Annotated in this window: 84 protein-coding genes, 2 pseudogenes and 1 other annotated feature; of the genes and pseudogenes, 23 read left to right on the forward strand and 63 right to left on the reverse strand. The window is 45.2% G+C overall.

What is annotated here, in order from left to right; translation table 11 throughout:
• Nucleotides 1–197: 197 nt before the first annotated feature.
• From ACQSGY_RS10240 to ACQSGY_RS10265, 6 genes are all read right to left on the reverse strand, one after another.
• Nucleotides 198–497 (reverse strand): hypothetical protein, encoded by a 300-nt coding sequence (locus ACQSGY_RS10240; protein ID WP_427051817.1) that lies wholly within the window; start codon nucleotides 495–497, stop codon nucleotides 198–200.
• Nucleotides 498–711: 214 nt separating this feature from the next.
• Nucleotides 712–2043 carry an ABC transporter substrate-binding protein gene (locus ACQSGY_RS10245; protein WP_427051818.1) on the reverse strand — a complete coding sequence of 444 codons (1332 nt, stop codon included), beginning with the start codon at nucleotides 2041–2043 and terminating at the stop codon, nucleotides 712–714.
• A gap of 38 nt (nucleotides 2044–2081) precedes the next feature.
• The gene (locus tag ACQSGY_RS10250) at nucleotides 2082–3245 is read right to left on the reverse strand and encodes an efflux RND transporter periplasmic adaptor subunit (RefSeq protein ID WP_427051819.1); all 1164 of its coding nucleotides are present in this window, start codon (nucleotides 3243–3245) and stop codon (nucleotides 2082–2084) included.
• A 38-nt stretch (nucleotides 3246–3283) separates the two neighbouring features.
• Complete coding sequence (locus ACQSGY_RS10255; RefSeq protein ID WP_427052031.1) at nucleotides 3284–4162, reverse strand: carbohydrate ABC transporter permease; 879 nt, start codon at nucleotides 4160–4162, stop codon at nucleotides 3284–3286.
• A gap of 17 nt (nucleotides 4163–4179) precedes the next feature.
• A complete protein-coding gene (locus ACQSGY_RS10260; RefSeq protein WP_427051820.1) occupies nucleotides 4180–5046 on the reverse strand; it encodes a carbohydrate ABC transporter permease in 867 nt (288 codons plus the stop codon).
• Between the two features lie 260 nt (nucleotides 5047–5306).
• A complete protein-coding gene (locus ACQSGY_RS10265; RefSeq protein WP_427051821.1) occupies nucleotides 5307–5489 on the reverse strand; it encodes a hypothetical protein in 183 nt (60 codons plus the stop codon).
• Nucleotides 5490–5767: 278 nt separating this feature from the next.
• Here ACQSGY_RS10265 and ACQSGY_RS10270 point away from each other — a divergent pair, with 278 nt between their 5' ends.
• From ACQSGY_RS10270 to ACQSGY_RS10280, 3 genes are all read left to right on the forward strand, one after another.
• The gene (locus ACQSGY_RS10270) at nucleotides 5768–6076 is read left to right on the forward strand and encodes a hypothetical protein (protein WP_427051822.1); all 309 of its coding nucleotides are present in this window, start codon (nucleotides 5768–5770) and stop codon (nucleotides 6074–6076) included.
• A 77-nt stretch (nucleotides 6077–6153) separates the two neighbouring features.
• A complete protein-coding gene (locus tag ACQSGY_RS10275; RefSeq protein WP_427051823.1) occupies nucleotides 6154–6366 on the forward strand; it encodes a hypothetical protein in 213 nt (70 codons plus the stop codon).
• 93 nt (nucleotides 6367–6459) lie between these two features.
• A complete protein-coding gene (locus ACQSGY_RS10280; RefSeq protein WP_427052032.1) occupies nucleotides 6460–6762 on the forward strand; it encodes a tyrosine-type recombinase/integrase in 303 nt (100 codons plus the stop codon).
• Between the two features lie 137 nt (nucleotides 6763–6899).
• Here the strand turns inward: ACQSGY_RS10280 and ACQSGY_RS10285 are convergent, their stop codons facing one another.
• On the reverse strand, nucleotides 6900–7910 hold the full coding sequence (locus tag ACQSGY_RS10285; protein ID WP_427051824.1) for a collagen-like protein: 1011 nt from the start codon (nucleotides 7908–7910) through the stop codon (nucleotides 6900–6902).
• Between the two features lie 353 nt (nucleotides 7911–8263).
• Between ACQSGY_RS10285 and ACQSGY_RS10290 the strand changes: the two genes are divergently transcribed.
• Complete coding sequence (locus ACQSGY_RS10290; RefSeq protein ID WP_427051825.1) at nucleotides 8264–8563, forward strand: alcohol dehydrogenase catalytic domain-containing protein; 300 nt, start codon at nucleotides 8264–8266, stop codon at nucleotides 8561–8563.
• Between the two features lie 290 nt (nucleotides 8564–8853).
• On the opposite strand, the gene ACQSGY_RS10295 is transcribed toward ACQSGY_RS10290, so the two are convergent.
• A complete protein-coding gene (locus tag ACQSGY_RS10295; RefSeq protein ID WP_427051826.1) occupies nucleotides 8854–9003 on the reverse strand; it encodes a rhodanese-like domain-containing protein in 150 nt (49 codons plus the stop codon).
• A 74-nt stretch (nucleotides 9004–9077) separates the two neighbouring features.
• On the opposite strand from ACQSGY_RS10295, the pseudogene ACQSGY_RS10300 reads away from it, so the two are divergent.
• Nucleotides 9078–9250: pseudogene (locus ACQSGY_RS10300) on the forward strand (short-chain dehydrogenase); the annotation flags it as partial.
• 109 nt (nucleotides 9251–9359) lie between these two features.
• Here ACQSGY_RS10300 and ACQSGY_RS10305 read toward each other — a convergent pair.
• Nucleotides 9360–9623, reverse strand: coding sequence for a hypothetical protein (locus tag ACQSGY_RS10305; protein ID WP_342551480.1), 264 nt, complete (start codon nucleotides 9621–9623; stop codon nucleotides 9360–9362).
• Nucleotides 9624–9738: 115 nt separating this feature from the next.
• Nucleotides 9739–10683 carry a metallophosphoesterase family protein gene (locus ACQSGY_RS10310; protein ID WP_427051827.1) on the reverse strand — a complete coding sequence of 315 codons (945 nt, stop codon included), beginning with the start codon at nucleotides 10681–10683 and terminating at the stop codon, nucleotides 9739–9741.
• Nucleotides 10684–10830: 147 nt separating this feature from the next.
• On the opposite strand from ACQSGY_RS10310, the gene ACQSGY_RS10315 reads away from it, so the two are divergent.
• Together ACQSGY_RS10315 and ACQSGY_RS10320 are read left to right on the forward strand one after the other, a co-directional pair.
• On the forward strand, nucleotides 10831–11361 hold the full coding sequence (locus ACQSGY_RS10315; RefSeq protein ID WP_427051828.1) for a hypothetical protein: 531 nt from the start codon (nucleotides 10831–10833) through the stop codon (nucleotides 11359–11361).
• Nucleotides 11362–11613: 252 nt separating this feature from the next.
• Nucleotides 11614–12522 (forward strand): IS30 family transposase, encoded by a 909-nt coding sequence (locus tag ACQSGY_RS10320; RefSeq protein WP_427051829.1) that lies wholly within the window; start codon nucleotides 11614–11616, stop codon nucleotides 12520–12522.
• Nucleotides 12523–13189: 667 nt separating this feature from the next.
• On the opposite strand, the gene ACQSGY_RS10325 is transcribed toward ACQSGY_RS10320, so the two are convergent.
• Entirely contained in the window at nucleotides 13190–14095 is a 906-nt protein-coding gene (locus ACQSGY_RS10325; protein ID WP_427051830.1) for a LysR family transcriptional regulator, read from the reverse strand.
• Between the two features lie 138 nt (nucleotides 14096–14233).
• Here ACQSGY_RS10325 and ACQSGY_RS10330 point away from each other — a divergent pair, with 138 nt between their 5' ends.
• Nucleotides 14234–14824: a LysE family translocator gene (locus ACQSGY_RS10330; protein WP_427051831.1), complete on the forward strand. Its 591-nt coding sequence runs from the start codon at nucleotides 14234–14236 to the stop codon at nucleotides 14822–14824.
• 681 nt (nucleotides 14825–15505) lie between these two features.
• Nucleotides 15506–16695: pseudogene (locus ACQSGY_RS10335) on the forward strand (tyrosine-type recombinase/integrase).
• A 69-nt stretch (nucleotides 16696–16764) separates the two neighbouring features.
• Here the strand turns inward: ACQSGY_RS10335 and glnA are convergent.
• From glnA to ACQSGY_RS10435, 20 genes are all read right to left on the reverse strand, one after another.
• Nucleotides 16765–18093, reverse strand: a complete 1329-nt coding sequence (glnA, locus tag ACQSGY_RS10340) for a type I glutamate--ammonia ligase (protein WP_111273758.1) — start codon at nucleotides 18091–18093, stop codon at nucleotides 16765–16767.
• Nucleotides 18094–18220: 127 nt separating this feature from the next.
• Nucleotides 18221–18631 (reverse strand): MerR family transcriptional regulator, encoded by a 411-nt coding sequence (locus ACQSGY_RS10345; protein WP_111273725.1) that lies wholly within the window; start codon nucleotides 18629–18631, stop codon nucleotides 18221–18223.
• A gap of 82 nt (nucleotides 18632–18713) precedes the next feature.
• Complete coding sequence (locus ACQSGY_RS10350) at nucleotides 18714–19967, reverse strand: aminotransferase class I/II-fold pyridoxal phosphate-dependent enzyme (RefSeq protein ID WP_427051832.1); 1254 nt, start codon at nucleotides 19965–19967, stop codon at nucleotides 18714–18716.
• An 86-nt stretch (nucleotides 19968–20053) separates the two neighbouring features.
• Entirely contained in the window at nucleotides 20054–21340 is a 1287-nt protein-coding gene (hflX, locus tag ACQSGY_RS10355; protein ID WP_216514550.1) for a GTPase HflX, read from the reverse strand.
• A gap of 114 nt (nucleotides 21341–21454) precedes the next feature.
• Nucleotides 21455–22426 (reverse strand): AAA family ATPase, encoded by a 972-nt coding sequence (locus ACQSGY_RS10360; RefSeq protein WP_427051833.1) that lies wholly within the window; start codon nucleotides 22424–22426, stop codon nucleotides 21455–21457.
• A 112-nt stretch (nucleotides 22427–22538) separates the two neighbouring features.
• Nucleotides 22539–23102 (reverse strand): DUF402 domain-containing protein, encoded by a 564-nt coding sequence (locus ACQSGY_RS10365; protein WP_111273673.1) that lies wholly within the window; start codon nucleotides 23100–23102, stop codon nucleotides 22539–22541.
• A gap of 298 nt (nucleotides 23103–23400) precedes the next feature.
• On the reverse strand, nucleotides 23401–26091 hold the full coding sequence (locus ACQSGY_RS10370; protein WP_427051834.1) for a PBP1A family penicillin-binding protein: 2691 nt from the start codon (nucleotides 26089–26091) through the stop codon (nucleotides 23401–23403).
• A 165-nt stretch (nucleotides 26092–26256) separates the two neighbouring features.
• Nucleotides 26257–26499 carry an RNA chaperone Hfq gene (gene hfq, locus ACQSGY_RS10375; protein ID WP_090916826.1) on the reverse strand — a complete coding sequence of 81 codons (243 nt, stop codon included), beginning with the start codon at nucleotides 26497–26499 and terminating at the stop codon, nucleotides 26257–26259.
• A gap of 334 nt (nucleotides 26500–26833) precedes the next feature.
• Nucleotides 26834–27700: a hypothetical protein gene (locus tag ACQSGY_RS10380; protein WP_427051835.1), complete on the reverse strand. Its 867-nt coding sequence runs from the start codon at nucleotides 27698–27700 to the stop codon at nucleotides 26834–26836.
• Nucleotides 27701–28221: 521 nt separating this feature from the next.
• Nucleotides 28222–29184 (reverse strand): tRNA (adenosine(37)-N6)-dimethylallyltransferase MiaA, encoded by a 963-nt coding sequence (gene miaA / locus ACQSGY_RS10385; protein ID WP_427051836.1) that lies wholly within the window; start codon nucleotides 29182–29184, stop codon nucleotides 28222–28224.
• The gene (locus tag ACQSGY_RS10390; RefSeq protein ID WP_427051837.1) at nucleotides 29165–29950 is read right to left on the reverse strand and encodes a class I SAM-dependent methyltransferase; all 786 of its coding nucleotides are present in this window, start codon (nucleotides 29948–29950) and stop codon (nucleotides 29165–29167) included. Before ACQSGY_RS10390 ends, miaA begins: the two co-directional genes overlap by 20 nt.
• A 17-nt stretch (nucleotides 29951–29967) precedes the next feature.
• Complete coding sequence (gene mutL / locus ACQSGY_RS10395) at nucleotides 29968–32193, reverse strand: DNA mismatch repair endonuclease MutL (RefSeq protein WP_427051838.1); 2226 nt, start codon at nucleotides 32191–32193, stop codon at nucleotides 29968–29970.
• Nucleotides 32194–32215: 22 nt separating this feature from the next.
• Nucleotides 32216–35086, reverse strand: a complete 2871-nt coding sequence (gene mutS, locus ACQSGY_RS10400) for a DNA mismatch repair protein MutS (RefSeq protein ID WP_427051839.1) — start codon at nucleotides 35084–35086, stop codon at nucleotides 32216–32218.
• A gap of 322 nt (nucleotides 35087–35408) precedes the next feature.
• Nucleotides 35409–36659 carry a putative amidoligase domain-containing protein gene (locus tag ACQSGY_RS10405; protein ID WP_427051840.1) on the reverse strand — a complete coding sequence of 417 codons (1251 nt, stop codon included), beginning with the start codon at nucleotides 36657–36659 and terminating at the stop codon, nucleotides 35409–35411.
• A 488-nt stretch (nucleotides 36660–37147) separates the two neighbouring features.
• A complete protein-coding gene (locus ACQSGY_RS10410; protein ID WP_111273679.1) occupies nucleotides 37148–37708 on the reverse strand; it encodes an outer spore coat protein CotE in 561 nt (186 codons plus the stop codon).
• Between the two features lie 72 nt (nucleotides 37709–37780).
• Nucleotides 37781–38761 (reverse strand): aromatic acid exporter family protein, encoded by a 981-nt coding sequence (locus ACQSGY_RS10415; protein WP_289371804.1) that lies wholly within the window; start codon nucleotides 38759–38761, stop codon nucleotides 37781–37783.
• 472 nt (nucleotides 38762–39233) lie between these two features.
• Nucleotides 39234–40001, reverse strand: coding sequence for an ABC transporter permease (locus tag ACQSGY_RS10420; protein WP_229729674.1), 768 nt, complete (start codon nucleotides 39999–40001; stop codon nucleotides 39234–39236).
• Between the two features lie 71 nt (nucleotides 40002–40072).
• Nucleotides 40073–40867 (reverse strand): ABC transporter ATP-binding protein, encoded by a 795-nt coding sequence (locus ACQSGY_RS10425; protein ID WP_427051841.1) that lies wholly within the window; start codon nucleotides 40865–40867, stop codon nucleotides 40073–40075.
• 109 nt (nucleotides 40868–40976) lie between these two features.
• Complete coding sequence (locus ACQSGY_RS10430; RefSeq protein ID WP_427051842.1) at nucleotides 40977–41984, reverse strand: ABC transporter substrate-binding protein; 1008 nt, start codon at nucleotides 41982–41984, stop codon at nucleotides 40977–40979.
• Between the two features lie 137 nt (nucleotides 41985–42121).
• Entirely contained in the window at nucleotides 42122–43636 is a 1515-nt protein-coding gene (locus tag ACQSGY_RS10435) for a carboxypeptidase M32 (protein WP_427051843.1), read from the reverse strand.
• A gap of 222 nt (nucleotides 43637–43858) precedes the next feature.
• Between ACQSGY_RS10435 and ACQSGY_RS10440 the strand changes: the two genes are divergently transcribed.
• The 4 genes from ACQSGY_RS10440 to ACQSGY_RS10455 all read left to right on the forward strand — a co-directional run bounded on the left by ACQSGY_RS10440 (nucleotide 43859) and on the right by ACQSGY_RS10455 (nucleotide 46069).
• A complete protein-coding gene (locus tag ACQSGY_RS10440; protein ID WP_186322833.1) occupies nucleotides 43859–44434 on the forward strand; it encodes a beta-class carbonic anhydrase in 576 nt (191 codons plus the stop codon).
• Between the two features lie 175 nt (nucleotides 44435–44609).
• Nucleotides 44610–45176 (forward strand): PadR family transcriptional regulator, encoded by a 567-nt coding sequence (locus tag ACQSGY_RS10445; protein ID WP_145401384.1) that lies wholly within the window; start codon nucleotides 44610–44612, stop codon nucleotides 45174–45176.
• A 102-nt stretch (nucleotides 45177–45278) separates the two neighbouring features.
• Nucleotides 45279–45779 carry a hypothetical protein gene (locus ACQSGY_RS10450; protein ID WP_090916855.1) on the forward strand — a complete coding sequence of 167 codons (501 nt, stop codon included), beginning with the start codon at nucleotides 45279–45281 and terminating at the stop codon, nucleotides 45777–45779.
• A gap of 5 nt (nucleotides 45780–45784) precedes the next feature.
• A complete protein-coding gene (locus tag ACQSGY_RS10455) occupies nucleotides 45785–46069 on the forward strand; it encodes a YxcD family protein (RefSeq protein WP_111273688.1) in 285 nt (94 codons plus the stop codon).
• Between the two features lie 146 nt (nucleotides 46070–46215).
• Here the strand turns inward: ACQSGY_RS10455 and tyrS are convergent, their stop codons facing one another.
• From tyrS to ACQSGY_RS10480, 5 genes are all read right to left on the reverse strand, one after another.
• On the reverse strand, nucleotides 46216–47478 hold the full coding sequence (gene tyrS / locus ACQSGY_RS10460; protein WP_216514574.1) for a tyrosine--tRNA ligase: 1263 nt from the start codon (nucleotides 47476–47478) through the stop codon (nucleotides 46216–46218).
• Nucleotides 47479–47595: 117 nt separating this feature from the next.
• Nucleotides 47596–47836: a binding site (T-box leader), on the reverse strand.
• 147 nt (nucleotides 47837–47983) lie between these two features.
• Nucleotides 47984–48430 carry a DMP19 family protein gene (locus tag ACQSGY_RS10465; RefSeq protein WP_427051844.1) on the reverse strand — a complete coding sequence of 149 codons (447 nt, stop codon included), beginning with the start codon at nucleotides 48428–48430 and terminating at the stop codon, nucleotides 47984–47986.
• Between the two features lies 1 nt (nucleotide 48431).
• Nucleotides 48432–48848 carry an Imm63 family immunity protein gene (locus ACQSGY_RS10470; protein WP_427051845.1) on the reverse strand — a complete coding sequence of 139 codons (417 nt, stop codon included), beginning with the start codon at nucleotides 48846–48848 and terminating at the stop codon, nucleotides 48432–48434.
• Nucleotides 48849–48992: 144 nt separating this feature from the next.
• Nucleotides 48993–50462, reverse strand: a complete 1470-nt coding sequence (locus tag ACQSGY_RS10475; protein WP_427051846.1) for a protein adenylyltransferase SelO — start codon at nucleotides 50460–50462, stop codon at nucleotides 48993–48995.
• Nucleotides 50463–50625: 163 nt separating this feature from the next.
• Nucleotides 50626–50934, reverse strand: a complete 309-nt coding sequence (locus ACQSGY_RS10480) for a Dabb family protein (protein WP_111269198.1) — start codon at nucleotides 50932–50934, stop codon at nucleotides 50626–50628.
• 188 nt (nucleotides 50935–51122) lie between these two features.
• Here ACQSGY_RS10480 and ACQSGY_RS10485 point away from each other — a divergent pair, with 188 nt between their 5' ends.
• Complete coding sequence (locus ACQSGY_RS10485) at nucleotides 51123–51974, forward strand: AraC family ligand binding domain-containing protein (RefSeq protein ID WP_427051847.1); 852 nt, start codon at nucleotides 51123–51125, stop codon at nucleotides 51972–51974.
• Complete coding sequence (locus tag ACQSGY_RS10490; protein WP_427051848.1) at nucleotides 51971–52912, forward strand: DMT family transporter; 942 nt, start codon at nucleotides 51971–51973, stop codon at nucleotides 52910–52912. The genes ACQSGY_RS10485 and ACQSGY_RS10490 overlap by 4 nt, the downstream gene beginning before the upstream one ends.
• 178 nt (nucleotides 52913–53090) lie before the next feature.
• Here the strand turns inward: ACQSGY_RS10490 and ACQSGY_RS10495 are convergent, their stop codons facing one another.
• Nucleotides 53091–53786 carry a pseudouridine synthase gene (locus tag ACQSGY_RS10495; RefSeq protein ID WP_427051849.1) on the reverse strand — a complete coding sequence of 232 codons (696 nt, stop codon included), beginning with the start codon at nucleotides 53784–53786 and terminating at the stop codon, nucleotides 53091–53093.
• A 288-nt stretch (nucleotides 53787–54074) separates the two neighbouring features.
• Here ACQSGY_RS10495 and ACQSGY_RS10500 point away from each other — a divergent pair, with 288 nt between their 5' ends.
• The 4 genes from ACQSGY_RS10500 to ACQSGY_RS10515 all read left to right on the forward strand — a co-directional run bounded on the left by ACQSGY_RS10500 (nucleotide 54075) and on the right by ACQSGY_RS10515 (nucleotide 58597).
• A complete protein-coding gene (locus tag ACQSGY_RS10500) occupies nucleotides 54075–55286 on the forward strand; it encodes an MFS transporter (protein ID WP_427051850.1) in 1212 nt (403 codons plus the stop codon).
• Nucleotides 55287–55404: 118 nt separating this feature from the next.
• Entirely contained in the window at nucleotides 55405–56643 is a 1239-nt protein-coding gene (locus ACQSGY_RS10505; protein ID WP_427051851.1) for an aspartate aminotransferase family protein, read from the forward strand.
• A gap of 65 nt (nucleotides 56644–56708) precedes the next feature.
• Nucleotides 56709–57746: a zinc-dependent alcohol dehydrogenase gene (locus ACQSGY_RS10510; RefSeq protein WP_216514594.1), complete on the forward strand. Its 1038-nt coding sequence runs from the start codon at nucleotides 56709–56711 to the stop codon at nucleotides 57744–57746.
• 98 nt (nucleotides 57747–57844) lie between these two features.
• Nucleotides 57845–58597 (forward strand): HAD family hydrolase, encoded by a 753-nt coding sequence (locus ACQSGY_RS10515; protein WP_427051852.1) that lies wholly within the window; start codon nucleotides 57845–57847, stop codon nucleotides 58595–58597.
• A 168-nt stretch (nucleotides 58598–58765) separates the two neighbouring features.
• On the opposite strand, the gene ACQSGY_RS10520 is transcribed toward ACQSGY_RS10515, so the two are convergent.
• From ACQSGY_RS10520 to ACQSGY_RS10550, 7 genes are all read right to left on the reverse strand, one after another.
• Nucleotides 58766–58948 carry a YjfB family protein gene (locus ACQSGY_RS10520; protein WP_427051853.1) on the reverse strand — a complete coding sequence of 61 codons (183 nt, stop codon included), beginning with the start codon at nucleotides 58946–58948 and terminating at the stop codon, nucleotides 58766–58768.
• 162 nt (nucleotides 58949–59110) lie between these two features.
• Nucleotides 59111–68932 carry an amino acid adenylation domain-containing protein gene (locus ACQSGY_RS10525; protein WP_427051854.1) on the reverse strand — a complete coding sequence of 3274 codons (9822 nt, stop codon included), beginning with the start codon at nucleotides 68930–68932 and terminating at the stop codon, nucleotides 59111–59113.
• Between the two features lie 36 nt (nucleotides 68933–68968).
• A complete protein-coding gene (locus tag ACQSGY_RS10530; protein WP_427051855.1) occupies nucleotides 68969–80944 on the reverse strand; it encodes an amino acid adenylation domain-containing protein in 11976 nt (3991 codons plus the stop codon).
• Nucleotides 80945–81214: 270 nt separating this feature from the next.
• A complete protein-coding gene (gene fabD / locus ACQSGY_RS10535) occupies nucleotides 81215–82420 on the reverse strand; it encodes an ACP S-malonyltransferase (protein WP_427051856.1) in 1206 nt (401 codons plus the stop codon).
• Between the two features lie 173 nt (nucleotides 82421–82593).
• On the reverse strand, nucleotides 82594–83448 hold the full coding sequence (locus tag ACQSGY_RS10540) for a Cof-type HAD-IIB family hydrolase (RefSeq protein WP_145401348.1): 855 nt from the start codon (nucleotides 83446–83448) through the stop codon (nucleotides 82594–82596).
• A 52-nt stretch (nucleotides 83449–83500) separates the two neighbouring features.
• The gene (locus tag ACQSGY_RS10545) at nucleotides 83501–83959 is read right to left on the reverse strand and encodes an SMI1/KNR4 family protein (protein WP_427051857.1); all 459 of its coding nucleotides are present in this window, start codon (nucleotides 83957–83959) and stop codon (nucleotides 83501–83503) included.
• Between the two features lie 17 nt (nucleotides 83960–83976).
• A complete protein-coding gene (locus ACQSGY_RS10550) occupies nucleotides 83977–84483 on the reverse strand; it encodes a GNAT family N-acetyltransferase (RefSeq protein WP_427051858.1) in 507 nt (168 codons plus the stop codon).
• A 213-nt stretch (nucleotides 84484–84696) separates the two neighbouring features.
• Here ACQSGY_RS10550 and ACQSGY_RS10555 point away from each other — a divergent pair, with 213 nt between their 5' ends.
• Entirely contained in the window at nucleotides 84697–85857 is a 1161-nt protein-coding gene (locus tag ACQSGY_RS10555; protein WP_145401342.1) for a S8 family peptidase, read from the forward strand.
• 124 nt (nucleotides 85858–85981) lie between these two features.
• Here the strand turns inward: ACQSGY_RS10555 and ACQSGY_RS10560 are convergent, their stop codons facing one another.
• The 7 genes from ACQSGY_RS10560 to ACQSGY_RS10590 form a co-directional block, all read right to left on the reverse strand.
• Nucleotides 85982–86380 (reverse strand): RidA family protein, encoded by a 399-nt coding sequence (locus ACQSGY_RS10560; protein ID WP_188590971.1) that lies wholly within the window; start codon nucleotides 86378–86380, stop codon nucleotides 85982–85984.
• A 312-nt stretch (nucleotides 86381–86692) separates the two neighbouring features.
• Nucleotides 86693–88135: a 6-phospho-beta-glucosidase gene (locus tag ACQSGY_RS10565; protein ID WP_427051859.1), complete on the reverse strand. Its 1443-nt coding sequence runs from the start codon at nucleotides 88133–88135 to the stop codon at nucleotides 86693–86695.
• 71 nt (nucleotides 88136–88206) lie between these two features.
• A complete protein-coding gene (locus ACQSGY_RS10570) occupies nucleotides 88207–90120 on the reverse strand; it encodes a beta-glucoside-specific PTS transporter subunit IIABC (RefSeq protein ID WP_427051860.1) in 1914 nt (637 codons plus the stop codon).
• Between the two features lie 342 nt (nucleotides 90121–90462).
• On the reverse strand, nucleotides 90463–91302 hold the full coding sequence (gene licT, locus ACQSGY_RS10575) for a BglG family transcription antiterminator LicT (RefSeq protein ID WP_427052033.1): 840 nt from the start codon (nucleotides 91300–91302) through the stop codon (nucleotides 90463–90465).
• 249 nt (nucleotides 91303–91551) lie between these two features.
• The gene (locus tag ACQSGY_RS10580) at nucleotides 91552–91857 is read right to left on the reverse strand and encodes a hypothetical protein (RefSeq protein ID WP_427051861.1); all 306 of its coding nucleotides are present in this window, start codon (nucleotides 91855–91857) and stop codon (nucleotides 91552–91554) included.
• Nucleotides 91858–92377: 520 nt separating this feature from the next.
• On the reverse strand, nucleotides 92378–93466 hold the full coding sequence (locus ACQSGY_RS10585; protein WP_427051862.1) for an acyltransferase: 1089 nt from the start codon (nucleotides 93464–93466) through the stop codon (nucleotides 92378–92380).
• Nucleotides 93467–93565: 99 nt separating this feature from the next.
• The gene (locus tag ACQSGY_RS10590; RefSeq protein WP_427051863.1) at nucleotides 93566–96289 is read right to left on the reverse strand and encodes a family 78 glycoside hydrolase catalytic domain; all 2724 of its coding nucleotides are present in this window, start codon (nucleotides 96287–96289) and stop codon (nucleotides 93566–93568) included.
• Nucleotides 96290–96426: 137 nt separating this feature from the next.
• Here ACQSGY_RS10590 and ACQSGY_RS10595 point away from each other — a divergent pair, with 137 nt between their 5' ends.
• On the forward strand, nucleotides 96427–97308 hold the full coding sequence (locus ACQSGY_RS10595; RefSeq protein ID WP_427051864.1) for a helix-turn-helix domain-containing protein: 882 nt from the start codon (nucleotides 96427–96429) through the stop codon (nucleotides 97306–97308).
• Nucleotides 97309–97342: 34 nt separating this feature from the next.
• On the opposite strand, the gene ACQSGY_RS10600 is transcribed toward ACQSGY_RS10595, so the two are convergent.
• From ACQSGY_RS10600 to licT (ACQSGY_RS10615), 4 genes are all read right to left on the reverse strand, one after another.
• The gene (locus ACQSGY_RS10600; RefSeq protein ID WP_427051865.1) at nucleotides 97343–97915 is read right to left on the reverse strand and encodes a 5' nucleotidase, NT5C type; all 573 of its coding nucleotides are present in this window, start codon (nucleotides 97913–97915) and stop codon (nucleotides 97343–97345) included.
• Between the two features lie 134 nt (nucleotides 97916–98049).
• Nucleotides 98050–99513 (reverse strand): glycoside hydrolase family 1 protein, encoded by a 1464-nt coding sequence (locus ACQSGY_RS10605; RefSeq protein ID WP_427051866.1) that lies wholly within the window; start codon nucleotides 99511–99513, stop codon nucleotides 98050–98052.
• A 15-nt stretch (nucleotides 99514–99528) separates the two neighbouring features.
• Complete coding sequence (locus tag ACQSGY_RS10610; protein ID WP_427051867.1) at nucleotides 99529–101448, reverse strand: beta-glucoside-specific PTS transporter subunit IIABC; 1920 nt, start codon at nucleotides 101446–101448, stop codon at nucleotides 99529–99531.
• Between the two features lie 191 nt (nucleotides 101449–101639).
• Entirely contained in the window at nucleotides 101640–102482 is an 843-nt protein-coding gene (gene licT / locus ACQSGY_RS10615; RefSeq protein ID WP_427051868.1) for a BglG family transcription antiterminator LicT, read from the reverse strand.
• A 262-nt stretch (nucleotides 102483–102744) separates the two neighbouring features.
• Between licT (ACQSGY_RS10615) and ACQSGY_RS10620 the strand changes: the two genes are divergently transcribed.
• The gene (locus ACQSGY_RS10620; RefSeq protein WP_427051869.1) at nucleotides 102745–103776 is read left to right on the forward strand and encodes a hypothetical protein; all 1032 of its coding nucleotides are present in this window, start codon (nucleotides 102745–102747) and stop codon (nucleotides 103774–103776) included.
• 55 nt (nucleotides 103777–103831) lie between these two features.
• Here the strand turns inward: ACQSGY_RS10620 and ACQSGY_RS10625 are convergent, their stop codons facing one another.
• The 4 genes from ACQSGY_RS10625 to zwf form a co-directional block, all read right to left on the reverse strand.
• Nucleotides 103832–104935 (reverse strand): metallophosphoesterase, encoded by a 1104-nt coding sequence (locus ACQSGY_RS10625; protein ID WP_427051870.1) that lies wholly within the window; start codon nucleotides 104933–104935, stop codon nucleotides 103832–103834.
• 233 nt (nucleotides 104936–105168) lie between these two features.
• The gene (gndA, locus tag ACQSGY_RS10630; RefSeq protein ID WP_145401319.1) at nucleotides 105169–106587 is read right to left on the reverse strand and encodes an NADP-dependent phosphogluconate dehydrogenase; all 1419 of its coding nucleotides are present in this window, start codon (nucleotides 106585–106587) and stop codon (nucleotides 105169–105171) included.
• Nucleotides 106588–106656: 69 nt separating this feature from the next.
• Complete coding sequence (gene fsa / locus ACQSGY_RS10635) at nucleotides 106657–107322, reverse strand: fructose-6-phosphate aldolase (protein ID WP_184188416.1); 666 nt, start codon at nucleotides 107320–107322, stop codon at nucleotides 106657–106659.
• Nucleotides 107323–107365: 43 nt separating this feature from the next.
• On the reverse strand, nucleotides 107366–108889 hold the full coding sequence (gene zwf, locus ACQSGY_RS10640; RefSeq protein WP_145401317.1) for a glucose-6-phosphate dehydrogenase: 1524 nt from the start codon (nucleotides 108887–108889) through the stop codon (nucleotides 107366–107368).
• 114 nt (nucleotides 108890–109003) lie between these two features.
• On the opposite strand from zwf, the gene ACQSGY_RS10645 reads away from it, so the two are divergent.
• Nucleotides 109004–109894: a LysR family transcriptional regulator gene (locus ACQSGY_RS10645; RefSeq protein ID WP_111273383.1), complete on the forward strand. Its 891-nt coding sequence runs from the start codon at nucleotides 109004–109006 to the stop codon at nucleotides 109892–109894.
• A gap of 157 nt (nucleotides 109895–110051) precedes the next feature.
• Here the strand turns inward: ACQSGY_RS10645 and ACQSGY_RS10650 are convergent, their stop codons facing one another.
• The 4 genes from ACQSGY_RS10650 to ACQSGY_RS10665 all read right to left on the reverse strand — a co-directional run bounded on the left by ACQSGY_RS10650 (nucleotide 110052) and on the right by ACQSGY_RS10665 (nucleotide 115315).
• On the reverse strand, nucleotides 110052–112070 hold the full coding sequence (locus ACQSGY_RS10650; protein WP_427051871.1) for a chemotaxis protein CheW: 2019 nt from the start codon (nucleotides 112068–112070) through the stop codon (nucleotides 110052–110054).
• 11 nt (nucleotides 112071–112081) lie between these two features.
• Nucleotides 112082–112507: a chemotaxis protein CheW gene (locus ACQSGY_RS10655; RefSeq protein ID WP_427051872.1), complete on the reverse strand. Its 426-nt coding sequence runs from the start codon at nucleotides 112505–112507 to the stop codon at nucleotides 112082–112084.
• Nucleotides 112508–112531: 24 nt separating this feature from the next.
• Nucleotides 112532–114121, reverse strand: coding sequence for a methyl-accepting chemotaxis protein (locus ACQSGY_RS10660; protein WP_427051873.1), 1590 nt, complete (start codon nucleotides 114119–114121; stop codon nucleotides 112532–112534).
• 534 nt (nucleotides 114122–114655) lie between these two features.
• On the reverse strand, nucleotides 114656–115315 hold the full coding sequence (locus tag ACQSGY_RS10665; protein ID WP_427051874.1) for a hypothetical protein: 660 nt from the start codon (nucleotides 115313–115315) through the stop codon (nucleotides 114656–114658).
• Nucleotides 115316–115343: the final 28 nt, after the last annotated feature.

Consider the following 115343-nt stretch of genomic DNA (forward strand, 5'->3'; position numbering starts at 1 on the left):
CATACTGCTGACCGCTACAAAGCACCTTTTGATCTGGGCTGGGATAATAAGACTCAGTATATGCTCATTCACATTAAGGATTAACGGCTTTATGTTCAGAAGTGGACATGTCGGGCTGGAAGGAGATTGAAGTATGCGCAAGCCGTCGCTCATTTGACAAACAGCCATTCGTTTGGGAGCAATCACGCTAACTTCTGCTAAAAAGCAAATATGAATCGATCCATCACAATGACAACACACCCATCTAAAAGATCTTTTCGAAGTTGTGTGCCTTTGGATCGTTTCGCTTGCAAAGGATTGATAATGTAGTGAATCCATCCGCTACGTTTCAGATATCCTGCCAAACCTCGATGGTACTGTCCGGTTGCCTCGAAGACAACGACAGGCTCCACACCACTTGTCTCTTTCAGTATGCTAAGCACTTCCCTTAGCCGCTCGAAACCTTTCTCACCATGCTGAAGGGAGCACCATCGTAAAACACCTATAAAAATAGCCAACTAGAAAATTTCTGGCTGACTTAATAATACAAAAGCCGCTATAATAGCGACTTCATTAGGAATATGTTCTTGTCCCTCGACATCAAGTTGTGATTCAAGTTCATAGAGTATAATTTATTGTTGCTAACAGTTCAATCGGTACCGAGCGGTAATATCTTTTCAATAGATGTTTTGCTCGGGTCAATCACTCCTATGATGAGCTCATGGCGTTCAGCTATTCGTTTAGATATGTGGTGACCCGGTTTTGGATCAGCTTGGCTACTTCCTCTGCCGTTTTCTGTCCGCCAAAGAATGCGAGGGACTCTTCTCCGGCTATACTTAACACTTTAATATCAATATCTACATATTGAGCCGAGGATGTAACAATTTGTTTAAACACGGTGAATTGTTCATCCGGTACTTTTGCCATCTTCCCATTCGGAAGCTTATATTCTCCATTTTTAACTTTTTCTTGAAGGTCATCAATTTTCTTTTCATTCACGGATTTAAGCATCGAGAATCCTTCTCGATCTTGCAGCATTTGCACTTCTTTCGACAATAAAAAGCTGATGAACTTCCAGGCTTCATCCTTTACGGGCGATTTGGCATGGATTGCAAAATGTTTCATAGTAGATACTCGCGAGCCTTTTCGATCTCCGGTTTCTCCCGCCTGCGGTGATTGCAGCAGCTTGGGTTGATCAAAAAGCATGTAGGGCCCTTCGATAAAATCAATTGGCGACTTAATTGACGTGGAATTAAACATTTGATTGCCCGGCTTTGCTTCTTCCGATGTCACAATCTTTTCCCCGTACATTTGTTTAACCTGCTCGAACAGATTCACAAATTCGGGAGAATCGAATGTTGCTTTTTTGGCCGAAGTATCGACAAATGCAGCGTAGTTCTCAACAAGCATCTCCTGAAGGAGGAGTTCGGGCGGGTAGGACGCTAACGCATAAAGCTCATCGGTACCGCTTTTCTTTTGAATTACTTCCTTCGAAACCTTCTCAAACTCCTTCCAGTTCCAGGTCTTATCATCAAACTTAATATTAACGTTGCCTAGCATCTCCCCGTCTCCTACGAATACTCGTAACATGTACCCCAAAGGTATCGTATATATTCCATCATTCAGCTTCAAACCGTCCAAAATATTCATTTGCAAATCGTCTTTATCCAATGTCTGCTCTTTATTGAGTAACTCGTTCATGTCGAGAAGAAAACCTTTGCTCACATATTCTTTGAGTGGCAATTCATCAACTTCAATGATATCCATGCTTTTTCCCGATAACATGGCTGTATTCATAGAATTCCGATACTTCTCGTATTCCCCTGATCCCCATTGTTCTCCCGTCCTATATGCATTAATCTGCAGATCGATGTCCGGGTATTTCTCTTCGAATTTTTTCTCCACCGTTTGATAGAATGGGCTCGACTGAGTCACAGACAGGGTAAGTACTGTTTTTCCATCTTTTGATGTTACTTTATCTGCTGTACTACTTCCCCCGGAACTGCATGCGGTTAAGCTCGTGATAATAGCTCCGATAGAAAGGAGCAAAAGCCACTTTTTCATTTTAAATTCCTCCTGATCTCATTTTATTTTACGTCTCCCTATTCCAAACGAATACGGTCACCATCCTGCATAGGCTCGCTGCTGTTTAGAATGATTTTATCCTCTGGATAGATCCTGTCGGTTTGGATCATCGTTTCTTTGTCATTCTTCTCGCTGGACTCAATGTCGACTTTACGGACAACAAATACATTACCAAGTGCTCCAGGCCTCTGATCCACTACAAAAACATAAGTGCCTTCCCGGTCCTGATGGATAGCTGCATTGGAAACAAGCAGACCTTGATCGAGAGAACCTTTCTCGATTTTAATCCGAGCCTGCTCACCTCCTTTCAGTTTGGCATCAAGGAGTTTAATGCGGAGAATCTTTTGAGGCATGGTTACCACCCCCACTCCTTCATCAGATTCAGATGTCCCCTCTATAAGTGGCTTCTCATTAATGATTTCTTCAATGGTGCCATCCATGCTCCTGGCTTGCTGCTCTTGATCTGAATCTACCTCTACTTTGATCTGTTCTCCGATGGATATGCCTAAGGTAGACAGACGCTTTGCATCCGCTCTAACCTCGAATCTGTACCCTTCGCTGCTTTTCGAGAGAATGATATCCGGCTCGCCTGTGGAACCCAGTCCTTCTACCGCGTTCAGCCTTGTTATAATGCCATCGAATGGAGCGGTCAGTAACTGATTTTTGGACACATGCTCTCTCATTTCGTTGATTTTGCGCTCCTGTGCAGCAATATCAAGTTTGCCTTTTTCAATATCACGTTGTGCACTGCGCCGCTTGAGTTCATCTTCTTCAAAAGACGCCAGGATATACTGGTCCTGAAAACTCTGCTGTTCGATCTTCTGCTTTTCCAGATTTGTTAGTTCAACTTCAATTTCTTGTTCTGCCGGTTTACTGTCATAGGTGATAAGCTTCTGTCCTTTTTTTACATGATCGCCTTCTTTCACATGAATTTGCTGAGTCTTCCAGTTGGTTGAACCAAATAATTTGGCTTCAGCAATCGGCTGAAGGATTCCGCTACCTTCAATGACTAACGAAATTCCTCCCTTTTTCGGCTGCTCTGTGGTCACTTTTGGTAAGGTCAGCGATTGTAGCGTGTTGCTGAACAATGTAAATAGCAGCAGCAATCCCATAAAACTGATGAATACAACTACAATGATTCGCTTTCGTCTTTGCTCGGCAGTCTCTGTACCTAACTCCATATCCTTCCTCTTCTCCTCCCCATATCCGAACTGAAAAGCTAACCTTTAACGCCGGATAATTGAATACCCTCAATGAAATACGACTCCGCATACAGAAATACCATCACCATCGGGGCCATATAGAGCATCGATGCAGCAAAAGCCATCCCCCGCTCGGTTTGATTAATCGTGGATAAAAAGACGGACAGCGGTTGCTTGAACGGATCATCCAAAAAAATAAGAGGCTGCTCCACCATGTTCCAATAATCAACGAAAAGCAGAATTACAAGTGCGGCTAACCCCGGTTTAATCGTTGGAACAATCATCGTTACAAAAATCCTCAAATGACCTGCTCCATCCATTTTGGCAGCTTCAATATAAGCGTAGGGGATGTCCAGCATGAATTGTCTGAGCATAAACACGCCAAAAGCAGCGAAGATGCCAGGAACAATGATGGCACCCGTACTATTCAGCATCCCAAGCATATCGACCATAATATAATTTGGCACCAGCGTGACCTGGAATGGCATCAGCATCGTCATGACATATACCAAAAACATAGAGTCTCGGCCACGAAATTTCAGCTTGGAGAATGCATAGGCAGCCAGAGAAGCAACAAGAGTCTGACCTGCAATGATCGGCACTACCATGAACACGGAATTCCAGAACATCATCAAATATTTTGGACTGTCGATGAATACCTTCCCGTACTGTGACAAGGACACCTTATCCGGAATCAGTTTCAGGTTTGCAAATATACCCTCTTTACCAACTGCTGCTTCAGTTATTTGTCCAATCAGACCATAATTGATCCTGATTTCCTGCGCTGTCATCAGCGAATTTGTGAATATAATCACAATTGGTGATATTAAGATTACGGCTATAACCGTCAGACCGAATGTTAATACACCATTTTTCAATATGTGCACTACTCGCACAGACTTCATCTCACCTCCTATTCCATGTACTGCCGGTGCCGACGCTCCATCGCAAACAAGGCCAGAACGATCAATAGTATACTGACAAACATCAAGGTTGCCGCTGCGGTTAGTTTCTGAATGTCGAGTGATACAAACATGTTGTTCATATAGTGCTGTATCATGTAAATACTGTCATGGGGATAATCACCTGCAATTAGATATGTTTCCCGAAACACTTTAAATGAGTTGACAATCGACATAATCACGACAAAAAACATTGTCGAGGTGATGTAAACGAGCGTGACACTCCGGAATTGCCGTAAACGACCAGCCCCTTCAATTCGTGCCGTTTCGTAGTAATCCTTCGGAATTTGCTGCAGCCCGGCAAGGAATAGAATGACATTATAACCCATGTTCTTCCATATATACACGATAATCACAACTGTGCGTGCCGACTCGGACTTCATCCAATCCACAGGATCGTATCCGAAACTGTCCAGCCAGGCGTTCAGGGAGCCGTTCCAATCAAAAAGGATCTGCCAAATCATGATGATCGAAGCGGTGGGAACAACAAGCGGTAGAACATATGCGGTTCGGAGCCATTTTTGAATATAGACATTTTTATGTAAAAGTATCGCGAGCCCCAATGAGAGTATGATCATAAGTGGAACACTGATCGCGCTGAAGTATAACGTGTTGGAAGCTGCTTTAAGGAAAGAAGCACTTCTGAGTAGCTCACGATAATTATTAAATCCCACAAAGTGACCATCTACCGAATGGCTCATAAACGAATAATATACACCCATCGTAAACGGAATAAGGTAAAAGAGTGCAAATCCGATGCCGCTTGGCACAAGGAAGAACATGGCCACCGATGCATCCTTACGGAGCCACTTTTTCATGGTTTTCTAGATTCATCCTTTCACAGTCAATTTATTTTTCATTCGGGTTTCTTTCTCGCCTCCCTCTGCATTCCATTTTAGAAAAGATTGCTTAAGAAAATAGTGGCAAATTATTAAAAAATTATAAAGTTTGTTACTGCTAATGCAGTTTCTTAAGCACCGATGTTACATCCGAGAGTGACTCTCGGTCGATTTCTATTGTCTTTTTATCAGACCCAGCTATTATTAATGTTCATCCAGCAAATCTTGCCCAAAGACAATTACTTGCTGCAGGCTTTGCCAAAAAGGTTATCCTTTAAGGCCTGCACGTTTAACTCATTTGCGTCCGTTTTGTAGAAGAAACTTTGAGTTGCTGCATCGAAACGGACAGTATCACTGATCTTCACTTCTGGATCGGTCATTCCCCATACTTCTTCAGCGACGTAAACCGTAACGCCAGCCATTATTTGAAGGAAATCACGACATTTTTATGACGCTTTTTCTTTTCATGAAGGAACCCACCTACTGCTGTATGAATATGGAACTTTTCGCATTTTTACCTCTGCACAAATTAAACATTTCAATCATCCTCTCAATTTTTAATGAAACGCAAAAGTTCTTTCGATACAAGTTGCCCTGCTGTTATCTACTTTTGTGAAGTGCAAAGTCAAAGCGTAGAAATATAAATTAGTACAGTACCAGGCCGAAAATATTTCAATACGGTTCACAGCAACATAAACTTATGAATCCACGAATTTATTTGGTGGTACGTTGTATACCTACAAACATTCAATTACTTTCAGATCTGATGGAAGCTGGATCGTTTCACCTGCTCCATCCAGAACAGTGGCCCCCTTCGGTAAAAACAATTGGATGGTCATATGAAGGTGCAACAACAGATGAACAACGTGGTGGTGTTGGCTACAATTTCTATGAATTAATTGTTGGACATTTCAAATTGAATGTAGTTTATGACGTACAAAATAACTATCCTCGCATTTGGCTTAAAGGATGGAGCAATGGCACTTATGATTACAGTATAGGATTATAATTGATGCAGCATTTTTTCGTCCTTAACGTATATAATAGTAATAATGTAAAAAAATTGGACTAAAAGAAGGTGCTTCAATGATTGCCTTTTTGCTGCTTGCCGTGGCTGTGATATTGTTCTTTTCAAGTAATGAGAAGCTAAAGCGTTACGTTGTTTATGCTCTCGGAGGACTTGCTTTAACAGCCGTTGTTTTGTTGGGCTTTACGTTGGAAACAGGAACAAACTCTAAAGTGACTATAGGTTCTGAAAAAGCTGTAGTTCAAGATGTAATTCTTGAACAAAGTAAATAAACAAATAAAGGAAGTTTCCTTATAACGAGGAAACTTCCTTTTGTTAGATATTAATGCTGCACAGTAACGTTACCTTTGATTCATTCATACCATTTGCTTATTGAAACGGGGTTACGAAAAGGCGAAGCTGCCGCTCTCAAGTGGTCAGATATCAATTTCAAAGAAAAGACGATCCGTGTGGATGAAACACTCGATTTTCAAGCTGAAGACGAGGACGAACTTTTCGGAGATACAAAAACCGGAAATTCTACCCGCACCATAAGTGTAAGTAACGGCCTCATAAATGATTTAAGGTATCATGCTTCATGGCAGAATCAAAACAAGAACAATTTAGGGTCACCCTTCAACTTGGTATTGGCCTTCCGCGGAAAGAACCTCGCGTACCTTATAAGATAGTAGTTCATACTTCCATAAATTTCAGTCAAGAAAATACTAGATACGTATTTACTTCGTTTCGCTGACGATCATTCACGCACAGGATTGCACATTGAATAGAGAAGACTAGCTTTCTATTCAATGTGCATATAAACAGCTTAGATTTGAGTGTTCACATAGACTGAATAAACTGCACTTTGAGTAATATTGGGATTTGCAAATAATGAAACAGCATCATCACGGATTAAAGGGAGACCGGGAATATTGCTAGTCCATGAAATGGTAGCGGGGGCCAGTGTATAGGCAGCATTATTTGAAACCAGCACATTGGATGTGAATACCCCTTCTCCGTCACTGGGTTTGCTTGAGAACACGATTGTCCCCGTTATCGAAGCTGTTGTCACGATTGTTATTGTTGCAATAACATCACCTGCCGCAGGAGAAACTGCGTTATTAAAGACATTCTTACATATTTGATATAAATATGTCCCTGCGACCAAATTATTCACATTAATAGAACCTGATAAACCTGCAACTGTCCCAACTGTTCCAGCTACTACATAGGGTATGACATTAGATACTGCTCCAGGAGAACCAGCAATACGTTGGAATCCCGCATTGGTTCCACCAAACAGAATTACTTTAGTTGATGTTGTTGGCGTTGCTCCCGTTGGGCCCGTTGCACCTGTAGCTCCGACTGCTCCAGCATCTCCTGTCGCCCCCGTTGCACCCGTGGCTCCAGCTACTCCAGCATCTCCTGTCGCTCCTGTGACTCCCATGGCTCCGGCTGCTCCAACATCTCCTGTCGCTCCTGTGACTCCCGTGGCTCCGGCTGCTCCAACATCTCCTGTTGCGCCCGTTACTCCAGTAGCTCCAGTAACACCTGTGGCTCCCACTTTCCCAGAAATTCCAGTTGCTCCGGTGACCCCTGTTGTCCCCGTAATTACATTTGTTCTAGCAAAAATCGTTGCTCCAGTTGCACCAGTTACGCCGGTCACACCTTGTGGACCAATCGGAGTATAAATAATATATTTCGGCGTAGGATACTTAACACGGATAATCTTTCGAGTTACCAAACAGCGTTTTTTATTTTTCTTTAAACAATAATGGGCAGTTCTCTTCCTCTTTTTCTTTCGGTTTCTACCCTTTTTTTCATCTGAATCATTCAAATTCCTTTCGCACCTCCTTTAGATATTTTAATGAACGACTATAAAATATGATTGTATAATATGCCCTTTTAAAGCGACAAGTGATAATAAACCGAGCCCTTTCCTCTGACCATTATCCTTCTTCTCAAAATGCTTTATTCACAATAAGTTAGCAATAGATATTTATTACGACTATGTAGTAGTATCCGCATAAAAGTACCCTAATCTTTTGTACGCCCAAAATTTTATGAGCGCAATAAAACAATCTGCGCTAAACCATGCCAGATCTTGTTTTAACGGTGAAGTGAAAATGCGTTCATACCAGACTTTATAAATATGAGACATTTACAAACATGCGGAAACCTGGTATTGATATGAAATTTATTCTTGGAGTCGAGATAGCTGGTACCGTCTTGGCTTCAGGAGAAAAGGTAGCCCGTGTAACATCCGGTGATCGTGATATTGTGGTATCTCAGACCGCTGGGGTTTATGCCGAATATGTTGCTGCGGAAGAATACGATCTTGCTGAAATACCGCAATACCTATCCGATGCAGAATCGGCATTGATCCCTGCTGCAGGTATGACGGCTTGGCAAGCTCTTTCGCCTGGAAATGCACCTTGGACGGATGCAAAGTTTGTCAACTGCGCAAATCGGCAATATCTTCGCCGTTAAGTTCACAACGATTCAGTTCCGATCTACTCTTACACGCTCAACAATAATGGCACTTTAAGATTGTAATCCCTCTCAATACGCTCTGCCCATTAGTTTAATGAATCGAAGGGCAAGATACCTCTTAGATATACGTCTAATCGGCAATAGGAACATGTTCTTGTCCAATACGGTAATCGGTACAAGTTCTTGTCCTCAGCAGCTAGTTTCAGTCCGATTTTATTACCTAGCCACGTGTTTTTCTCCCCTCTTAATTTGTCAGTTGCCCATAACAATGTGAACATTTTCATGTATTATGATTTAAAATTACTTGAGAAAATAATCACTGCATCATGCCGCGACAATTCCTTCTGCCATGGCAAACATCCAACAGATATGTTAATCGAACCTGGAATGTAACTCTCCCGATACTCGCTGGAGTCCCTGAAGTCGAGTATTTTCACATTGAACCAACGTTCATGGGATGGATCCGGGAAATATCATGAAAATCTCAGGCAATACAATATTTATTACAGGGCATACGCACGGTGAGCCATTGGATGCCTTCCCAGATGGCATTTTCAAAGGACTGGAAAGGGGAAACTAGAGATCGAATATGGGACTTCCGTGGCCCGGTTCCGTATGTCACGAGATGAAATGGATCAGTATGTTGAACAGATGTATAATGCAACAAAGGACTCTGTTGAATAGCGACCTCGCTTCACAAATTTACAAAATAGAGACTCACCCGATTGATTAAGGCCTTAAAACGCTAAGAAGGCGCCGACATAGATCGGCGCCTTCTCTCTGTTCCAATCAATTACAACGTAATCGCACGGTGTGGCTTACTGTAATGACTGGTTCCGCCGCCTCCGACGATAACACGCCCGCCCTTATTAAACACCAGACGTTTGGTAATATTTCCGCTGAGCAGCACTTCAACTTTAGCTTGATTGGCAGTAGCTATATAGATGACATAGCCACTCTTAGAAATTACTGTCCGCCAGTTCCGGTCAAACTCTGACCGCAAGACCCGGCTGGAGTATACCTGATTTTCGACTCTACCTGGTTTAGTTCCCTTCATCGAAATCCCTCATTTCTGAAATCTATAGGACACGTTAATAATCTATTCACTAAGACTCTCAGAAGTGTAGGTAGATTCCTAAGTAGATGAAAGAAATAAAATCGACTTATGCGACTTATGCAGTATCGCCTACTGGAATGACGCGACGTTTAACAATAACACCATTTCTAACGGTGAACTCGATAAAATGGAAGATTGGGGTTGGTGCGCCCTTGAGAAATCCCTTTTTGACAAGTGGCGCCCCGGCTCCCCCAGACAGTTGATACCTTGTGCCTTGATATGAAAGTTGATCTAATGCATGCACATGGCCAACAAGAACCTGAGAGACCTTGCCGCGAACGCTGGATAAGAACCGGGTCAGTTGTCCTCGGGTGTTCCCGAACGTCGATGTGGGATCTTGAAAATAACGGGGATTGGCCCATTTCCCGATCCTAGGGGGAACGTGCATGGTCATAACTGTATTCTTCTGTGCCTTTTTTAGCTGCTCTCTCAAAAAAGCCAGTTCTCCTGGTGCAAAACCGTAGACTAACTGACCACTCCCATCGGAGTTAAGCTGTTGTGAATTATCCAGGCCGATGATCGTAGTTTTAATTTTGGGGAGATGGATTCCGAAATGCGTTGGTCCGATATATTTTCTAAAATTGGTAAGCGGTCCGTTGATACCCGTATGTTCATGGTTTCCAGGAACGATAAAAAAGGGGATATCAGGTACGCCTCTGTTCGGATCCTGAATCATCTGCAGCAAGCTTTTTACCGGTACACCGGAATAGGTCCCGCCTGTCTTGAATTCTTGGTCAGTTCCCGTGAATACGGCATCTCCGTTATGCAGAATAAATAGAGGCTTTCTCTTCAATTTGGAGATGGTGGATAAGGCCGAAGTAAATATTGCATTGCTGGATTGGCCGTTCCCAGCCCAGCCGTCTCCCATGCCGATAAAAGTGTATTCATTGCCTTTCAGCTTTTTTACCTTTGCCAATAATCGAGCTTTAGACGTCTGGAACAGTGTTCTCTGACTTGTCGCGGTTCTTTTGACTTGAGCCGTCTGTTTTTTGGATTTCATTTGGTCACCCTTCCCTGTAGATACACCTAATTTTATGGGGCGGATGACAGTAATGAAACGGCATTAGCCCATTTCGCTGGTAATCGCACAATACTTTTCTTGATCGAACTCATAGAATACAGGATCAACGGTCAAGGAGTGATATATTTGAGTATAATCAAAGCTGGAGATTGCGTCGGCATCCTTTATTTCACTACGATGGGTGCACCGGCTACAGTACATGACGGCGTTCTCGTTTCTCCTAAAAGTTTGAATTCGCAAACGTATAATGGCCCGGTTACTATACTGCATTACAATATCAATAGGAAATCCGGTCACCTTTTTCGCCAACTTATTACTGTGACACCGATTGAGATCCGTAAAACGCCCTTTATGACTAGCGATCAGAAAGGGCGTTGCAGCAGTTCCCCTTCTTCACCTGCTATAAAAGCGGGATCTTGTGTAGCTGTTAAATTCCGGGTACCCAAATCAACCACATTCCCGGCTGGACGGGAAGTGAAGAACGGCAGATTGCTATGCCCGATCAAAGATGGAAACAAGCCTCCAAATGAAGTATGGATATACCACTGGCTGGTCAGAAATCCAAACAGCGACTCTCCAAGTTTAAAATTAGATCTAAAAAAATATTCAGGCGTTACGTATGTAGAAAAAGCGAGAATATACCCTCTCCCGAAATAAGAGAAAATAGACGATGAGTTGTCTGTCGATGAACAAAGGTGATCGGAAAGCAATGGTCAGTATTTATCAAAAGATGACCCCGTGCATCCTTTAACTCTAAATTTTGTTCATATCTGCCTTTTCATAATATTTTATCTGACGGATTGTAATATGAAGTGCGACACCCGCTGGAAATAAATAAAAAATGGCCCATGGCCGGATTCGTGTAGAATGAAAGTTCTCACACAACCATTCACACAAGGAGAATCCACCATGAGCTACACACATCTTAGCATAATTGAACGTAGCAAGCTAGAAATCCTCCATCGGCAGGGGAAAAGTACCCGAGCGATTGCCAAGGAACTTGGCAGACATCATTCCACCATTGGCCGGGAACTCCGTAGAAATACAGTAGAACACCCATACGACGTGGAGAACGCCCAAGAGGGCTATGTCCAGCGCCGTAAGGCGTCTGTTTCCGGAGGCAAGTGGAATCTGGAACTGGCGAGTCGCATTGAAGACAAGCTCCAAACAACCTGGTCTCCAGAGCAGATCGTAGAACGATTGCGTCACGAGGGGCAAACCATGGTATGTTTTAAAACGATCTATCGTTGGCTGTATACCGGCCGTTTGGTGAAAGGCGTGCTGGACGTCCTCAGGCACAAAGGGAAACGTCAGAAGCCAGCAGAGACACGTGGCAGGTTTGCTGTGGGCAAGTCCATCTCTCAGCGTCCGAAAGAGGTCCGTAACCGGGAAACCTTCGGCCATTGGGAGCTGGATACCGTTGTCTCGGGCCGTAGGAAAAGCAAGGGCTGCGTAGCGACGTTCATCGAACGGAAAACCCGCTTGTACACAGCGATTCGCATGCCGGATCGTACCGCATTGTTCATGGAGATTGCCTTTGGGGTAGCGGCTTCACAGTACCCTGTCCGTGCATTTCAAACCGCTACCGCAGACCGTGGCAAGGAATTCGCCTGTTACACCAACCTGGAAGCCGTTCATGGGGTGCAGGTGTATTTTGCAGATCCTTATTCTTCCTGGCAACGCGGCTCGAATGAAAATGCCAATGGCCTCCTGCGAGAGTTTTTCCCCAAAGGGACGGATTTCGCCCAAATCACGGATGAAGCTCTGGAAAACGCTCTGAACTTGATCAATAACAGACCACGTAAATGCTTGGGGTAGAGAACCGCTCACGAATCCTTTTCAGAGGAACTGTCGCACTTGGCTTGACAATCCGTCATTTAATAATTGAAGGAAAATTAAAAATAGTATAAACGTAATCGATATAAGGCAAACTTGAAGCGATAGCGAAAACAATACTAATCGTTCATTGAGGATAAATAACCATGCTATAAATAAGAACAGGACGATAGTAACCAAATTTCGATTTATAATATGTTGGGAGCAAGGGGCTCCATTCCATGTATTTAGATTGAGAAGAATATTCTTTTTAGAGTAAACCTTAAGGACGCACTCAAATAGAGTAATGCTACAATTAGATGAATATACAGTTCATGTTGAGTGGTGATCAATCCACTATAATGAACAATAATTTGACCAAGACCACTCATGAACATCAGTAACACACTCGCAAGCAGAAAACCATTTATGGAAAACAGGTAAGAGAGTACCGCTATTTTTTTCAGAGATATTATAATTTCCGTAATTAGCAAAGAGCTATCTCTCGGCAGCTTCTCATTATTGAACTACAGTTTCCCGTTAGTTGAGATTATAAGATTGGAACTATCCTCCTCCCGGTAATGAGGCTGCCCGTTTTGAGACCTTAAACGGAGAACTTACAATGTCATCGTCTTTACTTTTCTTAATCTCGATTCTCATCATAATCTTACTAGCTGCTGTTTACTATCGAGATACCATCCGCTTTCCATATCCTATCCACTATTGAGCCTATTTCAAGGAACACAGCATCGCTCTTTTTATCCTTTAGATAACCAAAATGTAGATCAATATTGAGATCGATACCCTCCCAGATCTGCAACATGTTTTCATTAGCAAACCGCATAGCTATTGGCTCCGCCAGCAATGAACAACCAATTTCTCCTTGAACCAACTTCCCTATCAGAGATTCGTCATCGACATACATGATTTTTTGCGGAACCATATCCTGTTTCAGGAAGTAATCGATGGATTGTTTATAGAAGGGGCAACCTTGTGTTGTCCAAATCCACGGCTTTTTTGCAAAATACTCCAAGGACAACCTCTTCTTCGGTGGTATATCCCAACTGTTGGGATATACCACAACCATCTTGAAGGAATGGAGTTTAATGGAGTATACGGACGGATGTGCAACATTCCCATAATAAAAACCTGCGCTTATTTTCGCGCTGGTCAAATCCTGGGTGAAATCTTCACTTTTAGTATCGATAAAATGCAATTCTACCTGCGGCAGGCATTCCGAAATAAACCTGATCAATTTCTCTATTCGAAGAAGCTGCCCGTTTGTATTTAACCCGATCCGAATGGTGTTTGATTCTGCCTTCAAATCACTCGCTTTAAGATAGAAATCATCTAGGGAGGTGAGTATTTTCTGTGCTTCCAACAATATCTTTGAACCTTTTTCTGTAATAGTCATTCCTTTGGAAGTTCGATAAAAGAGAGGAAAACCAACTTCTTTCTCCAAGGCCTTGATGTGTGCACTTGCAGCCGGCTGACTTGTGTTAAGATGCGCTGCCGCTTCGGTCAAATTGCCAGTTCGGGCAATTTCTATAAAGGTTTTCAATTGATACAGCTCCAATTATCCTAGACCTCCTCAGATGTATTTGCATGAATCATTCCGTTTTCCCGATGGGTCCGATCAGAACTTGAAATTGGACGGTTTTAAACATGATGAGCTATAGTAATCCCAGACAAACTATATAAGGAGTATGCAATCATGTCTCTTTTCATTGCAATGTGCTTTTTTTCATTATCCATGTCGATCTCTCCAGGCCCTGTGAACATAACAATTCTTTCTTCTGGAGTCAATTATGGCTTTAAGCACTCATTACCTTTCGTATCCGGTTCAACAGTCGGGTTTACATTCTTGTTAACTGCTGTTGGTTTAGGGGTATCCAATCTCGTGGCGCAAGTCCCTATATTCTATGAATTGCTAAGATATATAGGGACAGGATACATGAGTTATATTGGCTACAAAATTATGGTATCACATTCAGAAATCGAGTTAAAAGAGGAACAACTGCCACGTTTTCGTCACGGTTTTCTTATGCAGTGGCTTAATCCCAAAGCTTGGATTGCATGTCTTTCCGGTGTTTCTGCCTTTGGTTCGAATACTTCCTATTCGATGCTTCTTGTGTTTGTGTGTATTTATTTTCTCATTTGTTATCTTTCACTTGCCTCCTGGGCCCTTTTAGGATCGAAATTACAATTTCTTATGAAAGTGAAGAACGGCATAAAGGTTTTTAATTTGATGATGGGCGGATCATTGATTATTGTAGCAATTTTTCTTTTATTTTCGAACTATTAGGATTAAGAAGATTCGCTTGTTTTCTTACTCCGATTTCTCGAAAGTCTCGTCTCCCCATAACTTGAATCATCATTTCTGTACTTCTATATCACTATCCTGCCCGTTAGCCTAATGAATTAACGGGCAAAAACGATTAAGTATACACCTATTTGTGAATAGGAACATGTTCCTGTCAAATATAGTAATAGGTACAGGTTTTTGTTTCAGATATCAGCACAAAGTAAGATAGTTCATAGGTTTCTCCTTCCTTGATCCAGAGTCACATTCAGCATTCACCGTATCCCATGGGACAAGAACTTGTACCGATAAATAGAAAAAGCCCTAAAACAGCGACATTAATGGTTACAAATATCAATGACACATAAACTTTAAAGCGAAGGTATAGTCAAATTATTTAAGATAGGGTAGAATTGTTAGAGTTACTTTCTCAGCGATAAAACCAATGTAGTAAACCAAACATAACTTTTGGAGCCGAATTTGACTCCTGTACTTAAACGAGCCTTAGTCACTGAAGGCTCGTTTTTTGATGCATCTTAAAAATACCTTTTTCTGATTCTAACTTGGATCTCTTTTTATACCTTCCAACAACACTACTCTGTTCAAAATTGATTAACTTGCGCTTACATCGCCGTAAGGCGGTTTTACATACACAAAAAAAGAACTAACGTTCCAGTAGGAGGAATTAAATTAGAAAGCTTTAAAAAATTAAAAATTGGCTGGAGATATCGGTTAAAGTATACCGATCCGTTCACTCAACAACAAAAGGAGAAATCAGAAGCTGGTTTCCGAACTAAACCAGAGGCAGAACTGGCTGCTGCTGAATTTTTAAGGCAGCTAAAGCAAGGATTCGAACAGACCGACATTCCTTTGGTCGATTACTTTCGAAATTGGATAAATAACTACAAAAAAGGAGTTGTACGAAAGAATACGATCAAACTACATGAAAACAACCTTAACACCCATATCAAACCTTATTTTAAGCGTCTGATGCTCAAAGATTTAAAACCAGATATATATCAGGTCTTTTTAGACTCTCTATTTAAAAAGGGGCTCAGCAAACGTACGGTCGAGATCATCAATTCTACTGTATACTCAGCCATGGAGCATGCATTGATTCAAGGGAAAATATTACGCAATCCATGTAAGGGGTCTATTATTAAAGGAGAGCACAAAAAAAAGTCTATTCAATTCATTGATTCAGAAGACATTCCCAAATTTCTTCATACGACTCGAGGGTATGGGTACATTTATTGGATTTTCTTCAAATTGCTTATTGAAACGGGGTTACGAAAAGGTGAGGCTGCCGCTCTAAAGTGGTCGGATATCAATTTCAAAGAAAAGACGATCCTCGTGGATGAAACACTCGATTTTCAAGCTGACGACGAGGACGAACTTTTCGGAGATACAAAAACGGAAAATTCTACTCGCACCATTAGTGTAAGTAACGGAATCATAAATGATTTGAGATATCATGCTTCATGGCAAAATCAAAATAAGATCAATTTAGGGGAATTCATGTCTGACACGATTTAAATCTGGTCTTGTGCAGAAATGATGGTAGTCCGATGCCGAAATCCAGTCTCTTTAATGCTTCAAAGAGGATTTTGAGAAAGGCTAGTTTGAGTGAGGAATTAACGATTCATTCCTTGAGACACACCTATGCCGTGGTCATGCTTGAAGCTGGGGCTGACATCAAATTTGTACAAGAGCAGCTAGGACATGGCAGTGTGCAAATTACATCCGATGTGTATGCTCATATTTCTAAATAGCTAGAGAAGCGTAACATTGATAAATATGAAGAGTACACTTCTCTTATTTTTGGATCAGAAAATCAAAAACCGGGGGACGTTTGGGGGACGCAACCTCAATAGAAGTGCAATCCCCTCAAAACGTCCCCCGGTTCATCTCTTCAAAACCCCGTAGTTACAAGGTTTTTTCGATTAATACAACGTGATATATTGATCGCGTTCCCATTGGTGGACTTGTGTGCGGTACATGTCCCACTCAATTTCTTTCAGCTCGTAGAAGTGAGCCAGGGCGTGGTCGCCGAGAGCATCACAGATGACTTCGCTGCGGATCAGTTCGTTCAATGCTTCTTTCAGGTCAGCTGGCAAGCTTGGAATGCCTTCTTCCACACGCTCTTCTTCTGACATGATGTAGATGTTGCGGTCAATCGGAGCTGGTAAGGAAAGCTCACGTTTGATTCCGTCCAGACCTGCTTTCAATAAAACAGCCAAAGCCAGGTATGGGTTAGCAGCCGGATCCGGGTTACGAACCTCAACACGTGTGCTCAGACCACGTGAAGCTGGAATACGGATCATTGGGCTGCGGTTACTTGCAGACCATGCTACGTAACATGGTGCTTCGTAACCTGGTACTAGACGTTTGTATGAGTTCACAGTTGGGTTAGTGATTGCTGCAAATGCACGTGCATGCTTCAGAGTTCCGGCCATGAAGTGGCGTGCAGTTTTGCTCAAGCCCAGCTCGTCCGACTCGTCAACAAATGCGTTCTCATTGCCACGGAACAAGGATTGGTTACAGTGCATACCGGAACCGTTCATACCAAACAATGGTTTTGGCATAAATGTAGCATGCAATCCATGTTGACGTGCAATCGTTTTAACAACGAGTTTGAACGTTTGGATCTGGTCTGCCGCTTTCAATGCATCCGCATATTTGAAGTCGATCTCGTGTTGACCTGGAGCTACTTCATGGTGAGAAGCTTCGATCTCAAAGCCCATCTCTTCAAGCGTAATTACGATGTCGCGACGACAGTTTTCGCCAAGATCTGTTGGCGCAAGGTCGAAATATCCACCTTGGTCATTCAATTCGTTCGTTGGGTTTCCTTTTTCATCCGTCTTGAACAGGAAAAATTCTGGTTCAGGACCAACGTTAAAGGATGTGAATCCCATTTCTTCCGCTTCCCTCAGGTTTCGTTTCAAGATGCCGCGGGGATCACCTGGGAATGGGTTGCCATCTGGAAGATATACGTCACAGATCAAACGAGCAACGCGATTATCGGATACCCATGGGAAAATAAGCCAAGAGTCCAGATCTGGATAGAGGTACATGTCGGATTCTTCGATACGAACATAACCTTCAATGGAAGAGCCGTCAAACATCATTTTGTTATCGAGCGCTTTCGTCAATTGGCTTACTGGAATCTCAACGTTTTTGATCGATCCAAGCAAATCGGTAAATTGCAATCGAATGAATCGTACATTTTCTTCTTGTGCAATGCGGAGAATGTCTTCTTTTGTATAACTCATGATTCCTCTCCCTTTCTTATCTGCGTATTTGGCTTGCATGTTATATTTGTACATTAGAATGTTCCACGGGTCAAGGAGTCTGACATCAGAAATTTGTAATTTACTATACCCGCCTCGTTAGGTGAATCTATTTATTAAAAAAACGAGAAAGTTCACCTTGAATGAGAGAAACTTGACCAGGTCTTTTGCCTGAAACGAGCTGTTGCTTGAGCAAACGGTGTAGCTGAGTGTCTGACAGTTCTCTGCGCTTCACTTCCGTATCCGGTGTAATCACCGTCGCTTCCTCCGATTCTTTGGAAACAGGATTCATCACCTGCTTGATGCCTGCAATGTTAACCCCTTTTTCAATCAAAGCTTTGATCTCCAGCAATCTCTCCACGTCGTTAAAGGAAAACAAGCGCTGATTTCCTGATGTTCTCGCAGGAACGATCAGACTGTGCTGCTCATAATAACGAATCTGTCTCGCGGACAGATCGGTAAGCTTCATTACAATGCCTATCGGGAATAAGGCCATATTTCTGCGAATTTCGTCACCCATGTTCATCAACCTTCCAGTCGTCTATTCTTGACACTATTGTACATTTAGTTGTTACAAAGTGTCAATGACATGTTAGATAAACTCACAATAATTTACGATCTTTCATCGCCTGTAATGCCATCAAAACGCCATATTTAACATGAGAGTAAGTTAATCCCCCTTGCATATAACCGATAAAAGGCTCTCGGATCGGCGCGTCAGCAGATAACTCCAGACTACCTCCCTGAATAAATGTACCTGCCGCCATAATAACAGGATGCTCATATCCTGGCATATCCCAAGGCTCTGGTACGACATGACTGTCCACGGCAGCTGCCTGCTGAATGCCTTGCACAAAAGCGATCAAATGCTCTGCAGAGCTGAATTGTACCGCCTGAATGAGATCGGTACGCGGCTCGTCCCATGCAGGCTTGGTCACAAATCCAGTAGCAGCAAACATGGCCGCAGCGAAAATACTCCCTTTAATCGCCTGACCAACTACTGTCGGAGCCATGTAAAGTCCTTGATAGATGCCTCGCGTTGTTCCAAGCATGGCACCTACCTCACCTCCGATGCCAGGTGCAGTCAATCGATAAGCCGCCAGCTGTACATACTTCTCTTTGCCGCATATGTATCCCCCGGTTTCTGCAAGCCCGCCGCCCGGATTTTTGATCAATGAACCGGCCATCAGGTCCACCCCGACTTCTGTCGGCTCACGTTCCTCTGTGAATTCGCCATAACAATTATCCACAAACACGATCACGTCCGATTTCAACGCTTTGACACGTGTCACCATGTCTGCAATTTCAGCAACGGTGAAGGAAGAGCGCCAGTCATAGCCACGGGAACGCTGAATGCCGATGACCTTTGTTGCAGATGTGATCTGCTTCTCCACAGCCTCCCAATCCACGGAACCTGAAGATGTGAGTGCCGTTTCAGCATATCCAATACCAAAATCACGAAGAGAACCTGTACCATCTCCAGGCTTGCCTATTACTTTATGTAACGTGTCATAAGGCTTACCTGTGATGTACAACAACTCGTCTCCAGGACGCAGCACGCCGAATAATGCTGTACTGATTGTATGTGTTCCCGAGGCAAAATGAGGGCGGACCAGTGCAGCCTCTGCACCAAACACATCGGCATATACCTCATCCAGCACCTCACGCCCACGGTCATTATACGCATAACCCGTAGAACCAGCAAAATGATAATCACTTACTTTTCTGCGTTGAAATGCGTCAATAACCTTCCATTGATTATGATCGACGATGCGGTCAACCTGCTGGAGCTGTCCTTCAATCTGACGTTCCACCTGATGCTGCAGCTCTACAATATTTGAATCAAACCTTGCCATCTTGCTTTCATTCCCCTTTTATCGCACGAAACTGACGTAACTAAACCATTCTCGTGTCAACTTATCACATTAGTATGTCATGAATGTTACAGTTCAATGAAATCTTCAAGTAAATAACCGTATTTCTCATATTCACCTTTTTGCAGCTCAACCTGATAAATGACGTCATTCTCATCATATTCAGTACCAACGACATCCCCGATCTTGTATAACACAGAAGTCAGATCACCGCGCTCAGCCGGAATACGGAAGCGTTTAGTATCTCCCGTAAGCTCAGCCTGAATCAATTCACGAATTCTGATCAGGTCTGCTGCATCCAGCGCACTTACTTTGATATGATTTTTATCCAGCGGCAGCATCTCAAGCTGCTCCGGCGTGCAGGCATCCTTCTTGTTATACAGGACCAGCTGAGGCTTGTCCCCGGCACCAAGCTGCTGAAGTATCGCGTTAACTGTATTGATCTGATCTTCACGCATCTCGGATGAAGCATCTACAACATGCAGGATGAGATCCGCTTCATTTACCTCTTCCAAGGTAGCACGAAAAGCCGCAACCAGATCATGAGGCAGGTTTTGAATAAAGCCAACCGTATCGGTCAGCACAATTTCTTTGCCACTTGGCAGTTCCATCGTACGTGACGTTGGATCGAGTGTAGCAAAGAGCTGATCCTGAATATATACATCTGCATCCGTTAGCTGCTTGAGCAGTGTAGATTTACCTGCATTCGTGTAACCCACCAGCGCCACTTGAATAATACCCGTTTTTTTACGACGCTCCCGATGCAGTTTACGATGACGTGTAACCTCTTCCAAATGCCGCTTCAAGTCATCAATGCGTCCACGAATATGACGACGATCGGTCTCCAGTTTGCTTTCCCCTGGCCCTCTTGTCCCGATTCCGCCGCCCAGCCGGGACAGATTTTTACCGTGCCCGGACAACCTCGGCAGCAGATAGCTGTGCTGAGCCAGCTCTACCTGAATAATACCTTCTCGCGTGCTGGCACGTTGAGCGAAAATATCCAGAATCAGCTGGGTACGGTCGATAATTTTCAAATCCAGCGTCTCTTCCAGGTTTCGAACCTGAGCTCCCGACAACTCCTGATCAAAAATAGCTGTAGTTGCACCAAGCTCATCAGCAACGAGACGAAGCTCTTCAACCTTCCCCTTACCGATAAACCACTTCGTATCCCGTGTTTCCCGGTTTTGGGTTAAAACGCTAAGCACTTCGACACCTGCCGTTTCGGCAAGCTTTACAAGCTCCTGCAGGGAGTATTCATGATTAATACCTGAACGCTTGACCTCATCCGTAACCAGACTGACCAGGATTGCACGATCTTTTTTGGTCGTATCTGTATTATGTGTACCTGTTGTCATCTATAGCTTCACTCCTCTGTTCCGTCTCTGATGCCTCCGAATCCGAATGATCCCTTGGCAATGCTAAAGCCGAACCGGTTAGCCCGGCCGGCTCTGTTAAAAGGCTATTATCGCTTACTTTCGGTCAAACTTCAAATCCTCTGTACGAATGGTCATTAACTCCAGCTTGCCCGGACTTCCATCCGAGTATTGCTCCAGCAAACGAACAGCTTGATGTCTGATCGACCTCTCAATCGCATTCCTCACATATCTGGCGTTGCTAAACGCATGCAGCGAATCATTTTTCTCCTGAAGAAGATGCTGCTTTAACTTGAGTATGGTCTGTGGCATCAAAATATAGTCACGTTCTTTTGCCATCATTTCAGAGATTTGAATTAATTGATCAATCGTGTAGTCTGGAAATTCAACCTGAATTGGAAAACGGGAAGGCAGCCCCGGATTCGTCTGCAGAAAAAAATCAATTTCCTCCGAGTACCCGGCCAGGATCAGAATAAACTGGTTTTTGTGATCCTCCATGGACTTCACCAACGTATCGATTGCTTCCTTGCCAAAATCCTTCTCACCGCCCCGGGCAAGACTGTATGCCTCGTCGATGAATAAAATACCACCAAGGGCCTTTTTGACCAGATCTCTGGTCTTCTGCGCCGTATGGCCAATGTACTCACCGACCAGATCGGCGCGTTCCACTTCAATCAGATGCCCTTTACTGAGCACACCCATCTTCTGAAACATTTTGGCTACAATTCTGGCGACCGTTGTTTTCCCCGTGCCGGGATTTCCTTTGAAAACCATATGATACACATGTGCGCCGCTAAGCAAACCTGCCTCTGAGCGCATCTGTGCAATCTGAAGGAAAGCATAGATTTCAAACACCAGTTCCTTGATATTTTCGAGTCCAACCAGCTGCTCCAGTTCACCTTGAATCTCCTGAAAGTGAGTGTGTTTTGTTACACTCTTGGCCGCCTGTACTGAAAGTGCTTCATCTTTGGCAAGAATTTGAGGCTCCTGGTTACGTAACACCACATTAATTTGTCTGGATGGTCTGCCTCCCGGTTGCCCTCCTGCAGCCATGACCCGTCCGTTCATTCGCCATCACCTCTATTTTATCGGGCTGATCTCTCCTGATTATTAATGTATTCTATCAGTTGCCCAGATATTAGAAGGATGTACAACAAAATTCTGTGAGAAGCATCACATCCTAGACCTGAATGTTTTTGCGAAACTCACCGTTCTCGAATAACGTCTGTCTATGCTTCAGTGATAACTGAAAGTATGGAAAAACATGAGCATCAATAGCGTGCAGCAGTTCCTTGGCCGTTTTGTTCGCGAGATCATAATCCCCCGTTGTAATGTGTTTACGAGACAAGGCATCCTCCAGCTCATCCTCATCCAGCAAAAAAATCTCTCCGTCCTTCAGCACAACAACATCCAGGTATAGATCGTCAAACCACGGAACACCCTGATCCGTGATTCCCTGGCTGCGGCAAGTATCAATATACCACTCGATAATCCGCTGCTGATCATCAAACATCGCCGTCACAACAAAATGTTCTCCCTTCGGATAGTATTGCAGCCACGAATATCCCTTATCCGCAATACAGAAGGTCGTGCCTCCATACGTCTTCCACAAGGGTTCTTTCAAATCCTGTATGGTATACAGCGTAATGTAACCTGTAAAAATTTTGGACTGAACGAACCGGCATGTAAATTGTCGGTTCGTAATCCGGCGCCAGTTTGCGCGATCCCCGAATTTCCGTTTCATACGAACCCCTCTTTGCCGACTGCAGATCCACGATCTGCTTTTAGATTGGTGAACAATGATACGTCTGCTTTGAAGTCAGGACAACGAGCCTGCTCAACACACGTATTCGAATAGTTACAGCTTACCATATTTAACGTATACACTCAAAACGAAGTCTTCTGTACAGTTTATCATGTGGCGTGTGATTTTTGATATCGTCTATCAGCCTGTCTTTCCGGCAGTAAAAAAACTGCTCCACCGGCGAACCGGGAAGCAGTCTCATAAAAATCAGGATATTGATTTGTGAGGCAGCGACTACTTAACCTCCTGAACCTGTTTGAGGCGTAGAAGGAGCGTCGGTCCCTCCGGTATCCCCATTGGTTCCACTATCAGACGGGACAATTTCACCCGGAGTTGTTATGGCCCCGTCACTCGGGCCTTCGCTTCCAGGGTCTGTTGTTCCCTGCCCCGGAGGTGTACCCCCGCCCGGCTGACCGTTGCCATTGCCGTTACCGCCATTGTTATTTCCGTTATTGTTTCCGTTGTTTTCATTTCCGTTTCCATTATTACCATTACCGTCATTACCGTTATTACCATTTTCACTGCCGTTTCCATTGCCATTGTTGCCGTTCGGATTCCCGTTATCCGTTCCTCCGTTGTCCGGATTATCCGTTCCTGGCCCCTCTGGCTCCGTACCCGTTCCAGCGTCTGTGCCCGGTTCAGGCTGCTGAGGCTCAATCTCCTGAGCTTCGATCATAAGCGAGACGGTATTGGACGGACTTGTTTCCTGACCGGATGACAGATCATAAGCCGTTACATAGTACTCATAGGTCAAACCTGGTAATGCACTCAAATCCTGCGCACTCGTTGATCCAACGGAGTCGATCAGATGGGTGAACTGAGCTTCTGACGTCTCCTTCCGGTAGATACGATACTGTGTATTCGCATCACCCGTTCCAGTCCAGTTCAGCGAAACCGTCTGAGTCGAAGCATTGTACGATGCGCTCAGTCCACTTACCGAAAGTTCGGGCTGTTGTGGTTCCTCTACAGGTGGTGGAGGTGCTTGACCTCCCTCAGGTGTTTTGAATTCCTTCACAGGAACACCTTTCAACGCATCACCCATGACCTTGGCAAAAAATGCTGCAGACAGCTTACTGCTGTTCTTGAGCATATGTTTGGCATCAGGATTGTCATAGCCCATCCAGACAGCACCGGTCCATTCTGGCGTGTAACCTACGAACCAGACGTCACGGTTAGAGCTGTTACCAGCGATACCGCTCTGCACCGTACCCGTTTTACCAGCAACTGGTCGATCCAGTCGTGCAGAACGTCCTGTACCGTCATTAACTACATTTTGCAGCATCTGTGTGAGCTGGTAAGCATTTTGCTCACTCATCACACGTTTGGTCTCTGATTTATCGTGTTTATACGTTGTTTTACCAGAGCTATCTTTAATTTCTTTGATGGAATACGCCTGCTGGTACTCACCCAGATTGGCAAACGCACTGTACGCCTGTGCCATCTCCAGCGTATTGGTCCCTTTGCTCAGACCTCCAAGAGCGATAGCCAGGTTTTTATCCTGATCTGTCAGCTGAATACCTACACTTTTCGCAAAATTAACCCCGGTGTTCACCCCGATCTTATCCAGCAGCCAAACGGCAGGGATATTCTCGGACTTCGTAATGGCATCCGTCATACTGATCGTAGAGGAGTAGCCATGGAGGTTGCCCGGACAGTAGTTGCCGAAACATTGCTTTTCATTGCTAAGCGGTGAATTGGCACTGTATTTCCCTGTCTCCAGCGCTGGTGCATAGGATACAATTGGTTTGAAGGCAGACCCCGGCTGTCTCCGGCTTTGCGTTACCCGGCTGTAACCTTTTGTCTGATAATCACGACCACCCAGCAATGCAACTAGACTGCCGTTCTCATGGTTCATAATAACCATCGAGCCTTGAACCTGTTGATCGTCCTTGCTTGCCTCAAACAAACTGTCATCAGAGAACGCATTCTCCATTGCGGTTTGAGCCTGTGCATCCATCGTAGTATAGATTTTAAATCCGCCGATATTCAGATCATCTTCTGTCATGCCTGTAACACGCTCCGCTTCACGCAGAACATAGTCAATGAAGGCTTGATATTTTCTGTCCTTCTCAGGCGGAGTATATTTGTACTCTACTGCTTTGGCTTCGTTCATCTCTGCCTCGGTGATATAACCCTGCTCGTACATTAATTGCAGGACCACACCGCGGCGTGCTTTTGAATCATTTGGATTGCTCAGCGGGTTATATGCAGATGGCCCTTTAGGCATTGCAGCCAACGTAGCAATCTCCCACAGGTCCAAATCTTTCAAATTGCTTTTTCCAAAATAAAATTCCGATGCAGCCTTGATCCCGTAACGCTGATGACCAAAGAAAATCCGGTTCAAGTACATTGTCAAAATCTCGTCTTTTGTGAAAGTACGTTCTAAAGCCGTTGCGATAGATACTTCTGTAGCTTTTCTGAAAAATGTCTTGTCACGCGATAGAAACATATTTTTGGCCAGCTGCTGGGTCAGTGTACTGCCACCCTCTACCATGGAACGTGCCATGATATCTTTCACAGCTGCCCGGCCAATGGACCAGAGATCTACACCTTGGTGCTCGTAGAAACGTTTATCCTCGGTTGCTACAAAGGCTTCCTTGACCAATTTAGGAATATCATCGGATTCCACAGGTTCCAGTTTTTTGATGGAGAGCTCACCCATAATATTACCGTTGCGATCATATACTTTTGAAGTTTCGTTAATCGTCGTTTTATTCATGTTAGCTTTAAGCAGTTTCTCGCCGTTGATCAGAATAAACAAATATCCAGCTAATGCACAAAATATGGCAATGGCCATGGTGAAAAACAAAGTCCATCCAACGCGTTTCCCCGTAATTTTTTTCTTTTTAGAGGTCTTTGGTTTCGCTTTTTGGTTTGACTTGTTATTGGTGTTGCGATTATTAGACCTCGATAACGGATCGTTTGGCATGTTACCTCCTGACTCCCTTTCAGTTGCATGTTTTCTATTTCTCTGGCAGCACAAGCTTATATTAACCCTATTTTGCCCGGAATGAAAAGAACAACCCATATTAGGTTGCTCTGTTCACTTCCTATACATCTAGACGAAATGGTTTGATAAAAGGTTTCGGAATTTTTAAGCTTCGCCGCCGTTGTCCTGCTGCATCAGCGATACGCTGCGTTGCGGTGTGAACGTGGAGATGGCATGCTTGTAGACCATTTGCTGGCGTCCGTCGCTGTCAATGACGATCGTAAAATTGTCAAATGCTTTGATCGTCCCGCGGATTTGGAAGCCATTGGTCAGATAGACCGTAGCCGGAATATTTTCTTTCCGCAGTTGGTTCAAGAACGTATCTTGGATGTTGATGGACTTGTTCATTAGCCGTACCCCCATTGGTTCATTTGAATTCATAGTGTAAGTAATATTCAATATCGCTGAGTAGCTTTCGTGCTATTATATCATGAACAGTTTCATATAATCCACAAAAACCCTACTCTAGGACTGTCCATCTTATTCTAAGACCATTTACAGCAATAAAAATTAGAATAATATTCTATTATATACCCCTTTTCCGGATTGCAGACAGGGTCACAAATATTATAATAACGCTTGAAGCGAAAGAGTTTCCAACTTTCATGTTCTATTAACAAAAAAAGCACGAATCACAGAGTTTTCACTCCAAAAATCGTGCTTCAGCTTTATATACGGAAATTCATTGATAAGCATTACCTGCGCCATTTGGTCCGGAAGTTGAACTAGGGTTATGCACTTTAATATGAACTCCTGATTCAGCTTTAGATGTACTAATGGAAGTCGAAAACCAATTTCCATTTTTAGGATATCTACCATTTACGTAAGTTTCTCCATATACATCATCACTAAAAAACCCTTTTTTTACAATTTGATATTTTAAATTAATACTAGTAGTTGAACCCAGTAGTTCTTGCCAACCATTTATCGTCACTGAAGAACCACTCATATTGAATGAAGAAGAACTGTATGCATTCACGACTGTGTAAGGATGACCATCATTTTTTGTAAAAGAAAAATCCCAATACGCTACTGAACTTGATAGAGGCATTATGTCATTATGTGTTGTTTTGTTTTCATTAGCTAGATTATTTTTTGTATTTATAACTTCATTTTGTATTCCTTGCTTCACTTTAGTGCTAATTGTTTCCTTTCCATCCACAACCAACTTCCAAATATTATCATTTTTAACAACAGGTAAATTCAATGTGTTTGATTCATTACCATTATTTCTATTTAATTTAAGAGTAACAACATAAGTATCCCCATCTTTATTGAGATCAAGAATTTCATAAGAAGAAAAATCATCACCTTTGAACAGTGCTTCATATTGATTTTTTTGTTCTTGAGTTGATGAGAAACGTTTGTCATCTACCCACTTAATTAACTCTTCTGAATCTTTATTACTGATTGCTTGAATGTAGTTTTCAACTGATTGCTTAGCTAATTCGAGCTCAGACTGTTGAATTGGACTTGCAGAAACACTTGTAGGAGCTACCATTATGAGCAAAGTAGTAAGAAGACCAAACATTTTCTTTTTGAAAAACATAAGAATGAAACCTCCTATTTCTATTTATTTTTTAGCGTAACTTTAATAAATATACTCTTTAGACAAACAAAGTTACGCTCCCTCTATTATATCAAAAAATCCAAAAATATGAAATATTTTATCATATTTTGTTTTTTTATAAGTCAAGTACTCTGAAATTAAAAGACAGAGTGTCATAACATTCAAGACTTTCAATTCACCTCGAAACTTCTAAGCATACAGATCGGCAGCCACCCACGTTGGAAATTGTCTATAGCGCCTATGTAAAATTTATCTTATCTGACTTAAAGACCGAGAATATATCCTTGAAATGGGCTGACAAAGCAGAAGTTTAACAGCAAGTGAGCAAATACATTGTTTTACAACCAAACTAATTCTAGAAAAAAAAAAAAAAAAAAAAAGACCGTTCCCCTTTAGAATAATGGGAAACGGTCGTAACTTAAATCTTGTCTTTGTTGTACTGCATACTTTACAAAGTTATGACCACTACAGAAACTTCAATAAAAATCATATATCTATAATTAAAACAATCCGTATTTCCATTTAATCATTTCACTGACTTGTTTATAATTCCCTTCAAAATTACCAGTATCCGTCACATCTACCCACTGAATATCCTTCATATGACGGAACCATGACAGCTGCCGCTTGGCAAAGCGGCGTGTATCCCGTTTCAACCACTCCACCGCGGCCTCCCAGCTCACTTCACCTTGCAGGTACGCGGCAATCTCTTTATATCCCAAGCCCTGCATCGAAATATGCCCTCTCGCTACCCCGCGCTCCAGTAGCGCCTTCACTTCATCCACAAGTCCCTGCTCAATCATCAGATCAATTCGTTCCTCAACTCGGGCATACAACTTCTGACGATCCATCGTAAGACCTACAATAAGCAGATCGTAAGGTGACTCTTTTTTCTGCACCGCAAGCTGTTCCGACCATTTTTCACCCGTCAGATGAAAGATTTCAAGTGCACGGACAATTCGCCGCTGATCATTCGGATGAAGACGTTCTGCACTGGCTGGATCAACTTCTCTCAACCGATCATGAAGCGCCTGAGCTCCGTGCTGCTGTGCATAACTGAACTGTTCCTCCCTGAATGCCTCGTCCGAACCGCTATCCGAAAACTGAAAACCATAACATACCGATTCCACATACAATCCCGTGCCGCCAACGATAAAGGGCAACTTACCTCGTCCATGAATCTCAGGAATCAGACGTGTGCAGCTCTCCTGAAACTCCGCAACAGAATACGGATATTCCGGTTCATGAATGTCAATGAGATGATGAGGAATGCCCTTCATTTCCTCGGGTGTAATTTTTGCGGTACCAATGTCCATTTCCCGATAAACTTGCATCGAATCTCCCGAGATGATCTCACAGTTAAAGGCCTGTGCCAGCTCGATGCTTAATCTCGTTTTACCTACTGCCGTTGGTCCGACCAGCACCAGCAGCTTGGGTTTTTGTTCAACTTCCGCTTTCAACATTAATCACTCCGTACAACGTTTTTGCATTGGCCCGATCCAGCACCTGGAATCCAAGTCGGTCAAACTCTGCGCTGCCGCGTTTTTCTTTCATCACTACCCGCTTTCGGGCGACTCTTTTGGCCTCCACAATACTTTCTTCTGCTAAAGCATGCGCATTCGCATAGTTTCGCAAAGGTTTGATTGCACTCGAATCCATCATGGGCTCACGGAACATCGGATCAAAATAAACGGTGTCACAGCTCCGATCCGGCAAGGAACGAAGCAGTTCCAGATGATCCTGATTACGAAGCTCAATCCGTCGAAAGGCTTGATCGATATCGGGCTCGTTGCTCTCATAATGAGACATGCCATCCAGCAGCAAGGTATATAGCGCTTCAGAGCTTTCACATGCAATGACATGTCCTTGAACACCTGTTGCCACCGCGAATACCAGGGAATCCGAACCCAGACCCGCCGTGCAATCCACAACCGTATCTCCTTCAATGACAGCACCGGCTTCCAGCATGGGGTCAGGCTCTCCTCTTAATACACGTTTGGCGCGTACAAACCCCATACTCGGGTGAAATTCAAGCTCGGATGCATCCTTACGAAACAAGCGTGCTCTCCCTTTCAGCACCACCAGAATCTCCTGAATGCCATATTGCTCAAGCAATTTGGGCAGAGAAGTCCTGTTGCGCGGGACGTAAGTGCCTCCAGTCGAAGCAGCCAGCGCACGCGCACGCTCCACCAGCGAGGCCGCCTCCTTGTCACCCGTCGTTATATACATAATATCCCCCTATAAAACTACATCACTCGTTTAAATAATTTCTCCAGATCATACGTTGAAAATGAAATCACAATCGGCCGTCCGTGTGGACACGTATATGGCTGACGACATGCCCCCAGGCGTTGGAGCAACACCTCTGCCTCCTGGTCCGTCAGCTTCTGATTTGCTTTAATAGACGCTTTACAGGAACACATAATCGAAGCTGCTTCACGCATCTTCGCCACGTCAATGCTACGCTCACTGAGAACCCATTCCGACATCTCTTCAATAATGTCCTTCTCGTCCCCCTGCGGGAACCAGTACGGATAAGAACGTACGCGGAACGTCTGCCCGCCAAAATGCTCCAGATACACTCCCGCTTGTTCAAACCAGGAAAGTCTCGCTTTCAGCTTTTCCGTCTCTGACGGCGTGAATTCAAGTGTAATCGGCAGCAGCAGCTCCTGGGAAGCTTGAGCCGGATTGCCAAACTTCTCATAATAGTATTCATAATTTACCCGCTCGTGGGCCGCATGCTGGTCGATCAAATACAGGCCCTCATCGTTCTGGGCAATCAGATATGTTCCGTGATGCTGTCCAATCAGACTTAGCTCAGGAAACGCAGGCATGGATGGGTCGGTTTGCATGGCAGCCGCCAGCTTGGCGGGATCAGGCATCGATGTATTTTTCCAGCCCCGATCCCCTCTTTGTGCAGCACTCGAAGAATACGACATACGGCTCTCTCTTACAGGATTGCTGTAAGAAGACGCACGATAGCCCTCTGCTTGCGTTTTTCCGGCTTCTCTGCCTGCATCACTTTTTAGTTCCCCATCTGGTTGGATCAACGCCTTGCTTGAACTTCCATCAGACTGTTTCGTCTTACTGGAAGGATTCGCTTGATGCAGCTCAGCACCATTTAGCTGGTCCATCAAGCCATATGCAGGCGTTGTCTCTGGCGGCGCTTCAGGTAAAGGAGGAGAGATCACACCCGCATCGTCAGAAAACGTCTGATCCGATTTTGGTTGTGAATTCCCTTCCTGTCTCTGATCGAGTCGCTGATCAAGCACTGTTCCTGGCTCCGCAGGTGCATCCAGGTCCGAATGATCATCCTCTGCGATTTTTGTATTTGGTTCCACTCGCCCAAGGGGGCCTTCTTGACTATAACCTTCACTGGTTTCCTGCTCTTTCACCGGCCCTCTTGGAAATAGAAACTGTTCCTGAATAAACGCGCTGTCATCTCCGCGCCTGATCTGCTGCTTGCGCACCTGCGGGATGAGCACCTCCTGCCGCAAAATGCCCCGCAATGTCGTTTCCACAAATTCGTACAGCTCTGCCTCTTTACTGAAGCGAACCTCCAGCTTTGCCGGATGTACGTTCACGTCTACCAGCGAGGGATGCATCTCGAGCTGTAATACAACCAGTGGAAAACGATTGATGGGCAGCAGCGTATGATAAGCTTTCAGAATAGCCTGATTCAATCCGTAGTTGCGAATATATCGTCCATTCACAATGGTAGACATCCCCGCACGGTTCGCGCGCGTCCATTCCGGCAGGCTGATCAGACCGCCGATCTTGTAATCCAGATTTTCGCCTTGAACAGGCAGCATTGCTTTCGCTGCGCTCGTTCCATAGATCGCCGCGACAACTTGTAACAAATCGCCGTTGCCCAGCGTCTGAAGCAGCGTATTTTCATTGTGTCGAAGTGTAAATGAGATATGAGGATGGGACATCGCCATCCGATATAACACATCCGAGATGTGTCCCAGCTCGGTCTGGATCGTTTTCATATACTTGAGCCTTGCGGGTGTATTATAAAATAGCTCCTTCACCACAAACTCCGTGCCCTGAGGTGAGGCAGCATCTTCGTGCTCGCACAGCTTGCCGCCTTCGATCACGATTCGCCGCCCTCGCCCGTCGTCTCCGCTGGCAGTCAGCACCTCCACCTTGGAGACAGCTGCAATACTTGGCAGCGCCTCTCCACGGAAGCCAAGACTGGTGATCTGAAACAGATCACGGCCATGCGTTATTTTGCTGGTCGCATGACGATAAAAGGCCGTCTCCAGATCATCCGGCTCAATCCCCGAGCCGTTATCCTTTACCCGGATGCGAAGCAGCCCGCCTTCCTCGACTGCAACCTCAATCTTTGTGGCCCCCGCATCGACTGCATTTTCGAGCAGCTCCTTCACAACCGAAGCAGGCCGCTCCACAACTTCACCTGCCGCAATCTGGTTGGCAATATGTTCATCAAGCACATGGATTTTCGCCACAGATTCTCCTCCTCCCGGTGACTCAGGATAATTGCTGTGCCTTCATTTTAAGCTCGTTTAATACCTGCATCGCCTGTAAAGGTGTCATATTCATAACATCAATGTCTTTCATATGGCGGATCAGCTCACGCGCAGGTTTATCTTCCACCACCACAGCCTGTGGAGACTGCATAACTTCCGGCTCGTCTTCATCAAAGATGGACAACTGCACGACTTGCTGTGATCCCTGACCAAAAGGAGTTTTCATACCCGTCTTCTCACGGTCATCATTGGCATAAGAGACTTCATGCTCCTGTGCTTTTGTCAGCTTCTTCTGTTCTGCAGCACTCGTCGATGCAAGCTCCATTTCAACGCCTGAAGCCGCTCCATCTTCAATCCGTTCCCGAATCAACGTCCCCTTGCCATCAGCAGATGCAGCTGGCCCGGAGCCCGGTGTTGATGTTTGCTGTGCAGTCATCAGTTTACTCTCACTCATGAACTCACTGCCAACCGCCACTTGTGAAGCCGCTTGTTCGAATCCGTGCAGCAGCCCGTTGGCACGCTCGATGATGCTGTCAGGCAGACCTGCAAGCCGGGCACAGTAAATACCGTAGCTGCTGCTCGCCGCTCCCGCAATCAGTTTGCGCAGGAAGTTCACCTTGTCCCCGCTCTCCTGTACCGCCATCGAATAGTTAGCCAGCTTGTCCAGACTTTCTTCCAGATGAGCCAGCTCATGGAAGTGTGTAGATACGAGCGCTTTACAACCGATCACATCATGCACATATTCAATTACCGACTGGGCAATCGCCATCCCCTCACTGGTCGAGGTTCCGCGGCCCAGCTCATCGATGATGATTAAGCTCCGCGGGGTTGCTTTTTCCGTCATCACCTGAATATCAGCCATCTCTACCATAAACGTACTTTGTCCGCCGATCAGATCATCCGCCGCGCCGATCCGCGTAAAGATTCGGTCCATAATAGGCACTTCCGCCTGCCCCGCCGGTACAAAACATCCGATCTGTGCCAGAATCGAAATCAGCGCCACCTGTCTCATATACGTGCTTTTTCCCGCCATATTCGGTCCGGTAATCAGCAGAATACGTGCTTCTTCCTCAGTCATCGCCGTATGGTTGGCTATAAAAGCTCCATCCCGCATCACTGCCTCAACGACCGGATGACGCCCCTGCTCAACAACCAGATTATAGCCATCTGTCAGCACAGGCTTCACAAAATTACGCTCTGCACTAATCACGGCAAACGATTGATAGACGTCAATCTCGGCCACCTGCTCGGCAAGCTTCTGCAGCCTTGCAATCTCCTGATTGAGAAGATCACGCAGCTCTGCAAACAGGCTGTACTCAATGTCCACCATTTTATCCTGAGCCTCGAGAATCAGGGTCTCCTTCTCTTTCAGTTCAGGTGTAATGTAACGTTCAGCGTTAGCAAGTGTTTGTTTGCGTTCATATCGTCCTTCAGGCAGTGAAGCCAGATTAGACTTCGTAATCTCGATATAATATCCGAACACTTTGTTGTACCCGATCTTCAGCGAGCGAATGCCTGTCGCTTCACGTTCTCTGGCTTCGAGCTCAGCAATCCATTGTTTGCCGTTCACCGAAGCCTCCCGCAGCTCATCCAGACGAGCGTGATACCCTTCGCGAATAAGTCCGCCGTCTCTGACCGACACTGGCGGTTCATCCACAATCGCCTGTCCGATCGCATCACGCAGATCAGCACAATCGTCCATCATTTCGGCAATATGCCGAAGCGTTGAAGAAGACGAATTCGCACAGTGCTGGCGCAGACTCGGAATTTTGTCCAGCGATGATCTGAGCGCATTCAGATCACGTCCATTGGCATTGCCAAAAGCAATACGGCCCACCAGCCGTTCCAGATCATAGATATCTTTGAGCTCGGACCGTAGATCCTCACGCAAAATAAACTGGTTGTACAGCGTATCTACCGCTTCCAGCCGCTCGTTAATTTTTCCTTTCTGCAAAAGAGGTTTATCCACCCAGCGCCGCATCATGCGCGCTCCCATAGACGTCTCCGTACGGTCCAGCAGCCACAGCAGCGAGCCCTTCTTCGAACGTTCGCGCACCGTCTCCACCAGCTCCAGATTACGGCGTGTAAACGGGTCCAGTATCATATAATGGTCAGGCTCATACGTAGATATTTGTGTCAATTGCCCCAGCGAGCGCTTCTGTGTTTCACTCAGATAAGAGAACAGCCGGGCAACACATGCCTGACGTTCAGGCTCCAATCTTGCCCACACGGATTCGCCAAACTGCTGACGCACAAGGTCCTCTTTGCTTTTGGTCCAGGCGGTGTAGACTACCGGGCGCCCAATCGGAGATGACTCCGATTCCACAAGCTCCAGCAGAGCGGCATCCCCCACAAGCTCGGATGGCTCATAGATGCCAATCTCGTCCTTCAGCCATTCCTTGGAATACGGGACAGATGTGACGTAAAGCTCCCCCGTAGACAGGTCGCAAGCAGCCAGCGCAAGTGTGTTCTGATTACCGGTCAGACATACCATATAGTTGTTGGATTTGTCTCCAAGCGTTTTGCCTTCCATCACCGTACCCGGTGTAACTACACGAACGATCTCCCGGCGTACCATGCCCTTCGTTACAGTCGGGTCCTCCATCTGCTCACAGATTGCAACTTTATATCCCTTCTCGATCAGACGCTGTATGTAATTTTCAGCAGAATGATATGGTACGCCGCACATTGGAATCTTGTCATCTGTTCCACCGTTACGAGCTGTTAAGGTAATCTCCAGTTCCCGAGCCGCATTGATCGCATCATCGAAAAACATTTCATAGAAATCACCTAATCTGAAAAAAAGAAAAGCATCCTGTGCTTCGGCCTTTACCTGCAAATATTGTTGAATCATTGGCGTGTACTGAGCCATGATATTGTTCCACCATCCGTTCCTGTGATGTGAGAAAGCAAGCACCCTGGAAGCCAATAAGGCGGTCAGGCACCTGGATGCACCTCCGCCTTATGTGTAGGCTATACACTGTTTTCTTCAAGGGCTTGCCTCTTACCTGATTCATATCTTCTTATAAGGGGTTCTGATTCAAATCTTCTTCATTAAGACATTCTGATTCAAATCTTCATTAAGGGCGTTCTGCTCCCCGTCTTTACAACTTCTTGCCTCTTTGCTTCCTATCAGTCATATGTTGACGTTAGAAAAGTCCTGTTTTTCATTATAACAAAAAAAAGCTGCTTCTTCATGAGCCTGCCCGAATATTCCATAGTTTACGGATATCCCGGCTCTCGTCCCAGGTCTGGCCCCGTTTACACAGCCGCATCAACGGCGCTGCATAACGCTCGTAACGCGCATATTCGCTCAACTGCCTGAGCTCATCCATCAGTGAGGGCACATAAGGCATCATGATTTCGCGCCGCCCTTCATAGAACGCCGAATGAACCTTCGACTCCGCCAGAGGACGCTGCTTCAGCTGATCATAGCTGCAAGCAATCAGCCCTGCAATAGCCACAACCCCTTTGGCTACAACCGGAGAGACAAGAAAACTGGGCAGGGTTCGATACTCGAAGCCGCCATAGGATTTCAGGCGAAAATCACCCAGTGCCCCATACCTTGGACGTCTGCCCGATCCGCGCGGGTCCTGCAGCACCGCAAGCGGCAGCGCCAAATAATTATCCAGAGCACGAAGTAATCCCCCCGTCAGCTGCACGCCGCTAAAATGAATATGTCCTCCCAGCGGTAGCCCCCGCTGCGGCATGCCGCCCGCCTGCCAGACCAAGGATGAATCACTGATGCTGCGCGAAGCCGCCGCGAAGGCACGCATCAGATGTGTTAACAGCTCACGCGGCTCCGCACTAGGTGCTGGTCTCAGCTCTGCAACGGGATATACACGCCTGCCGCCGATCGTCACCGAATCACAGCCTGCCACACCCGTACGCTCAAGAAAACGCGAAGCAGGCACAATTTTGGATTCAGGCATCTGCACAAGTAAAAACTCGGGGTCCATGCCCATTACAGGCGTTCGGCTAAACTGCTTCTCCTCGTTTAATGCCGCTTGATGCAGCTGCCAGCTATTCCTGTACATTGCACCAAGCTCCCCGTCACCTTTCCACGGATCCGGATCGACTGCAATGACAGCGCAGCCGCCATTACCCGAAGCCTCCAGGCGAACAGCCCCATGTTCCAGTCCTAGTGTATATAATGACTTGATCGCAAGGCGTTCCACCCGTTTATAGACCGATGAAGAGGTTTCACGCTCCAGCTCTTGCTCCTGCTTGGCGCCCATACCACTTGTATCCTTCCGTCGAATGCGAATCGCCTCAAGACAGCTGACATGCACATCGTATCGCACACGAAGCCCTGGCTCCCGCCTTCGCTGCTCACTGGTGGACAGCACCTCGATTCCCGCCTGCTTGAGCCGTGCCATCCGTTCACCGGAGCTTAGCTGTGCGTATGCCTGGACTGCTTCTTCAGCTTGTTGCATAACGTTCATCTCGTCCCCCCTTCCTCACTTCTCCTTTATAAGTTGAACTAAAGATTTTACACAATCCACTCCAATGACAGAACAACCTTCCAATCACTGTTATCCCCAGATTTTTTTGATCCCTTTTCTAAAGGGGAAAATCCGGTGAACAGCATATGCTTCCGATGTAGCTTTCTTGCAGAAAGCTTTCAGGTGACCGCTCCGCTTTTTCAGGTTTTTTCTGTCCTTTCCGTTCACGTGTAAATGAATAGTACAGCTTATATAATTTGACTTTTCTTTGCATTCATCAAAAAAGACCCCACAGCTGTGGAGCCTTCCCGTCAAGGTTCTTCTTCAGGCCAGTTCAGGCTTGCCACAACCCATTTTTCAAACTTTATGAAAGAAAGAGGGCTTCCGCCCTCTTCATTGCACCTTATGGTGCATATAATACCTCAGGTTAAGAGAAAAACATTAAATCAGGTTAAAATAAACACCTTCAAGCAAGCGGGATAAGTGATTTACAGCTCATCATCCAGCAGGTCCGGATCGAGATCATCATAGTCTCCATCGCCACTGCCATAGTCGTAATCCTTGTCTTCGTAATCACCGCAGCCATCCGTGCACACCTTCACACAGACTTTCGTTTCAGCCACGAGCTCTACAGCGAATTCCCGCTCAACCCGGATAATTACGCTGCCGCCGCCCGCAGACACTGTGGCTTCCACACAGCTCGGCTCCTGCGTTGCATCCGCAGAGACCTCAACCGTGGAAGTCCGGTGTTTCGGGTCCAGATAGGACAAAGGCACATGTTCTACATACGATACCGTTTCTTTGGCTACATCCGTCTGTGAATTTTTGTCATAGGAATACCAAATGTTGATATCGTAAGTACCAATAACTTCAATTCCGTCCCCCGCTGATACGGCTTCATACTGGTGGTTAATAATCCAAGCCCCCAAAATACTGGTCGGACCATTAGGCGGAGTCACGGTATGTGTTACGGTAGAGAACTTACGACCTTTGCCGCAGATCGCCTTCGTGATAATCTCTCTACATTGATGTTTATGACTCAATGACATCTTTAAACCTCCTCCATACAATCATTCACTACAAGTGTATGCAGGACATCCGTCTAGGGTGACAACTATTTTCTATGATTCGTTTGTAGATTGAGGCCGGTCTGATATTGGAGATGGCGCTTTGTCCTTCTTTGCAATTTTCAGATACATCTCAAGCTCGCGGCACAGCTGGAGAATAGCCGATCGCATCTCGAATTCTTCCCTCGTATCCGGCAGCTCCATTCGCTTGAATTCCTCCTGCACATCTGCCAGCAATTTCTCCGTCCGTCCAGTGTACGATTCGGTTAATACGTCCCGGCTAAGCTGATCGAACAGCTCTGACACCATCTCGGCATGCGGCATCTTCTGATACACCTGGGATACCAGATGCATCATATGCTGGATGGAATCCAGCTGCGTTTTGCGCATATAGAAGTATACACTCCAGCCTTCATTTGGATGAATCACCTGGTTTTCGAGTGAACGCTTGGCCGCTTCAATTCCGCCGAGCACCGCTTTATCTGCCTCAATTAACTCTTTGCCTGCCCACACTTCATCAGGATTACGCAAGGTTGCTGCGAATTCCTGGAAAATCTTCGAGAACAGCTCGTCAATTCGCTTGCGTATGCGCAGCATCTGCGGATCGGCCGCTGGCATATATGCCAGATTGACCACCATAGCCGAACCGAGACCAATTAACAGCAGCGCAATCTGAACGAGAATCACATGCAAATCCATCTCCCCGCCGCTAAACACGCGGAACACTACGACCGATCCAGTCACTATACCTTCTTTAAAGCCTGCCCGGACGATGACCGGGAACGCTGTTAATATGTATACACCGAGCACCCAATAATGAAAGCCGAGAAAGTGAAAAAGTACACTTGCAAACAAAAGTCCGACCACGGATGCAAAGAAACGTGCGGATATGGTGCGAATACTTCTTTTCCTGGTTACATCTACGCCCAGAATTGCGAGCAAGCCCGCTGACGTTGGTCCTGGCAAGCGGCACCAGTCAGCAATCAGAACAGCCATGAACGCTGCGATTGCAGTTTTAATTACTCTAAAGCCCATTTCTCATTCCATCTCCTCTAAGCTGTAAAAAGTTTGCGATCCGTGTGTAATCCGTTCTCTATCCGTTATGTTTGTCCAGAGAATACTTACCCTGTTTAATCCAGTTGTAACGACAGCCACATCCGTAGTATGACTCAACCAGTAACAAACTAGACGACGCCAACCGGCATGCACACAACATGCCGGTCACATAATGTGCCCAAAGAAGAAACACTGACATGGCTTTCACGGTATCAGCACCAGAATCTGCAAACGGTCTGTCAATTCATACCTTGCTCCTGTTTGAAACATCGCACATGAATCCTACCAAATATCGTACTTTATTTTGCGGTCACGGGCAACGTGACACCTCTTGTGAAATTGTATACATATGCTGCTGCAATTTAACTGGACTTTTCTATCTCCAATTCAATCGATTTTTCCTACCTTCAATTAAACCTGGCTTCTCTATCTCCGATCTAATTGAACCTCTCTATCTCCGCCCGGCCAGAAGCTTCCTCTCTGCATATACAACCAGCTGATACATGGCCGTTGCAACGGCTGCAATGATCAGCAGGCTTGATAATACAAGTGTGAAGTTGAACACCTGGAATCCGTATATGATCAAGTAACCCAGTCCCTCTTTGGCTACCAGAAATTCTCCCACAATGACCCCGACCCAAGCCATGCCCACGTTAACCTTCAACGTAGATACAATCGTAGGAAATGAAGCCGGGAACACCACTTTGGCAAAAATCTCGGAGCGCTGCCCGCCAAAGGTGCGAATCACCTTGACATAATTCGGATCAACCTCATTAAAGCTGTTATACACGACCAGCGTTGTAATAATGACCGTAATCGATAACGTGGTCATCACAATTGCGGTAAAACCCGCCCCGAACATCACAATAAAGATCGGACCCAGCGCAACCTTGGGCATACTGTTGAATACAACCATATACGGATCAAGCACTTTGGACAAAAAAGGAGACCACCAGATCAGAACAGCAAGCAGCGTTCCGACAAGAGTCCCCAGTAAAAACCCGACGACCGTTTCACCAACGGTCACCCCGACATGTGCCCATATTTCACCGCTGGCAACATCCTTGCCAATTTGACCGAAAATTTTGCTCGGATAACTGAAGAGCAGCACATCAATCCAGCGCAATCTGCCAGCCAGCTCCCACAGCAAAAACATGCAGACTAACATCGACAGTTGAACCGCAAGGATATGATGCCGCCACTTTGTCAGCCTGCGCATATGGTTATGATGAAGCTCTTCCAGCCAGCCCTCACGTGATTCCTGCTGCTGTTGATTCGATTCGTTCTGTCTCACGTATTTTTCTCACCTCCTCCAGACTGAACGAGTTCATCCCAGAGCGATTGAAACAGCTCATTAAAGCCGGCCTGCTCCCTTGCATAAAAGGGCTGCGCCATACGAATGTTCTCCGGCACAACGAACTCGCGCCGAATACGGCCAGGATTACGGTCCAGCACAATAACCCGGTCACTGACCGCAATCGCTTCAGACAGATCGTGCGTAACCAGCACAGACGTTTTGCCATACTCTCTTAACGTTTCCGAGACCAGATCCTCCAGCTGCAGCTTCGTTTGATAATCCAGCGCCGAGAACGGCTCATCCAGCAGCAAAATGGCAGGGTCTGTAGCAAGGGTCCGTACTAATGCCACCCGCTGCCGCATGCCCCCGGATAATTCCGACGGATACTGCTTTTCCGTCCCGCCTAGCCCCATGCTTGCGAGAAGCTCCCGTGTCCGTTCCCTGCTCTCTGCATTCAGATTGCCCGTCAATTCAAGTCCGATCAGCGCATTATCCAGAATGGTGCGCCATGGGAACAGATAATCCTGCTGTAACATGTAACCGATCCGGGGTGAGGGTCCTTGAACCGGGCTGCCTTCCACCTCAACCTTTCCTTGCGTAGGAAGAAGCAGTCCGGCGATGATGGACAATAACGTTGTTTTGCCACAGCCGCTGGGGCCGACCAGACTGACAAACTCCCCCTGACCGATCCCCAGACTTACATCTTCAATAGCCAAAGATGCTTCGCGCTCACTGACATAGACTTGTGATATATTTTCCAGTCGGATCACATTGCCGGAATCAGGCATCACTGCTCACTTCCTTCCCTGAATCCTGAATTCACTCTGGCTTGATCTGCTATCGATCCATCCTGCTTCCCATCTTTACTTCCCTGACTTCCCACTTCACCAGCATTACTCAGGGAGCCAGGGATTTCGCCTGTTCTGCAAAGGTCGAATCTACAATGGTGTTCAGCTCTACCTTTTGCTTTAATTCGCCCGCGGCACTCATGACATCCAGCAGATTGTTCCATTCCTGTTCATCAATAATCGGGTCTGTTGCATACGTGCCCTGTTCCTTGTAACGACTCACGCTACTGGTCAGAATCGCCGGGTCGATATCTTTGAAAAATGGCTTGATCACTTCCGCAATCTCTTCTGCCTTATGGGAATCTACCCATAATTGGGCCTTGTGAAGTGCATTTGTAAATTTCTGCACAAGGTCCTTGTTCTCGTTCAAATAGCTCTGTTTTGTCATAAAAACAGTATAGGGCAGATGTCCGCTTTCTGTGCCGAATGAGGCCACTACCTTGCCCCGGCCTTCCTGTTCAAAGATTGACGCCTGAGGTTCAAACAGCTGCACGTAATCCCCAGTGCCTGAAGCAAAGGCTGACGCGATATTGGCAAAATCCACATTCTGAATCAGCTCCAGATCACGCGACGGGTCAATGCCATGTTTATTCAATACAAACTCTCCCGCCATCTGCGGCATTCCGCCCTTGCGTTGTCCAAGAAACACACTTTGCTTTAATTGCTCCCAATCAAAGCTTTCTTGAGCATTCCGTGCAAACAGAAACGTTCCGTCCGTCTGGGTCAGCTGTGCAAAATTTATGACCGGGTCTTCTGCGCCCTGCTGATACACATAGATGGATGTCTCTGCACCCACGAGAGCAATATCTACCGAACCCGCGAGCAGGGCCGCCATCGTTTTATCTCCGCCAGCCGTAGTTTGTATATCCACCTCAAGCCCTTCTTCTGCAAAAAAACCTTGAGCCGCGGCAACATATTCCGGTGCGTAAAATACAGAGCGTGTTACTTCACCAATCGTAATCTTGGCTTCGTTCTCTTCCTTATTGCAGCTCGTCAGCGCAACAATGATAATCAGCAGGATCACAATACCCCGGATAAACCATGGCGTATATTTCATCACATGTCCCTCCTTTACTGGGTTTAGCCATTTCTCTCTACTATGGATATGCCGAGGCCCAGTAAAAGGTTAAGAACTTGCACGCAAAAAAAAAGCAGGCCAACCAGAATAATTCCGGCGGACCCGCGTTTAGCACATTACAGATTATAAATTTCAGTATATTTGGCTTCCAGATAATCAGCCAGGTAATCGGGGTTCAGCTCTTCACCAGTGACAGCCAGAATCAATTCGGAAGGGGTACGGCTCTTTCCGTATCGATAGATTTTATCCGTCAGCCAGTCTTTGATCGGAGTCAGGTTACCCGCAGCAATCAGGCTGTCCAGCTCAGGCATTTCCTTCCGCAGTGTGTGCATAATTTGTGCCGCATACATGTTACCGAGAGAATAGGAGGCAAAATACCCGAAATCTCCGCCTGACCAGTGTACATCCTGCAGAACACCCTCACCATCGTTGGTTGGCATAATGCCGAGATATTCTTTATATTTGGCATTCCACGTTTCGGGCAGGTCCTTCACCTCAAGCCCTTCATTAAACAGCATCTTTTCAATCTCATAACGAATAATAATATGCAAATTGTAGGTCAGCTCATCGGCTTCAATTCGAATCAGCGAGCTTTCCACCCGGTTAATCGCACGATAGAAATCCTCCAGCTTCACCTCACTCAGCTGCGGGAAATGCTGCTGCAGGTCTTGATAATAACGTGTCCAGAATGGCAGACTGCGACCAATCATATTTTCCCATAATCTGGACTGGGACTCATGAATGCCCATTGATGTTCCTTCTGCCAGCAGTGTTCCCGCCAGGCTCTCATCAATATTTTGCTCGTAAAGAGCATGTCCACCTTCATGTAATGAGCTGAAAATCGCACTGGTAACATCGTCCTGCAGATAGTTCGTTGTAATGCGGACATCACCCGGATTAAGCCCTGTTGCAAACGGATGTACGCTCTCGTCAAGGCGACCTGCTTCAAAGTCATACCCCATCTGCTCCAGAATAAACAGACTGAATTTCTCCTGCTGCTTCGGATCGAAGATCTGCTGCAGGAACCCCGTTTCCGGCTTGTTCCCGGACGCATTAATCTTCTCCTGAAGTGGAACGAGACGAGCCTTGAGCCTAGCAAACACCTCATCCACCTTTTCTACAGTCAGGTCTGGTTCGTACATATCCAGCAGTGTATCATATCTTGTATTTTTCACACCCCAGTAGTCGATAAACTCCTGTTTGAGCTTGACGATTTCCGTGAGGTATGGCGAGAAGCCCGCATAATCACTTTGGTGCTTGGCATCTTCCCAGGCTGTCTCCGATTTGGCTGTAAGCACCGTATACGCCTGTACTTTTTCCGGCGGAACCGACTGACTGCGGTCATATTCCTTTTTGCACTCTTGTACGAGACGACGATCCTGATCTTCAAGCTGCTCCAGCACTTCCGGCTGGGTCAACAGTTCCAGATATGCCTTCATTTCTTCCGAGGTTTGCAGCTTGAAAGCTTCTGTAGAGAGCATGCCTAACGTTTCCGAACGCGTTGGCACGCCTTTTTTCGGCGCACCTGTGCGCAGATCCCAGTGAAGCAAACCGATGGCTTCATGATAACTTTTAATTTTACGGGCCAAAATAAGGAAGGATTGCAGCTGCTGCTGTGTTTGTTTATCCATCGTTAAAGCTCACCTCTTCAAAAAAAATGTGTACACCCTATTGATGATACTTTTTGCATTGCGTATAATCAACTTTTGACAGAAGCATATTGCATTATTCTTCTAAAAAACGGGGTCGTGGTCTGCGGATTGCGATATCCCAACACTAATCAAGGGCGTGTAGGACAAGCTGCTCATGCAAGTAGCCGTGCTCGTCGTATTGGATAACAGGAGGCAATGGACATGAACAACATTCAAGAGATTTTGCAGCACAACCAATCATTTGTCGAGACTAAAGAATACGAGAAGTATACGGCTAGCAAGTTTCCAACCAAAAAGATGGTCATCATCACTTGTATGGATACCCGTCTGGTCGAGTTGCTGCCCAAAGCCATGAATCTGAAGAATGGCGATGTGAAAATTATTAAAAACGCCGGTGCGATTATCTCTCAGCCTTTCGGAAGTGTTATGCGTTCCGTTCTGGTTGCCATCTATGAACTGGGCGCAGATGAGGTTCTCGTTGTCGGACATACGGAATGTGGCATGGCGTCACTGCATGCAGAAACGATGATTGGTCATATGGAGGAACGTGGTGTTTCCAAGGAAGTCATGTCTACACTGGAAAACTCCGGCATTCGTTTGCAAAAATGGCTGCGCGGGTTTGACAGCGTCGAAGAAGGGGTAAAAGGTACTGTGCAGGTCATCAAGAAACACCCCCTGCTTCCACCGAATGTGCCTGTTCACGGCATGGTTATCGATTCTTACACAGGTAAGCTCGATCTTGTCGCTGACGGGTACGAACAACAGGCATCTCTCTAAAAATATTTTGCATTTGCGGGCCCTCGGGTCCGCTCTTTTTTTGTCTAAATTAAGGCAGTTAAGCTGTCAGGTTGTCAAACCATACAGTTTCAGTGTACACTTTTATGAAAGCGGTCAACGAAAGCGAATAAGATGGTTTTCCTTGACCCAGCCCTAATATTAAGGAGACATGTGCATGAACATACTTTCCTACGGATTGCTCGGGCTGCTTACCCGCGAGGAGTCTTCCGGTTATGATCTGATGCTGAAGATTCAGCCGCATTGGCAGGCCAAACACAGCCAGATCTACCCGCTCCTGTCCAAGATGGAAAACGATGAGTTACTCGCCTCCCGCTGGGTACAACAGTCTGACAAACCGGACAAAAAAATGTATGCAGTTACGGACAAAGGCATTCAAAAGTTGTTGGAGTGGATGATCACTCCAGTCACTGCACCCGTTACACGTGATGAATTCAATCTTCGTATTCTCTGTGTTGGTATCGCCGAAGATGGAAGCATGAGACGTATTCTGAATGAGCGCAAAAGCTGGTTTATGGAACGGATACGGTATTTTGAAGATTTGAAATCACGTATACCTCAGGACAACCTTCGCATAGGCAGCCGTGAATTCGGCAGTTACATTTTGGTGCAGAAAGGGCTGATGAACGCCCAAACCGGTCTGGAATGGTGTAATTGGGTGACCCAGCTTCTCGATGGTCAGGCGGCCATTCAGGACCCCAGTCCAAGTATTTCAGAAATTTAATTTAAAATTTTGAAACGTTCCAGCAAGTCAGCCGTATTACTTGAGTAAGGCCCATATTTGGGTGAAGCAAACAAATTTAATCAGGGGGTTACGATCTATACAATGAAGAAAAAATTTGGAATTAAACATCTGATGATGGTTTTCATGGCGTTTACACTTTTGTTCGCAACCGTTGGTGTTACCAATCCGGACAGTGCTGATGCAAGACGTGGCGGTGGCGGTTTCAAATCTGGAACGAAAAGTTACACTAACACCCCTAAGAAATCAGACAATAACGTAAGTCAGTCCAATTCCCGTAACAACTCCAATACTGGCGCAGCGGCGAATAACCGTGGCGGATTCTTTGGCGGTGGCGGCGGATTTATGAAAGGTATGATGCTGGGTGGTCTGGCTGGTATGCTGTTCGGCGGATTGTTTGGCGGCATGGGCGCACTTGGCAACATTCTCGGCTTGCTCGTAAACGTAGCGGCAATCATGCTGATCGTTATGCTGGCTATGGCACTCTTCAGAGCAATCACGAATCGCCGCAAACCTGCAGCAGATGGTCGCTACGACCGTCGCGATGATCGTGACGATGATCGCAACAGAAACGGACGGTACTAAGCTCTATGGTTCTAAGTATGGATGAGATTGTGAATGCGATCTGCATTCACATGGCAGAGCGTAAAGGGGTACGTCCTACAGATGTAAATGTGGAGTTAAGCTGGGAAGAAGATACGGGATATTCCGCAGAAGTCTGGATTCAAGGCCGCAGTCAGTTTCTGGTCGAGTCCAACATGATTGAAGCGATCCTGCGATACCTGCACAGCGAATACAACATTCGAGCGTACCGTGAGGATGTCACCCTGGATCTCGATGAAGAGATCACAGCGATTGTGAATCAACAATACTAAACAGGTAACAGGTCAAGCATCTGGCCTGATATACGAAAGACCGTCTCTCCTCTGTCATCTGACAGAGATGGAGACGGTCTTTTTGTTATGAATCCTGGAATCGGTTCTTTTGCTATAAAATTTAGGATCGGTCTTTTGCTAGAAATCTAGGCTTGAAGTTTAACCAGGCTGTAGTTCTTTTTACCTTTGCGGATAATAATGAACTTGCCACCGATCGCATGCTCTGCGGATACTGTAAAATCAAGCTCGGTAATTTTCTCACCGTTCATGGAGATCGCGCCTTTGGTCACATCCTCACGGGCTTGGCGTTTGGACGGCTCCAGACCCAGCTCCACCAACCAGTCAACGATATTTTTAGCCTCGCCGTCTGTTTCATAGGTTGGCATCTCCTTGAAGCCCTGCTCGATCTCATCCGCTGTCAGGGAACGAATATCACCGCTGAACAGAGCAGCTGTAATACGTTTTGCCTGCTCCAGCATCTCTTCACCATGAACAAACCTGGTCATTTCCTCGGCCAGTGCCTTCTGTGCTTCACGTTTATGCGGCTCTGTCTCCACCTTCTCAGCCAAGGCCTCAATCTCTTCTTTGCTCAGGAAGGTGAAGTATTTCAAGTACTTGATAACATCCCGGTCATCCGTATTTGCCCAGAACTGATAGAACTCAAAAGGTGTTGTTTTGTTCGGATCAAGCCAGATCGCGCCGCCAGCTGTTTTACCAAACTTCGTACCATCTGACTTCAGCATCAGCGGAATGGTCAATCCGAAAGCTTTAGCCTCTGGTCCTTCTTTTTTGCGAATCAGATCCAGACCGCTGGTGATATTGCCCCACTGATCCGACCCACCGATCTGCAGCTGTACATCCTCCGTCTGGAACAGGTGCAGATAATCGAGGGATTGCAGGATCTGGTAGGAGAATTCCGTAAAGGAGATACCACCTTCAAGACGGCTCGCCACCACATCTTTCGCAAGCATAGTATTCAGGTTAAAGTTTTTACCGTAATCACGCAGGAACTCAATGATGTTAATTTTGTGAGTCCAGTCATAGTTGTTCACCATGCGAACCTGATTGTCACCTTCGGTCATAAACAGCTTTTTCATCTGTGCAGTCAGTGCGTCCACATTGGCCTGCACCTGTTCCAGCGTCTGCAAGGAACGCTCGGACTGACGACCACTTGGATCACCAATCGTACCTGTTGCACCACCGATCAGGATCACTGGACGGTGCCCCGCAAGCTGGAAGCGTTTCAGCATCATAAACGGAATCAAGTGTCCAATATGCATGCTGTCACCTGTTGGATCTACACCGCAGTACAAGGAGATTGATTTCGTCTCTGTCAGTTCTCGCAGCCCTTCTGCGTCCGTTTGCTGGTTAATGGCATCGCGCCACTGAAGTTCGTCAATAATGTTCATTCCAATAACCCCTTTTCTTTGATCAAAATACAGTCATGACTTACGTTCTCTGGTGCGGAAGATGACATTGCAACGGCATTTTTGAACACAAAAAAATCGTCGCCTTGTCTTCATAGACACAGGGACGATTAGAATAACCGTGGTACCACCCAAATTGCATGGATAACTCTCTGAACGTTCATACGCTCAAATACTGTAATCCATACCACTTTCAGCAATGTATCGTTTGCTCATCCGCTTGGCATTACCCAAGTACTCCAGAGTGTAATTCGCAGCCCTTGTATGTATCAGGTTCCATCACCCCCTGACTTTCTGTAACAGGGACAAAGCCGCTACTGCGCTCTATCAACGTAATTCATGTATTTAATTATAGCCAGTATAGCGGAACGTTATGGGCAATGCAAGCGTAAGTATCCCGATTACCCAATGCACAATAAAAACAAAAAGTTCTATTCCCTCTAAAAAAACGTTGTCCTAATAGTCAATATTCAGCCAGTATAATGAATTATAACCCGATCCGAAGCTGGTCATGATAATACTCATAGGCCTTCTCTGCCACGTGGTCGTCGTTATTCCACAGCTGCTGATCCAACTCATCCAGAAGCTGCTCTTGTTCAGCTCCAAGATATCGCGGAATGTCCCATAGTGCCGTCAGCCTGTCATCATCGGCCAAAGTCTCAAAACAAGCATACTGCTCTTGAATATTGCTCAGCACCTGATGAGCACCAATCGTATGCAGTGCCCGGCAAGCGAACTGATAAGCCTCTTCTCCCCAGTTGCAGAAAAACTGCATGAACCCGCCATTATAGACATCAGCCTCAAGCAACCATAAGGCCGCAATCTCCTGTTCATGTACGGAAAGCGAGGCCCAGCCGCCCTCAGAGCTGTTCTTTTTCTCCACAAAAGCGAGTGCATAGTCATACCAAATATCCTGAATGTCCTGCTCACTCATGTTATTGCTCTCCCTTCTTCCTGGGCTGATAACTTTCCAGTTCGTGCCGTTTGCCGCCAAGGTGCCATGAGAGATAAGGCTCACCGATGTTTTCAAAAGCCGCTCGAACGTTGTTTTCGATTTCCTGCCACACTTCACTTGTGTAGTCAAGATGTGTATGCACATTATCGACACCATACTTCTTGAGCAGGTTGACATGTGCAGCTGTGAAAATCATATCCTCCAGTAGCCAGTATAACACCTCTTCTGTCTGCTTCAGCTTTCTAGTCAACGAAGGTACACCTCGTTCATAGATCGTTACGATATAATAGTCATCATCAATCTCGACGTAAGGTACACCTTCCCATTTAAACGTTTCACCCAAGCGGTTCACATAACTCTCCATCTGTTCCCTTGGATACACCGTCCGCGATAACAACGAAAGGAGCTCTTCTACGAGATCCTGTATACTAAGAATTTCGGATATGAGGGCCACCTTCCTTCTCTGAATTCTTCTGACACATTCTAATGAAAAAGCTGCCCTTCGGCAGCTTTCTCCCTTTTTCAGTTTATATCGTACCTGTCAGGTCCCGCAGAACGTCTTATACGCAGGATCACATGACACAGGCTTGGCAGCAAATTGCTCCTGTTCTGGCGTATACGCATACGGATGCTGGAGAATATCCAGCAAAGGCTGAAGCAGCGTGTAGTCTCCATCCCGCTCCGCTCGTTCCAGCACCTCTTCTACGCGATCGTTCCGTGGAATAACGGCAGGATTGCTGCGTTTCATCAGCTGCATCACCGCATCAGCAGATTCTGATTGTCTGCCTAACCTGGCTTGCCAACGTTCGTACCAGTCATTCGAATCCGAATGGGTGCTCAGCGTCGAGCTTTCCCATCTGTTCTGTGTCAACGCGACAAAAGTATTCGTGTAATCCGCAGCATGCTTTTCCATCAAGTCCAGTAGGTCTTTCACCAGCACTTCATCTTCTGATTCTTCGGAAAACAGTCCCAGCTTGCCACGCATCCCCGTTAACCAATATTGATGATACAGCTCCGAGAACTGTGCAATAGCATCCTGGGCGATCTGTACAGCCTCGTCTTCATCATCATGCAGTAGCGGCAGCAGAGTTTCTGCAAAACGCGCCAGATTCCAGCCTGCAATATATGGCTGATTCCCATAAGCATAACGCCCCTGTGTATCAATGGAGCTAAAAACCGTTGCAGGATTATACGTATCCATAAAGGCGCAGGGCCCGTAGTCAATCGTCTCTCCGCTGATGGCCATATTATCCGTATTCATCACCCCATGAATGAAGCCTACACACTGCCATTTCGAAACAAGCTGCGCCTGAAGCCGGATCACTTCCTGAAGCAACCTCAGGTAACGCTGCTCGTTATGTTCAATCTGTGGAAAATGTCGCTGCAGCGTATAGTCTGCCAACGCACGCAAATCCGCTACCTCTCCCCACCTTGCAGCATACTGGAATGTAGCTACGCGGATGTGACTCGCTGCAACCCGGGTGAGAATAGCGCCTGGCCGCTCGGTTTCACGATAAATGCTCTCCCCCGTAGACACCACAGCCAGACTCCGTGTTGTCGGGATTCCCAGGCCATGCATTGCTTCACTGATGATATATTCACGAAGCATGGGGCCAACAGCGGCACGCCCATCCCCTCCGCGAGAATAAGGTGTTCGGCCCGATCCTTTTAACTGAATATCCAACCTGTCTCCTTGCGGGGTAATCTGTTCACCCAGCAGGAGCGCACGTCCATCTCCAAGCATATTAAAATTGCCAAATTGATGGCCTGCGTAGGCCTGCGCCAGAGGCCTTGCGCCATCAGGCAATGTATTGCCTGCGAAAATCGCTGCACCTTCAGCACTTTCCAGTGCATCTGCCTGTAATCCAAGGCTGGCGGCCAGTGTTTTATTCAATATGATCAATTCAGGCGACTGGACAGGTACTGCATTCTGGCTTGTATAAAAGGCTTGCGGCAGCTCGGCGTAGCTGAGCTCCAGATTCCAGCCTGCTTCTACAGCTTTCTTTTTCATGGGTCACACTCCTTCTTCATAACAAAGGGTTCCTTTGTTTATCTTCGTGTAGCCTTTGTGAACCCATGCTCATTTATGTAGTCGCATGGACATTTCAAGGTATTGCATTTCATATTCTGACAAACAGCATCATCTTCTTACTGGACTCCGGCTTCTTCTTCGCTTACTTCGAAGGAATCGGATAATCCGTAACGATCACATTATCGACCCAACCGTTCAGGGAAGCGACAAACGCCTGATGTGCAGGATGCGGACCATATGCGCGTAACGCTTCCTGATCTTCAAATGTTACTCTTAATCCCAACGTAAAACCTTGAATCCGATCCGTCTCTTCGGTGATGTTCACTCCGGCGGTCAGATCAATAATTCCGGGAATCTGGTCCTGAAGCGCAAGCAATTGCGATACAAACTCCTGCTGCTTGGCAGGCGTAATCTTGTCATTAAACTTGAAAACGACCAAGTGTTCAAACATCCAGTTCCAGCTCCTTAGAAGAACAATTTTACATCTATGGCGTGTCTCCATTATTTTAAATTAAACCTGTTCTGAACTCAAATGAATTCCCTCATCCCGCCATTTCGGTATAATAAGCAATATCGTTCAAGAAAGCGGACTTGCATGCACGTTATACTAACGACAACTTACCAGAAAGAAGGTGCATCATGAATCGCGAAGTTCGAACTGTCGTCTATGATACAGATTTGAAGCTGGAGGCTTATCAATTTGAGGGCATCATGCAGAAGTTCCCGAATCATTTTCACGACTATTATGTGATCGGATTTATTGAAGAGGGCAAACGGCATCTGGTCTGCAAAAATGAAGAATATATACTAAACAGCGGGGATATGATCGTTTTTAATCCACATGACCCGCATGCCTGCGAGCAGGTAGATGGGCGCAAGCTGGATTACCGGTGTATTAATATTCAGCCTGAGGTGATGGAGGAGTATGTTCGTGAGATTACAGGGCAAACGTATTTACCACGCTTCACCGCCCCTGTTCTCTACCAAAGTGAGCTTGTGCCTTCGCTGCATGAACTGCATCAGATTATTCTTGATGAGCAGTCTGATTTCTGTAAAGAGGAGCTGCTGCTCCTGCTTCTGGATCAGATGCTCAAGGATTGTTGTGATCCTGGGCCGCCCGAACCTGCCCAGCATGTTACTTTTGAGATCAGACAACTGTGCAGTTATATTGAATCCCGTTACGCTGAAAACATCACCTTGAACGAACTATCCGAGATTTCAGGCATCAGTAAATACCATCTGCTGCGCCTGTTCACTCGTCAAAAAGGGATATCCCCCTACCGCTATCTGGAGACCATTCGCATTAATCAAGCCAAGCGCCTGCTGGAGCAGGGTTTGCAGCCTATTGATGTTGCTGTACAGACAGGTTTCAGCGATCAGAGCCATTTCACTAACTTTTTCAAAAAACTGATCGGATTAACACCCAAACAGTACAGTCGCATTTTCAATCACGGTTCTGAATCAGTTCGCTTGCAGGAGAGTATCCAATGACTTCAATACGTCATCAGAGCCATAGGTCCACCGGACATCTTCTTGCTTTGTTTACCATCCTGATCTGGGGAACAACCTTTGTTTCGACTAAAGTGTTATTGGTGGATTTCACACCGATCGAAATTTTGCTGTTTCGTTTCCTGATCGGATATGTCATCTTATGCATCATCTACCCGCGGATACAGCGGGTCGTATCTATTCGGGACGAAGCGTTATACATCTGTGCAGGCTTATGCGGCGTAACCTTATACTTTCTTATTGAAAATCTTGCCCTGGTGTATACAACAGCTTCCAATGCAGGCATCATCGTATCTGTCGCTCCTTTCTTCACCGCTGTATTTGCCCATTTCTTCCTGGATGGAGAAAAGATAACCCGCCGCTTCCTGGCTGGATTCGCCATAGCGATATGTGGCATCATACTTGTTACATTCAACGGCAGTTATATGTTACAGCTAAACCCTGTCGGTGATTTGCTTGCCTTCATTGCTCCTGTGGTATGGGCCATTTACTCTGTACTGATGCGTAAAATCAGTTCACGCAAGGTTCATATGATTGGAGCAACACGCAAAGTTTTTTTCTATGGCCTGCTCTTCATGCTGCCAGCGCTGTTTCTGTTTGATTTTGAACTAAACCTTGCCCGGTTCTATCACATCTCTAATATTTCCAATCTGCTCTTCCTTGGCGTAGGCGCTTCTGCTCTGTGCTTTGTGACCTGGAATCAAGCTGTCAAGCTGCTTGGAGCTATTCATACCAGCGTGTATATCTATGTTGTGCCTGTAATTACGGTGGTGTCCTCCGCCCTTATTCTTCATGAACGATTGACATGGGTGAGCATTCTGGGCGCATCCCTTACGCTCTATGGTTCTTATGTTTCAGAGAGTAATTCGAGAAAAAACAAAAAGAATTTTACTTTATCCAAATTACACCGCAACGCTTGATTCACTCCTGTCGTAAACATACGTAAAAACGTGTGTGTAAAAAAAACAAAAGACACGCCTCTTTCAAAGGGTTCGTGTCTTTCTGTCTTTTTGTCAGCCTCCGCAGCCTTGCGCGAACTACTCTCCCATTTCTACCGCATTGAATGAACGGTTATCCGATTATTCCTCATGCCCGGGATCATTTCAAACGAGACATTAACAGCTCAAGCTCCTGCTTCTGCAAGTGTCTCCATTCCCCCCGTTTTAATTGCTCATCCAACGTAATGTTCATAATGCGAACCCGCTCCAGCTTCAGCACCCTGTATCCAAGTGCCTTACACATTCGGCGAATTTGCAGATTCAGCCCCTGTGTCAAAATGATGCGAAAAACCTTCTCATTCACCCTTTGCACTTCACAAGGCTTGGTCACCACGTTTAAAATTTCCACCCCTGCTGACATCTGCTGTACAAATGAATCCGAGATGGGCTTGTCTACAGTGACGATATATTCTTTTTCATGATTATGCTCTGAGCGCATCATCTTGTTCACAATATCTCCATCATTGGTCAGCAGAATCAAACCCTCCGACGCTTTATCCAAACGGCCAACCGCAAATATGCGTGCAGGGTAGTTGACGTATTGAATGATATTGCCTTCAACATGTTCAGCAGCAGTGCAGACGATACCTACGGGTTTGTTCAACAGGATATACACGGCTTCCGGATTTCGCTGTGGGATGCTCTCACCATCCATATGCACAACGTCTCCATGCTGTACCGTATCTCCCTTTACACATACCTTGCCGTTAATCGTAATCCTGCCAGCTGCAATTCTCCTTGTCGTCTCCCTGCGGGAGCAGTATCCTGTCTCACTTATGTACTTGTTGATTAACATCGTTCACCGCATTTCTTCGTTTTACTCCATCATATTTCATCATTCATTATCATCGTCGTCCAGAAACCAAACTCCATCTTCTCATGGATTGGCTCGTGAAGCAACTGCGTCTCGTACTGTATAAAATCCATGTCAGATATTGCGACCGAGAAACGTTATCTCGCCAAGCTTTAACATAATTTTACAAAAAAATAGCTTGTACATTTTCAAATTTATGGTATAAATTAGATGTGAAAATAAACATATATTTCAATTTATAAATTTTATATCCATTTAGGAGGTACACATTTGAGAACGATCTTCGCTTTAAGCTGCGGTTTCTATCTGTTAATCGGCATAACCAGCGTAGTTCTGGGTGCACTTCTGCCTGTTTTATTGCCACATTACGAGCGCGGCTACAGTGACGGAGGATTTTTGCTGTTTTTGCAGTTTCTCGGCTTTCTTGTCGGTGTTCTGCTGTCTCCCTCCATGACTGCCAAAATGGGTCGCAAATGGATGCTCACGCTGGCATTGATCTGCATCGTGGCAGCTTATCTTCTGCTTGGCTGGTTGCCATCATGGGAGATCGTGCTGCTGTTAACCGTTATTGTAGGCTTTGGCTCAGGGATTATTGAACCTTCCGTAGGAGCCTTCACGATTGAATTTACAGAGAACCAGAAAGCCGTCGCCATGTCCAAGCTCGATGTGTTCTTTGCACTGGGTGCACTTCTTATTCCCGCCGCTGCGGCCTTGTTTATCTGGCTGGAACAGTGGCACCTCACCTTCTTTACCGTTGCGATTCTGGCTTTCATGCTCATGCTGCTGTGGGTAAGCATGCCACGATCTGCCGCACAATATCTGGAGCAAGCCGGAGAGAATACGGCTGACCTACGAACAGAAAAGAAATCCCGTTATTCCAAAAAGCAGCTGGGGCTGCTCACCATCTTTGTTGTGTTTTTCTTTGTGTATATGGGGCTTGAGCTTGGGCTGATGAATTTCCTGCCCTCCATTCTTGTAGAGCGTCTGGAGCTGTCGGAATCCATCGCTTCCCTTAGTGTTTCCATTTTGTGGATCGCGATGATTGTGGGCCGTCTTTTCTCGGGTAAAATTGCTGAAGCCGTGCAGTATATGCCGTTCCTGATCTGGAGCACGGTCGGAACATTACTGTTTACCATGTCCATGGTCTTTGTATCTGGTCAATGGGTCACATACGTGCTGATTTTTGGTACAGGTCTGTTTATGTCCGGGCTATTCTGTATTGCGCTGGTCTATGCCAACGTACTGATCCCTGGTATGACGGAAAGAACGACCAGCATTCTCATCGCTTCCGGCGGCATTGGTGGTGCAGTCTTGCAATATCTAACCGGGTGGAGCATGAGTGCATGGCCTGTCGTTGGAACCATCTGGATTTTGGCAGGATTTTGCGTTCTTTTATTACTGACTCTTCTGCTTTCCTATCTCTGGAACACTCGACAGGATATGCTCGGCTCAACCTTCACACAGCAAACCAAGGAAATATAAATTTCAGCGCATCACAAAGTACATTCACTTGAAGTCTTGAAAGGGGTGATGCAGCCCATCCGGAAAAAATTCGTATAGTTTAACCCAGCTTGTACACCAAAATATTGGAGGAAATTGCATGCAGACTTTAACCAATAACCGCTTTATCGTCGGAAACGGGATTAAGTTGATTGACGATTCAGGTGTGGAATACCTTGACGGCGTCTCGGGCACGTTTAATCTGTCACTGGGTTATAATCACCCGCATGTAGTCCGTAAAATTCAGGAACAGGTCGGCAATCTTACGCATATGTCCTCCTCCTTCACCGAACCTTATGTCAATGAGGTGCTGGATCACTTGGTCGAATACGCTCCTAACGATATCAATACCGGATGGATGCGGGATATTACCGGGTCCACAGCCAATGAGTGCGCAACGAAAATAGCTCAAAAGTATACTGGCTCAACGGATATTATCAGTCTGTATCTCTCTCACCATGGACAGACCCAATTTGCAACAGGCATCTCGGGTAATGCCTTCAGACGCAAACGTTTCCCCAACTCTTCTGCCGCCAATGCGGTTCATGTACCCGCCCCGTATTGTTACCGTTGCCCGTTCAAAAGCGAAAGCAGCGAATGTGGCTATCAATGTGTTGAAGCGATATCAGATGCGATTGATTACGCAAGTTCAGGCTCCGTCGCCTGCATGATTATTGAACCTATCCTCGGAAATGGCGGCAACATCATACCTCCGCTCGGATATTTCCAACGTCTGCGCAAGTTATGTGATGAGAACAACATGCTGCTGATTGCCGATGAAGTCCAAACCGGGATCGGTCGGACAGGCACCATGTTTGCCAGCGAGCTGTTTGATATTCGTCCCGACATGATTACCCTTGCCAAAGGTTTGGGCGGCATCGGAGTACCCGTGGCTGCTGTGCTGATGCAATCACGGTTGAACGTGCTGGAAAAGCACGAGCACTCCTTCACCTCGGGAAGCAATCTCATCTCGGTTACTGCCGCCAAATCCACGATGGAAGTTGTATCTGAACCCGGTTTCCTGGATGCAGTGAAACGCAAAGGCATGTTACTCGGGGGATTGCTGCAAGAGCTTGCACAGAAATACCCGAGCATTGGTGAAGCCCGCGGTGTCGGGCTGATGTGGGGGCTTGAAATTGTCGGTGATCAGAACGAACCGGATACGCCAAAGACCAATGCCATTATTGACCGCGCTTTTACAGACCAGAACCTGATCCTGCGCAGTTCACGCTATGGCTTTGGCAACGTTGTTAAAGTAAGGCCGTCCCTGACCACAACGGAAGACGAGCTGGTTGAAATTGTTGACCGATTGGACAAGGTTCTGGCAAGCGTTCATTAAACATTTTTATCATACCGAACACATAAGCAGCACCGATCAATCATTAATCATTAGGAGGTCTGATCATGCTTGCATTAATATATAAATCTGCATGGGAAGTTGCGCTGGAGGAACGGCCTGTTCCCGAGATCACCAGAGATAACCAGGTGCTTGTCCGCATCAAAGCAACCGGTGTATGTGGTACTGATCTGGGCATTGTGAGCGGGAAATATCATGCAGTCCCTTCTGTTATTCTAGGTCATGAATCCGCAGGTGAAGTGATCGCTGTCGGTTCCGCCGTTACCACCCTGCAGCCGGGAGATCGCGTCGTCATTGATCCTACATATTATTGTGGTCAATGCGAGATGTGCAGAACCGGCAGACAGAACCACTGCACATATAAATCCGTTACAGAAACGGGCGTAAGTGCAGACGGGACGTTTACGGATTATTACGTGACGGAAGATCGTTTTTTATACAAATTAAAAGACCATGTAAGTTATGAAGAAGCTACGTTAACCGAGCCGCTGAGCTGTATGCTCACAGGTATCAACCAGATTCATCTGTTACCGAATTTCCGAACCATTATTCTCGGGGCCGGGCCGATTGGCATTTTGTACAGCTATGCGCTCGCTTCCAAAGGGGTAACCGGAAGTCTTGTCGATATCTCGGAGGAACGTCTCGCCATTGCAGGTTCCATAGCACCAGACCGCTGGCAGGTTCATTCCTCCTTCGAACAGGCAATTGCTGACATCGCTCCCTCAACCGGGCAAGTGGATATGATTGTGGATACAACTGGCGTTGTAGGCACCCAGGTGTTATCCCAGCTCGCGAGCGGTGGCTATTTGATGCTGGTTGGTTTGCGAGATGGAACGACCTCCTTTAATCCGAAGGAAGTGGTGGACCGCAGTCTGAAAATCATCGGCTCCATCGATTCACTTGGAACATTTGCAACAGCACATTACATGATCGAACAGCAGATTATACCTGCCAAAAAAATTATTACACATTCATTCCCTCTGGAAGATTATGAAGAAGCGTTCCGCACACTTGGATGTGATATTCAAGGGCGCACGCTGCAAGCTTCTTCCAGCGCCATCAAGGTTGTGCTGCAATCGAATTAACCTCTCCATTCTCTGACTAAGGCTGGAATGCTGAATCGAAAGCAGATACACTAGAATTACAGGATACAGGTGAACATCTTTCAAAAGGAGGAAGCAGCATGACAGCAAACCATGAGAATGGACATCAGCAGGATAACTTGATCAATAAGGATGGACATGAGCCCATTCAGGCGGTCATTTTTGATATGGATGGCGTATTGATTGACAGTGAACCGATCTATTTCGAGATTGAGCGGAGTTCATTTGATTATTTCGGTGCAGACGTTACCGTTCAGGAGCATCATTCATTTGTCGGGGTAACGCTTGAATCCATGTGGGAGCAAGTCATTAGCAAATATCAGGTCAAGGCACCGCTGGATGAAATCCTTGCATATCATCAGCACAATGTGATGGAGAAGATGCTTGCTCACGCCGAACTTGTTGCCATGCCTGGCGTGGAACGCTGGGTACAATGGCTGCATGAGCAGCGCATTCCGATTGCTGTAGCTTCCTCATCCCCGCGCGCGCTGATTGATCTGATTATGGACAAAACAGGATTGGCGCCGTACTTTGAAATACGCATGACGGGTGAAGAGGTTGAGCATGGCAAACCGGCTCCGGATATTTTTCTTGCGACAGCCGAACAGATTGGTATATCGCCGGCGCGGTGTATTGTTATAGAAGATTCACGTAACGGCGTTCAGGCCGCAAAAAGTGCGGGCATGCGCTGTATCGGCTATCTTAATCCAGGCTCAGGAAATCAGAATCTGTCCCGCGCCGATCTGCAAATTTCCAGTTATGATGAGCTGTGGACTATGAAGGATACATTGCCTTTTGAGAGCCCAGCACCGAACTTATCCAGCTCACTTTAATTGCCTGACCAGATCGGAACATGTATTTAACCAATTAAACCAACCTCATCGGTGACAAAACAAACCCTGTCCAGCCCCAATTCTTGTGAATTGAAGCTGGACGGGGTTTTTGCTTGCTGCATGTTCAATAACAACGAAACGCTTGCATGGTACTTTAATCTGAGCTGGTTATACGGAAATATCCAGGCTGCCGCCCAGGTTGGGATGTGGAGCCGGCACGGATTTTAACATCTCAGCCATCTGCTCACCTTGCTGCTTTGCCATATCTTTGGCCATTGACATGACCTGAAGACTTGCCGTCTGTGCCACCGAAGCCTGGCTCATTCCCATTGACAGTGCTGCAATATCCATGTAATCCTCTCCTTTCTTTCTTATCGCATACAGGCGTACTTAGAATATATCGGTTTGAAGGAAGCCTTTGTTTAAACCCGATTCACAAAATCACCCTTCAAGAAAAAAAACAAACAGCCACTGGTTTATTAGAGCCAGGGCTGTCTGGGTAGACGACGTGCTTTACAAACGCTGTGATGTCATCAAATCAAGTTCGTTGATGTGCACTTCCGGGTTCATTACCACTTGTTTAATTATAGCAATAAAATGTTTTTGAATCTGTTCAACCGTGGTGATATCATACACCTTGGCATTGTACTTTAACATGATTTTCATTTGCTCATGGGGTATAACAATTAAAGTAAAATCAAAACTATTGTGTTCTGTTCCCCCGACATTCGTAATTTCAAGCGGATTTTCACCTTTTCGGCCCAAATCCTGCAGCCGATCCTGAACCGGAAAATTCTGATACACGACCACATGGTTAATCAAAGCCTGTTTTTGCTTGGTCAAATTTTGAATATCATACAACGAGTACGTATCATATGCGTGTGAATCCACCGCTTGTGCTTGGGTTCTTCTTAGCAGCGTTGTAAAGGATTCATCACCCTCAGCGCGGATACGAACAGGAATGGCATTAATAAATAATCCGATCATGCTTTCAATCCCCGGGATGACTGGCGGTCTGCCCGATACAACACTGCCAAATACAACATCTTTGCTTTGATTGTATTGCTGCAGCAATACACCCCACACGGTTTGCACAAACGTATGCAGGGTCACCTGCTGCTGCTCTGCAATCTGTTTCATTTGCTGAACCAGTGCCTCATGCAGATGATAATTCAACGTCCTGGAATCCTGTCTTTCATGCTGCGTTTTGGTTTTTTCCCCAGGCAATCTCGTTTGTCCCTCATACCCTTCCAGATAACGACTCCAGTAGGTTATTGCTGCTTCATTGTTTTGCTGCTCCAACCATTCAATGAAATGACTGTATGGCGTCAATAGAGTCATTTCAGGTTTTCGATTTTCCCGAATCGCAAAATAATTTTCAAAAATCTCTTTACTTATAAGCGACATACACCAGCCATCCATCAAAATATGATGAAAACTCCAGATGACACGATATTGCTCCCGGGCTGTTCGGATCACAGACATCCGCATTAACGAATCTTTCTGCAAGTCAAATCCTCTGATCTGATCCTGCTCGATATATTGATCTACATACGTTTGACGCTGCAATTCACTTTTGTCTGTTATATCCTCAACTTTAAATTCAAATTCCTTCTCCTTATACACAATTTGCAGAGGAATGTGCAGCAATCCATTGTAAAAATTAGTTCTTAATATCGCATGTCTTTGCATGATTTGATTCAGGCTGCGTGCAAAAGAGTCCACGTGCAATTCTCCGCGCATATCAAACAAGATTTGTACAAAGTACGCACCCGAAACGGGATTCCGTTCACTTTCGTACAGCATTTCCTTCTGTAAAGGGGTCAGTGGGTACACATTCTTGATCTGACCGATATTCCGGGTATATTCCACCATTTGATCCCATTGATCCATCGTTAATGCCTTAAGTGAAAGATCACTTGGCGTAAGTTCAGGTTGTTCTTTAGTTATGCAATGCTCCATTATTTTACGAAGGTTATCCTTATAATAACAAGCCAGTTGTTCCATCGTTTCCCGCTGATATTGTTTCTGACTATAACTGATGGACAGGGAGAGCCTTCCCTCTATGACGATACCATTAATATTTAACACAAACGGCCTCTTGTTGTTTTCACTGACAGAAGGTCCGCCGGAATACGTTGAAAATTGAATACCATCCTGCTTCGAATCCTGATTCACTTGCCCCATATAATTAAAACTGATTTCGGGATTTTTCACTAATTTATCTCCCTCATCTTGCTGTGACAAGTACCTCAATATTCCATAACCAATCCCTTTACTCGGGATCTGACGCAGTCCTTCCTTGACGGATTTGATTCTCCTGGATATGCTTGCCCCGGCTTCCATGTTAATCATAACCGGATACATACTCGTAAACCATCCCACTGTACGTGTGATATCCAGCTCTGGAAGGATGTTTTCTCTACCGTGTCCTTCCAGGTTTACGAGCATTTTATCCTTACCTGTCCAATCATGAACGGCCATTCCGAGAGCGGTTAGCAATATATCATTAATCTCCGTATTGTACGCATGATGAGTCTGCTTTAATAACTGCTCCGTTTCCTCGGCTGTCCAATGTATGGTAATCGTCTCGCTGTCTTTTCCGATCGTCTGCCTACAATCCATATCCTTAGGCAGCGGAGCTAGCTCAGCCTGTTCCACAGACTGCCAGTAGGAATACTCTTGCTTCATCACCGGCTGATCGGCAAAGGCTGATAATTCTTCTGCCCACTGTTTAAACGACGTCGTTTTCTGAGGAAGATGGATCTGCTCCCCCCTCAGGAACTGTTCAAGCCCTGTTTGAATATCTTCATATAAAATACGCCACGATACACCATCAATCACCATATGATGAATGGCCATGAGCAGATGATCACCATCAGCACATTGAAACAAGCCAAGTTTAATCAAAGGACCATGATGCAGGTCCAAGCTGCTCTGGATTTCTTTTGCTTTAATTTCGACCAAGGTTGCAGGATCGACGCTGCTCTTCAGGTCGAAAATGTCCAGACTGTATAATCCTTCTTCTTCAGCTCCACGGTTCCATGCTGAGTATCCGCCTTCCTGCGATTGACGGTAAACGATGCGAAGGGCATCATGCTGTTTGACGATGTTGTTCATGATGCTGTGAATAAATCCGATATCAAACCGGTCTTTGCGGAAAAACATCATTTCCTGATTGTAATAATGCGCGTCCACCATGTTCTGATCAAAGAACCAGCGCTGAACAGGTGTCAGCATGACTTCTCCTGTAACTTCCCCTTGATCATAATGAGTGCTCACGGATGTCGCATGTTCACTTAGTTCCGCTACGGTTGGATAGGTGAAGAAGTGTTTCATTTCCACTTTATAACCCGATTGAAGCAGACGAGATGCCACTTGAATACATTTGATGGAATCTCCGCCAAGCTCAAAGAAATGATCCGACCTGTTGATTCTCTGAACTCCGAGCACAGCTTCCCAGGCAGAGATGATCGCTTGCTCCACCGGGCTTTGTGCTGCCGCATATTCGGCTTCCTGATCTACACGTTCTTGTGGAGAAGGCAATGCCTTCCGGTCAATCTTGCCATTGGAGGTTAACGGAATGTGCTCTAATTGAACAAAATACGACGGGATCATGTAATCCGGGATTTCGTGAGCTAATGCCGCTCTGATTTCCCTGGCTGTCAATGCGCTGCTTCCTTTCCAATAAGCGCATAGTTGCTTTGATCCATCCTCATTTTCATGGGCGATTACAACCGCTTCCTGGATCATATCCATTTTTAAAATAGCTGTTTCCACTTCTCCCAGTTCAATGCGATAACCCCGAATTTTCACCTGATGATCGATCCGTCCCAAATATTCAATATTTCCATCCGGCAGCCATCTTGCTGCATCTCCGGTTCGGTACAGCTTTCCTTCCGTGATCCAGGCATGTCCTACGAATTTTTCTGCCGTCAACTCAGGTCGATTCAGATAACCTCTGGCCAGCCCCTCTCCTGCGACATACAACTCTCCTTGAACACCAATCGGTTGCAGCTGTTGCTGTGTGTTCAAAATATAGGTTTGCAGTGTCGGGATCGGTTTGCCAATATTGCTTTTTCCTGCCTCGATTTCAGTTTCAGTGATTTCCTTATAAGTCACATGAACGGTAGTTTCCGTTATGCCATACATATTGATCAACTGAATGAATGGATATTTCTCCCTCCAGTTTTTTAATAACGCCGGATTGAGAGCTTCCCCTCCAAATATCACTTTCCTTAAATGCAGACTTTGTTCGCGACTTGCCAACTCCTCCTGAAGGAGATGGTAGAAATACGTTGGCGTTTGATTCAATATGGTGACCTGCTCATCTCTTAACAATTGCAGAAATTGCTGCGGGCTTCTGGCTGTCATCTGTGGAACAATGACCAGTTTACCGCCATAGAGCAATGCACCGTACATTTCCCATACCGAAAAATCAAAACAGAAGGAATGGAACAGCGTCCATGTATCCGATGGTTTAAAATCAAACCTGTTCTGGCTGTTGAACAGTAATCGAACCACGTTTTTATGTTCAATGCATGTGCCCTTGGGTTTGCCTGTCGTTCCCGAGGTATAAATGACGTAGGCCAGCCCTGTCGGGCTCACAGTCACTCCAAGGTTGGAATCCTCTTTATGATACGCGTGCAGATCATCGAGGCAGATAATTTCTCCTGCAAAAGAAATGCGTTCTTGCAGATGGCTTTGCAGCAGCAATACATGTATACCCGAATCCGCAAGCATATAGTTTACACGATCCTCAGGATATTCAGGGTCAATTGGTACATATGCACCCCCCGCCTTCAAAATCGCAACAATTCCCACCACCATATCTAACGATCGATCAGCGATAATTCCGACTAACTGATCCTGTTGAACTCCTTTGGCATGCAATGTTCTTGCCAATTGATTGGCTTTTCTGTTCAGTGTCTGATAGGTCAGCTCCTGACCTTCAAATACAACAGCTACCTGTTCAGGAGTTCGTTCCACCTGCTCCTCAAACAGTCCATGAATTGTTTTGTCTATTGGATATTCAGCCTTCGTGTCATTGAACGATACCAGAATTTGCGCTTTCTCCTGTGCTGTCATCAGGTCTATATCATTGACCGGAACATGAGGGTTGTTGACCACCTGCTGCAACAGTTGAATCAAGTGACCGTGAATCCGTTCTATACCTGCCCGATCAAAAACATTGGCATTGTAATAGAACATGCATTTCAGCGCTTGGCCTGGTTTGATAATCAGGTTAAAATCGTAATTGGTTTGTTCATCTGCTTCTACATTTGTAATTCGAAGAGATGTCTCCTCTTGGTCCCCGAACTGTTCTGTAATGCCTTGTACAGGATAATTCTCAAATATAAGAATGTGATCGATTAAGTTTTGCTTTTGTTTGGTCTCCGCTTGAATCTCATATAACGGAAAAGTTTCATGCAGGTGCGAAGCGACAGCTTGCTCCTGATTCCGCTTCATGATCGAAGCAAATGTCTCGTTTCCTTGCGATTGAATCCGAACAGGGATGGTGTTGATAAACAGGCCGATCATGCGTTCAACCCCAGCAATCGCGGCAGGTCTGCCTGATACCACACTCCCGAACACAACATCCTGGCTGCTGTTGTATTTCTGCAACAGCATTCCCCAGGCAGTCTGCATGAATGTGTTCAGTGTTACCTGATTCTGGCTTGCAACTTGTGTAATACGTTCGGTTAGTTCCTGACTCAGTGTGCAGATCAGATTCTCGGAATGATATTCGTTGCTTTTCGGAATGGCATGCTCTTTCGGCAAAGAAGTTTGCTCCTCATAACCCTGCAAATAATGACTCCAGTATTTCAGGGATGCTTCATGATCCTGTTTATCCAGCCATTCGATATAATGTTTGTAAGGCGTAACGGCTTGTTGCTCCCGTTTTCGTTGTTCCAGAATGGCAAAATAACCGTCGAACAGCTCCTGGATCACCAGAGAAAGACACCAGCCATCCATCAAAATATGATGATAATTCCAAATAAAACGATAGGTTCGATCATGCGTCTGCAAAATCGATATCCGCATCAATACATCCTTGGATAAATCAAAGCCTTTCGTTTTATCTTTCGTTGTATACGCCGCCACGTAGCCATAACGATCCTCTTCCTTCATATCACGCAAATCTTCATAGTAAAGCCCGTTTGGCTTATGACGATAAACGATCTGCAGGGGGCCGTGTTTCCATCGGCTGTGAAAATTCGTTCTGAGAATCGCATTCCGTTTGATCAGTTGATCCAGACTTCTCGCAAAAGCGTCCACATCCAACAATCCATGAAGATCCAGCGTCGTTTGAAGCACATAAGCTTCAGAACCTGAATGAAGCATATTATGGAAGAGCATGCCATTTTGCATTGGCGACAGCGCATATATATCTTCAATTTCACCAATAGGTTCAGCTTCGCGAACCAGCCCTTCCAACTCTTCGATGGTCATGCCTTTTATGGACAGGTCACTTGGTGTTAATTCCGGCTTCTCTTTGATCATGCAATGCTTCATTAATTCATTCACATGATTTTTGAAATAAACCGACACTCGCTCCATCGTTTCTTTTCGAAATTGAGTGCGGCTATACTTCCATGACAATGACAACCTCCCTTCCACAATCATTGCATTGACATCAATAAGCACATTTCTTCGGTGATCCCCGCTCGATTCTGCTCCGCCTGAATAAGGAGAGATTTGCATTCCGCTATGCTGGAGGTCCTGATCAAATTGTCCCAAATAATTAAAACTAATTTCAGGATTCAGCGTCAGCGGCGCCTCTTTGCCATGTGTGCTTATATATCTTAACACCCCATATCCAATCCCTTTTTTCGGGATACTGCGAAGGATTTCTTTGTTTGTCTTGATAACCTGAGATAAATGGGATATCCCTTTCATGTCAAGCACAACCGGGTATTGACTCGTAAACCATCCAACCGTTCGTGTAAGATCAAGATTCGGCATAATGTCTTCTCTGCCATGTGCCTCCAGATTGACAAGAACCTCTTCCATGCCTGTCCATTGACAAATCGACATGCCTAATGCGCTAAGCAGCAGATCATTAATCTCCGTGTTATAAGCACGGTTGGCATGTTTCAATAATTGCTGTGTTTCCTTTACCGTCCATTCCATTGTTAGTTCTTCGCTGTCTTTTTCCAGTGCATCATTCGTTTTGAAATCCGTCGGCAATGGCTTAAAGCAGGCTTGTTCCATTTCACTCCAGTAGTGCAATTCCTGTTTTATGACGTCACTGTCCGCATACAACTGGAGCTGCTCTGCCCATAATTGAAACGAAGCCGTTTTCTGGGGCAGTTGAATTTCTTTTCCATGACTGAATTGCTCATAACTCTTCGACAGGTCTTCTATCAAAATTCGCCATGAAACCCCGTCGATCACCATATGATGAATGACAATTAACAGATGATCGCCATCTGCGCATTGAAACACACACAGCCTCATCAAAGGGCCCTGCTCCAAGCTTAAACTGCGCTGAAGTTCATTTGCTTTCTTCGCGATTTGAAAAGACGGATCTGCTGACGACTTGAAGTCCATCACTTCCAATGTATAGAATGATTTTTGTGATTCCAGCCCTTGATTCCACGCCTCATAACCTTGTTCCGTACGATGATACACCATGCGAAGCGCATCATGATGCTCAACCATTTTATCGAACACATGGCAAAGTATGGTCTCTTGAAAACCTTCCGGCCGATGCAGCATAATAGACTGATTATAGTGATGGAGGTCCACCTGGTATTGATCAAAAAACCAATGCTGGATCGGAGTCAACAGCACTTTGCCTGTAACGGTTCCCTGCTCTGACATCGTGCTTACAGGCTGAACATAGGGAATCAGGCTTGCAATGGTCGGGTTCTTAAACAAATGATCCATCTGTACCTGATAACCTGCCTGGTATAACCTCGAGGAAACCTGAATGGATTTAATTGAATCCCCGCCCAGCTCAAAGAAATTATCCAGGAGTCCAACATTCTGCACCCCCAGTACAGCTTCCCAGATCGATGCCAGCTGTTGTTCCAAAATGGTCCGCGGCGCTTCATACTCCATGCCCTTCAGCATATGTTCTTTGGGTGAAGGCAGTGCCTTACGATCCATCTTTCCATTGGACGTCAGCGGCATCTGATCCAGTTGTACAAAATAGGACGGGATCATGTAATTTGGCAGTTGACGGGACAGCCCTTCCCGCAGCTCTGCAACAGTTATTGCGTCCCCTCCTACAACATATGCACATAATTGCTTTGTTCCCGTTTCGTCCTCTGTGGCGATTACGACCGCCTCTTGAATCCCGGTTATATTTAAAAGGGCAGCCTCCACTTCACCAAGTTCAATCCGATATCCACGAATTTTCTCTTGATGGTCCATTCTTCCGATGTATTCAACATTTCCATCAGGCAGCCATCTTGCAAAGTCACCCGTCTTGTACATTCTCGCTCCCGGCACAAATGGATCATCGACGAACCTTTCTGCCGTCAGATCAGGACGATTCAAATATCCTCTGGCGAGCCCTGGCCCCGCTACACATAATTCACCCTGTACGCCAACAGGTTGCAGTTCATGATGTTCACCTAAAATGTAGACTCGATTGTTCGCAATTGGCTTACCAATAGAGATATGTTGCTCCGTGGAGTTAATCGAAAGAATGGTGGATACCACACTGTTTTCAGTCGGACCGTACTCGTTGCACACTTCGATTCGTGGATTGATGCGGTTCAATCGTTGTATTAACGAAGGCACAATCTTCTCTCCCGCAGCAACCACATTTTTGATCGAAGCCCAATCCTCTGCTTGTGCTTGTTCCAAGAGGGTCATCAAGAAGCTGGGCGGACTTTGAATGTGCGTAATTTCCTGATTTTTGATTATTGAATTGATCGCCACCGCATCTTTACACTGTTGACGGTTTAACAAATACACGGTCGATCCTGAGATGATCGGGCCAAAAAAATGAGTAATGAATGAATCAAACACAAAGGGATTCAGCATTAATACCCGGTCTTCTCCGCTAAAACGATAAAAATCCGATTTCCATTGCAAGGAATTCACAATGCTGGCGTGTTCAATCATGACACCTTTGGGGTTGCCTGTTGTTCCTGAAGTATAGATCATATAAGCCAGATCATCCGCACGGACGGGGTGCTCTATATTCAAATGACTGTTATTGCAATGGGCCTCAGCATCGAGAAGGACAGACGTTCCTGCATATTTTCCAGGCTTCTGTATATGACCGTGATGCAGCAACCAGGCCACATTTGAATCCTCAAGGATATACTGAATACGATCTGCCGGATATTCTGGATCGATGGGAACATAAGCTCCCCCGGCTTTCAGAATACCGAATAATCCTACAATCATCTCCAGCGAGCGCTCCGCCATAATTCCAACGAATTGCCCCGTCTGCACCCCTTTATCTTGAAGAGTCCGGGCTAGCTTATTAGATTGTTGATTTAATTCTCTGTATGTCAACGACCTATTCTCAAATATCACGGCGGGATGATCCGGCGTCCGCTCTACCTGTTCTTCAAATAATTGATGCATTGATTTATGTTGCGGATAGTCCACCCTTGTATCGTTAAAATCAAATAACAGCTTGTTTCGTTGAGACGCTGACAACATTTCGACTTGACTTAACTCCAGATCGGGCCGGTTCAGCATGATGGCCAATAATTGATCAAGATGTTCTGCAGCCTGGATCATATAATCTCGATCATAACGCTCTGCATCATAGACTAATTTCAAACAAACAGCCTCATGTTCCAGATCAAAGTGGAACATGGTCGCTGCTCTAACGTTAGCTGCAGGGAGATTATGTGCTTTCCCCAATGAAACCAACGTATGGATCATAGGTACGTGGTTCGTATCGTACTGAATATTTAAACGTTCAACCATTTTTCTGAAAGGAATTTGTTGATGCTGGACGGCTTCACTTAAACTGACCTTCATTTGATTAAATGCAGATTTAAAGGACATCGTAGAATCCATATGATTTTTCAGGAGCAGAACCTTGTTTGAGAGCGAGAGATCACTCTTCTTCTCTTCGATCGCTCTCATGCCCATAATCATTTTGGTTTCATTGGTGTATTTGTATAACAGACATTGAACTCCGGTTAATAATATCGTGTAGATTGCCATTGGCACATTTCTGGAAATGGACTTGATCTGTTTGCATACTTCGGCTGACATTGGCTTATAAATATAATCCAGATGGTGTCTTTCGTCTGCATGTCTGGAATCAATCTTGCAATAAGGCAGATGAACAAGAACATCATCATCTTCAAATCGGCTTGCCCAATACAATTCCTGTTCTTTGAAAATAGACATACGGCACCCCGATCACTATTTGTATTTTAGGTTCATTTAGAAAAAATCCATTTCAATCAGATCAGTGAGCAGCTCCTTATTCTGGTTTTCCTCAGCCAATTTGATTTGATTGATTTCTATATGAGGCTCGCGGCATATCGTTGTCAAAATTAGCAACAGGTTCTGTGACATGCTTTCAACTGTTGTTCTCTCAAACAAGACCGCACTGTACTCAAAAGCGGCATCGAGATGGTGATCCGATTCAGTAACATACAGCGTTAAATCAAACTTGGATACATGATTGTTTGGAGCGCAAGGTACACAGGTAAGGCCATCCATGTGCATCTCTGACGGACCTGTATTTTGCAAGACAAGCATAGTGTCAAACAACGGGTTTCTTCGCGCGTCCTTCGTTAGCTCCATTTTCTTGATCAATTCCTCAAACGGATAGTCCTGATTCTCATAGGCGTTCAGCATATGTTCTTTAACTTCCAGCAGATACGCTTCAAATGTTTTATCCGCCGAAGGCTGATTTCGAACAGCCAGTGTGTTCACGAACATGCCCATGACCGGCTCCAGCTCCGCTTGTGTCCTTCCCGCAATCGGCAACCCCACAACGATGTCCTCTTGTCCGCTATATTTAGACAACAGAATGGTATAAGCAGCGAGCAGAATCATATATAATGTTGTTCCTGTCAGTGCCTCCAATTTTCTCAAGCCTGCAACGATGTCATCCTCAACAGCAATTTCCAACAGGTCTCCCGCATAACTCAGCGTTTCAGGTCTTTCATAATCTGTCGGCAATTCCAGCAGCGGCATCTGCTCACTGAAAACCCCGAGCCAATACTGCTCCTGCTTTTTCATCCAGTCACTTTGAAGTTGGAATTGCTGCCACTCGGCATAATCCTTGTATTGAATTCGAAGAGGAGAAAGCTTGTCTCCGCGATATAACTGGCCAAGTTCGGTCATTAACATCTGCACAGATAGTCCGTCTGCGATGATATGGTGCAGATCGACCAGCAATACATGGCAATCCTGTCGAAGTTCAACCAGCCCAGCTCGCATCAGCGGCGCTTGTCCCAGATCAAAGGTACGAACAAACTGTTGTATCTGGTCTTGCATCTCTTCTTCCGTTGCCCGAATGGATTCAATGGCAAACTTCACTTCAGGATATATGATTTGCTTGGGTTCCCCTTGAATGACTTTGAAGGCAGTCCGCAGAGATTCATGACGAGCTACCAGCTGCTGGAATGCTTCTTCCAATCGTGTCCGATCCAGAGCACCCTCCATCATAAACATGCCAGACATGTTGTATGTGAGTTCCTCACCGGCTTTAATGCTCATAATGTACATTCTCATTTGCGCAGAAGAAATAGCATAATATTCCTTTTCCTGCGCTTGAGGGATGGACAGGTTAACCTGCTTCTCCATCTGATCAATGAATTGAGCCATCTGTTCCATCGTCTGCCATTCGAAGACATTTCTTACGGACACACGAATATTCAGGCTTTGATTGATTTTATACGCCAGCTTTGTTGCACGTAAGGAGTTGCCTCCAATATCAAAGAAACTGTCTTTAACACTGATTTTGTTTACGCCAAGTACATCTTGCCAAATGGGCAGCAGCGTTTTCTCCAAAGATGTTCGGGCTTCGATATATTCATTTCCCGTCTGTATGTTTTGTTGCGGTAACGGAAGTGAACGACGGTTAATTTTCCCGTTGGATGTCAAAGGCATATGATCGAGCTGAATAAAGTAGGCTGGAACCATATAATCGGGCAGCCTGGTGGAAAGCATTTGTTTCAACTCTCCAACGGTCTGTGTGATATCCGACGTAAAGTAAGCGCATAGGGATTTATCTCCGTTTTCATGCTCATGAGCAATAACGATCACTTCTTTCACACCCGGCACATGTAACAATGCCGCTTCAACTTCTCCCACCTCGATCCGATAGCCGCGAATCTTGATCTGATGATCCATACGTCCCAAGTACTCGATATTGCCATCCGGCAGCCATCTCGCCATATCCCCTGTCTTATACATGGTCACGCCTTGAACAAAGGGATCACGCACGAATTTCTCGGCTGTCAGCTCAGGCAGGTTCAAATATCCTCTGCCTACCCCGTCGCCGGAAATACATAACTCCCCTGCAACACCCACAGGCTGAACTTGTTCATATTTGTTCAATACATACAGGCGGTTATTTCCTAAGGTTCGACCAATCGGCAGAACATCTCGTCCGTTTTCTATGTCTAGCTCCTCCTGAACGATACGGTAGGTCGCAGCATCGACACAACACTCGGTCGGACCATATACATTAACTATCGTTGGTGGCGACATGTGGTGAAGAGAGAACAAAGCGGTGAATTCAACGGCACTTTGCCGAGAAAGAGCTTCTCCGCCAATAAGCATATATTTTAACGATATCCCTTGAACGTCTTTTGCCCTGGAAAGCAGTTTTAGATGTGCAGGTGTACCGTCGGTCAAATCAATTTGATTCCTTTTGTAATAGTTCATTAGTTCTTGTCCATCCCCTACCGTCTCCTGATCCACAACAAACAAGGCATGTCCGGATAATAACGCCCCGAAAATCTGCTTGACCGATGCATCGAAATAGTAGGGTGCCAGTAAAGCAACATGTAAACCGTTATGCGAATCATCAATGACCTGGGTATACAGTGATGTAACCAGATGTTGAACCTGAGCGTGTTCAATCATCACACCTTTAGGCGTGCCCGTTGTACCGGAAGTATAGATGACATAAGCAAGCTGCATAGAACCCATGGAAGCCTCTTCCGGTCTCAAGTTAGAGAGATTGGCCGCATACGTTTTTTCATCGTTTAAGTCCATTATCTTGCCATCGAAGCACACCTTATGTTTAAGGTGTTTTTGTGTGACTACCAACGTTGCTCCTGAATCACGCAAAATATGCTGAATACGCTCTTCAGGAGAATCCGGATCAAGCGGCACATACGCCCCGCCTGCTTTTAAAATGCCAAAAATGCCAACGATCATGTCAATGGAGCGATCTGTCATAATGCCTACAAGCTGATCCGCATACACACCTTCAGCTCTTAGCGTATGCGCCAGCTGATTCGCCCGTTCATTTAATCGATGATACGTTAATCGCTGATCCCCATAACCAACGGCCAATTGGTCAGGTGTCCGTTCTACCTGTGCCTCGAAACGCTCCTGAATAGTCTGATCGCGGGAATAGTCGATTGAGCTAGCATTAAAATCATGTAAAAGAACGTTCTGCTCCTGTTCAGATAACATCCGAATATCGGACAATGTGACTTCCGGTTGGATTACAATGTCTCTGAGAATATGGAGCAGATGTGTTTTCATTCGCTCGATGGTGCTCTGTGCAAATAGTTCCGTCTTGTAATTCAAGTGCATCTCCAGACATTCGTTATCATCTTCAACGATAAACATCAGATCATACAATGATACACCGACGTTGATTTCTCTCACTTTGAAGCTGCAGTCCTTTTCCTGCCTTTGGTTGAACGCTGTATTATGGAAAATATACATCGTATTAAAGAGTGCCATTCCTGTCGTCTCACGCTGTGCATTTAATTTCTCTACAAGATTGTCAAACAGATAGTCCTGATTAGCCAAAGCATCAAGGGATTGATGTTTAATCTCTTCGAGATAGGATCGAAACGGCTTATTCCCGGCAGGCTGTGATCGAATGGCTACCGTTTGAATAAAGACACCGATCATATGCTCGACATCCGGATGATTTCTGCCGGATGTTGGCGTTCCTACGATAATGTCCTCTTGTGCCGTATATCGGTGAAGCAGCACGTTATACGCGGCCAGCAACACCATAAACAGTGTCGTGCCTGTCTGTTTGGCAAGCCTCTCCAGGGATTGCTTCAAATGCTGATCCAGAACAAATGACAGTCTTGATCCAGCCGAAGTCAAGTGTGGTTTTCGAGCATAATCCGTAGGCAGATTCAGTATCGGTATCTCCCCGCTGAATTGATCCAGCCAGTATTTCTCCTGCTGTTTATAGCCCTCACCCGACACGTAGTCTTTCTGCCAAGCGGCAAAGTCTTTGTAGTCCACCTTGATTTCCGGCACGCTTCGCCCGTCATATGCATCGATAAGTTCATTCGCCAGAATACCAACGGAATAACCGTCCGATATAATATGATGCATTTCAATGAGAATCTCGGCGTGATCCGCGTCTACACGAATGAATTCGGCACGTATTAATGGAGCTTTTGAGCAATCAAATGGTCTGCTAAACGCCTTGACATGCTGTTCAAATGAATCATGGCTTAGCTCCAATCGTTTCACCTGAAAATCAATAGACGGGGCAATCGTTTGGTAAAGCTCTCCATCGATCAGATGAAAACTTGTACGAAAAGCTTCGTGACGCTGCACAATCTTTTCTAATGCATCAATCAAACCAGCTTCATCGATACGTCCTCTGACTGTGAGATGACCGCACATATTCTGGAACACACTGTTCGGCTCCAATTGATCCAGAAAATAGATTCGTTGTTGTGCAGAAGAAGTCTCGTAAAACTCCTTGATGTCCACAGGTTTAATCGGAATGACGGCGCTGACGTTCTCGCCTGTAATCAGACTGGCAAGCTCCTTCAGGTGTTTATTTCCGAATAATTGAACGATGGAAATATATTGTTGAAACTGCTGATGCACCTTGGAAAGCATGATCGTTGCCTGGAGCGAGTTTCCCCCGAGATCAAAGAAGTGATCATTCCTGCCCACCTGCTCCACGGACAATACGTCCTTCCAGATCCGCGCCAGCTCTCGCTCAATATCATTAGCCGGATGCACAAACTCGGCCGTACGCCTAACGGCAGCAGCACGCTCTGTTTGATACTGGCTGTACATTTCATGCAATCGCATCTGTTGTTGCTCTGAAAATAAAGTCAACGACGAAATTTCTGCTTCAGGATGGCTCACCATATTTTGCAGCAATGCCTTGAATCCTTCGGACCACAACGTCATCATCTCATGCCCGATCAGATCGGTATTGTAATCAAAATCAAGGTACAATTCATGGTTAACATCCGTAATATTGAGAAATAAATCATATGAAATATGTTTGATCGGATACGACATGAACTCTGTCTCCAACTTTTCGAATTGGAGATAATGAATCGTTCTGTCCATATTAAATAAAATGCGGGTCTCCGGTGCATGCATAGGTGCAAGCTGCTCGGATACGATCGTTAATGGCACATGCTGATGTTTCATGACAAGAGCAAGCGTCTCCTTGAGCTGAACTATATTCTCTGAAACACACTGCTCCGTCAACACGGCGTAATGCACAGGTAAAATATTGACACAGTTGCCCATCAGCTCATTTTTGCCCATATGGGACTGACCCGCTACAGGCACTCCAATGACAAGCCGGGATTGACCTGTGAGTTGATGCAAATATAAATGGAATGCTGCAAACATCGTTACAAACAAACTGTTTTTGTTCCTTATACTTAAGGCACGCAAGGATGCTGTCAATTGCTGATCCAGCTTGATGGAATATCGTTCACCTGAATATCCCTTTTGCATGTCATCGGACTGCATCGTTGGCAAAGTGAGGCTCGGAAACGACAAGGAAAATTGATCTTTCCAGAACTGAATTCCTTCGGCAAACGCTCCCTTTGCATGTTCAAGCCGCTGCCAGGTCAAATATTCCCGGAATGGAGTGGCTTCAGGCAATTGAACCGGAACCTCGCGAACTAGAGCAGAATAGATCTGTTCCAGCTCCTGAATGAATAGAGCCACCGACCAGCCGTCGGCAATGATATGATGAAAGGTCAGCACCATAACATATTGATTCGCTGCCTGTTTAAGCAAAATAATTCTAAACAAAGGCTCCTCTGATTGCAGGTTGAATGCTTCACTCGCATTGGCAGATAACCATTGGGAAATTTCCTGTTCCTGCTTCTCGCCTACATACATGGAGAAATCCAGCCAAGTGCACTGAAATTCCATGACCCGTTTAATCTCCTGTGTTTCACGATCTGCATGAATGACGGTTCGCAGAGCTTCATGACGCTCTACCATCTGATTCACAGCCTGTTCCAGGGCGGACGGGTTCATATGGCCATTCATTTTTAAAATAACACTCTGATTTAATGCCGCATTTGCATCTTCACCGTGAAGTGTAGTTAGTAATAATTGTTTTTGCTCCAAAGACAGCGGAACTTCCATAACAGGCGAAGCACCAGGAATAAAGCCCAACGCCTGCAGCTCACAGATTGTCTCTTTCACAATCCGGATGATTGTATTCATGTCCTCTATGGAATGGGCAGCCGATATAAAACAGTTGCGACCTTCCCAAATATATAAACCTTTATAGATTAAATGGTAGAAAAACAATTCCATATCCCCAAAGGAAATAAATCGGAATAGTGATCCGAAGTTCACCATCTGCATAGGTACATTGGATGTTTTAAAAAACTCATTTAATTCGTTTACAAGAACAGCTGTTTTTTCATTTAATTCCTGATATAAGGTTCCTGCTTCCGCTTGAAGATGCTGCAACACCCTTAACGTCACCCGCATGGTAAGAGGATGTGTGCAGAACGTTCCGCCAACAAAGGTTTTCTTATCTGCGTCTGAAGGGTAAGATGAGTCACCGAAACTCCAGGTTCCTCCATCTACAGCGTTCATAAATCGAGCCTTACCTGCAACGATGCCAATGGGCAGCCCGCCGCCAACCACTTTTCCATAGGTAACCAGATCGGCCTGAACGCCAAACCATTCCTGTGCTCCGCCCAACCCGATTCTAAATCCAGTAATGACTTCATCAAAAATAAGCGCAGTTCCCGATTGAGTTGTCAGCTCTCTTAGCTCTTGCAAAAACTGTGTTGGTTGAACATCCGGTCTCCGACTCTGCACCGGCTCAACAAGCACAGCAGCCAATTCATGCCCGATACTGCGAATCATCTCGAGTGATTGCGGATGGTTATAATTCAGAATAATCAAATCATCCATAAAGCTGTTCACAATACCAGGAGCCATGGGCAGTGCAGTAGATAATGCATTCCCGGGATTCGCTACGCCTAGCACCCCATCATGTGTGCCATGATAGGAGCCGGAAAATAAAACAACCTTGGAACGCCCTGTTGCCGCCCTAGCCAAACGCAGCGCAACCATGACAGCCTCGGTCCCTGAATTATAAAATGCGACACGCTCTACACCCGTCAGCTCTGAAATTTTCTCTGCCACATCTCCTGCCAAGTCTGACATTGGACCTAATGGAGGCATCTGCCCTTGAATGCTGTCGGCCATTACATGTTGGATAAACGATGGATTATGACCAAACAGATTCACACCAAACCCCATCGTCAAATCCAGATATTCGTTCCCATCAATATCCCATATTCTGGACCCGTCAGAGCGTGTCGCAACAATAGGGTATACCATTTCCTTCCAATAAGAACGGAATCCAGCGACATTGCGATTGTTGGCGTGCACGTAACGGGTTTGGTCTGTTTTTAGCTTGGAACCTTTCGTTTTAGCAGCATACTTTGCTATAAATTGTTCAATATACTGGTTCTGCAGCGCTGAGAATTCACTTTCTTCTTGAATTTTCAGTGATTGGTACGGTATAAAAGGCTTGATTTCCCCGGAGCCGGAATCAGATGTGACCTTTTCCGTTCCATTTTCTTCACTTTTTCCATGGGCTTTATCGTTTTCAATGTGTTCATTCTCTTTTGGTGGCACTTCTCTACGTTCCTTAACTTCATTAACTTCGTTATATTCATCCTGTTTTAGTTGCAAAGACGTCGCTTGAGCAGCAGTTTGCTCACCCAAAAGCAAATTCAGGCTTTTTAATTGGGATTCCATCAGTTGAATGGCAGACAGAACAATTTGCTCCGAATTGGCTGATGGTTTGACCGGATTCGAATGCTGAACGGATGCAAGAGGTCGTTTTTCAGATTGCTCCTGCTCTGGCATATCATCACTGTGTGCAGATATATCCATATTCTTTATATTTTCTGATACATATTGCACTAAAGAGTTGATGTTCGTAAGGGTCTCAAAAAACATCTCCATCGGAATATGCAAGCCAAACGAGTCTGATATTTCTTTCTGGATTTGCACAAGAATGATGGAGTCCAGCCCCATCTGCAGAAAATGGACATGTTCATCTAACTCTTCCAGCTTCAGACCGGATGCACGGCTGATGCTTGTCTTGATTTTCAACTGCACATCATTTGTATTTTGCTGCATTTGAACCTCATCCCTTTCTGCCCTATGCTCCGCAGGTATCGGTTGTTTGACTTCGATCCAACACCTCTTCTGCTCAAATGGATATAACGGTAACGGGATTTTGGAGATGATTTCGCCATCATAGAATCTCTCCCAATCAATTACTGCCCCTCGTGTAAACATTTCTCCGAATGAACGTAATGATTCTGCCTTTGGCAGGGCATAGAGATGATCGAAAACAAGTGTCCTGTCCTTTTGGGCATAGCCAAAATAAACATCTGTCAGCTTGCTTTCTCCTTGAGCGATTTGTTCCAATTGTTCATACAGTTCCTCTACGCTCGTAATTACGATCGCGAGCCGATAATCAAGACTGGCTCTTCCCCTGCTTGCTGTATAACAGATCTGTTGAATGCTAACATCACGGTTCTCCCTGATAAACTGAAGATACATGCTGACCAGGTCGTTCAGTGCTCGTTCATTCACAGCAGATAACACAAACAGATGAGGCTCTTGATCCGAAGTTTTGTGTACGGTATTGGATGGAACATATTCTTCGAGAACCACATGCGCGTTGGTACCGCTGAAGCCAAAAGAACTGACACCGCACCGTAAAGGTCGATCCTCTTCATTCAGATCCATCAACTCCTGATTCACATAAAAAGGAGAAGCTTCAAATTTCAAAGCAGGATTAGGGCTTTCAAAGTGAACCAATGGCGGAATCATTCGATGCTGCAGCATGAGAACCGATTTAATTAATCCGGCTATACCCGCCGCTTCAAAACTATGTCCGATGTTGGTCTTGGCAGAGCCGATCGCGCAAAATTGTTTGCGATCCGTATGTTTTTCAAACGCTTTACGTAACGCATTAAATTCAACAGGATCACCTAATTTGGTCCCTGTTCCATGTGCTTCGATAAAGTCAAGTGTATCCGGAGAGATACCGGCTTCTTTCCATGCCTGTTCAATGACATTGGTCTGTGACTCCGGGTTAGGTGCCGTAATTCCCACCGTTTTGCCATCCTGATTAATCGCACTTCCTTTAATTACGCCATAGATATAGTCGCCGTCTTCCTTGGCTCGCTGCAATGGCTTCAGCATAACCGCTCCAACACCTTCTCCAAATCCCGTGCCGTTGGCATCCTCACTAAACGTTCTTGTCAACGCATCTGGAGATTCCATATCCAGTCCGATACTGATCGGTAACAAGGCGGTTCGAATGCCGCCTGCAATCGCCATTTCACAATCTCCTGCAAGCAAGCCCTTACATGCCATATGAACTGCAACAAGCGAGGAGGAGCAAGCCGTATCAATCGTTAGTGCCGGACCTTTCAAATTTAAAAAGTATGCAATTCTGCTCGCCAGTACAGATGGTAAATTTCCAATGATATAATTTTTGATCTCTGACGGATAACTTGCTGTAATAAGCCGTTCGTAATCATATCCGACTTTGGAATAACCCACATACACACCTACATGACTTCCATTGATTCCTGCGCCTGCATATCCCGCATCTTCAATCGTATGCCATGCCGTTTGCAGGAACATTCGTTGGTTCGGGTCCATAAATTGAGCAGTTCTCGGGGTTAAGCCAAAAAATGAATAATCAAATTCATCAATTTGATCCAGGTAACCGCCCTTGATCCATTGCGTTTCTTGCATTTCACTGCGAATGGACTGCACATAGTCCGCTGCATCTTTTACCCGACGTTCAGGATAAGTCCGAATGCAGTGCTTGCCCTCTTCCAGTACCCGCCAAAACTCATTTGCATTGGAGGCTCCGGGAAAATTCATCGACATACCGATGATGGCTATATCATTGGATGCGGGCTGATGCTCCTGTATGGCATCGACTCTTTTGTTTTCTATTCGGCCATCCGCCAAATATTTTGCTAAAGCGGTTATCGAGGGATAGGCAAAGAGGTCCGTAACGGCCAGCTCTTCCCCATATTTTTCTTCTATGCGTTCAGCAATCTGGGCCAGCTGCAATGAGGTTGCACCCATATCGAAGTAACTATCCTCAAGTTTAATCTTCTTCCCGACCAGCACTTCCGAAAACAGGGATATCAATTCACGCTCCAGCACTTGAACGGAAACAGGAGCCTTTTCTCTTCCCTTGTCATTCACGAGAGCTTCCTGGATGAATGCAGCTTCTATTGAAAATTTTCCTGCTTCATATTGCTTTGCTAACTGATAACGCTGGATTTTTCCACTTGTTGTTTTGGGCAGCTTTTTAATGGGAAGTACTTCCTTGACACTCCAGCCTCCATGGATATAGAGGTGTTTTTTAATGTCTCTAACCAGCGGCAGAAAGTGTTCGATCTTTTTTTTATAAACGACAAACACAACAATTTCTTCACTCTGACTGACCGAATCATATACACCACAAGCGGCAATTCTGCCAAGCTCAATCTCATCCAATTGAGTGGCTACACGTTCGATGTCATGAGGATATATATTTTTACCATTGATGAAAATAATGTCTTTCTCCCGTCCAGTGACCACAAGTGTACCGTTCATGGTAAAACCCAGATCCCCTGTATTAACCCACCCATCGCGAGTGAGCAGATTCTCGGTTGCCATCGAATTATTGTAGTATCCTTGGGTAACGTTATCTCCCCGAATTTGTATTTTACCGATAACATAATCCGGAACCGGGTTCATTTCCTCATCACATATTCGCACATGACAATAATCAACAGCCTGACCAACGACAACAAACGATGCCGCGTGCTCGGCATTTTTCTCTACTTCGATGACTTGCTCACCGAAGTTCAGATGATCGCGGTGGACATATACCGCAGTGAATTGTTGCTCTACCTGAGGAAAGGAGACGGCCACTGAAGCTTCTGCTAATCCGTATACGGTAAACATTGCTGTTTTCTTCAACTGATAGGCTGATAATACATTCAGAAACTCATGACAAACCTCTGGTAATATGGGCTCGGCCCCGTTATAGATGATTCTGACACATGACAGATCCCATCCCTCGGCCTTGTCCTCGCGAAAGAAATTCAAAAAATACTTATAACCAAAGTTAGGAGAGGAGAGTACGGTGGCTTTATGTTGATTTACTTTTTTCATCCATAAAATCGGTTTTCGAATAAATAATTCCGTTGGGATCAGATACTGATGAATACCTGCCACGAGTGGAACGAGGTGGAATCCAATCAAACCCATATCATGGGTGAGGGGCATCCAGGAGAGGAAACTGTCGCTCGAACTGATCTTCGCGCAATTGATTGCAGCACATGCATTGTATATCAAATTTCGGTGAGTAAGCATAACCCCTTTCGGATCACCGGTTGACCCGGACGAAAATTGAATAAATGCCAGTTCTTCCGGCTTGGGCTCGTTATATTGAACAGCCTCATACTCGTATTCCTTGTCATGTATTATTTCTGCTCTCTTCTCCAGCTGACGGTGAAAATCCGGCAGTTCATGTTCCAGAGCGAATTTTTTCATTTTAGCGAGCACCTTTTCAGATGCAATCATAAAGGGATCATGTAACAAATCCCAGATACGACATACTTTCAAATTTTGTTCTTCGTCTTCACCCACACTTACAGGTACAGGGATCATGCCCCCTAATAAACATGCCCAGAATGCGACTAAGAAACGTTTGTTTTCCTGAATCTGAAAAATAATTTCCTGCCCGGGTTTGATGCCGATTTCTTGCAAATAACCCAAGTAACCTTTGGCTTCATGAAATAATTGATGATACGACATGAAAATTTCCATTTTGTCAGAATCAATAAAGCGAATACCCCGGTCTGTTCTTTTGCTTCTGTCGCGGATGACATCGATCAATGTCTGAAATTGATTCGTGTACATATCTCTCCTCCAAATTGATCATCTCTATCTGACCTATTTAATTAGTTACACATATTTCTTGCTAAATTTTACCATAGAAATATATGGCTTTTCAAGAAGATTATTGTTACTATATGGTAAAAAATGTTCTTTATTGGGAGTCTGGTTTTACATTCACATGACATATATTCCCCTTCACCTTTTTGATAGCTCAGGAATGGATTAAACGCCAAACAGGCTGTCTAAGTATGCGACAGCCTGGAATATAATACGAAGAGTACATAAATTCCGCTAGATCGTATTCATTATTGCATTTCTGTGTTTTGGATGCTGTTTCGCTGCAAGAATGGAATGACACAGTTCAATTGAAACATAGATATCTTTTTCGCTAAGATTACGGCTATCATGGGCTAATCGATCTTGCAGCTGCTGTAATTCAGAAAACAATGGCTTAACTGTGTTGTTGTATGCTGTTGAATCTTGACTATAATTCCGTGAGGTAAGTGCCATGGTCATCAGTCGAGACAACTTGTTTTTGCCTACTGATAAGCGTTTATTTTTTCTTAACTCTGCATTGGCAAGTGTCGTTAGATCGGAAGGCTGACCTAAACAATAAGGCACAATATCTTTCGTTATTCTATTCATAAAACTCCCCAATACCTGTTTGGAACCCAGTTCAATGACCTCTGTAACCCCATTCTCCATTAGATAGTGCATTGATTCTAACCACCTTACCGGCTCAGTCATCTGCCTGTTTAAGTAATCCACAACAGAGTGATCCGACTGATATGGCCTCGCTGTTACATTTGAAATAATGGGACATTCAGCAGCATGATATGGATATTGACTCAATTGTGCTTTGAATTGTTTTGCGGCACTTTGCATCATGGGAGAATGATATGGACCGGATACCTGCAGGTAAGCATGCTTTATCCCCATACATTCGGTTCTTTTTAACACCTTCTGTATGGCTTGGCGATGACCGGAAATGACAAACTGCTGATCCGTGTTTATACAAGCAACACAGACAGGATGTTGACTTGTAGAGACTTCTTCGCATATTTCCTGCAGCGTACGGATCGGAAGGTTTGAAATAGCTGCCATAGTCCCTTGCTGGTATGGATCTGCATTGTGCATCAGAATGCCTCGTTGTCTTACAAGACGAACCGCATCATGAAAAGATAGAACGCCTGCGCAGACAAGTGCCGAATATTCTCCCAAGCTATGCCCGGCCATGAAAGCAGGCTTTGTCCCGATCTCCTGCATATACACCTGAAACGCAATAACACTCACCGTTAAGAGTGCTGGCTGAGCGTTCATCGTCAATGTCAAATCATCTATGTTTCCTTGAAAGCACAGCTTTTTTAAATCAAAAGAAATAGCCTCACCAGCTTCTTCAAATAAACACCTGGCTACATCAAAATGATTCCAGAAGTCTCTTCCCATCCCGATGATCTGAGAGCCCTGTCCAGGAAACAAAAGAGCAACATTACTCATGCGGCATCCTCCATGTATTCAATTTTATTTTTCTTCAATTTAAATAAATACCAATAAATACCTTGTTTTCAAAATTCATATTAAACTTTCATGGTAAGATATGCAATACACATAGACATAAAAAATAGACATCTCCAAAGCGGAGATGCCTGTTTCTTCTTGATCTGGCCAAGTCAGATCAAGCCATGCTTTACAAAGCTATGATACAATCCGTCTTCTTCCACAGAGGCTGTGACGTCGTCAGCGATGGCTTTCAGACCCGGTTTGGCGTTACCCATTGCAATACCTACCGCACAGAATTCCAGCATCTCGGCATCATTCATGCCATCACCAATCGCCAGTGTATCTTCCCGCGACATGCCCAAATGCTCCAGCAGGTCGGCAATCGCAATGGCTTTGTGAATACCCGGGATCATCAGCTCCCCGCTGCCCTCGCCAAAGACAGGTACCGTACACTGAATGACTTCAAACTTGCCCTCAAACTCCTGCTTGATCCGCTCAAACGGAATGATAGGACTTTCCAGAAAACAAACCTTGTTGACATCGTCCTTATACAGATCGGCTTCACCATATGTTAAGCCAGCAATGAAAGGATGTGGTTTCGTTTCTTTTTTCTCCCGTGCGACCGGATCATTCTCGACATCACCATAGATTCGACGCTCCAGATGAGCTTGAAGATTACTGCTGGCATACAAAGCCGAGTTGGATTCAAGGTAGAAGTCAATGCCGTGTTCATTGAAGAAATCGACCATATGCCGCACATCTTCAGCTGTTACTTTTTTGTGATATAAAACGTCAGAGCCGTACTCTACATATCCTCCGCCTGCCCCGATTAATCCATCAAAACCAATCTCCCAGATTGAATCATAGATCTCGGCTTTGGAGCGCCCCGTGCACAAATACAACAGGTGTCCATTCTTGCGCGCTTGTTTACACGCTTCTTGTGCAGACACAGGAATGCTGCCGTCATCATCAACCAAAGTTCCATCAATATCAATAAATACGATTTTTCGTGTTATGCTGTTCATCTGTCTTTTCCCCCAATTGCATTCTCTGTTTTAAACTGTTCGATTCACTTTACTACGCGTTCCGTGGTGTTCGTTGATCAATCAACTTTTCTAGAAATTCGGCAAAAGAATCCGCATACACTTCAGGCTCTCCATTAAAATAATCCAGACGCATCACCTTAAATTCCCCACGTTCATCAGTTGTTCGAGTATCAAAATAGTAATATTCATCCTCATCCGGGATAAACAGTTCCAGTTTTCCTTCCTGCTTTGTCTGTTCATCTGCAAGTCGATAGATATATAGAATGTCCGTATCCGTGTACTCTCTGTGCTCTGATGAAGTAATGGTTAGAATTGCTGTCCCGCTTAACAGCGCTTGCCCATAATTCAGAAGCCACCATCGGTAGGAAGGAGGTAATGAAAAACCAAGTTCCTGTTCAACTTCAACGATCCAGCTTTCCTGAACCTGATGGTTTGGAAACCATTTTAGCGCCTTTGTGTGGGCCAGTTTCTCAGTCAGACTTGTGTACATTCATACATCTCTCCAATCTAAAAATTGATGGGTTTATCCATATGCACGATTTGCCATTCATTTTCTTCTTCTGCAATTAACGCAAATCCTTGACGTTCCCAGAAATCCACAGCTCCAGGCAGAAAACGATGGGTATGCAGATATAACGTTGTATATCGCATTCTGGTTACAATTTGTTGCAATTCTTGTACTAACAGTGAACCGATGCCATGCCTGCGGTAGGCAGGATCAACATAACATTTTACAATTTCAGCTGCGGTAGGAGCCGGGTAACGGCCTTCAATAGCCTGAATTCGTCCGTCATATGGCGTAATGCCGATGGAACCGACAATGCCTGTTTCGCCCAACCGGGCAACAAGAAAAATGGAATCGTTACGATCCAGATAATGTTCTGTAAACTGTTGAAAATCTTTAGGTAATACGCTCGGATCTATCATGGGAAAAACCTCACCGCGTACACGCATGGCAAATTCGATCGCCTCCTCAATCTCGTGGGACTGGACAGGCTTTACTACAGGTTTCATGTGAACTTCTGACAAAAAGTCACTTCCCTCCATTCTCTGTTTGAGATGCTGCTCTCTTCTTAACCAATTCAGACGAACCTATCATTACGAGTCAAATAAAACTATCAATCAGTCTATACTCCCGACCATTTTGAGAGAAGGCCCGCGCATTCTGATAGACTCCGCATACGATAAGGCGTATCAGCAACCAATTCAGAAAGGGGTAAACCAATTATGTGGTTATCGCTTGGCATCACAGCAGTTATCCTTTTGATCTCCATCTGGTTCACCCTTCGATATGCAGATCAGAAGGCTGCAAGTAAGTTCCATCCTCATGCTCCTCACCAGCTGCTGCTCAAGTTCAAGGAAGGTACAACCGCCGATCAGATGCACACCCTTCATCGGAAAAACAAATGCAAAGTGGCCGAAACCTATGAGGATCTGGGGTGGTATCGAATCGAATCTCGCAAAAAAATGCATCGCATGCTCAAACTATACAAGGATCATGAGCTCATTGAACATGTACATCCCAACTATCTCGTTGAAGCTTCATTTATACCCAACGACCCATTCTTCCCTTACCAGTACAATCTGACCAAAATTAATGCCCCTGCTGCATGGGATATTAACCAGAGCAACAACTCAATTAAAATTGCGATCATTGACACAGGTGTGCAATTGAATCATCCCGAACTTGCGGCCAAGCTGCTGCCCGGTTATGACTACGTCGATTATGACAATATTCCCGAGGACGGAAACGGCCATGGCACACATGTCGCTGGCATCGCTGCTTCCATAACCAACAATGGCGTTGGCATCGCGGGTACAGCACCGCTTGCTTCCATCGTGCCGATTCGAGTGCTGGATAACAACGGCCAAGGAACTATTGGCAACGTGGGCAACGGGCTTGTGTTTGCAGCCAACAATGGAGTTCAAGTCGTGAATCTCAGCCTGGGCGGACCAATGGGAGATGCGTTCCTTCAAGCTGCTGTTCAGTATGCATGGGAGCGCGGAGCCGTGATTATTGCGGCAGCAGGCAATGATAACACATCATACCCCATCGTTCCTGCTTCATACCCTAACGTCATTGCGGTTGCCTCCACCAATTCGTATGATCTTAAATCCAACTTTTCCAATTATGGCTCCTGGGTCGATATGGCTGCGCCGGGCGATGCGATCCTCTCCACGTATCTGGGCAGCTCATATGCCTATCTTAGTGGAACCTCCATGGCAGCTCCGCAAGTCGCGGGCGCAGCAGCACTGCTCGCCGCGAGGGGCAAAAACAATGCCCAGATTCGAGATGCGTTATGCTTCGCCTCCGATCCGATCTCGGGTTCCGGCATCTATTGGACTTATGGAAGACTCAATGCATATCAGAGTTTGCAGGTACCCTGAGCTCCATCCGCTCAAGCAGATGAACGAATGGTGTCACTCTGGCAGCAGTACACAAATAAATGAAAAACTATGGAGCTTCTATTCAATAGACGCTCCATAGTTCTATTAGATAACTTTTTTTGTTTTACGGTTTTGCTGCCCAAATTTCAATTTCAATCTTAATGTCGGGCAGGCCTAACTCAGTAATATAAGCGATGGTCATCGCGGGATAATCATATTGAAATAGTTGATCCCACTCGGCGTACAGGTAATCCCAATCAATCTTTTCGGTTGCCCATACGTTGACTTTGATAATATGCTCAGCATGCAATCCCTCAGATTGCAGTACGGTTTTAATATTGTTAAAGGTATTGGTGACTTGTTCATTGAGTGTATCTGGAAATTGCCCATTCACATCCACTCCAACTTGCCCTGATGTCACGAACAACTCTGCATTTCTTGGAATCCTTGTGATATGCGTGTAATTCCCTACTGGTGCCGGCATATTGGATGGATTTTTTCTAATGATTTTTTCATTTGTCATATGGATTACCTCATCATTCCTAAGATTTTTCTACGGTTTTTCTTCATGTTCATATGCATTTGGGCAGACTTCTCCCGTAATAATGAATTCTAGAAAAATACCGAAGTGGAGTATCCATATCCGGAAGAGATAAACGCAAGTGATTTTTTCTTCATGACAGGTTACTCCCTCCTTCTTAGTTGACAAGATTTTCTACATTAATAAATTATATAAAATACTCTATCACAGGTCAAACTTGTGGCTTACCAAACAAAGAACATCCCGTCATAACGAGAATGTTCTTTGTCTACGTTCAGGAGTAAACACCTTAAATCAGAAATATTGTGCACCATTGCTTGCGATAACTTCTTTGTACCAATGGAAGCTTTTCTTTCTCACACGACGAAGCGTTCCGCTTCCATCATTATTTCTGTCTACATAGATGTAGCCATAACGTTTTTTCATCTCTCCCGTGCCTGCGCTAACCAGATCAATTGGTCCCCAGCTGGTGTAACCGATCAGCTCAACACCGTCCTGAATCGCCTCCGCCATCTCGGCAAAGTGGCTGTTCAGATAGGCAATGCGATAGTCATCTTCAACCGTATCATCGTCCAGCAATACATCGGTTGCACCGAGACCATTTTCTACAATAAATAGCGGTTTGCCGTACCGGTCATGCAGCTGGTTGCATGTGATGCGAAGCCCTTTGGGATCTATGGTCCAGCCCCATTCCGATGCTTCAAGATACGGATTCTTCACCGAACCAAACACATTACCCTCTGTAGAGTTCTTCAGCACTTCAGGATCAGCACTTGTACAGCGACTTGCGTAGTAGCTGAAACCGATATAATCGACCGTATGCTGCTTCAAAATGTCGGCATCTTCCGGCTGCATATCAATGCGGATATTATTTTCTCTGAAAAACCGCTTCGTGTATCCCGGGTATTCCCCCTTGGATTGTACATCGATGAAAAAGAAGGATTCGCGATCCTTATCCATCGCCTTCCATACATCTTCCGGATGTGAGCTATACGGATAGACCATACCCGCTGCCAGCATACATCCAATCTGCGCACTCGGAATGATCTCGTGACAAGCTTTCACCGCCAGCGCACTTGCAACCAACTCGTGGTGAGCCGCTTGATACAAAACCTGTTCCTTGTCTTCACCTTCCTCAAGCACGATTCCTGCGCCGATATAAGGCAGATGAAGCAACATATTAATCTCGTTAAATGTCATCCAATATTTCACTTTATCTTTGTAGCGATTAAACAGTGTTTTTGCATAGGTCTCAAAAAAAGTGACCATCTTGCGATTTTTCCATCCGCCATAATTTTTCACCAGACTTACAGGTACATCAAAGTGGCAGATCGTTACGACGGGTTCAATGTTATGCTTCAGCAGCTCGTCAAAAACGTCATCATAGAACTGAAGTCCCGCTTCATTCGGCTCGGCATCATCGCCATTCGGAAAAATCCGTGCCCAGGCTACCGAAAGCCTGAGACACTTGAATCCCATTTCAGCAAATAACGCAATATCTTCCTTATACCGATGATAAAAATCAATCGCTTCATGTGAAGGATAAAACTCTCCTTCTTTGGGTTCAAATGAATCCAGGTTGCCGAGTGCAATCGGAAAACGATTCGCGCCAATCGGAATCAGGTCAACGGTTGTTAACCCTTTTCCTCCTTCAAGATAAGCACCCTCCAACTGATTGGCGGCTGTTGCTCCTCCCCAGAGAAAATTCTCCGGGAAGGACTTTAGTTGTTCAAACATTGAGGTATTCCTCCTATATTCGCGATGGGTGTTTACGATCGGATTCGTCAGATCAGATAAGAGCCTTTCAATTAGCTCAGTACAGTCAGCAGCTTATCCTGCTCGTTCACACTTGCCGTTTTGGTAGCGACAACATCCAGATAATTAGGAGTATTGGCAACAATAATTGGAGTAATTGTCTCATAACCTGCATCTTTGATCGCTTGAAGGTCAAACTCCATAATCAGATCACCTGCATTGACACGGTCGCCATCCTTCACATGTGCAGTGAAATGCTGACCTTTCAATTGAACGGTATCCTGACCGATATGAATCAACATCTCAACACCATCATCCGATACAAGACCGATTGCATGTTTCGTACGATATACCGTTTGTACAACACCTGTGATCGGAGATACAACTCTGCCGCTGACAGGACGAATCGCAATGCCTTTACCCATGTGCTCTCCTGCAAATGTAACGTCATTAATTTCTTTCAGTTCAACCACTTCACCCGCCATTGGGCTTACAATTTCAAAACGGTTGTTTGGATTCGGATCAAGAACAGGTGCCGGCGCAGCTGTTTTTTCAACTGGATCTTTGAAGCCAACAATATAAGTCAGGATGAAACCAAGCACAAAAGCAACCAGCGTTGAAACAATTGCCATGTAGAATGAGGAATCCAAACCGACTTCTTTGTTAATAAAAGTTGGATAACCGAATACGCCAAGTCCGCCAATCATATAAATTTTTGAACCAGCATATCCTAGAATTCCTCCTCCGATACCACCCGCAATACAGCTCATAATAAATGGTTTTTTCAACGGCAGTGTAACACCGTAAATAGCAGGCTCGGTTACCCCAAATATACCCGAGATAAATGCTGGAATACTAAGTGATTTGATCTTCGTATTTTTTGTTCTGAGTAATACCGCAAGTACTGCACCAATTTGAGCAAATGAAGCGGCAAAGGACATCGCGACAACTGGATCAGCGCCTGACGTACTGAGGTTGAGAAGCGCAACCGGAACCAGTCCCCAGTGAAGTCCGAACAATACGAATACCTGCCATAACCCGCCGATAATCAATCCCGTAACGATCGGACTCAATTCATAAATGTTGGTTGCTCCAGCACCAATCAACTGTCCTGCCCATGTAGAGATCGGACCAATAACGAGGAATGTTGCCGGAACAATAACCAGTAAGGTGAAGAATGGCACAAGGAATGTGCTTACTACTTTAGGAATTACGTTTTTAAAGAATCTTTCCAACCTTACAGCTACAAATGTAGCGATAATGATCGGAATAACGGATGAAGAGTACTCCATCAAAATAACGGGCATACCCAGGAACGTAATGTGAATCGGTGATTCGAACAATGTGCCCGTAAACAAGGTGTACAGTGGATCGCCTGTTTTAAGTCCGGCCAACGTCGGATATACGAGAGAAGCACCGATGGCCATACCGAGGAATGGGGAACCACCGAATTTTTTGATTGCCGTATAACCCAGGAAGATCGGGAAGAAATAGAACAGACAGTCTCCGGTTGCTTTCAGCAGCTGATACGTACCTGAATCCTGCGTGATCCAGCCGAAGGCCACAAACATCTCGTTGAAACCTTTGATCATCCCCGTTGCTGCCAGCAATCCCAGCAAAGGCGTAAATACACCCGAGATCATATCAATAAATCGACTGAACAATCCCACTTTTTTACCCGAATTATCCGCAGATTCCTCAACCTGTCCTTCCGTCGGGAAATTACCCGCTTTAACCACTGCTTTATATACATCAGGCACTTCATTGCCGATAACGACCTGATATTGCCCACCACTCTGCATTACCGTAATGACTCCCGGCAGATTTTTAAGTTCTTCCGTTTTGGCTACGCTTTCATCTTTCAGTTTAAACCGCAGTCTTGTCACACAATGAAATACGCTGTTTACATTCTCACGACCACCTACACGTGACAGAATGTCTTTTGCCAATTGATCGTAGTTGCTCATTGTCATTCTTCCTCTCTAAGTAGACTCCCCATGCCTGTGAAACAAATAAAACCTGAACTACTGAACAATCACAACGTACCGGAAATCCGGAAATCAGTCATGTTATTCAGCAATTCAGGTTTTGCCCTTAACGGTTGCAACCCTGTAAGGCTGTACACATTGGTATTTAATTAAAATGTTTGGCAAGCACTGAGATCAATCCTGGAGCCTTACAGCCGGAATTGCCTGATTGAACAGTTACAATCCGATTGATCGTGTATGCGCTTACTTCTTGGGATCATCATAGTACATCTGAACTACAATTGCAAGCACTTTTTTATTTAACTAAGTTAACCCGCATGATTATTCAGAAGTCGCATTGACTACTCTCTCGATATGAATGGTTAAATACATCATCTCTTCGTCAGTCAGTTGATAGGTGTAGTTATTTTCAATGAATTTTTTGATTTTTTCAGAGCACTTATGTGCGTCGGGATACTTTTTCTGAATCATCTGAAACAATTCGTCGTCATTGTTGCTCTTGTAGTGCTTGCCCTTTACCAGCCGCTGGGCGAAAAACTTCAGGTGAGTCACAAAACGAGTGTAATTCAGCGCATTTTCATCAAAGTCCATTTTGAAGTGATATTTGATAATGGTCAGAATCTCCTGCATCACCTGTGTCATGTTGCGAATGTTAGGCATCTCTTCGTTCAGTGCAGCATTCACAAAATGAAGCGCCATGAAGCCAGCCTCATCCTCAGGCAAAAGCACTCCAAATTGATCACAGATCATATTTAACGCCTCAAGTCCTACTTCATACTCGTCCTTGTACAGCTGCTTGGTCTCCCATAACAAGCCATTGCGAATCGGAAGGTTGTTGCGGTAGCGCTCAATAGCAAAATGAATATGATCTGTCAGATGCAGATAGATGCTGTCATTTAACTTTTTGCCCAGTTTCCGTTTGGCATAGTCTATGATCTCTTCAGACACTTTCATGTACTCAAGCGGTATACTCGCGATTAATGCCTTGAAGTTTTCCTGAATATCTTCATTCTGTAAAGTAAACACCTTGTCAACATGCTGGTCAGAGATCATATCGCCCGCCCGTTTCTGGAAAGCGATCCCCCGTCCAATAACAATAACTTCCTGTTCATCTTTGATGGCTACTACCGCATTATTGTTTAACACCTTCTCGATCTTCACTTCATCACTCCAATATACAGAAAAAGGCAAACCATACCTGCGCCTTGAGGTTTCTGGACATGCCCTAATCTCTTCAATGTGAACTATATGTGCGTTCATGGTATTACATTTTACTGCTGAATGCAACAGCAAAACACTCACTGTATGACATAAAAATCACATCCTGCCATCCACATAACAAAAATGCATACAAGGCAAATGGATTTTTAACATTTTATCAAAAGTATGTTGTCATCAAGGAACAATAGGTTATGTTTTTTTGTTTTTATTCTCCCGCTCTAGTTCCAGCTCAATTTTGCGATTGATGACATCCATTCTTTCCGATGGAATCCGATCTGCATTTTTATAATCCTGATCCATCTCATACTCCTCCAGCTCTTCTTTGTTCATTAATTTCAGATGGTTTTTGATTTCCTGAATATCCTCACGAATATATGACGTTTGGCGATAGTGATCAATGACCACCGCAAAGATGATGCCCCCAAAGATCATAGGACCATAAGGAAACAAAAAACATAATACTACACCTACCAGAAATAGCATAAAAAAGTACATCGTTCTCCTCCTCTTGGATGATCTGATGAGATGTAATAAACTACAAACCAAAATACTTCTGAATCAATCGTGCGGTTTGATCTGGACTTATATTTGTATTATTTATCCGAAGATAAGTTCATCATCTGTAATCTCACCCGGTTCGGAATTTAAACGGTTATAGTTCATGGAATCGAACAATTCCTGCTCAGACCAGACAAGATCACGTTTCGTCGGTTTATGCTGCAGTCGGTTCTCACTTTTGTTGCGCTCCAGCCGTTCAGATACTTCGGCCTCCAGGCTCTACGTAACTGAATAATCCGACCAGATGTTTCCCTCAGTTTCAACATGTTTCCTCCTCGCCAGATGTCTTTATGGGCTCAGCAGTACCGCGTGTTCATCCATAAATTCTATTTAATGGACATTTACTCATCATACCTTTTATGCCGCAAATAAAAAAGAGATTTCAAGTTCTCCGCAAAAGGAGCTTAAAATCTCTTTATACTTATTAACCTAATTCCCTTGCCCAATTAGACTAAAATTAACGACCGATGAGTACCCATCCCCACTTCAATCGGCGCAAGCCTACGGCACATAACCAGGAGAGCATCAGTGCAGCGATGTAAGATAATACAATACCCAAACTGAAATGACGGGCAAGATCATCCGTAAGCTCACGTCTCCAGAACAGCAGGATTAAAGGATGAATTAAAAAGATGCCAAAAGCTACAGTTCCCAGAGAGTCCATTAAACGAGCCGCCTTCTGTTCCTTCCGCCGTTTTCTTGTGCCCACTCGTTCGCTTACAATTAACAAGAGCAAACAAGCAGATAGTGTAAACGCATTGCGAATGATAAACAGGATCGTAAAGGTTAACGTTGGCCATTCCATCAAAGCTGTTTTGATGGTGTCAGTGGCATACATCGATACTGATCCTGCACCTAAAAGCACACCTAATAATAGATAACGGAAACGATTCATTTGTTTCATCATGGAATCAAAGTTCAGTCCGATCCATGCACCAAAGCCAATGACAATCAAATAACTCGGCAACAGGCTGCCGGTTCGTTCGAAATGAAATTGTAAATGCAAGGCGTAGAACAGCGCTTGCCCTGCAATAAAATACAGCGGCATATATCGCTTAAACCAAGGTTTTTTCGTCAAGGCAAGTAACCAGGGAAACACGATATAAAACTGAAGGATAATTAGAAAAAAGTATAAATGCGTATGAGCTGTGCCCAATATTAACTGCTGCACAAGCTGCATACTGTCTTCGATTGGTTCCTTGCCTGCCAGCCACTTTTTAATGACAAAATAAATGAAGGACCACGCAACGTAAGGAATGAATATGTAAAACATGCGTTTTTTGTAAAAAGAGCGCACCCAGCCCTTCTCATTCAGCTTCGCATTGTAGTTGTAAAACAACACCAGGGAAGATAAAAATAGAAAGGCTGGCACTGCAAATTGTAAAAACGTATTCCAGAAGTAAAACAGATCATGATCAAACGTATTCTTTGGATAATGCGCAACAGCTGTTGATGTTGCATGGATTGCCACAACTGCCATAATCGCAATTGCACGGTAGAGATCCAGATACTCTATGCGCCGTGGTCGATCAACCGGTTGACTCATACATATAACCTCACTTGTGACTGATAGTAGAAAGATAGTTTCCGGCTGCAATCCAGATTCCAAATCTTATTTTAATCAGCTGGCGAGGAGATTACAATCTTAATTTCTCGTATTTTCAGTAAACAAGGTTGAACTGTGTTTATGACCTTTTTCTTCAATGATGCTATAGATGAATCGATAGTTTCCAGAGCCTACAGTCAGGTCCACATGCATGCCCGAACTCTCCAAAACTTGAATCTCGGGAGAATCTTCAAGCAGCCTGCCATTTTCCATAATTGTTTGACGATCCGCATTAGGCAGACGCACTTCAGCTCTTGTATTGGCTGGAACCTGAACGCAGAGCTCCAGTACTCCATTCGCCTGCCGTTGCCAGCTGGACTGTACATTGCCATACATGCTCTCATAGCTTGCTTCTGCCCATTCCAGTCCCGGGCCCGGATGCGGCTTGATGTGTACTTTTTTAAAACCAGGCTCCTGCTCATCCGGCCGAATACCTGCTACGTAACGATATAACCACTCTCCAATAGCACCATAAGCATAGTGGTTAAACGAGTTCATATCAGCACTCCACAGACTTCCGTCCTCCCTCATGCCGTCCCAGTGTTCCCACACAGTCGTTGCTCCCTGGGTTACCTGGTAAAGCCAGGACGGGTAATCTTCCTGCAATAATAATTCATAAGCCAGATCATTCCTGCCCATATCGCTTAGTACCGGATTCAGATAAGGAGTACCTACAAATCCAGTCGTAAGATGGTTTTGTGTTTCTTTTAACAGTTCAGTCAATTGAGCAGCGGCACGAGTACAAGCTGATGTTTCCAGCAGACCAAACTGCAGTGCTAGTACATGTGCTGTCTGAGTGGGAACTGCAATTCTGCCTGCAGGAGTGACATATTCGTCTCGAAACGCCTTCACAATATTCCGATGCAGCTCATCATAATAATCTACATCCTGCAACTTGCCGAGTGCAGCCGCAGCTTTGCGAGTCAATGAAACTGAGTATGCGTAAAATGCCGTTGCCACATAATGAATATCCGTCGCGCCAACATAGCTGCCTGATTTAGAATCCAGTGCAAGCCAGTCCCCAAAGTGAAAGCCTGTATTCCAGAGGAAAGCATTCTCACCCTGCTCATAAATATACGTGACCCATCTCTGCATACTTTCATATTGCTCCTTGAGCAGTCGCACGTCACCATACATTTCGTATATAACCCATGGACAGATCACGGCCGCATCCCCCCATGCAGCTGAGGAATGACTTGTATCTCCCCAGCCTTGAGAGGTAGAGCTTCGCAGGTCTGGTACAAAAAACGGTACCCCCCCATCCTCACCTTGCTCTGCTCGCAGATCCCGAAGCCACTTCGTAAAAAAGGGGGCCGTGTTCATCAGATATGCGGAGGTTCTGATAAACATTTGTGCATCCCCCGTCCACCCCAGCCGCTCATCCCGCTGCGGACAATCCGTGGGTACGTCAAGAAAATTCCCTTTCTGTCCCCATACAATATTATGATGGAGCTGATTGACCAGTGAGCTGGAGCAAGCAAAGTCGCCTGTACGATCCATGTTGGAATGCAGTACAACTCCCGTAAACTGATCCAAAGTAACCTTTTCCGGAAAACCAATTAATTTTACATAACGGAAGCCCTGAAATGTAAAGTGGGGTTCATATGTCTCCACCCCCTGACCATGAAGGGTATATCGGATCCTTTGCTTTGCAGCACGAAGATTGTCAACATAAAAATTCCCTTCGTGATCCAGAATTTCGGCATGGTGCAGCTCAACCGTCTGCCCTGCATTGCCCTCAATGCTGAATCTCATCCAGCCTACCATGTTCTGTCCCATGTCCAGCACCCGTTCCCCTTGCGGTGTTGTCAGCAAAGCTGCCGGTTGGAGCTGCTCCATCTTCGTAACAGGCACATTTTCCTGCGCAACGATCATGTTCCTGGGATAGGCAAGAACCTCAACTGGTGACCATTCACATCGGGACTGATCCCCCCAGTCACTCTCCATACGCGCATCATAGGTTTCCCCCATATAAATATCCGACATGCGTATGGCACTGGGTGCAGCAGACCACTCTTCGTTCGAACCGATCACTTCCTCAGACCCGTCAGCATATCGAATATGAAGCTCCAGTAATAGTGCAGATGTGGAACCAAAAATCTCCCGTTCTTTATTCCAGCCAAGATATCCCCGATACCAGCCATCCCCAAGGTAAGCTCCAAGCACATTGTCTCCAGACTGAAGCTGATGGGTAACATCATAAGTTTGATATTGCAAACGCTTACTATACGTAGTCCAGCCTGGCGTAAAATAAGCATCACCTACCCGAGCATCATTCAGATGTAGCTCATACAGTCCTAGTGCCGTAGCGTAAATTCTTGCAGCGAGAACAGGTTTCACAATCTGAAAGCACTTCTGCATACGTGGACAGGAAGTGTCAGGTTCACTGGATATGCTGGCTGTAATCCACTCCCCGGTCCATTCCGTGCTGTGTTCCATGCGGCCCATCTCAAAAAAAGCGGTATCCGACCACTCTGATGCTTCTTCGACTGTATCCCGAACCCGAACCCGGTAGTAATACCTTGTTCGGGCAGCAGGTTGAAAACCTTCCAGCTCGACATGAACGGACTGGTCTGATTCCAACTCTTGTGTATCCCATACAATAACTGCAAAATCGGGTGCATGAGACAGCTGAACCTGATAAGACAACTGCATACAGTTCCTTTGATCCGATTCCAGTTTCCAGCTCAGTCGGGGTGACCGGACATCCAATCCTATCGGATTCATTCGATATTCACAGCGAAGGTCATTAACCTTTAACATATTGTGCTCATCCTCTCCATTATGGCTTCCGTTGGCAGGTTACGATATAATTATATTAATTCTTTCGTGTGAAATGTCCGGTAAAACGGACTGTTTCATCCGCCAATACAGCCATCTGTTCGAAGGAGAGACTGTAAATGAAAATGTCTGTGGAACTATTGAAAAGCGAATCCTTTCTGAATCTTCCGTTGCAGTTATTCGTCAATCGGTGCTCTGAGAACTTTGTGATGCCTTTTCATACCCATGATTTCATTGAATACAGTTACGTTGCAGAAGGTAAAGGTTTTCACCATATCGGTGATGATATTGTGCCTGTCAACAAGGGCATGTTATTTGTCATTCCTGTCGGAATCCCTCATGTCTTTCGGCCTATAAGCACGGATGCAGCAAAAACCCCCTTGATTATCTACAACTGTTTGTTTAATTCAGAATTAATACATTCACTGAAACACATTCTTCGGGATGAGTACCTCATTCAGCATCTGATGGATCTGGAGCAGAACCGGCAGCATTATGTTTCCGTAACAGATCATTCCGGTCGTTTGGAAGAAACAATGATACAGTTGTACCGTGAATTTTCTGTTCCCGGTCCAGGTTCTCTTGCCATGTTAGAAACGCTGGTTAGCCAATTAATTATTATTACTTACAGACAGAATCAACAGGAGAACGATCAGAACTCCGCTCACAATCCTCCCGTCCCTCATGACATGGAAGCCATGCTTCTTTATCTCAGGCAGCACCTCAGTGAACGCATTCAAATGAAAAATTTGGTACAGCTATCCCGGTGGAGTGAAAAGAAGATCGGAAGAATGTTTATCCGCTATACCGGACAGACATTCGGATCATATTTTCAACATCTACGCATTCAAAAATGCTGTGAACTGTTAAAGCAAACCGACCATAAAGTAAGTATGATCGCTGAAATGGTTGGCTATCAGGACATGGATTCCTTTCATGCTGCCTTCAAAAAAATAACAGGTGAGACTCCGCTAGCTTATCGCAAAAAATCCAGAGTATAACTTTCTACTCTGGATACGTTAGTACCGTTACATGTTAAATATGAAGACCTTGAGGCTGTAAAAGCTCATCAATGTACAGTTTCGCATCTTTCCAGGAAGACATTTGCGGAAACCCGTAGTGCTCGAGCTGCTGCTTGTTCCATGGATGCGGGATGCAGATCACTTTCCGTCCGCTCTCAAAAGCCGGAATCAAATTATGCGGTCCGTCATCAATCAAAAGATCGAAGGCCAGCAGATTTTTGCGTTTGCACGTTATAAACTGTTCAAGCGTAATAAACGGCATGTGTTTCTGCAGCCAATTCCACTTTTCCAGGACCGTTTTGGGCTCTGCCGCAGTCACAATAATCAGGTCATACGCCTCGTTGATCTTGCTCAATTCTTCCACCACGTACTCGTCATAAAGCTCGAGCTCCTCAAACAGACCAGGCCGGCCATAGAACACTTCATGTGTACTTTCCGGGTGACGCAAATGGGTAGTATCCCAGTGCACCATATCTTCATACTGAAGCGGGTGGCTCGGGTAACTGATATTGTTATGGTATATCGCCCGTTTGACCAGATGACAGATCGTGTCATCCATATCCACGGCAATCATAGGTTTTGTCATCGTTATTCCCCCCTGATACGAACACAGTATACCACTTCGTCTGCTATATCGTCATTCATTTTTCATGTATATAAATACAAAAAAAGCTCTGCTTCGCGGCAAAATACCACGAAGCAAAGCTGATTCGTCCCATATCAATCCAGATTCTCGCCGTTTGAAGCAATTACTTTCTGATACCAGCCGAAGCTTTTTTTCTTGAATCGGTTCAATGTCCCTTTTCCGTGATCATCCTGATCTACATAGATTACACCATAACGCTTGGACATTTCCGAGGTGGATGCACTGATAATATCAATGGCTCCCCAATTCGTATAACCCATCAGTTCTACACCATCCATGACAGCTTCCTTCATTTGTGTAATGTGTTTACGGAGGTAGTCAATCCGGTAATCGTCCTGAATGGAGCCGTCCTGCTCGAGCTTGTCCTTAGCGCCGAGTCCATTTTCCACAACAAACAGGGGTAATTGATAACGATCGTACAGTTCCTTCAGTGCAATACGCAGTCCAACCGGGTCCAGCTGCCATCCCCATTCCGTACGCTCCAGGTTCGGGTTTTTGATCGTACTGTACAGATTCCCGCCTGTAACCCCATAATCCTCAGGATTCACCGCAGATACGAGAGACGTATAATAACTAAATGAGATAAAATCTACGGTGTGCTCACGTAATATTTGCTCGTCGTCAGGCTCCATAACCACGTTAATTCCGTGATCTGACCAGTAGCGATTCATAAATGCCGGATAACTTCCGCGAACTTGTACATCCGTGTGCAGCAGGTTGAGCTGATTGTCGATTTGAGCTTGCAGCACATCATCCGGATTCGATGTAGCCGGGTAATGGATCATACGGGCCAGCATACAACCAATCTGAAAATTCGGGTTAATCTGTCGTGCTTTCTCCGTCACCAGACTGCTTGCAACAAACTGATGATGAAGCGCCTGATAAGAAGCCTGCATGACGTTCTGCACCCGATCCTCAATAATGCCTCCGCCTGTAAAAGGCTCTATAATCGTTGTATTGATTTCGTTGAACGTCAGCCAGTATTTCACCTTATCTTTGTAACGGTTCATGACAGTCTCCGCATATCGCACAAAATGAGCAATGACCTCGCGGCTTGTCCAGCCATTATACTTCAGCACAAGCGACATCGGCATCTCGTAATGGGAGAGGGTGACCAATGGCTCAATATTGTACTTGCGAAGCTCGTCGAATACCTCATCATAAAAACGAAGTCCTTCTTCGTTGGGCTGCTGATCATCACCATTCGGAAAAATGCGCGGCCAGTTGATCGACAGACGGAACGTCTTGAAACCAAGCTCGGCGAACAGGGCGATATCTTCTTTGAAACGGTGATAAAAATCAATGCCATACCGCTTCGGATAACCCTCCGCACTGTGATGTGCCATCGCTTTCTCGACCTTGGCAGTTGTCACATGCATCAACTCACGCAGATTCGTATAATCCTTTTTCTCAAAATAAGGAACCATGTCTGCCGTAGACCAGCCCTTACCGCCGGCATCAAATGCCCCTTCGGCCTGGTTGGCAGCAATAGCACCGCCCCACAGAAAACCTTCGGGAAACCCTTGTCGATTGTTCATATCCATCTCTCCTTATTACAAATTCGCTGTCAAAACCTTCTCACCCATCTGTATATCTCCCGGCTGTACGGGAACGATCTCTCGATAGTCCGCTGTATTGGTCACAACCATGGCGGTTGTAATATCGTATTGCTTCGCGATTTCATCCAGGTCAAAGGTTAACAAAAGATCACCAGCTTGTACGCGTGCTCCTGTTGCGACATGAGCTTCAAAATATTGTCCGCGCAGCTTCACCGTGTTGATGCCAACATGAATGAGCAGCTCCATGCCCTCATCACTGCGGATAACAATCGCATGTTTGGTTTTGAACACATTCATTACGGTGCCTGTAACGGGAGACACCAGTTCACCCAAGGAAGGAACAAACGCAACACCTTTCCCCATCAATTCATCACCAAAAGTCGGATCATTCACTTCTTGCAACGGAATGCTTTTTCCCGTCATCGGAGCATAAGCCATAGCATCTCCCGTTGGTGAAGGAACACCGAGATCATCCGTATTGACAGTTGATGCATCTTTGGCTGCCGTTTCTGCAGATGCATTAGACGCACCTGGCGTGAATCTGGCCAGTTCCTCGGCGTCACCTTGTTCTTCCTTGATCCCGAACAGGATGGATACAATCGTACCTACAACAAATGCGATAATCATGCCCCCGAAGGAATACAGGAACGTTTGTCCAACAAGAGATGGCAATCCTGGAAGTCCGCCATTACCTGCGAGTACATATGCTTTCGCGCCAAAAGCCAAGGCGAAGCCGCCCCCTACTGCACTCCCGATCATCGCAGCCGCAAATGGCTTTTTGTATTTCATATTAACCCCGTACATTGCCGGTTCGGTTACCCCCATCAGAGCCGTGAAACTTGTGGACAGGGCAACCGTTTTGAGTTTCTTATCTTTGGCACGGAAAAACACACCGAGTGTTGCGCCAGCTTGACCCATGTTTGAAATGAACGTCAAAGGCAGGAATTTGTCAAAGCCTAATGTAGCAATGTTACTCAAAATGATGGGTACCAGCGCATAGTGCATACCTGTCATGATAATCAATGCCATGGCACCGCCCAGTACGATACCGGCGATCAAGCCACCTTCGTTCAAAAGCCAGTTAATACCACCGGACAAACCGTTACCAACAAATGTACCCAATGGACCAATCGCAATCAGTGTAACTGGAACCATGATTAGGAGCGTAATCAGTGGCACAAGCAAGAGCTTGAGCGCGGCGGGGATGATTCGATCCACCCATTTCTCAACATAAGACATCAACCATACTGCCAGTAAAATCGGAATAACGGATGAAGCATAACTTACGGCTGTTACCGGAATGCCAAGAAACGCAACCGATTCTCCGCCGGAGAGCAGGGTTCCCATGTCGGGATACATTAACGCCGTACCCAGCGCAATCGCCACAAATGGATTGCTGCCAAACTTGCGTGCAGCGCTGACGGCAATCAACAGAGGCAAGTAATGAAATACACCGTCGCCGATGGCGGACAGGATGCGATACGTATCTGTTCCCGCAGACATCCACTCGAGCGAAACGAACAGAGCAAGCAGCCCCTTCAGCATACCTGCGGCCGTAATGGCCGGGAGCATGGGAGCAAACACACCTGCAATCGTTTCGAAGATGTTCAGGATCACATTTTTACTTTTTTCCGGTTTAGGCTGCTTGTTGTCTGCGTTTTGCTGAATGGACGGTTCTTCCTTCACCATCGCATCAAATACTTTGGACACATCATTCCCGATAATGACTTGGAACTGATCCCCCGAAATGTTGGTGCCCATCACTTTATCCAGCTGTTTCAGCGCAGTGTTGTCGACTTGATCATTGCTTTTCAGATCAAATCGCAGCCGGGTAACACAGTGATATACCGAGTTGATATTGTCTTTTCCACCAACAGCTTTGATGATTTGCTGTGCCGTGTCTTGATGTTTCATCTGATTTCCTCCTTATTTTCCCCATAAAAAAAAACCCGAACAAAACTACGCAGAGGTACCTGCGTACTTTCATTCGGGTATTGCCTGATTGAACAGTAACAAGCCCATTGAATATGAAACTGTAAGATGTGACGCTCAACCGCGCCTCCTCATGAAGCTGCTCATTATAACCTATAACCTTTTGGTAAACGTTACGTTTCCCGTTTGGTTCTCATTAGACGTTCCAAATGTAATGTCAGGTACAGCTGCTCGGAGTGAGTCATGTCGTATTCATAATTTTTATGGATAAACGTCTCGATCTTGCCAATACACTTGAAGGTCTCCGGATAGTTTTTCCGAACCACTTCGTATAGATACTCCTCCGCATCATCATGAGTCGAATGTGTAATGACTCGCTGACAGAAGTATTTCAGATGTGTGATAAAACGGAAATAGTTCACACTATCCTCATCCAGTTCGACGTTAAAGTGATATTTGATAATGTTCATAATTTCCTGCAGCAGCTGCATCAGATGTGTAACATCGTTCATCGAGTCGTTGACTTCCGCATTGATGAAATGCAGGGCAATGTTGCAGATCTCGTCTTTCGGGAATTCGATATCCAGTCGCTCTTTCAGCAAGGTCAATGCTTCTCTTGCTACATCATATTCTGCCTTATAGAAATGCTGTACTTCCCAAGAAAGCGGATTACGTGTAATCATGCCCTTTTCAAGCCGCTGTACTGCAAAATGAATATGATCAGATAAGGAAACGTATATTCCGTCACTGATCGTTTTACTCAGCTGTGTTCGCGCCAGCGTTACGATATCATCGGTTGCCTGCAGAATTTCAATGGGCACTTCGGCTACGATGGATTTGAACTTCTCATATATGGATGCATCCTGAAGACGAAACACCTTTTCAATTCGCTCTTCGTCAATCTCATCACCTGCTTTGAACTTAAATCCGATGCCCCGGCCGAGGATCAGCAATTCCTGATTTTTATCATCCACGGTGCTGACGATATTGTTATTAAATATCTGTTTAATAATCATAATGGACCCACCTGATTTTTTTTGAGACATAAAAAAGGGCAAAACCAAAACAGAAATAATAAAATCATTTCCATTGTGGTTTTGCCCGCATTACCGGTAACAAGCCTCGCAATCAGCTTAGCACAAACTGAAAACGGTGTCAACTGAGGGCATAAGGTTAAAATAAAAATATATGCAACATTTTCCTTTTCATCCACGTTAATAGTGTATCCAGGCATGAATATCTAATACCATCACATTGATGTAAACAGGAGGAATAACCTTGAAAAAATTTGTTTCTATAACCGCAGCGATCACTTCTATGACACTATTGTTGTCCACAGCTCCCATCTCATACGCTCAATCCAATGAATCATCGACTGTTCAGGATGAGCAAAGCACTTTGAAACTGGATAAAAAAGCAACAAAGCTGTTAACGGATGCGATCACAAAATTGGCTGGTAAACAAACGATACAATTTACATCGGTAGATACTTCATTTGTAGATGCTTCATATAATGAATGGCACATTGATGGCACATTGACCGGCACAGCCAAGGCTGATGTCTCTCAACGCTATGATCCCAAAAAGGGACAAGTTACTTCCACTTTGATTAGTTATGCAGCCGATGATCTCAATAAAGTCATGGATGAAGCTTTACGCACCAAAATAACTGCTTTTCTGAACACTTTCGATAAAGACAAAAAATTCGAAGTTGAGGGCTTCTGGCGGGTAAATCAATTAGTGAACGAAGGAGGACTCAAAAATTACTGGGTCATCTGGGGGCCTAATCAAAGTCTGTACGTTGATCTGGATCACAACAACCAAATGTCAGCAAGTATTCAATATAAAATAAAGGATGCACGAGCTGCCCTAAACAATAAAGCCCGGAACTCGCTCAAAACACTTGGCATATCCACCGTGAAACCATTCGATTATGCGCTGCTTACCAAAGCAAACAACGATACACTTTGGAAATATCAGGATGACGGCAGTTTGAATTACGTACACATTGGAAGTAACACCGGCAAGGTGTGGAAGGTGGAAAACGAACTGGGCAAGGACTGGAACAATGATGCTGATTTCAAAAAGTCTTTTGCTAAACCTAAGCTGAGTAAAAGTAAAGCACTCTCCGTTGCAGCACCTAAAGTAAAATCGATCTTTGGCCTGAATTTAAAAGGTTATTCTGTTCATATCCAAGATAATGAATACACCTTTAAGAAAAAAGGAGCCACTACAATCGTAGGTAAAATCAACAAAAAGGGTGCTTTTTATTCGTTTGAAGCTGTTCCCGCAATTGGGGTAAGAAACTAACTTCACGTTTGTAGAAAAAGCAAAGAGGCCCCTTCCGCCACGAAGGGGCTTTTTGTTATTGCCCAAAGGTCACATTAATCTGTACAATCTCGGAACGACTGCTTGTGCGGATCGGAGGTCCCCAGAAACCAAAGCCTGAGGTAACGATGGAATGCATAGAGCCCTTCTGCAGATAACCCCAGTCATTTTCATAGATGGCCTTTGTAATCCACTGGGCTGGTGCAATCTGGCCCCGATGAGTGTGACCGGATACAACCAGGTCCACCTTGTTCTGCTCAGCGATATCCAGATCATAAGGCTGATGATCCATCATAATGACAGGCTGGTTCAGATCCGTATTTTTCATGAGTTCTGCGACCTCTGCCCGATCCTGTTCGGTTCGATCCTTGCGTCCAATCAGCGTAATTTGGTTATCCAGAACGATCTTGTCATCATACAGCACCTTCATATTACTTTTCTCCAGTGCTGCAATCAGCTCCTCGACCGGTCCGTCGAATTTGTCATGATTCCCGAGTGAAGCATATACACCATAAGGTGCATGGATGTCACGAATGATGTCCGCGATTCCACTTTTCTCATACATCACCAGATTGTCATCTATCAAATCCCCAGGATATAAAACGAGGTCCGGCTTGAGTGAATTGATCTCCTCCACCATACGTTTCGCATGGGCAGGGCCTGACAATAGACCAAAATGCATATCGGCCGCCATCACAATGTTCAGCTTGTCGATCCCCTCTACCTTTTTATCAATCTGAATGTTGTATTGTCTGACGACCGGGCTGTACGCGTTATAAATACCATACCCCATCGTTGTAACGAGCAGCACCAGCGTAACAACTCCAGCCCATTTGTGCGCGTGATGCCGTGGAATACGTGTCAATCGAAGCAGCCAAAGCGTCAGATGCACAACCGGCAGAATGAGAAGTAATAGCGAGAATACTGCCAGCCAATAGGAACCGATAATGCCAAGAAACGAAATACTGCCAAACAGACGAGCCAGAATAAAGGAAACTGCCAGGAACACAAGCCCTGTAACATACAACCAACGGAATCTTGCCGCCACAACAGGTTTCATCCAGCTCCAGCCGCTCCAGCCTATGTAGAATACTAATAATCCATATACGAGCAAAAACAGAATACCTACGAGTACAAACATGCCTGGCCTGACCTCCACGTTCAAAAAGTAATATACTATTTTAACGAAAACTACTCCGTCTGAACTAGTATAACTTAAATAGAGGTGTTCCAGCATCTTTTGCAAACTACAGATAGGTACATTTTATTACAATTTGATGATGTTTAAATTTGAAACAATAAAACACCTCTTCCGCCTCCGATGAGTAAGCATACTCAAAGGGAAGTGTGGGAAGAGGTGTATTTATTTCGTTATTACTCGTTAGTATCCATCCATTGGAAGTGGAATGAACCTTCTTTGTCCACACGTTGGAATGTGTGCGCACCGAAGTAGTCACGTTGTGCTTGCAGCAGGTTTGCTGGCAAACGCTCTGTGCGGTAGCTGTCGTAGTATGACAATGCGCTGGAGAAGCCTGGTACCGGAATACCTTGTTTCACCGCAGCTGCAACAACTTCACGCCACGCATCCTGATAGGATTCCACGATGTTTTGGAAGTATGGATCAAGCAGCAGGTTTTTGAGCGCTGCGTCTTTGTCGTATGCTTCCTTAATGTTTTGCAGGAACTGCGAACGGATAATGCAGCCGCCGCGGAAGATCATCGCGATATTGCCGTATTTCAGATCCCAGCCATACTCGTCAGATGCAGCACGCATCTGTGCGAAGCCTTGGGCATAGGATACGATTTTACTTGCGAACAGCGCTTTGCGCACGCTCTCGATGAATGCTTTTTTGTCACCGGAGAAGGCTTCGGCTTTAGGTCCGTTCAGAATTTTGCTTGCCGCGATACGCTCGTCTTTCATGGCTGACAAGAAACGGGAGAATACGGATTCCGTAATCATGGACAACGGTACGCCGAGATCCAGCGCGCTTTGGCTTGTCCATTTGCCTGTTCCTTTTTGTCCAGCCGCATCCAGAATGACATCAACCATCGGTTTGCCTGTTTCCGGATCGTATTTGGAGAAGATGTCAGCTGTAATCTCGATCAGATAGCTGTCGAGTTCACCTTTGTTCCACTCTGTAAAGATTTCATGCAGTTCCTCTACAGAAACGTTCAATACAGATTTGAGCAAGTGGTACGCCTCACCAATCAACTGCATATCACCATACTCAATACCGTTATGAACCATTTTCACATAGTGTCCCGCACCGTCTGGTCCGATATACGTGCTGCATGCATCGTCGCCCACTTTAGCTGAAATTGCTGTCAGAATCGGCTCTACGAGTTCATAAGCACTTTCTTGACCACCAGGCATGATCGCAGGGCCTTTCAGAGCACCCTCCTCACCACCGGATACCCCTGCGCCGATGAAGCGGAAGCCTTTTGCTTCCAGCTCTTTGCTGCGACGCTGAGTGTCAGGGAAATAAGCATTACCGCCATCAATGATGATGTCGCCTTGATCCAGATGTGGAAGCAGCTGCTCAATCGTTGCGTCTGTTGCTTTACCTGCCTGCACCATGATCAGAATTTTGCGCGGGGACTCCAGAGAAGCTACGAACTCTTCAATCGAGAACGTGCCAATCAGGTTTTTACCCTCTGCTTCCTTCAGCAGATCATGCGTTTTCTCAGGGGAACGGTTGAATACCGCTACTGAGAAGCCTTTACTTTCAATGTTAAAAGCAAGGTTTTTCCCCATTACTGCAAGTCCAATAACACCAATCTGTTGTTTACTCATTATGTCCTCCCAATACTCCATGAATGATATATATGTTTAGTTAAAGCTTGTTCACGTTCAACACGCAGCTTATTGTACTGTTTTTTTCCAGTCTGCTGCAAATTTCTCCATACCTTGATCTGTCAGCGGGTGTTTGGAGATTTGTTCGATGACTGCAAATGGAACTGTAGCAATATGTGCTCCAGCCATCGCTACACGTGTAACGTGATCCGGATGTCTCACGGATGCAGCAATGATCTGAGCATCCAGGTTATGTGTGCGGAACAGTTCAGCCACTTTGGATACCAGCTGCACGCCATCTTCGGAGATGTCGTCCAGACGACCCAGGAACGGGGATACGTATGTTGCACCTGCACGAGCTGCAAGCAGCGCCTGGTTCACAGTGAAGATCAATGTCACGTTTGTTTTAACACCTTTTTTAGTCAAGTAGCGGCAAGCTTCCAGACCTGCAAGTGTCATTGGCAGTTTGATCGTAATATTTTTGTCATTGTTGTTGATTTTAATCAATTCATTGGCTTGTGCGATCATCTCTTCAGCAGTCAGTGCGTCAGGCGTTACTTCAGCAGAAACGGACTCAACTTCAGGTACAAGCTTCAAAATCTCTTCGATGCGATCCTCGAATTTCACGCCTTCTTTGGCTACCAGAGAAGGGTTGGTTGTTACACCGGACAATACACCGATTTTATATGCTTTTTGAATGTCTTCCACGTTAGCTGTATCAATAAAAAATTTCATGACTGAATTACCTCCGATTATTTTGGTTTTTTCGTTTTTTTAATTAGATGTTGCCGTTAACTGCTATTGGTACGTCGCTGTCTTCCTCGGAAATCAGTTCAGATGGCTCATCAAACCACCAGTGGTGACCATCTGCTTCCAGCATGGCATCCGATTCCGCAGGACCATAACTTCCTGCAGCATATAAGTGAAGCGGAAGAAGATTTTCATTAAATGCATCCAGAATTGGCTGTACCCAAGCCCATGATAACTCAACTTCATCCCAATGTGCAAAAAATGTTGGATCGCCATGCAGCGCATCGCGAATCAGGTTCTCATAAGCCTCGGCCAGATCTCCCTGATCTGGAGCAAGATCGATGTGAACCGGCTTGAATTCACCTTTATTCTCAGGATCACTTGCATTCAATTGAAGAGTCATGCTTTGATCCGGGCTCATCTCGATCACAAGCAGGTTCGGCTTCGAGCCGTTATTCTTGATCAGGTGGCCCTGGCCAGAAGGTTCCTTGAACTCAATCACGATTCGTGTTGACTTCTCCTTCATTCTTTTACCCGTACGGATGTAAAACGGAACACCTCTCCAGAAGAAATCATCAATTTGCAGCTTGGCCGCAATAAATGTGTCATTCATCGTGTTCTCCGCTACCCCGGGCTCATCGGTGTATGCATGTACCGGTTTGCCTTGGATGCTGCCTGCAGCATACTGTCCGCGAATGATACTTGCACCCACCGTTTGCTTCTGCAATGGCTGAATGGATTCCATGATATGTTTTTTCTTCTGTCCCACATTTTCGGAAGTGCTGTTATATGGGAGCTGAATAGCCATCATCATCAGCAATTGCAGCATATGGTTCTGGAACATGTCGCGAACAGCACCAACATGATCATAATAGGATGCACGTTCTTCAACGCCTACAGTCTCATTGGCAGTAATTTGTACGTTGGAGATGTAACGGTTGTTCCAGAGAGCCTTCATAATCGGGTTACTCTGATGCAGCGTCTCCAGCTTCTGCACCATCGGTTTGCCCAGGTAGTGGTCAATCCGGTAAATTTCTTCCTCCGTAAAGGATTCGCTCAGCTTGCGATTGAGGTCACGAGCAGACTGCAGATCATGACCAAACGGTTTCTCAATAACAAGACGTTTCCAGCCCTGCGTCGAGCCCAGGCCGCTTGACTGAATATTTTCAGCAATCGGTTCGAAGAACTCGGGTCCAACAGAGAGATAAAACAAACGGTTGGATGGAATGCCCAGCTCGGCCTCTCTTTGTTCAACCAATTGCAGTAACTTTATATAATCTTCCTTATGGCTGATATTCAATACACTGTATCGGAAAGCTTTCACAAATGATTTGACCGAATCATGATCTCCCTGACGTCTGGAGAATTCATGTAAAGATTTTTCCACTTGAGCCTGGAAAAATTCATCCGACCACTCTCTGCGGCCCAGGCCGATCAGGGAGAAGGTTTCTGGAAGCTTACGCTCAAGATATAGATTATATAAGGCAGGATATATTTTTCTTTTGGCTAAATCGCCAGTAGCTCCAAATAAAACAATTGTAGTTGGTTCCATCTCTTACCGTGCTCCTTCCAAGTAACTCTGGTTTCTTTGCTGTAGTTACACTATAATACGTTTTATAGCTATACAAGTAATTAATATATTTCACAGGAGCTATAGACGATATCTATGACAACAAATTATGAGTTATATAAAGTCTTCTATTGGGCTGCCAAAACGGGCAGTCTAACCCAGGCTGCCAAAGCTTTGTACATTACACAACCAAGCGTCAGCCATGCCATTAAACAGCTGGAGGACAGCTTTGGACTCACCCTCTTTTATCGAAATTCCAAAGGTGTTGCATTGACTCAGGAGGGCGCTAGTCTTTATTCCTATATCGAACAGTCTCAGATTCTGATCTCGCTCGCAGAAGAGAAAATGGCTGCACTCAAAAACCTGGACAACGGGGAACTGCGGATCGGCGGCAGCGACTCACTGTTCAAGCATTACATGTTATCGTACATTGAGGAATTCCATATTCAGTACCCTAACATCAAGCTGCATTTAAGTCATGGCACGACACCAGAAGTCATTACGTTTCTGAAGGAAGGTAAAATTGATCTCGGTGTTGTACGCATGCCAATCGTTGATCCTCAACTTGAAGTTCGCGAGAGCATTCAGCTCAAGGATTGCTTTGTTGCAGGGGAGCGTTATGCCCAATTGAAAGGAAAAGTACTAACCCTTGAACAGTTGCTTGAGCATGAGCTCATCCTGTTTTCCAGAAACAGTCGGGTTCGAATGGCTATTACCGAGCTGTTCAACAGCTACAACTACACATTGAAACCTGAAATCGAAGTCGGTAGTGTTGATCTGTTAATAGAGTTCGCCCGCCGCGGATTGGGTATCTCCTACGTCACACGTGAGTTCATCTCCAAAGAGCTGGAGGACGGCTCCCTGTTTGAGATTCAGCTGGACGTGCCACTCCCGCCTTCCCACGTCGGAATCATGACCAAACGCAACATGCCGATCTCCTCGGCTGCCAATCGGTTTATGGATTTGATTTTCAAGGCACAGACTTGATAGTCCCCGGCCTTTTAGCTTTTAATAAACTTAAACAGCCACAAGATTCCAGGGTTAACCGGAACTTGTGGCTGTTTTCTATTTCTGGCTATGATGATTTTACGGAAAAGGACAAAAGCGCTTCTACCGTACGTATATGCTTACTATAGGTGCTTCCTTAATGGCTTACGAGATATGATGCGTCCAGAATCAGAGCTACTTTACCACTACCCAGAATGGTAGCACCAGATAGATGGTTCATTGCTCCAAGATACGTGCCAAGTGTCTTGATAACCACTTCCTGATTCCCGATGATCTCATCTACCGCATAAGCTGCAACTTTATCAACCGAGCGTACAATGACGATAGGAATCGTTTTGGAGCGGCGCTCCGAATTGGCATAATTCAGCTTCTCACTCAAGCGATAAAAGGGGACAATACGCCCATGATTAAGAATGGATTGCTGACCCTGAATCATCTGAATATCGGCTGGCATAATTCGCACAATCTCGGCTACGTTGTACATCGGCAGGATCATGACACGGCCTGAAACCTTCACCAGCAGCCCTTTGATAATAGCAAGGGTTAGCGGCAGCCGAATCGTAAAGGTCGTGCCTACACCCACCTGCGTATCAATATCGATGATGCCGTTAAGCCTTCCGATCTGGCTGCGCACAATATCCATACCCACACCCCGGCCGGATACATCGCTGACTGTCGAAGCTGTGGAAAAACCAGGCTCAAAGATCAGATGAACTGCTTCGTCTGTATTCAATCGCGCAGCCTGCTCTTCATTGATGATGCCTTTAGCCAATGCAGATGCTTTGATCTTCTCGCCATCAATACCCTTACCATCATCCGAATAACGGATGACAACATGATTTTCCTCATGAAATGAAGTTAATGTAATGCGACCTTTGGCCGGTTTCCCGTTTTCTGCACGTACCTGCTCACTTTCAATGCCATGATCGGCACTGTTACGAATGAGATGGATTAACGGGTCGCTTAACTCCTCAATAATCATGCGATCCAGCTCCGTCTCTCCTCCGTGAATAACAAGCTCCAGCTCTTTGCCCAGCTTCTGTGACAAGTCACGTACCAGTCTCGGAAATCGGTTAAACAGTTGATCGATCGGCAGCATACGTGTTTTCATGACCCCATCCTGCAATTCCTTGATGACCCGTCCCATATGATCCGATACTCCACCAATATTCTGAAGCAGCGTTGAGGTATCCTTCCGGGCACCAGAGCTGCTCAGATCAGCCAAGGATGTCTGATCAATCAGCAATTCACCTACCAGATTCATCAGATGATCAAGCCGCTCGACACTTACCCGGACTGTAGGCTGCATCGTCTTTGCCTTATCTTCAATTGAAGGCGAGACGGGTTCCGGGATACTCACCCGTACCTCGTTCTCCGCTTTTGACGGCTCCAGGGTGGCTGCCGTTTCACTGCTATGCAGCAGGTAAGGCTTCACATCGAGGGTCTGAATATCCGAATCACTGGAAAGTACCTCGTTAATTCTGTTATCACTTAATGACGAAGCAATGACCATGATAAACTGTCTATAGTGTTCATCCTGTTCACCTGTATCCTGATTATCAAGACTTGTATCTTCTGTAGAGCACGAAAGCACCGTGCTGCCACCTTCCTCCAAACGCTTACGGAGAATATGGTATCTCGGCCCTTTCATCATACAATCCTCTCGAAGCAGTACATGCACAGCATACAATTGCTGACCATTCAGCACGGCTTCCTGTGCAGCATTTGCAGTGATCGGCTTCAACACAGCAGATTGCAGCTTCACATCCGGCTTTGGTTTGCGAATCAAGGCATGTATCTCATGCACAACAGCTCGAACATCGGTATAGGGTTCCCCTCGCACATACTGATCACGCAGCACCTTCATCGCATCCAGCGAACGAAAAAGGGTATCAATCAGCTCTGCCGTCACTTCCGGCTTCTCGGAACGAACCCATTCCAGTGCAAATTCCACCTCATGAGTGAGATCACTTAATTCACGAAAATCCATGGTGGATGCCGAACCCTTGATGGTGTGAGCTGCCCGGAATAACGTCTGGACCAGTTCAGCAGAAGGGGATTGCTCCAGCGTAAGTAAAGATTGATCCATTCGTTCCAATTGATCGTTCAGTTCTTCGATAAAAATGTCACGGTAGGCAGACAAGTCCATCATCATATGCATTCCTCCTAACCGCCCAATATCTCATCCAGCTTCAAAATACCTACCAGTTTGTCTCCTTGTTGACCGATCCCTTGAAAGAATGCCTCCTGGTGACGCCCATGCCCTCCAGAGGGAGGATGAATCTCTGAATAGGTCGTCACTTTATTGACCCGATCCACAATCAGACCGATGTATTCTTCCTGATAACGAACCACAATAATTCGTGCGGCTCTGGTTTCAGGTTCATCAGGCATGCCAAGCAAGCTGCGCAGACTCATTACACAAACAACTTTACCGCGTAGATTCATGACACCTTTGATCTCAGGCCGGCTGAACGGGATATCCGTAATACTGAGCATTTTGATAATCTCGTGAATCTCTTCTATGCGAATTGCACAGGTCTCTGCGCCAACAGCCAGTTCAATATATTGTTCTTTCTGAAGTGAAGACATCGTTCCACCCTCAATTCGTTGTAGTTACTGTGTTTTGAAAGCTGCTGCGGATTTCGCAAGTTCTTCAGCCAGATGGGCCAGAGACTGACAAGTTGCCGCGGTTTCTTCTGAAGCAGCCGCTGATTCCTCACTGGAAGCCGAGATGGATTCCACCGAGCTCATAACTTCGGCTGCCTGAGCAGCTTCTTCTTCACATGCAGCCGCAATCTCATTCACTTTCTGTGATGAGCTGTTCACCATCTCAATAATTTGATCAAAAGCGACTCCCGTTTTGGAAGACTGCTCTACGCTGTCAGCAACAGCCTGTACACTTTGTCTTGTATTTTCCTGCATCAATTTAATTATCGTAGTAATCTCTTTCGTTGCTTCTCCACTACGTTCAGCCAGCTTCCGAACTTCGTCGGCAACAACAGCGAAACCTCTGCCTTGCTCTCCTGCACGAGCCGCTTCAATCGCAGCATTCAGCGCAAGCAGGTTTGTCTGTTCAGCAATATCGTCAATGACTTCGATAATGTCGCCAATTTTACGTGAATCCTCTTCAAGCTTCGACATCTTCATATTTACGGCCTGCATGCCTTCGAGTGAAGTTTGTACCACATGACCGCCTTCACGTGCCGTTTTTACGGTATCATTAGACAGCTCTGCTGCTTCTTCAGCGCTAGCCGCCACAGAATTAATCGCGAGTGACAACTCCTTGAACAATTCGGAAATGTTGCTGGCTTCGCTGGATTGGCTTGTACTGGTGCTTGCAATTTCCTGTGTGCTTGCGGAGATTTGCTCCGAGGACGCCGCAACACTTTGGGAGTTCATTACAATGTTGTTGATTAACATTCTCAGATTATCCACCATACGGTTAAGCGCTACTGCCAATTGACCCACTTCATCTTTACTGGAGACATCCGATTTCAACGTCAGATTACCACCAGCTACTTCGGTCGCCAGATCAAGCATTGCCATAAGCGGTCTGGAGATGGAGCGAGAGATAATATATCCGATCAGGATACTGAAGAGAACAGAACCCACCACCATGATAATGGTTACTGTAAGAGCATTATTATAAGCCTGCTCGGACTTTGCATTATTTTGTTTTGCCAGATTTACATTAAGTTCAACCAGACTGGACATTGTTTTTACAACCTCGTCACCAGGCGGTTTGAGAGTCACTTTCAAAAATTGGATAAAACCTGCATCATCGTTTGAAAGGGCAAGCGTAACACCTTGATCATATAATTTCATGTAATTTTCATACTGACTATCTAATTTGCGAAGCAATTCGCTCTCTTCTGCTGTTGTTGCAAGCGGCCGATAGGTTGCAAGCCGTTCTTCCAGGCTCTGACGAATCGAAGCAATGTTTTCAGTGACCCTCGTTTGTTCTGCTGCTGCTGTTTCATAATTCAGATCACGAATGTTAACCCGCAATCTTTGATAATCAACTTGGGCGGAGGTAAGTTCTCTGACTGAAACCAAATTATCATTATACAGTTGCTCCATACGATCATTCGTGCCTCTCAAAGTGAATATAGAATATATTCCTAGAGATGCCAAAACCAAGGATACAACCAAAAATGCTGAAATAATCTTTGTTGCTGTTCTCAAATTACTGAACCATTTCATATGATCTCCTCCTAGTGTTTTTGTCCAGTTATGTAGTTTAGCTTTCTAGCCCCTTCCCAGGCCGAGCCCTAGACAGTATACGATCTATTTCGACATAAAAGTAATAAAACTGAATAGATTGTTTAAATATTTGTAATTTTTCACTTTTATGCATATTTTTTTTGAATATAAAGACTCTTTTATTTTTAATATGTATAAATATTATATTTCATTCGCACGTTATTTTTTCGTTTTCACGAAAAATATGACCTATCCAAAGATATTGTCTCAAATTCGTTATATGATCATTTCGCACTACTTTTTATTTATACCAGTACTATATTTCTTAATGTTCCTTAACGTTTCTTAATATCTCTTAATAGTTCTTTCGCCTTACGGAAACCAAAGTCTATTATCATTTGATTGGCTACAGGATAACAATTTTACATTTTTGTAATCATTTTAATTCCCAAAAAAAGTAAAGACCCAAATTTAGATTCAGAAAAAAAATAATCAAACTCTCTCAAAAGAGAGCTTGATTATTCATTTTAATCTCTATTCCAGCTCTGCCAAACACTTCTCAATACGCTTCGGAATGAGCTTGAAGAGCTTGTCCCAAGTTATAAACATCTCCGGCTTCCATATGTACTCCTCAAATTCCATACTTGGAATAAAGGCTTTTGTTTGCAGATAAGCTTTCACTTTCTGGTCGATCTGCTCGTTCGTTTGAAAATAATCTTCAAACATCTCATTTACAAGCAAACCTGCTTCTCCTGCATCAGGACCGGCGGCTGTATACAGGTTTGGCAGTAACTCAAACACCACTGGTAGCGGTGAGAATGCATGTTTCCCCGGTTGAGAGTACAAGCATACCCGCTGACCCATCAGGTTGGTCTTCTCTTTTAACAATCCTCGTAATATTCTGCCATGGAAGCTGGCCTCACAATCCACGACTTGCCCGTCATGTCCCACATGAATCCAAACATGTTCCATCTCATAGAGATGACCAATCTCATAATCCCACCAAATTGCATATTCAATCACATATTGAACGATTTCGGTCGGAAATTGAATCTCTCTGCGGAAAGAAGAGGATGGTCCAGGCTGTTCAAACAAAGAGACCCCTACCAAGTCAGGATAGAACGGTTCGTTTCGATCAAACAGGACAATCGGGGCATATTTCAAAGAAAATTCAAGCATTTCATGTTCTGACATTGTCATTTAAGCTGCCTCACTTTCTATG

This window comes from Paenibacillus sp. TC-CSREp1 (genome assembly GCF_050171015.1).
Classification (GTDB): domain Bacteria; phylum Bacillota; class Bacilli; order Paenibacillales; family Paenibacillaceae; genus Paenibacillus; species Paenibacillus silvae.

Bases quoted from the DNA above. Each gene is read 5' to 3' on its own strand.
- ACQSGY_RS10515 (WP_427051852.1), top strand. From the start codon at position 57,845: ATGACAGCAAACCATGAGAATGGACATCAGCAGGATAACTTGATCAAT.
- ACQSGY_RS10445 (WP_145401384.1), top strand. From the start codon at position 44,610: ATGAACATACTTTCCTACGGATTGCTCGGGCTGCTTACCCGCGAGGAG.
- ACQSGY_RS10595 (WP_427051864.1), top strand. From the start codon at position 96,427: ATGAAAATGTCTGTGGAACTATTGAAAAGCGAATCCTTTCTGAATCTT.
- zwf (WP_145401317.1), bottom strand. From the start codon at position 108,889: ATGGAACCAACTACAATTGTTTTATTTGGAGCTACTGGCGATTTAGCC.
- ACQSGY_RS10550 (WP_427051858.1), bottom strand. From the start codon at position 84,483: ATGAAACCTGTAGTAAAGCCTGTCCAGTCCCACGAGATTGAGGAGGCG.
- ACQSGY_RS10520 (WP_427051853.1), bottom strand. From the start codon at position 58,948: ATGGATATTGCAGCACTGTCAATGGGAATGAGCCAGGCTTCGGTGGCA.
- ACQSGY_RS10370 (WP_427051834.1), bottom strand. From the start codon at position 26,091: ATGCCAAACGATCCGTTATCGAGGTCTAATAATCGCAACACCAATAAC.
- ACQSGY_RS10305 (WP_342551480.1), bottom strand. From the start codon at position 9,623: ATGAAGGGAACTAAACCAGGTAGAGTCGAAAATCAGGTATACTCCAGC.
- ACQSGY_RS10645 (WP_111273383.1), top strand. From the start codon at position 109,004: ATGACAACAAATTATGAGTTATATAAAGTCTTCTATTGGGCTGCCAAA.
- ACQSGY_RS10655 (WP_427051872.1), bottom strand. From the start codon at position 112,507: ATGTCTTCACTTCAGAAAGAACAATATATTGAACTGGCTGTTGGCGCA.
- ACQSGY_RS10660 (WP_427051873.1), bottom strand. From the start codon at position 114,121: ATGAAATGGTTCAGTAATTTGAGAACAGCAACAAAGATTATTTCAGCA.
- ACQSGY_RS10545 (WP_427051857.1), bottom strand. From the start codon at position 83,959: ATGTACACAAGTCTGACTGAGAAACTGGCCCACACAAAGGCGCTAAAA.
- ACQSGY_RS10390 (WP_427051837.1), bottom strand. From the start codon at position 29,950: ATGTATATAACGACGGGTGACAAGGAGGCGGCCTCGCTGGTGGAGCGT.
- miaA (WP_427051836.1), bottom strand. From the start codon at position 29,184: ATGTTGAAAGCGGAAGTTGAACAAAAACCCAAGCTGCTGGTGCTGGTC.
- licT (WP_427051868.1), bottom strand. From the start codon at position 102,482: ATGATTATTAAACAGATATTTAATAACAATATCGTCAGCACCGTGGAT.
- ACQSGY_RS10415 (WP_289371804.1), bottom strand. From the start codon at position 38,761: ATGGGCTTTAGAGTAATTAAAACTGCAATCGCAGCGTTCATGGCTGTT.
- ACQSGY_RS10290 (WP_427051825.1), top strand. From the start codon at position 8,264: ATGAAATTTATTCTTGGAGTCGAGATAGCTGGTACCGTCTTGGCTTCA.
- ACQSGY_RS10530 (WP_427051855.1), bottom strand. From the start codon at position 80,944: ATGTACACGAATCAATTTCAGACATTGATCGATGTCATCCGCGACAGA.
- ACQSGY_RS10525 (WP_427051854.1), bottom strand. From the start codon at position 68,932: ATGTCTATTTTCAAAGAACAGGAATTGTATTGGGCAAGCCGATTTGAA.
- ACQSGY_RS10665 (WP_427051874.1), bottom strand. From the start codon at position 115,315: ATGTCAGAACATGAAATGCTTGAATTTTCTTTGAAATATGCCCCGATT.
- ACQSGY_RS10380 (WP_427051835.1), bottom strand. From the start codon at position 27,700: ATGTTTTTCAAAAAGAAAATGTTTGGTCTTCTTACTACTTTGCTCATA.
- ACQSGY_RS10435 (WP_427051843.1), bottom strand. From the start codon at position 43,636: ATGGATAAACAAACACAGCAGCAGCTGCAATCCTTCCTTATTTTGGCC.
- ACQSGY_RS10490 (WP_427051848.1), top strand. From the start codon at position 51,971: ATGACTTCAATACGTCATCAGAGCCATAGGTCCACCGGACATCTTCTT.
- fabD (WP_427051856.1), bottom strand. From the start codon at position 82,420: ATGAGTAATGTTGCTCTTTTGTTTCCTGGACAGGGCTCTCAGATCATC.
- fsa (WP_184188416.1), bottom strand. From the start codon at position 107,322: ATGAAATTTTTTATTGATACAGCTAACGTGGAAGACATTCAAAAAGCA.
- ACQSGY_RS10540 (WP_145401348.1), bottom strand. From the start codon at position 83,448: ATGAACAGCATAACACGAAAAATCGTATTTATTGATATTGATGGAACT.
- ACQSGY_RS10610 (WP_427051867.1), bottom strand. From the start codon at position 101,448: ATGAAACATCAAGACACGGCACAGCAAATCATCAAAGCTGTTGGTGGA.
- ACQSGY_RS10585 (WP_427051862.1), bottom strand. From the start codon at position 93,466: ATGAGTCAACCGGTTGATCGACCACGGCGCATAGAGTATCTGGATCTC.
- ACQSGY_RS10360 (WP_427051833.1), bottom strand. From the start codon at position 22,426: ATGAACGGACGGGTCATGGCTGCAGGAGGGCAACCGGGAGGCAGACCA.
- ACQSGY_RS10570 (WP_427051860.1), bottom strand. From the start codon at position 90,120: ATGAGCAACTACGATCAATTGGCAAAAGACATTCTGTCACGTGTAGGT.
- ACQSGY_RS10580 (WP_427051861.1), bottom strand. From the start codon at position 91,857: ATGTACTTTTTTATGCTATTTCTGGTAGGTGTAGTATTATGTTTTTTG.
- ACQSGY_RS10600 (WP_427051865.1), bottom strand. From the start codon at position 97,915: ATGACAAAACCTATGATTGCCGTGGATATGGATGACACGATCTGTCAT.
- ACQSGY_RS10265 (WP_427051821.1), bottom strand. From the start codon at position 5,489: ATGGCTGGCGTTACGGTTTACGTCGCTGAAGAAGTATGGGGAATGACC.
- ACQSGY_RS10495 (WP_427051849.1), bottom strand. From the start codon at position 53,786: ATGTTAATCAACAAGTACATAAGTGAGACAGGATACTGCTCCCGCAGG.
- ACQSGY_RS10455 (WP_111273688.1), top strand. From the start codon at position 45,785: ATGGTTCTAAGTATGGATGAGATTGTGAATGCGATCTGCATTCACATG.
- ACQSGY_RS10425 (WP_427051841.1), bottom strand. From the start codon at position 40,867: ATGCCTGATTCCGGCAATGTGATCCGACTGGAAAATATATCACAAGTC.
- ACQSGY_RS10420 (WP_229729674.1), bottom strand. From the start codon at position 40,001: ATGCGCAGGCTGACAAAGTGGCGGCATCATATCCTTGCGGTTCAACTG.
- ACQSGY_RS10270 (WP_427051822.1), top strand. From the start codon at position 5,768: ATGAATCCACGAATTTATTTGGTGGTACGTTGTATACCTACAAACATT.
- ACQSGY_RS10260 (WP_427051820.1), bottom strand. From the start codon at position 5,046: ATGAAAAAGTGGCTCCGTAAGGATGCATCGGTGGCCATGTTCTTCCTT.
- hfq (WP_090916826.1), bottom strand. From the start codon at position 26,499: ATGAACAAGTCCATCAACATCCAAGATACGTTCTTGAACCAACTGCGG.
- hflX (WP_216514550.1), bottom strand. From the start codon at position 21,340: ATGACAACAGGTACACATAATACAGATACGACCAAAAAAGATCGTGCA.
- ACQSGY_RS10565 (WP_427051859.1), bottom strand. From the start codon at position 88,135: ATGTTTGAACAACTAAAGTCCTTCCCGGAGAATTTTCTCTGGGGAGGA.
- ACQSGY_RS10560 (WP_188590971.1), bottom strand. From the start codon at position 86,380: ATGACAAATGAAAAAATCATTAGAAAAAATCCATCCAATATGCCGGCA.
- ACQSGY_RS10510 (WP_216514594.1), top strand. From the start codon at position 56,709: ATGCTTGCATTAATATATAAATCTGCATGGGAAGTTGCGCTGGAGGAA.
- ACQSGY_RS10310 (WP_427051827.1), bottom strand. From the start codon at position 10,683: ATGAAATCCAAAAAACAGACGGCTCAAGTCAAAAGAACCGCGACAAGT.
- ACQSGY_RS10485 (WP_427051847.1), top strand. From the start codon at position 51,123: ATGAATCGCGAAGTTCGAACTGTCGTCTATGATACAGATTTGAAGCTG.
- ACQSGY_RS10625 (WP_427051870.1), bottom strand. From the start codon at position 104,935: ATGTTTGTACTCGTAGGTATTCTGTTTTTGCTCGTATATGGATTATTA.
- ACQSGY_RS10330 (WP_427051831.1), top strand. From the start codon at position 14,234: ATGTCTCTTTTCATTGCAATGTGCTTTTTTTCATTATCCATGTCGATC.
- ACQSGY_RS10440 (WP_186322833.1), top strand. From the start codon at position 43,859: ATGAACAACATTCAAGAGATTTTGCAGCACAACCAATCATTTGTCGAG.
- gndA (WP_145401319.1), bottom strand. From the start codon at position 106,587: ATGAGTAAACAACAGATTGGTGTTATTGGACTTGCAGTAATGGGGAAA.
- ACQSGY_RS10245 (WP_427051818.1), bottom strand. From the start codon at position 2,043: ATGAAAAAGTGGCTTTTGCTCCTTTCTATCGGAGCTATTATCACGAGC.
- ACQSGY_RS10320 (WP_427051829.1), top strand. From the start codon at position 11,614: ATGAGCTACACACATCTTAGCATAATTGAACGTAGCAAGCTAGAAATC.
- ACQSGY_RS10275 (WP_427051823.1), top strand. From the start codon at position 6,154: ATGATTGCCTTTTTGCTGCTTGCCGTGGCTGTGATATTGTTCTTTTCA.
- ACQSGY_RS10345 (WP_111273725.1), bottom strand. From the start codon at position 18,631: ATGGGTGACGAAATTCGCAGAAATATGGCCTTATTCCCGATAGGCATT.
- ACQSGY_RS10590 (WP_427051863.1), bottom strand. From the start codon at position 96,289: ATGTTAAAGGTTAATGACCTTCGCTGTGAATATCGAATGAATCCGATA.
- ACQSGY_RS10650 (WP_427051871.1), bottom strand. From the start codon at position 112,070: ATGATGATGGACTTGTCTGCCTACCGTGACATTTTTATCGAAGAACTG.
- ACQSGY_RS10605 (WP_427051866.1), bottom strand. From the start codon at position 99,513: ATGAACAATCGACAAGGGTTTCCCGAAGGTTTTCTGTGGGGCGGTGCT.
- ACQSGY_RS10555 (WP_145401342.1), top strand. From the start codon at position 84,697: ATGTGGTTATCGCTTGGCATCACAGCAGTTATCCTTTTGATCTCCATC.
- ACQSGY_RS10405 (WP_427051840.1), bottom strand. From the start codon at position 36,659: ATGAACGTTATGCAACAAGCTGAAGAAGCAGTCCAGGCATACGCACAG.
- ACQSGY_RS10365 (WP_111273673.1), bottom strand. From the start codon at position 23,102: ATGAAACGGAAATTCGGGGATCGCGCAAACTGGCGCCGGATTACGAAC.
- ACQSGY_RS10480 (WP_111269198.1), bottom strand. From the start codon at position 50,934: ATGTTTGAACACTTGGTCGTTTTCAAGTTTAATGACAAGATTACGCCT.
- ACQSGY_RS10350 (WP_427051832.1), bottom strand. From the start codon at position 19,967: ATGGCAAGGTTTGATTCAAATATTGTAGAGCTGCAGCATCAGGTGGAA.
- ACQSGY_RS10410 (WP_111273679.1), bottom strand. From the start codon at position 37,708: ATGTCATTGAGTCATAAACATCAATGTAGAGAGATTATCACGAAGGCG.
- ACQSGY_RS10475 (WP_427051846.1), bottom strand. From the start codon at position 50,462: ATGAAAAAGAAAGCTGTAGAAGCAGGCTGGAATCTGGAGCTCAGCTAC.
- ACQSGY_RS10505 (WP_427051851.1), top strand. From the start codon at position 55,405: ATGCAGACTTTAACCAATAACCGCTTTATCGTCGGAAACGGGATTAAG.
- ACQSGY_RS10450 (WP_090916855.1), top strand. From the start codon at position 45,279: ATGAAGAAAAAATTTGGAATTAAACATCTGATGATGGTTTTCATGGCG.
- ACQSGY_RS10465 (WP_427051844.1), bottom strand. From the start codon at position 48,430: ATGAGTGAGCAGGACATTCAGGATATTTGGTATGACTATGCACTCGCT.
- mutS (WP_427051839.1), bottom strand. From the start codon at position 35,086: ATGGCTCAGTACACGCCAATGATTCAACAATATTTGCAGGTAAAGGCC.
- ACQSGY_RS10430 (WP_427051842.1), bottom strand. From the start codon at position 41,984: ATGAAATATACGCCATGGTTTATCCGGGGTATTGTGATCCTGCTGATT.
- ACQSGY_RS10250 (WP_427051819.1), bottom strand. From the start codon at position 3,245: ATGGAGTTAGGTACAGAGACTGCCGAGCAAAGACGAAAGCGAATCATT.
- glnA (WP_111273758.1), bottom strand. From the start codon at position 18,093: ATGAGTTATACAAAAGAAGACATTCTCCGCATTGCACAAGAAGAAAAT.
- tyrS (WP_216514574.1), bottom strand. From the start codon at position 47,478: ATGAACATTATTGACGAACTTCAGTGGCGCGATGCCATTAACCAGCAA.